General features: G+C 68.7%; 81 protein-coding genes, 1 tRNA gene, 1 other RNA gene and 1 pseudogene (1 of these 84 running past the window's edge). 32 read left to right on the top strand and 52 right to left on the bottom strand.

Annotation, left to right across the window (positions count from 1 at the left end; all coding sequences use genetic code 11):
• Positions 1–192: 192 nt before the first annotated feature.
• Both BUB76_RS13110 and BUB76_RS13105 read left to right on the top strand, forming a co-directional pair.
• Positions 193–1,185 (top strand): GT-B fold glycosyltransferase domain-containing protein, encoded by a 993-nt coding sequence (locus tag BUB76_RS13110; RefSeq protein WP_073129242.1) that lies wholly within the window; start codon positions 193–195, stop codon positions 1,183–1,185.
• Positions 1,186–1,273: 88 nt separating this feature from the next.
• The gene (locus tag BUB76_RS13105; protein WP_073129241.1) at positions 1,274–1,657 is read left to right on the top strand and encodes a hypothetical protein; all 384 of its coding nucleotides are present in this window, start codon (positions 1,274–1,276) and stop codon (positions 1,655–1,657) included.
• 34 nt (positions 1,658–1,691) lie between these two features.
• On the opposite strand, the gene BUB76_RS13100 is transcribed toward BUB76_RS13105, so the two are convergent.
• From BUB76_RS13100 to BUB76_RS13090, 3 genes are all read right to left on the bottom strand, one after another.
• Positions 1,692–2,984: a PQQ-dependent sugar dehydrogenase gene (locus tag BUB76_RS13100; RefSeq protein ID WP_073129240.1), complete on the bottom strand. Its 1,293-nt coding sequence runs from the start codon at positions 2,982–2,984 to the stop codon at positions 1,692–1,694.
• A 165-nt stretch (positions 2,985–3,149) separates the two neighbouring features.
• Positions 3,150–3,524: a c-type cytochrome gene (locus BUB76_RS13095; RefSeq protein WP_084140657.1), complete on the bottom strand. Its 375-nt coding sequence runs from the start codon at positions 3,522–3,524 to the stop codon at positions 3,150–3,152.
• A gap of 106 nt (positions 3,525–3,630) precedes the next feature.
• Complete coding sequence (locus tag BUB76_RS13090) at positions 3,631–4,044, bottom strand: VOC family protein (RefSeq protein ID WP_073129239.1); 414 nt, start codon at positions 4,042–4,044, stop codon at positions 3,631–3,633.
• A gap of 77 nt (positions 4,045–4,121) precedes the next feature.
• Here BUB76_RS13090 and BUB76_RS13085 point away from each other — a divergent pair, with 77 nt between their 5' ends.
• Positions 4,122–5,411, top strand: coding sequence for an O-acetylhomoserine aminocarboxypropyltransferase/cysteine synthase family protein (locus BUB76_RS13085; protein ID WP_073129238.1), 1,290 nt, complete (start codon positions 4,122–4,124; stop codon positions 5,409–5,411).
• 13 nt (positions 5,412–5,424) lie between these two features.
• On the opposite strand, the gene BUB76_RS13080 is transcribed toward BUB76_RS13085, so the two are convergent.
• Together BUB76_RS13080 and BUB76_RS13075 are read right to left on the bottom strand one after the other, a co-directional pair.
• Entirely contained in the window at positions 5,425–6,585 is a 1,161-nt protein-coding gene (locus BUB76_RS13080; RefSeq protein ID WP_084140656.1) for an MFS transporter, read from the bottom strand.
• A 152-nt stretch (positions 6,586–6,737) separates the two neighbouring features.
• A complete protein-coding gene (locus BUB76_RS13075) occupies positions 6,738–7,454 on the bottom strand; it encodes an SIMPL domain-containing protein (RefSeq protein WP_073129236.1) in 717 nt (238 codons plus the stop codon).
• A 157-nt stretch (positions 7,455–7,611) separates the two neighbouring features.
• Between BUB76_RS13075 and BUB76_RS13070 the strand changes: the two genes are divergently transcribed.
• Complete coding sequence (locus BUB76_RS13070; protein ID WP_073129235.1) at positions 7,612–10,713, top strand: hypothetical protein; 3,102 nt, start codon at positions 7,612–7,614, stop codon at positions 10,711–10,713.
• A 100-nt stretch (positions 10,714–10,813) separates the two neighbouring features.
• Positions 10,814–12,805 (top strand): cation:proton antiporter domain-containing protein, encoded by a 1,992-nt coding sequence (locus BUB76_RS13065; RefSeq protein WP_073129234.1) that lies wholly within the window; start codon positions 10,814–10,816, stop codon positions 12,803–12,805.
• On the opposite strand, the gene cobT is transcribed toward BUB76_RS13065, so the two are convergent.
• Positions 12,802–13,815 carry a nicotinate-nucleotide--dimethylbenzimidazole phosphoribosyltransferase gene (gene cobT / locus BUB76_RS13060; RefSeq protein WP_073129233.1) on the bottom strand — a complete coding sequence of 338 codons (1,014 nt, stop codon included), beginning with the start codon at positions 13,813–13,815 and terminating at the stop codon, positions 12,802–12,804. The genes BUB76_RS13065 and cobT overlap by 4 nt on opposite strands.
• Before the next feature lie 78 nt (positions 13,816–13,893).
• Between cobT and cobS the strand changes: the two genes are divergently transcribed.
• Positions 13,894–14,649: an adenosylcobinamide-GDP ribazoletransferase gene (gene cobS / locus BUB76_RS13055; RefSeq protein WP_073129232.1), complete on the top strand. Its 756-nt coding sequence runs from the start codon at positions 13,894–13,896 to the stop codon at positions 14,647–14,649.
• A 201-nt stretch (positions 14,650–14,850) separates the two neighbouring features.
• Here the strand turns inward: cobS and BUB76_RS13050 are convergent, their stop codons facing one another.
• The 6 genes from BUB76_RS13050 to BUB76_RS13025 all read right to left on the bottom strand — a co-directional run bounded on the left by BUB76_RS13050 (position 14,851) and on the right by BUB76_RS13025 (position 20,822).
• Positions 14,851–15,366: a CarD family transcriptional regulator gene (locus BUB76_RS13050; protein WP_073129231.1), complete on the bottom strand. Its 516-nt coding sequence runs from the start codon at positions 15,364–15,366 to the stop codon at positions 14,851–14,853.
• Between the two features lie 244 nt (positions 15,367–15,610).
• Entirely contained in the window at positions 15,611–15,946 is a 336-nt protein-coding gene (gene fdxA, locus BUB76_RS13045; protein WP_073129230.1) for a ferredoxin FdxA, read from the bottom strand.
• Positions 15,947–15,994: 48 nt separating this feature from the next.
• Positions 15,995–16,366, bottom strand: coding sequence for an RNA-binding S4 domain-containing protein (locus BUB76_RS13040; protein WP_073129229.1), 372 nt, complete (start codon positions 16,364–16,366; stop codon positions 15,995–15,997).
• A gap of 1 nt (position 16,367) precedes the next feature.
• A complete protein-coding gene (locus BUB76_RS13035) occupies positions 16,368–19,331 on the bottom strand; it encodes a helicase-related protein (RefSeq protein WP_073129228.1) in 2,964 nt (987 codons plus the stop codon).
• Between the two features lie 100 nt (positions 19,332–19,431).
• A complete protein-coding gene (locus tag BUB76_RS13030) occupies positions 19,432–20,166 on the bottom strand; it encodes an outer membrane beta-barrel protein (protein ID WP_505806015.1) in 735 nt (244 codons plus the stop codon).
• 116 nt (positions 20,167–20,282) lie between these two features.
• Positions 20,283–20,822, bottom strand: a complete 540-nt coding sequence (locus BUB76_RS13025) for a tetratricopeptide repeat protein (RefSeq protein ID WP_084140660.1) — start codon at positions 20,820–20,822, stop codon at positions 20,283–20,285.
• Positions 20,823–20,912: 90 nt separating this feature from the next.
• Here BUB76_RS13025 and BUB76_RS13020 point away from each other — a divergent pair, with 90 nt between their 5' ends.
• From BUB76_RS13020 to BUB76_RS13010, 3 genes are all read left to right on the top strand, one after another.
• Positions 20,913–21,197, top strand: a complete 285-nt coding sequence (locus BUB76_RS13020) for an SCP2 sterol-binding domain-containing protein (RefSeq protein WP_073129225.1) — start codon at positions 20,913–20,915, stop codon at positions 21,195–21,197.
• A 6-nt stretch (positions 21,198–21,203) separates the two neighbouring features.
• Positions 21,204–22,139: an alpha/beta fold hydrolase gene (locus tag BUB76_RS13015; protein ID WP_073129224.1), complete on the top strand. Its 936-nt coding sequence runs from the start codon at positions 21,204–21,206 to the stop codon at positions 22,137–22,139.
• Positions 22,140–22,244: 105 nt separating this feature from the next.
• The gene (locus BUB76_RS13010; RefSeq protein WP_073129223.1) at positions 22,245–22,703 is read left to right on the top strand and encodes a hypothetical protein; all 459 of its coding nucleotides are present in this window, start codon (positions 22,245–22,247) and stop codon (positions 22,701–22,703) included.
• A 25-nt stretch (positions 22,704–22,728) separates the two neighbouring features.
• On the opposite strand, the gene BUB76_RS13005 is transcribed toward BUB76_RS13010, so the two are convergent.
• From BUB76_RS13005 to BUB76_RS12990, 4 genes are all read right to left on the bottom strand, one after another.
• Positions 22,729–23,484 carry a proteasome-type protease gene (locus BUB76_RS13005; protein WP_073129222.1) on the bottom strand — a complete coding sequence of 252 codons (756 nt, stop codon included), beginning with the start codon at positions 23,482–23,484 and terminating at the stop codon, positions 22,729–22,731.
• Positions 23,485–23,631: 147 nt separating this feature from the next.
• Entirely contained in the window at positions 23,632–24,456 is an 825-nt protein-coding gene (locus BUB76_RS13000) for a transglutaminase family protein (protein WP_073129221.1), read from the bottom strand.
• Positions 24,453–25,406 (bottom strand): alpha-E domain-containing protein, encoded by a 954-nt coding sequence (locus BUB76_RS12995; RefSeq protein ID WP_073129220.1) that lies wholly within the window; start codon positions 25,404–25,406, stop codon positions 24,453–24,455. Before BUB76_RS12995 ends, BUB76_RS13000 begins: the two co-directional genes overlap by 4 nt.
• A 4-nt stretch (positions 25,407–25,410) precedes the next feature.
• Positions 25,411–26,826, bottom strand: coding sequence for a circularly permuted type 2 ATP-grasp protein (locus BUB76_RS12990; protein WP_073129219.1), 1,416 nt, complete (start codon positions 26,824–26,826; stop codon positions 25,411–25,413).
• Positions 26,827–27,138: 312 nt separating this feature from the next.
• On the opposite strand from BUB76_RS12990, the gene BUB76_RS12985 reads away from it, so the two are divergent.
• From BUB76_RS12985 to BUB76_RS12965, 5 genes are all read left to right on the top strand, one after another.
• Positions 27,139–28,158, top strand: coding sequence for a ligase-associated DNA damage response exonuclease (locus tag BUB76_RS12985; protein ID WP_073129218.1), 1,020 nt, complete (start codon positions 27,139–27,141; stop codon positions 28,156–28,158).
• Positions 28,159–28,198: 40 nt separating this feature from the next.
• Positions 28,199–29,794 carry an ATP-dependent DNA ligase gene (locus BUB76_RS12980; protein WP_073129217.1) on the top strand — a complete coding sequence of 532 codons (1,596 nt, stop codon included), beginning with the start codon at positions 28,199–28,201 and terminating at the stop codon, positions 29,792–29,794.
• Positions 29,795–30,076: 282 nt separating this feature from the next.
• Positions 30,077–31,003 (top strand): amidohydrolase family protein, encoded by a 927-nt coding sequence (locus tag BUB76_RS12975; protein WP_084140655.1) that lies wholly within the window; start codon positions 30,077–30,079, stop codon positions 31,001–31,003.
• 69 nt (positions 31,004–31,072) lie between these two features.
• Positions 31,073–32,893: a M3 family oligoendopeptidase gene (locus BUB76_RS12970; protein ID WP_073129216.1), complete on the top strand. Its 1,821-nt coding sequence runs from the start codon at positions 31,073–31,075 to the stop codon at positions 32,891–32,893.
• Positions 32,894–32,973: 80 nt separating this feature from the next.
• The gene (locus BUB76_RS12965) at positions 32,974–33,954 is read left to right on the top strand and encodes a calcium-binding protein (RefSeq protein WP_073129215.1); all 981 of its coding nucleotides are present in this window, start codon (positions 32,974–32,976) and stop codon (positions 33,952–33,954) included.
• Here the strand turns inward: BUB76_RS12965 and BUB76_RS12960 are convergent.
• The 3 genes from BUB76_RS12960 to BUB76_RS12950 form a co-directional block, all read right to left on the bottom strand.
• Positions 33,942–34,919 carry a Gfo/Idh/MocA family protein gene (locus BUB76_RS12960; protein WP_073129214.1) on the bottom strand — a complete coding sequence of 326 codons (978 nt, stop codon included), beginning with the start codon at positions 34,917–34,919 and terminating at the stop codon, positions 33,942–33,944. The two genes, BUB76_RS12965 and BUB76_RS12960, sit on opposite strands and share 13 nt — an antisense overlap.
• A gap of 129 nt (positions 34,920–35,048) precedes the next feature.
• Positions 35,049–35,945 (bottom strand): RNA polymerase sigma factor RpoH, encoded by an 897-nt coding sequence (gene rpoH / locus BUB76_RS12955; protein ID WP_073129251.1) that lies wholly within the window; start codon positions 35,943–35,945, stop codon positions 35,049–35,051.
• A 158-nt stretch (positions 35,946–36,103) separates the two neighbouring features.
• Positions 36,104–37,132 carry an RluA family pseudouridine synthase gene (locus BUB76_RS12950; protein WP_073129213.1) on the bottom strand — a complete coding sequence of 343 codons (1,029 nt, stop codon included), beginning with the start codon at positions 37,130–37,132 and terminating at the stop codon, positions 36,104–36,106.
• Here BUB76_RS12950 and BUB76_RS12945 point away from each other — a divergent pair.
• Positions 37,131–37,427 carry a DUF6476 family protein gene (locus BUB76_RS12945; RefSeq protein WP_073129212.1) on the top strand — a complete coding sequence of 99 codons (297 nt, stop codon included), beginning with the start codon at positions 37,131–37,133 and terminating at the stop codon, positions 37,425–37,427. The two genes, BUB76_RS12950 and BUB76_RS12945, sit on opposite strands and share 2 nt — an antisense overlap.
• Before the next feature lie 76 nt (positions 37,428–37,503).
• Here BUB76_RS12945 and BUB76_RS12940 read toward each other — a convergent pair.
• A tRNA-His gene (locus tag BUB76_RS12940) sits at positions 37,504–37,580 on the bottom strand.
• Between the two features lie 116 nt (positions 37,581–37,696).
• Between BUB76_RS12940 and BUB76_RS12935 the strand changes: the two genes are divergently transcribed.
• A complete protein-coding gene (locus tag BUB76_RS12935; protein WP_073129211.1) occupies positions 37,697–37,900 on the top strand; it encodes a DUF6324 family protein in 204 nt (67 codons plus the stop codon).
• Here the strand turns inward: BUB76_RS12935 and BUB76_RS12930 are convergent.
• Positions 37,897–38,355 (bottom strand): MmcB family DNA repair protein, encoded by a 459-nt coding sequence (locus BUB76_RS12930; RefSeq protein ID WP_073129210.1) that lies wholly within the window; start codon positions 38,353–38,355, stop codon positions 37,897–37,899. The two genes, BUB76_RS12935 and BUB76_RS12930, sit on opposite strands and share 4 nt — an antisense overlap.
• 109 nt (positions 38,356–38,464) lie before the next feature.
• Between BUB76_RS12930 and ssrS the strand changes: the two genes are divergently transcribed.
• The 3 genes from ssrS (at position 38,465) to BUB76_RS12920 (ending at position 40,732) form a co-directional block, all read left to right on the top strand.
• Positions 38,465–38,622, top strand: a non-coding RNA gene (gene ssrS, locus BUB76_RS18380) — 6S RNA.
• 92 nt (positions 38,623–38,714) lie between these two features.
• Positions 38,715–39,965: a hypothetical protein gene (locus tag BUB76_RS12925; RefSeq protein WP_073129209.1), complete on the top strand. Its 1,251-nt coding sequence runs from the start codon at positions 38,715–38,717 to the stop codon at positions 39,963–39,965.
• Positions 39,962–40,732 carry a COG3904 family protein gene (locus BUB76_RS12920; RefSeq protein ID WP_073129208.1) on the top strand — a complete coding sequence of 257 codons (771 nt, stop codon included), beginning with the start codon at positions 39,962–39,964 and terminating at the stop codon, positions 40,730–40,732. The genes BUB76_RS12925 and BUB76_RS12920 overlap by 4 nt, the downstream gene beginning before the upstream one ends.
• Position 40,733: 1 nt before the next feature.
• Here BUB76_RS12920 and BUB76_RS18275 read toward each other — a convergent pair whose 3' ends face one another.
• The 6 genes from BUB76_RS18275 to BUB76_RS12895 all read right to left on the bottom strand — a co-directional run bounded on the left by BUB76_RS18275 (position 40,734) and on the right by BUB76_RS12895 (position 44,932).
• Positions 40,734–40,865, bottom strand: a complete 132-nt coding sequence (locus BUB76_RS18275) for a hypothetical protein (RefSeq protein WP_269085824.1) — start codon at positions 40,863–40,865, stop codon at positions 40,734–40,736.
• Entirely contained in the window at positions 40,862–41,101 is a 240-nt protein-coding gene (locus tag BUB76_RS12915) for a hypothetical protein (protein WP_073129207.1), read from the bottom strand. Before BUB76_RS12915 ends, BUB76_RS18275 begins: the two co-directional genes overlap by 4 nt.
• On the bottom strand, positions 41,098–41,559 hold the full coding sequence (gene nusB, locus BUB76_RS12910; protein WP_073129206.1) for a transcription antitermination factor NusB: 462 nt from the start codon (positions 41,557–41,559) through the stop codon (positions 41,098–41,100). The genes BUB76_RS12915 and nusB overlap by 4 nt, the downstream gene beginning before the upstream one ends.
• Complete coding sequence (locus tag BUB76_RS12905) at positions 41,556–42,071, bottom strand: 6,7-dimethyl-8-ribityllumazine synthase (RefSeq protein WP_073129205.1); 516 nt, start codon at positions 42,069–42,071, stop codon at positions 41,556–41,558. The genes nusB and BUB76_RS12905 overlap by 4 nt, the downstream gene beginning before the upstream one ends.
• The gene (gene ribB, locus BUB76_RS12900; protein ID WP_084140654.1) at positions 42,071–43,177 is read right to left on the bottom strand and encodes a 3,4-dihydroxy-2-butanone-4-phosphate synthase; all 1,107 of its coding nucleotides are present in this window, start codon (positions 43,175–43,177) and stop codon (positions 42,071–42,073) included. Before ribB ends, BUB76_RS12905 begins: the two co-directional genes overlap by 1 nt.
• Positions 43,178–43,351: 174 nt before the next feature.
• On the bottom strand, positions 43,352–44,932 hold the full coding sequence (locus BUB76_RS12895) for a lysine--tRNA ligase (protein WP_073129203.1): 1,581 nt from the start codon (positions 44,930–44,932) through the stop codon (positions 43,352–43,354).
• 94 nt (positions 44,933–45,026) lie between these two features.
• On the opposite strand from BUB76_RS12895, the gene BUB76_RS12890 reads away from it, so the two are divergent.
• Positions 45,027–45,467: a tellurite resistance TerB family protein gene (locus BUB76_RS12890; RefSeq protein ID WP_073129202.1), complete on the top strand. Its 441-nt coding sequence runs from the start codon at positions 45,027–45,029 to the stop codon at positions 45,465–45,467.
• A 65-nt stretch (positions 45,468–45,532) separates the two neighbouring features.
• Positions 45,533–45,718 carry a PLD nuclease N-terminal domain-containing protein gene (locus BUB76_RS12885; RefSeq protein ID WP_073129201.1) on the top strand — a complete coding sequence of 62 codons (186 nt, stop codon included), beginning with the start codon at positions 45,533–45,535 and terminating at the stop codon, positions 45,716–45,718.
• Positions 45,719–45,721: 3 nt separating this feature from the next.
• Here the strand turns inward: BUB76_RS12885 and dacB are convergent, their stop codons facing one another.
• The 3 genes from dacB to BUB76_RS12870 form a co-directional block, all read right to left on the bottom strand.
• Positions 45,722–47,185, bottom strand: coding sequence for a D-alanyl-D-alanine carboxypeptidase/D-alanyl-D-alanine endopeptidase (gene dacB, locus BUB76_RS12880; RefSeq protein ID WP_073129200.1), 1,464 nt, complete (start codon positions 47,183–47,185; stop codon positions 45,722–45,724).
• A 73-nt stretch (positions 47,186–47,258) separates the two neighbouring features.
• Positions 47,259–47,876 carry a nicotinate-nucleotide adenylyltransferase gene (locus BUB76_RS12875; protein WP_073129199.1) on the bottom strand — a complete coding sequence of 206 codons (618 nt, stop codon included), beginning with the start codon at positions 47,874–47,876 and terminating at the stop codon, positions 47,259–47,261.
• Between the two features lie 58 nt (positions 47,877–47,934).
• Positions 47,935–49,146: a DegT/DnrJ/EryC1/StrS family aminotransferase gene (locus BUB76_RS12870; RefSeq protein WP_073129198.1), complete on the bottom strand. Its 1,212-nt coding sequence runs from the start codon at positions 49,144–49,146 to the stop codon at positions 47,935–47,937.
• Between the two features lie 272 nt (positions 49,147–49,418).
• On the opposite strand from BUB76_RS12870, the gene ctaD reads away from it, so the two are divergent.
• Both ctaD and BUB76_RS12860 read left to right on the top strand, forming a co-directional pair.
• Positions 49,419–51,092, top strand: coding sequence for a cytochrome c oxidase subunit I (ctaD, locus tag BUB76_RS12865; protein WP_073129197.1), 1,674 nt, complete (start codon positions 49,419–49,421; stop codon positions 51,090–51,092).
• 2 nt (positions 51,093–51,094) lie between these two features.
• Positions 51,095–51,622 carry a DUF2244 domain-containing protein gene (locus BUB76_RS12860; RefSeq protein ID WP_073129196.1) on the top strand — a complete coding sequence of 176 codons (528 nt, stop codon included), beginning with the start codon at positions 51,095–51,097 and terminating at the stop codon, positions 51,620–51,622.
• Positions 51,623–51,771: 149 nt separating this feature from the next.
• Here BUB76_RS12860 and BUB76_RS12855 read toward each other — a convergent pair whose 3' ends face one another.
• Positions 51,772–52,233, bottom strand: coding sequence for a GatB/YqeY domain-containing protein (locus BUB76_RS12855; protein WP_073129195.1), 462 nt, complete (start codon positions 52,231–52,233; stop codon positions 51,772–51,774).
• A 194-nt stretch (positions 52,234–52,427) separates the two neighbouring features.
• On the opposite strand from BUB76_RS12855, the gene carA reads away from it, so the two are divergent.
• Both carA and BUB76_RS12845 read left to right on the top strand, forming a co-directional pair.
• The gene (carA, locus tag BUB76_RS12850) at positions 52,428–53,588 is read left to right on the top strand and encodes a glutamine-hydrolyzing carbamoyl-phosphate synthase small subunit (protein ID WP_073129194.1); all 1,161 of its coding nucleotides are present in this window, start codon (positions 52,428–52,430) and stop codon (positions 53,586–53,588) included.
• Between the two features lie 97 nt (positions 53,589–53,685).
• Positions 53,686–55,581 carry a glycosyltransferase gene (locus tag BUB76_RS12845; RefSeq protein WP_139250871.1) on the top strand — a complete coding sequence of 632 codons (1,896 nt, stop codon included), beginning with the start codon at positions 53,686–53,688 and terminating at the stop codon, positions 55,579–55,581.
• Here BUB76_RS12845 and BUB76_RS12840 read toward each other — a convergent pair.
• A complete protein-coding gene (locus BUB76_RS12840; protein ID WP_236737099.1) occupies positions 55,547–56,212 on the bottom strand; it encodes a GntR family transcriptional regulator in 666 nt (221 codons plus the stop codon). The genes BUB76_RS12845 and BUB76_RS12840 overlap by 35 nt on opposite strands.
• Before the next feature lie 89 nt (positions 56,213–56,301).
• Between BUB76_RS12840 and BUB76_RS12835 the strand changes: the two genes are divergently transcribed.
• On the top strand, positions 56,302–56,943 hold the full coding sequence (locus tag BUB76_RS12835; protein ID WP_073129192.1) for a pyrimidine 5'-nucleotidase: 642 nt from the start codon (positions 56,302–56,304) through the stop codon (positions 56,941–56,943).
• Positions 56,944–56,973: 30 nt separating this feature from the next.
• Entirely contained in the window at positions 56,974–58,164 is a 1,191-nt protein-coding gene (locus tag BUB76_RS12830; protein WP_073129191.1) for an FAD-dependent monooxygenase, read from the top strand.
• Here BUB76_RS12830 and BUB76_RS12825 read toward each other — a convergent pair.
• From BUB76_RS12825 to BUB76_RS12815, 3 genes are all read right to left on the bottom strand, one after another.
• Positions 58,161–59,288 carry an aminotransferase class V-fold PLP-dependent enzyme gene (locus BUB76_RS12825; protein WP_073129190.1) on the bottom strand — a complete coding sequence of 376 codons (1,128 nt, stop codon included), beginning with the start codon at positions 59,286–59,288 and terminating at the stop codon, positions 58,161–58,163. The genes BUB76_RS12830 and BUB76_RS12825 overlap by 4 nt on opposite strands.
• An 83-nt stretch (positions 59,289–59,371) precedes the next feature.
• Positions 59,372–59,827 (bottom strand): Lrp/AsnC family transcriptional regulator, encoded by a 456-nt coding sequence (locus BUB76_RS12820; protein WP_073129189.1) that lies wholly within the window; start codon positions 59,825–59,827, stop codon positions 59,372–59,374.
• The gene (locus BUB76_RS12815) at positions 59,824–60,279 is read right to left on the bottom strand and encodes an Lrp/AsnC family transcriptional regulator (RefSeq protein ID WP_073129188.1); all 456 of its coding nucleotides are present in this window, start codon (positions 60,277–60,279) and stop codon (positions 59,824–59,826) included. The genes BUB76_RS12820 and BUB76_RS12815 overlap by 4 nt, the downstream gene beginning before the upstream one ends.
• Positions 60,280–60,419: 140 nt before the next feature.
• Between BUB76_RS12815 and ilvC the strand changes: the two genes are divergently transcribed.
• Positions 60,420–61,442, top strand: coding sequence for a ketol-acid reductoisomerase (ilvC, locus tag BUB76_RS12810; RefSeq protein ID WP_073129187.1), 1,023 nt, complete (start codon positions 60,420–60,422; stop codon positions 61,440–61,442).
• Positions 61,443–61,514: 72 nt separating this feature from the next.
• Positions 61,515–62,414, top strand: coding sequence for a DMT family transporter (locus BUB76_RS12805; protein ID WP_073129186.1), 900 nt, complete (start codon positions 61,515–61,517; stop codon positions 62,412–62,414).
• A gap of 10 nt (positions 62,415–62,424) precedes the next feature.
• On the opposite strand, the gene glmM is transcribed toward BUB76_RS12805, so the two are convergent.
• From glmM to BUB76_RS12765, 8 genes and pseudogenes are all read right to left on the bottom strand, one after another.
• The gene (glmM, locus tag BUB76_RS12800) at positions 62,425–63,768 is read right to left on the bottom strand and encodes a phosphoglucosamine mutase (RefSeq protein ID WP_073129185.1); all 1,344 of its coding nucleotides are present in this window, start codon (positions 63,766–63,768) and stop codon (positions 62,425–62,427) included.
• On the bottom strand, positions 63,765–64,772 hold the full coding sequence (gene folP / locus BUB76_RS12795; protein WP_073129184.1) for a dihydropteroate synthase: 1,008 nt from the start codon (positions 64,770–64,772) through the stop codon (positions 63,765–63,767). Before folP ends, glmM begins: the two co-directional genes overlap by 4 nt.
• On the bottom strand, positions 64,769–65,668 hold the full coding sequence (locus tag BUB76_RS12790) for a dihydroneopterin aldolase (protein ID WP_073129183.1): 900 nt from the start codon (positions 65,666–65,668) through the stop codon (positions 64,769–64,771). Before BUB76_RS12790 ends, folP begins: the two co-directional genes overlap by 4 nt.
• A gap of 98 nt (positions 65,669–65,766) precedes the next feature.
• A pseudogene (locus tag BUB76_RS12785) lies at positions 65,767–66,435 on the bottom strand (cell wall hydrolase).
• 179 nt (positions 66,436–66,614) lie between these two features.
• Positions 66,615–69,173, bottom strand: a complete 2,559-nt coding sequence (locus BUB76_RS12780; RefSeq protein WP_073129182.1) for a putative PEP-binding protein — start codon at positions 69,171–69,173, stop codon at positions 66,615–66,617.
• Positions 69,174–69,286: 113 nt separating this feature from the next.
• The gene (gene glyS, locus BUB76_RS12775; RefSeq protein ID WP_073129181.1) at positions 69,287–71,338 is read right to left on the bottom strand and encodes a glycine--tRNA ligase subunit beta; all 2,052 of its coding nucleotides are present in this window, start codon (positions 71,336–71,338) and stop codon (positions 69,287–69,289) included.
• Between the two features lie 139 nt (positions 71,339–71,477).
• Positions 71,478–71,999 (bottom strand): DUF6446 family protein, encoded by a 522-nt coding sequence (locus BUB76_RS12770; RefSeq protein WP_073129180.1) that lies wholly within the window; start codon positions 71,997–71,999, stop codon positions 71,478–71,480.
• Positions 71,996–72,913 carry a glycine--tRNA ligase subunit alpha gene (locus BUB76_RS12765; RefSeq protein ID WP_073129179.1) on the bottom strand — a complete coding sequence of 306 codons (918 nt, stop codon included), beginning with the start codon at positions 72,911–72,913 and terminating at the stop codon, positions 71,996–71,998. Before BUB76_RS12765 ends, BUB76_RS12770 begins: the two co-directional genes overlap by 4 nt.
• Positions 72,914–73,088: 175 nt before the next feature.
• Between BUB76_RS12765 and BUB76_RS12760 the strand changes: the two genes are divergently transcribed.
• Positions 73,089–74,891, top strand: coding sequence for a serine protease (locus tag BUB76_RS12760; RefSeq protein WP_084140652.1), 1,803 nt, complete (start codon positions 73,089–73,091; stop codon positions 74,889–74,891).
• A gap of 29 nt (positions 74,892–74,920) precedes the next feature.
• Here BUB76_RS12760 and BUB76_RS12755 read toward each other — a convergent pair whose 3' ends face one another.
• The 7 genes from BUB76_RS12755 to BUB76_RS12725 all read right to left on the bottom strand — a co-directional run bounded on the left by BUB76_RS12755 (position 74,921) and on the right by BUB76_RS12725 (position 82,487).
• Positions 74,921–75,724: a hormone-sensitive lipase gene (locus tag BUB76_RS12755; protein ID WP_073129248.1), complete on the bottom strand. Its 804-nt coding sequence runs from the start codon at positions 75,722–75,724 to the stop codon at positions 74,921–74,923.
• A 111-nt stretch (positions 75,725–75,835) separates the two neighbouring features.
• Positions 75,836–76,300, bottom strand: coding sequence for an Hsp20 family protein (locus tag BUB76_RS12750; protein WP_073129178.1), 465 nt, complete (start codon positions 76,298–76,300; stop codon positions 75,836–75,838).
• A 151-nt stretch (positions 76,301–76,451) separates the two neighbouring features.
• The gene (locus BUB76_RS12745) at positions 76,452–77,321 is read right to left on the bottom strand and encodes a trypsin-like serine peptidase (protein WP_236737917.1); all 870 of its coding nucleotides are present in this window, start codon (positions 77,319–77,321) and stop codon (positions 76,452–76,454) included.
• A gap of 56 nt (positions 77,322–77,377) precedes the next feature.
• Complete coding sequence (gene glcF, locus BUB76_RS12740) at positions 77,378–78,790, bottom strand: glycolate oxidase subunit GlcF (protein ID WP_073129177.1); 1,413 nt, start codon at positions 78,788–78,790, stop codon at positions 77,378–77,380.
• Between the two features lies 1 nt (position 78,791).
• On the bottom strand, positions 78,792–79,907 hold the full coding sequence (locus BUB76_RS12735) for an FAD-binding protein (RefSeq protein WP_073129246.1): 1,116 nt from the start codon (positions 79,905–79,907) through the stop codon (positions 78,792–78,794).
• Between the two features lie 133 nt (positions 79,908–80,040).
• Positions 80,041–80,913 (bottom strand): oxygenase MpaB family protein, encoded by an 873-nt coding sequence (locus BUB76_RS12730; RefSeq protein WP_084140659.1) that lies wholly within the window; start codon positions 80,911–80,913, stop codon positions 80,041–80,043.
• A gap of 134 nt (positions 80,914–81,047) precedes the next feature.
• A complete protein-coding gene (locus BUB76_RS12725) occupies positions 81,048–82,487 on the bottom strand; it encodes an FAD-linked oxidase C-terminal domain-containing protein (protein ID WP_073129175.1) in 1,440 nt (479 codons plus the stop codon).
• 149 nt (positions 82,488–82,636) lie between these two features.
• On the opposite strand from BUB76_RS12725, the gene BUB76_RS12720 reads away from it, so the two are divergent.
• Entirely contained in the window at positions 82,637–83,329 is a 693-nt protein-coding gene (locus BUB76_RS12720; RefSeq protein ID WP_308417679.1) for a DUF599 domain-containing protein, read from the top strand.
• A gap of 34 nt (positions 83,330–83,363) precedes the next feature.
• The gene (locus BUB76_RS12715) at positions 83,364–83,720 is read left to right on the top strand and encodes a hypothetical protein (protein WP_073129173.1); all 357 of its coding nucleotides are present in this window, start codon (positions 83,364–83,366) and stop codon (positions 83,718–83,720) included.
• A gap of 27 nt (positions 83,721–83,747) precedes the next feature.
• On the opposite strand, the gene BUB76_RS12710 is transcribed toward BUB76_RS12715, so the two are convergent.
• Both BUB76_RS12710 and BUB76_RS12705 read right to left on the bottom strand, forming a co-directional pair.
• On the bottom strand, positions 83,748–84,497 hold the full coding sequence (locus BUB76_RS12710; protein WP_073129172.1) for an SDR family NAD(P)-dependent oxidoreductase: 750 nt from the start codon (positions 84,495–84,497) through the stop codon (positions 83,748–83,750).
• Between the two features lie 80 nt (positions 84,498–84,577).
• Positions 84,578–85,100, bottom strand: the final stretch of a protein-coding gene (locus BUB76_RS12705; protein WP_073129171.1) for a hypothetical protein. Its footprint extends 1,532 nt past the window's final position; the window shows 523 of its 2,055 coding nt (coding positions 1,533–2,055); its start codon lies off the right edge, out of view; it ends in the stop codon at positions 84,578–84,580.

The raw sequence follows: 85,100 nt of genomic DNA, 5'->3' as shown, positions 1-85,100 counted from the left end.
GATCCTGCGCCCCGCAGCACTGGCAGGAGCCGCTTCGCTCCCTCGCGGAGACGCACGCCTGGTTCGATTCCAGGGTCGCCCACCAACTCTCTTCCTCAAGCAACCGACCGCAGCGCCCGCGCTCAGGAACACACTGTGCAAGCGCTGGACGGCTCGCTAAAACGCCCGCGAAGCTGACGAGGGCGGCGGGCGATGGCGACGAGCGATACTTTCGACATCCTGATCATCGGCCAAGCCGGCCGCTTGCAATACGAGGCGGCGCTGTTCGCCGCGTCGCTGCGACGGTCCGATCCAGGTTTCGCCGGTCAGCTCTACGTGGCCGAGCCGCAGCCGAACGACCTGTGGCCGCGCGATCCGCGCATGTCGGACGCGGTGCGCGACCTGCTGGTGGACGAACTGGGCGGGACCCTCCTGCCCTTCGAATCCCGGCATTTCGGCGCCGGTTACCCCTATGGAAACAAGATCGAAGCATTGCTGTCGCTGCCGCCCGACCGGCCCTTCGTCTTCTTCGACAGCGATACGCTGGTGACCGGCCCGCTCTCGGAGGTGCCATTCGATTTCGACCGGCCCTGCGCGTCGCTGCGCCGCGAGGGCACGTGGCCGCAGATCGAGCTCTACGGGCCGGGCTACGCCGAGATATGGAGATCGCTCTACGACAAGTTCGGGCTGGACTTCGACAGCTCGATCGACCCGTCGCAGCCGGACGAGTACTGGGAGCGCTATCTCTATTTCAACGCCGGTTGGTTCTTCCACCGCTCGGGCCCCGAGTTCGGGCAACGGTTTCTCGACTACGCGCTCGCCATCCGGGACGACGCGCCCGAGACGTTGGCACTGCAGTCGCTGGACCCGTGGCTCGACCAGGTCGCGCTGCCGCTTGTGATCCACAGCTTCGGTGGCGGGCGACAGACGATCCCGGCGGGGCTGCTGGATGGCGCGACGACCTGCCACTACCGCCTGCTGCCGCTGCTTTACGCGCGTGAGGGGGACCACGTGGTCGAGACGCTCGAGGCGACGGTCGCGCCCAACAAGCTGAAGAAGATCCTGAAGGAATACGAGCCGATCAAGCGCATGGTGCTTCAGGGCCGCGGCCGGAAGGCCCGCGCGCTGTTCGACCAGGACGACCTGCCCCGCAAGGAGCAGAAGATCCGCAACAGGTTGAAAAGCAATGGCTTCTGGATGCGCTAGGCCTGCCGCCCGGCGCAGCCCTGCGGCGTCCTTGCGCCAAGGTCCGGATGTCGCGGAGGATGCGCCAGGGCCGACGGGGAGGTCGAGGATGCGCAAGGCCGGGATCCTGGCGATCTTCGGGGCCTTGATGCCCCTTAGCGCCGCTGGCGATGTCGCCTCGGCATCGGCGCGCGCCCAGCAGAGGGATTTCGACGCGTCGATGGTGGTGCGCTGCGCCCAGAACCCGGGCGAGACACTGGTGCCGTGCGAGGCATCGGTCGCGCGGGTGCCCCCCACGGCCGCGGTCGTCGTCCGCTTCCCGAGCGGGTTCGCGCGAACGCTCACCTTCAGCGCGGGCGACTTCCTGCGCGGCAACGCGACCATGTCGGGGGTGGGCCGGGACACGGACTGGCGCCTGGAGGGCGGCACCTATCACGTCCGGGTGGATGACCAGCGCTTCGAGATTCCCGAGGCGCTGGTCACCGGAGACTAGGCCGCGCGCACGGAACGCGCGGCCCTGTCGCGGATCAGCTGCCGCCGGGGGTCAGCTTGTAGATCGTGCCTTCGTCGATGGCGGTATAAAGACTGCCCTCGGGCCCGAGAACGACCGAGCGGAAACGGCCCGGCTCCATCGGCAGGGTCATCTCGGTCACGTCCAGCACCTCGGTGCCGTCCTCGGTGAACTCGATCAGGTCGATGCGCTGCCCGATGGGCGTGCCACCGAAGCCGATGCCCATGATGCCCACGACCATCGCGTTTTCCCAGTCGCCCCACTGCTCACCCTCGAGGAAGGCGGCGGACGAGGTTCCCTGCGACCAGCCGTTGTTCTCCCACACGGGCGGCATGGCGTCGGGATAGGTCTCGAAGTCGGTCATCGGCATGAAGGCGGCGCGCTCGTAACGGTTCATGCCCTCGTTCTGGTTGGGCATGTAGCCGCAATAGCCGTCCGGGCAGTCGCCGCGACCGGCCATGTTGTCACGCGGGTCCCAACCGGCGTTGCCGCCGTTCTCCAGCACCGTGATCTCGTCCGAGTGCCAGGGCCCGTGCTCGGCGGTGATCGCCGCGCCGGTTTCCGGGTGGAAGGCAAGACCCTGCACGTTGCGGTGGCCATAGGTATAGGTCCGCTGGTCGAAGCCCTCGGGCGGGTTGTTGTCGGGATGGGCGTTGCCATCCGTATCCATCCGCAGAACCTTCGAGCCCATCATCGTCGGGCTTTGCGGGATCTCTTCGTTGTGGTTGTCGCCGGTGGTCAGCCACAGGGCCCCGTCGGGACCGAAGCGCACGCGCCCGCCGTTGTGGGCACCGGGCCCACCGAACGGGTGATCGGACGCTTCCATCTTGTAGGGCACGTCATCGACGATGTCGGTCCGGTCCGACACCTCGGTGAAGTCCTCGTTGAGGGTGAAGCGCATCAGCCGGTTGGTGTGGGGATCCGACATGTTGGACGTCGAGTAGACGTAGATGCGGCGGTTGTCGGCGAAGTCCGGGTCGAAGGCGACACCCATCATGCCCGCCTGCCCTTCGCAGAACAGGTCCGAGCCGTTGGCGGGATAGCCTTCGGTCTCACCCACGCCGTAAAGCGCGTTCACGGTGCCGTCGGGCATGCGCACCGACAGTCCCTTGCATTTCTCGGTGAACAGCATCGTGCCGTCATCGAGGAACGCCATGTCCCAAGGGTTCTCCAGGCCCTCAAGAACGGCTTCGGATTGCAGGCTGGTGGTGTTCATGCCGCTTTGGGCCGCTGCCATCGACGAAAGCGATGTCGCGGCCAGCAGCGATGCGACCAGCGGCAGTGCCGAACGAGACGTTGAGCGTAGCATAGTATCCTCCCTATCATAACGTGCGCTGCCGCACGTAAGGCATTCATTTCCTTACGATTCAACCAGCGCACAACGTTACGGTAGGGCGGCACATGGGGGTGGTCAACGGCCATCCGGCGCCGCGTCGCGGCAGGCGGCGCGCCGCCTGCCGCAATCGCTGCCGGCTCAGTCGAAGGCGGTCGCGATATAGACCGACAGGTTGGCGATATCCTCGTCCGACAGATCCTTGGCGTTCTGGATCATCAGGATCGAGTTCGGGCCGATCCGCTCGCCGTCGCGATACCGGGCCAGCATGTCGGCCAGGTATTGCGGCTCCTTGTCGGACAGTTTCGGATAGCTGGCCGCGCCCTGTGCCTTGTTGCCGTGGCAGGCCCGGCACGAGCGTTGGAAGATCTTCCCGGCCGCGTCCATGTCCACGTCCTCGGCGGTCAGCTCGGCCACCTGCGGCGCGTCGACCTCGGTTTCGGACTCGTGGTTCTCGGCCCAGGCGGCGCCTCCCGAAAGAACCATCGCGGCGATCAGCGCGTAACGTGTAATCATTTGAACCTTCTCCCTGCTCTGTCGGCCGGGATATTTCTAGAGGGTCCGCGAGGCGCGTCCAGCGCATTCTCGCCATCCGCGTCCGGGGCCACCCGGGGCAAAGCTGTCAGACGGCGAAAACCTGCTCCATCCGGGCGAACCCTTTCAGCTCGATCGGGTTGCCCGACGGGTCGCGGAAGAACATCGTCCACTGCTCGCCCGGCTCGCCCTCGAACCGGACACTGGGGGCCAGCACCCAGTCGACACCGGCCCGTTCGAGCCGCCCGCGCACGACCTGCCAATCCTCCAGCGGCAGCACGAGGCCCAGATGCGGCATGGGCACCATGTGGTCACCGACCTTGCCGGTGTCCGCGGTGGCGAAGGGTTCGCCCAGGTGCAGGCTCAGCTGGTGGCCGAAGAAGTCGAAATCCACCCAGGTTTCGGTCGACCGGCCCTCGGTGCATTGCAGGACATCGCCGTAGAAGGCGCGCGCCTCGTCCAGGTCGGTGACGTGGTAGGCCAGGTGAAACGGGTGCGGCATGGGGCGGTCCTTGTTGTGCGGGAACTGGCCATGGCCTACACCATCGGCCAACAAGGGCAAAGCTCAGGGAGATTTCCATGTCCGACCAGACCTACGGCTTCGACACGCTTCAGATCCACGCCGGCGCGGCGCCCGATCCGGCCACCGGCGCACGCAACACGCCGATCTACCAGACCACGGCCTACGTGTTCCGCGACGCCGACCACGCCGCTGCCCTGTTCAACCTGCAGGAAGTGGGCTTCATCTACTCGCGGCTGACGAACCCTACCGTCGCCGTCCTGCAGGAGCGCGTCGCCACGCTGGAAGGCGGCGCCGGCGCGGTCTGCTGCTCGTCGGGGCACGCGGCGCAGATCATGGCGCTGTTCCCGCTGATGGCACCCGGCAAGAACGTGGTGGTCAGCACGCGGCTTTACGGCGGCACGGTCACGCAGATGACCCAGACCATCAAGCGCTTCGGCTGGTCGGCCAAGTTCGTGGACATGGACGACCTCGCCGCCGTCGAGGCCGCGGTCGATGACGACACCCGCGCGATCTTCTGCGAATCCATCGCCAACCCGGGCGGCTACATCACCGACCTGCGCGCCGTGGCGGACGTGGCCGACAAGGTGGGCCTGCCGCTGATCGTCGACAACACCTCGGCCACGCCGTACCTGTGCCGCCCGATCGAGCACGGCGCCACGCTGGTCGTCCATTCGCTGACCAAGTACCTGACCGGCAACGGTTCGGTCACCGGCGGCGTGGTGGTTGACAGCGGCACCTTCGACTGGTCCGCCAGCGGCAAGTTCCCGTCCCTGAGCGAACCCGAGCCCGCCTATCACGGCCTGAAGTTCCACGAGACCTTCGGCCCGCTGGCCTTCACCTTCCACGGCATCGCCATCGGTCTGCGCGACCTGGGCATGACGCTGAATCCACAGGCGGCCCACTACACGCTGATGGGGATCGAGACGCTGTCCCTGCGGATGGAAAAACACGTCCAGAACGCGCGCAAGGTGGCCCAGTGGCTCGAACAGGATCCGCGGGTCGACTACGTGACCTACGCGGGGCTGGAATCCTCGAAGTATTTCCATCGGGTCGAAAAGGTCTGCCCGCGCGGGGCCGGGTCACTGTTCACCTTCGCGGTGAAGGGCGGCTACGAGTCGTGCATCAAGCTGATCGATTCCCTGGAAATCTTCAGCCACGTGGCGAACCTGGGCGACACCCGCTCGCTCATCATCCACTCGGCCTCGACCACCCACCGGCAGCTGGACGAGAACCAGCAGCGCGCGGCGGGCGCGGACCCCGAGGTGGTGCGCGTCAGCATCGGGATCGAGGATCCCGACGACCTGATCGCCGACCTGGACCAGGCGCTGGCCAAGGCCACGGCATAAGGCGCTCGCCCGTTCAGCCCGGCTGCGCCACGTCGCGCGGGCTGAGCGGGCGTTCGGTCACCGTGTCCGAGCGCATGATCGGAAGGGCCAGCAGCGGCAACGCCCCCGTGGCGAGGAACATCGCCGTGGTCCCTGCCGCGTCCGACAGCCAGCCCGCCAGCGCGGGGCCCACCACGCTGCCCACGGCCGATACCACCAGGATCGCGGTGAAGCTGAGCGACGGGAGCGACGGAAACAGCCGTTCCGACCAGAAGGCGAGCACGGCGCTGGTGGTCAGCACGAACGCCCCCTGAAGACCGGCCGAGACCGACAGGCTCAGCCAGCCGGCCGGCCCCAGCACGACCAGCGCGCAGGAGACGGCCGACGAGACGAGCAGCACCCTGACGAGCCAGATCAGCCCCAGCCGGTTGCGCAGGCGGTCCGCCACCAGGCCCAGCAGCCCGACGACACCGTAGATCATGAAGACCAGCGCCGGGATCGTCGCCTGCGGCACGCCCGCAAGCTCGCCCCGCCCGCGAAACGTGTCGGCCGCGAAGGACAGGTAGATCGCCGAGACGGTCCCGAAGACCAGCGACAGCACCACCACGGGGATCGTGCCCCGACGCAGAAGGTCGCGCGCGTCGTCCTGCCGGGTCACGCGGTCCGCCGGCTCGATGGGGTGCAGCGAGATGCCGTTCACCACCAGCGTCACGATCGAGCAGCCCACGAAGACCAGCCAGCAGGTCCGCCAGTCCAGGTCGCTCAGCACCATGGCGAAGGCCAGTGCCCCGGCCAGGAAGATCCCTACGCCAGTACCGCTGCTGATGCGCGACAGGGCGGCGGCGCGCGCGACCTCGCCCACCTTCTGGTTGACCGCGTGATTGAACGGGGTCCAGGCGAACCCCGCGCTGGCGGCGGCCAGGGCCACGCCCGCGGCCAGCACCCAGACGCTGGTGGCCGCGGCGACGATGCCCATGCCCAGCGTCGCGGCCAGAAGCCCCGCCAGCACGGGCCATTCGGGGCCGCGCCGATCCAGCAGCATCTGCGCCACGATCAGCGAGACCAGGAAGGATCCGAAGGCCAGGCTCGAGATCAGGCCGACCGTGCTGGACGACAGGTCGAACGCCGCGCGGAACTCCGGCACGTAAAGTCCGAAGCCCATCCGCGCGGGGCCGAAGCTGATCGCCGTGGCCATGAAGCCCGAGGCCGAGAGCGATTGGAAAAAGGTGATGCCATGCCTCCAGATCCCCCGACCGGCTTTCGGTCAGGTCCCGCGTGTTCTTCTTGCGGAAAACGATCCGGAGGGCGGGCCAGGTTCCCGCGCGGCGCTGTCGCAGGGGCCCCGTTTTACGGGCGGATGGCGAAGCGCAATTCGACCTGTGCCGTGACCTCGAGCGATCCCGGCGCTGTGGGGATGGACCGGTCCATGCTGGCCATCTCCATCATCACCGGACCGGGCGGCCGGCTGCCGCCCTGTTCGACCACGGCCAGGGGCGCGCCGATGGTCAGGCCCGCCGCTTCCGCCAGGACCGCCACCTTGCGCAGCCCGTCCTCGACCGCGGCGGCCAAGGCCGCGTCGCGCACCGGCGCGGGATCCGACAGCCCGTAATTCAGACCGTCCAACCGGTTGGTCCCGGCCCCCACCGCGCCGTCCAGCACCGCGCTCAGGTCGTCGAGCGCGCGGACCGACACGGTCACGGTCGACGACGCGGTATAGCCGGTGATACGCGGCCCCTCTTCCAGGGGCTGGTCGCGATTTGCGTAGACGGGTCGCATCGACAGGGTGCTGGTCTGGATGTCGGCGGCCTCGACGCCGTCCTCGGCCAACTGTTCGAGCAGGTCGCTCATCGGCGCCGCCATGGCATCGACCGCCTCCGACGGGCTGACCGCCTCGGCCTCGACCCCCAGCCGGATGGTCGCCACGTCGGGTGCGGCGGACACGCGGCCCTCGCCGGTGACGTGCAGATAGGGCGGCTGGGCGTCCTGCGCCGCCGCTGGCGAGGCCAGACCCAGCGTCAGGACAAGGCCCATGACGGGCGCGGCAAGGTACGATAAGGTCTGCATGGCGGTCTCCTCCGATGGTGTCCAGACTCGCCCGAACCACCGGGCGATGCTCAAACGCAGGCCGGGCAATGTGGTTGCCTCGGCGAAAAGCTGCTATAGAACAGTCGCAGGGATCAACGGGTCTCGGCAATCCCGCTTCGCGTGGTAAACGATTGACATGAGAACGACATTTTACCTCGACCTCGATCATACGGGGATCCGTCTCCGGCGTGGGTCCGGCAAGGGCCAGTCGATTCTCGGAGAGGTCGCGCTCGAAGATCCGCATTTCGAGACCCGGGTCGAGGATCTGCGCCGCGAGGCGATGGCCAACGCTGACGGCCCCCTGCTGACAGACATCACGATTCCGCAATCCGAGGTGCTGTTCACCACGGTCGACCTGCCCGAAGACGCCAAGGACGACGCCGCGCGCAAGGCCGCGATCGAGGCCGAGCTCGACGGCATGACGCCCTACGCGATGGACGACCTGGTCTATGACTGGAAGCCCAAGGGCAAATCCGAGGCCGCCGTCGCCGCCGTCGCGCGCGAAACGCTGGACCAGGCGGAAGATTTCGCCGTCGCCAACGGCTTCAATCCCCAACGTTTCACCGCCGAGCCGCGCAAGGGGCTGTTCAGCAACGGTCCCGATTTCGGCCAGACGACCTTCGCCGCAAGCGGCAGCGCGCCTGTGGCGCCCCCGCCCGAGGCGCCGGTCACGCGGATCGCCGACCTGTCCTTCGACGAGATCGACCATCCCGCCGACATGACGCCCCTGGCGGTTCCCGCCACGCCCGAAAGCACGCCCGAGCCCGAGGCGGCGCCGGTGCAGCCCATCGAGGAAGCGGCCGAGACGCAGCAGGCCCCGGCCCCATCGGACCCGGTGAAGGCCGAAACCGCCGAGCCCACGCCGGAGGAAGGCACGAAGCCTGCGGCGGATGACGCGGCATCCACCAATACGGATCAGGCAAAGCCGGCAAAAGCGGATGACGTATCGGCAAAGACCGATAGCCCTGCCGATCCGCCGAAGGCGTCCAGCAAGCCCAAGGCCGACACCAAGCCCGACGCAAGCCCGGTCGCGCCGGCCCCGGCCGCGCAGCAGAGCGACGAGACGCCACCCCGGACCGAGACGAGCGACGTCGCCCTGGCCGCGCAGAAACCCACGGCCTCCGACGACACGGCCGCCCCCAAGACGCCGTCGGCCCCGTCCTTCTCGACCAGCCGGCCCGCGGCGGCCACCGGCGCGGTCGGCGCCGCCGCCGGCGGCTCGGCACTGGGCAGTATCGCGTCGCGCATCGCCATGCTGCCCGATGGCGGCGCGGGCCCGGGCGCCAACGGCGCCGCGTCGCCCCGCCCCGCCCGCGCGGCGGCGCCGCCGCCGCCACCACGCGCGAACGGGGCCGCGACGCCCAACCGCCGGTCCAGCCCGACGCCCACCGTGCGGAAGGTGGCCCCGCCCGCCTCCGGCGCCTCGGCCGCGAGCCTTGCGCCGGGCACCGCGTCACCGGCGATCCATCCGTCGACCCCCATGGATGGCGGCGTCGAGCGGTCCGAGGCCGAGCGGATGACCGTCTTTGGCGAGCGCAACGCCGGCGGCTCGGGATTGTCGCTGGTGCCGCTCCTGGTGGGCATCGCCGTGGCGCTGGCTCTCGCCATCGGCATCTGGGCCGCGTACCTGCTGCTGTCGCCGTCCCGCAACGCCCTGCTGCAACCCGATGGCGGCGCCGAGGCGGTGGTCGGCGACGGCATCGGCGCCATTGCACCGTCGGACGTGGCGCCGTCGGAAGACCTGGCACCCGAGGTCGCGGTGCCCGTCGACCCCGTGCCCGCCGACACCGCGCCGCAGACCGCGACGCTGGACGAAGCGGCGGCCCCCGAGGCCCCGACCGAAGATGCCGCGCCCAGCCTTCCCAGCCTCGCGGATGCCGACCAGGCGGACGGCCAGGAAACGGCCCTGCGCCTGCCCGACGCCACGTCGGCACCGGATACTGCGCCCGACCCGTTGCAGGCCGCCCAGTCCGACGCCGCGGCGACAGACGGCGATGAGGCCAGCCAGGAAACGACCGCCGCCGACACGACACCCGCCCCCGAGGATCCTCTGCAGCGCCCCGCCGACGCGGACGAGACGTCGCGCTATGCCGCGACGGGGGTCGAGGCCGCGCCCCCCGCCAGCCCCGACGCCCCCGGCGCCGACCGGATCGAGGACCTGTTCCTCTCCCGTGGCGACACGCCCCTGCGCGCGCAGGACCGTGTCGCGGCGCTGTCCCAGCCGCAGGAGGCGGGCCCCGAGGCGCCCGACGGCCTCATGCCGCCGCCCGCCCCCGGTGCCCGCTTCGATCTGGACGAGAACGGGCTCGTCGTGGCAACGCCCGAAGGGGCGGTCAGCCCGCAGGGCGTGCTCGTGACCGCGGGCGCACCGCCGGCCGTGCCCCCCGAGGCGCCGGATCGCCCGGCCACAGCGCCCGAGCCGCCCAGCGAGGACGACCTGGTCATCCCGGTCAACGCGGGCGAACCTGCCCTGCGCCCCCGGACACGGCCGGGCGACGCGGGCCCGCGCGACGATGCCGCGCTGGACGTTGCCGACGACCCGCTGCCCGCCGAAGACGCCGACGCCGAAACGCTTGTGACCCGTCTTGCGGCGCTGAGCCCGATGCCGCGTCCCGCCCGCCCCGGCGACGCCACGGACGCGGCCGAGGACGCCGACGAAGCGGACGAGGCCCCCCTCACCCCGCAGCCCGCGGTTCTGGTCAACAGCAGTCCCGACATCACCCCCGAGGCCCGGCCCGCCAGCCTGACCGCCGCCCTGACCCAGGCCGACACCGAGGCCGGCACGGCCACCGGCAGCGCCGCCGCCAGCGCCGCGGCGGCCGCGCTGGCCGGTCTGGCCACGGCGCTCGAGGAGCCGATCAGCCCCTACGCGGTGGCCGCGTCCCAACGTCCCGCCAACCGGCCGAGCGGCCTTGCCGCCCGCGTGGCCCAGGCCCGCGAAGAACCGGTGCGCGTGGCCCAGGCCAGCGCCGTGGTGCGGCCCAGCGCGCCCACGCGGGGCAGCGTCGCCAGCCGCGCCACCGTCGCCAACGCGATCAACCTGCGCCGCGTGAACCTGGTGGGTGTCTACGGCACCCAGTCCAACCGGCGCGCGCTGGTGCGCCTGCCCTCGGGCCGCTTCGTGAAGGTCAAGGTCGGCGACCGGGTGGATGGCGGCCGGGTCCGCGCCATCGGCGACAGCCAGTTGAGCTATGTGAAGGGCGGCCGCCAGATCGTCCTGGATATGCCCCGCGGCTAGGACGCTTGCGGCCCCGCGTCGCGAGCGCCCCCCGTTCGGGGCCGTCATGTGAATTCGGCCGGGACAGCGGGACCGGCCACGAAGGGATCGAAGACGCGCCATGGAGTCGTTTCTTTACCAAGCCACGATCTATCTCGCCGCGTCCGTGATCGCCGTCCCCCTGGCAGCACGCCTGGGCTTCGGATCCGTGCTGGGATACCTTGCGGCCGGCATTGCCGTCGGGCCGATTCTGGGGCTCGTCGGCTCCGAGACCCAGGACATCCAGCATTTCGCCGAATTCGGCGTCGTCATGATGCTGTTCATCATCGGGCTCGAGCTTGAACCCCGCGCGCTCTGGAACATGCGTCACAAGCTTCTGGGCCTTGGCGGCAGCCAGGTCGTCCTGACCATGGGTCTCATCACCGGCGGCATGGTCCTGCTGGGTCTGCCGTTGAATTCGTCGCTGGCCATCGGGATGATCTTCGCACTGTCCTCGACCGCCATCGTTCTGCAAACCCTGAACGAGAAGCGCCTGATGCAGACGGCCGGCGGACGCTCGTCCTTCTCGGTGTTGCTGACGCAGGATATCGCGGTGATCCCGATGCTGGCCGTGCTGCCGCTCCTGGCCATGCGCGGCGGTGGCGCGTCGGTCCCCGGCGGATCGGGCAGCGGCGGCCCGGCGGCCGAGACCACGGCGGCGCAGAACACCGAGGCCGCCCTGTCGCTGATCGAGTCGCTTCCGGGCTGGGGCATCACCCTTCTGACCGTCGCGGCGATCGGCGTCATCATCGCGGGCGGCGTCTTCGGCATGCGGCCGGTCTTCCGCTTCATCCACCGCGCGAACCTGCGCGAGCTCTATACCGCGCTGGCGCTGCTGATCGTCATCTCGATCGCCTTCATGATGACGCTCGTGGGGTTGTCGCCCGCGCTTGGCACGTTCCTGGCTGGCGTTGTGCTGGCCAACTCGGAGTTCCGGCACGAGCTGGAATCGGACATCGAGCCTTTCAAGGGCCTGCTGCTGGGCCTGTTCTTCATCACCGTGGGCGCCGGCATCTCGTTCGAGACGTTCTTCGCGGCGCCATTCGTGATCCTCGGCCTCACCCTGGGGATGATGCTGCTGAAGGGCATCGTGCTGTTCGCGCTGGCCCTGATCTTCCGGCTGAAACCGCGCGACCGGTGGCTGTTCACGCTGGGGCTGGCCGGCGCGGGGGAATTCGGTTTCGTGCTGGTGTCGTTCTCGCTCCAGACGGGCGTGCTGGGCGATGCGTTGGGCCAGCGGATCCTGCTGGTGGTTGCGCTGTCGATGCTGCTCACGCCGCTGTTCTTCATCGCGTGGGAGTACCTGTCGCAGCGCATGGCCGACGAGGATGACGGCCAGGAACTGCCGGCGGACGAGATCGACGAGAAGAAACCGATCATCATCGCGGGCATCGGCCGCTTCGGCCAGGTGGTGAACCGGATGCTGCAGCTCGCCGGGTTCGAGACCACGGTGCTGGACAACGACCTGGACACGATCCAGCTCATGCGGAAATTCGGCTTCAAGGGCTTCTTCGGCGACCCGACGCGGCCCGAGCTGCTGCACGCCGCCGGGATCGAGACAGCGAAGGTCCTGGTCGTGACCATGGACGACCCCAAGCGCGTGACCGAGCTGGTGGAATACGCCCGCAAGCAGCGGCCCGACATCCACATCGTCGCGCGCGCCTACGACCGCAACCATGTCTACCAGCTTTACCAGGCGGGCGCCGACGACATCGTGCGCGAGGTCTTCGACAGCTCGCTGCGCGCCGGCCGCTACGTGCTGGAGAATATCGGTCTGTCGGAATTCGAGGCCAACGAGCTGCAGAAGGCGTTCTTCAAGATCGACCGCTCGGCCCTGCGTGACCTGGCCGAGCTGTGGAAGCCCGGCGTGCCGATCTCGCGCAACGAGGCCTACATGGAGCGGGCCCGGGCGCTGAACAAGGACCTCGAGTCGGCCCTGTCGGCGAAATACGACGAGATGCGCCGGGACGACCCGCCGTCGGACGATGATGAGGACGAGGACGAGCAGGACGAAACCGGCGCCGTCGTCTCGACCCACCACACCGAAGAGCCGCAGGCCGGCCGCGCCAGCTAGCCGTCGCTGACACCTGCCTCGGCGAAGCTCGCCATGCCGGAATGGCAGGCGAGCGCGCCCTGCAACACCCCGATGGCCAGGGCCGCGCCCGACCCCTCGCCCAGCCGCAGACCCAGCGACAGGATCGGCGCCTTGCCCAGCCGGTCGAGCAGCGCCGCGTGGGCGCCCTCGGCCGACCGGTGACCGGCCACGGCGTGATCCAGCGCGCCCGGCGCCGCGACCGCCAGCGGCGCGGCGGCGGCGCAGCAGATGAAGCCGTCGAGGATCACCGGGATGCGCAGGTGCCGCGCGCGCAGGATCGCCGCCGCCATGGCGGCCAGCTCGCGCCCGCCCAGGGCCTGAAGCAGCGCGACCGGATCGCCCGCCCGGTCGGCATGGCGCGCAAGCCCGGCATCGACGGTGGCGATCTTGGCCTCGAGCGCCGCGCCCGCGACCCCGGTGCCGACACCCGTCCAATCCGCGCCCGTCCCGCCGAACAGGGCCGCCGACAGCGCGGCGGCGGCGGTGGTGTTGCCGATGCCCATCTCGCCCACCACCAGCAGGTCGCATTGCGGATCCAGCGCCGACCAGCCGGTCGCCAGCGCGGCGACGAAATCATCGTCCTCCATGGCGGGCGCTTGGGTGAAATCGGCGGTGGGCCTGTCCAGGTCCAGCGCGTGCACCGCCATGCCCGCACCGACCGTGGCGGCCATCTGGTTGATGGCCGCCCCGCCCGCGCGGAAGTTCTCGACCATCTGCGCCGTGACCTCGGGCGGGAAGGCCGAGACGCCGCGCTGCGCCACGCCGTGGTTGGCGGCGAAGATCAGGATCTGCGGCGACACCATCCTGGGCCGCGGATCGGCGCGCCAGCCCGCGTACCAGATGGTCAGGTCCTCCAGCCGCCCCAGCGCGCCGGCGGGCTTGGTAAGGGTGGCATTGCGCGCCGCGGCCCCGTCCAGCGCGGTGGCATCGGGCTGCGGCAGGCCGGCGAGGGCCGCGCGGAAATCGTCGATCGAGGTGATGGCGTCCATGGGTCTGGCTCCGGTCCGGGGTTGCCGGGCCTGTTTACGCCTTGCGGGCGGCGGCGAAACCCCCGAAAACCGAACGCCATGAGCCGGATCACCCAGCCCATTCACGATATCGCCACCGCGCTGGCCCTCCTGACGCGGATCCCGATCCGGGCGCGGTTCGACCGCACGGCGCAGGCCTCCTGGGCGTGGCCGCTGGTCGGTCTTCCCGTGGCGCTGCTGGCCTGGGCGCTCGGCATGGCCGCCCTGGCGACCGGGCTGCCCCCCACGGTCGCGGCGGGGGTCGTGCTGGCGGCGCAGATGGTCCTGACCGGCGCCATGCACGAGGATGGGCTGGCCGATTGCGCCGACGGCTTCTGGGGCGGGTTCGACCGCGACCGGCGGCTGGCGATCATGCGCGACAGCCAGGTGGGCAGCTACGGGGTTCTGGCGCTGATCCTGTCGCTGGGCCTGCGCTGGGCCGCGCTGGTTCCCCTGGTGGATCCCGGGCCGTGGCGGGCGGGTGCGGCGCTGCTCGCGGTGTCGCTCCTGTCGCGCGCGGCGATGCTGGGCGTCGCGGCCTCCCTGCCCCACGCCCGCGATGACGGGTTGTCGAAAACCACCGGCCGCCCCACGCCGCGCGCCGCCCTCGTCGGTATCGTCCTCGCTGTAGCAATCACGGTCGCCGCGCTCGGGGCCCCAGCCCTCGCCCCGATAGCGGCGGCAACCCTGGCGGCTGCGCTCGCGGCACTGATCGCCCGGGCCAAGATCGGCGGGCAGACGGGGGACGTCCTGGGCGCGACGCAGCAACTGGCCGAGCTCGCCGCGCTGGCCGCCCTCTGCGCGACGTTGCCCTAGGGGTCCAGTCGGCCCGGCACCAAACCAGTTCGCCGTGGCACATCGCGTCCCACCGCCGGAACGGTGCGCACACCCCTTGCATCACTGGTCCACAAATACTCACGCGCCCCTGCCTGACCCAGGCGCTGCGCCGGGGGGAACGCCCAACGAAAAAAGCCGCCCCCAAAGGCGCGGCTTCTTTCATTCGCCGGAAAGCTGGGATCAGGCGGCGGCCTTGCGGCTGGTCAGCACCGAATCGATCTGGTTCTGCGCCGCGGTCTCGTCATCGCCGGACACGGCGGCGAATTCGCGGGTCAGGCGCTCCAGCGCGGCTTCGTAGAGCTGACGCTCGGAATAGCTCTGCTCGCGCTGATCATCGGTGCGGTGCAGGTCGCGCACCACTTCGGCGATGGCGATCAGGTCGCCCGAGTTGATCTTCTGCTCGTATTCCTGGGCGCGGCGGGACCACATGGCCTTCTTCACCTTGGCCTTGCCCTTCAGCGTGGTCATCGCCTTGGTGACGACATCGGGGCTCGACAGCTGGCGCATGCCGACCTCGGACGCCTTGTGGGTGGGCACACGGAGGGTCATCTTGTCCTTCTCGAACGAGATGACGAACAACTCCAACTCGATCCCCGCGATTTCCTGCTTCTCGATGCTGACGATCTGGCCGACCCCGTGCGCGGGGTAGACGACGTATTCGTTCGGACGGAATTCAGGATTCTTGGATTTACTCATGTTCAGACATTTCCTTTGCAGGCCCCAGTTCAGCGATCGACACGGGAACCGGCGGGCAACACACAAAAACCACCAACCGGATCAACAAGCCAAAGGCATCCCCATCGGCCAAGGCCGACGATGAACGCCGTGTCACAATCGCATTGATCGAAGCATAGCATAAAATCGCACCCTGCGAAAGTGCGCGTGCCGCAGGGCAGCATTGACGATTCACGGCACAGGGACCGTGCCGGCCGGGCTGGGATCAGCCGCCTTCGCCCGGGTTGGGCGAGAACAGCTCCATCTTGCCGTCCTTGCCGTCCATCTCCTCGGCGGTGGGCAGAGGGTCCTTCTTGGTGATGATGACCGGCCAGATCTCGGAATACTTGCGGTTGAACTCGACCCATTTCTCGGCGTCGGGCTCGGTATCCGGCAGGATCGCGTCGGCGGGGCATTCCGGTTCGCAGACGCCGCAATCGATGCATTCATCGGGGTGGATCACCAGCATGTTCTCCCCCTCGTAGAAGCAATCCACGGGGCAGACTTCGACGCAGTCGGTGTATTTGCAGGCGATGCAATTGTCGTTGACGATATATGTCATGGGCGTCTCTCACGGCTGGTCGCGGGTGGTCTAGCCGCCCGGTCGGGATCATTCAAGCGTGCGCCCCAAACCTTGTGCGTTCATGTCGCGCCGGTCCTTCTTGGTGGGCCGCGCCCCCGGCCGCGGGGCCGCTTCGGGACGGGGCGGCACGGGCGGCGAGTGGTCCGCGTAAAGGGCCTGCGCCTCGGGCGCGGGACCGCGTCGCGTCCCGAGATCGCGCACCTCGATCACCCGGATCGCGCGCCCCTGGGCGAAGGTCAGCGTGTCGCCCACCCCCACCGAGGCCGAGGGTTTCGAAACGCGCACGCCGTTCACCCGCACGCCGCCCGCCGTCACCAGCTTGGCCGACAGCCCGCGCGTCTTGAAGAACCGCGCGAAGAACAGCCACTTGTCCAGCCGGATCGTCGGGCGCGGCTCCAAGCTACTTGTCGTCCTTCAGTCCCATGAGGGCCGCGGCAAAGGGATTGTCTGGATCGATGGCCTTCTCGCGCTTGGGTGGGCGGGCCTGGTGGGTCTGCGGCTTGCCGCCCTTCGCGGGCTTGCCGCCGCCCTTGCGCCGTCCGTCGCCCTTGCCCTTGGGCTTGCCCCCCTGGCCGCGGGGCCTGTTGCCCTGGCGGTTGGGGCGGTTGCCCCCCCAGGTGAAGGTGTAAAAGACCTCGGTCTCGGGCGCGGCGTCCGCCGTGTCGGCGTCCAGGCCGGCGCCATCGACATCCGCGTCGGTCGCAGCGGCGACAGCGTCGCCACCCTGTTTCACCGCGTCACCCGGCGTGTCGGTGGCGGGTTCCGGCGTCACCGGGTCGGTGCCGGCCTCCATGCTGGGCGCGCCGCCCGGGTCGGGCTGGGTCGGGACCTCGGCGGGTGGCGTGGCGGGGGCCTCGCCCGGGGTTTCCACGGGCGTCTCGTCCGGCGTGGCGGGCGGCGTCTCGGAGGGCGGATCGGCGGGCGTCTCGGCGGGCGCGTCGGGACGGTCGGGCGTATCGCTCGCGGCCTCGGCCGGGGCGGCTTTGACCTTCTCGCGCTCGCCGCGCTCGGCCTTGTAGCCCAACCCGCCCATCAGGTCGGCGAATTGCTCCAGCGTCATGCCGGTGATCGACAGCATGTCGGCCTTGGCCTCGAAACCGCCGCGGCTGTCCTCGCTGCGCAGCATGTCGGCCAGGCGTTCCAGCATGTCGATCCGGATGGCGCGGCTGCCGGCGGGGCGATAGCCGCTCATCAGGTGGGCACCCTCCTGCGCGTCGGGGTCGACCGGGATCGTCACCAGGCCCGGCGGCGGGCTTTCGGGGAAGCTGTCGAAGCCCTGCGACAACGACCACAGCACCAGCCGCAGGCGGGTGGGCGCGGGCTTCAGCAGCGCGGGCATGAAGATGGTGAACTGGCCGAATCGGACCCCGTGCTTGCGCAGCGCGCCGCGCGCGTCCTGGTCCAGGTCCTTGACCTCGCCCGCCACGCCGTCGCGCGCCAGGATGCCGAAGCCCTCGACCATGCGGAAGGCGAAACCGCGCGCCAGCCCGGTCAGCGCCTCGTCGTTCTTCATCGCCAGAAGCGGCTCGAACAGGGCCGCGATCTTGCGGTCGACGAAATGCTGAAGGCGACGCTGCACGCGTTCGGCCACGTCCGTCCCGGCCTCGTCGTCGACGAAGGCCTGAACGCCGGGCTTCAACGGGTCATCGCCCTTGACCAGCTTGCCCACGGCGGCGTCGCCCCACATGAGGCCACCCTGCTCGGTGAAGTCGATCTCGGTATCGGGGGCGTTGTAGAACCTGTCGGAGCGCAGGTGGAACTGCGGCGCCAGCGCGGCGGTCGCGGCCTGGCGCAGGGTCTTGGCCTCGTCCGGCGATGCGGATTGCGCCTGTCGGAAGCGGAATCCTTCGAGCCGCCCCAGGATCTGTCCTTCGACGGTCACTTCGCCGTTTTCGTTCACTTCGGCCAAAAGGCTCTCCTTCTGCTTGAGCCGGCGCAAAAGGACGCTTGTGCGCCGGTCCACGAATCTTTGGGTCAGACCCGCGTGAAGCGCGTCCGACAGGCGGTCTTCTACTGCGCGGGTCGCTTCGCGCCAATGTTTTTCGTCGTCGACCCATCCCTTGCGCTGCGCCACGTAAGTCCAGGTGCGGATATACGCCAGCCGCTTGGACAACGTGTCGATGTCGCCATCGGTTCGATCGATGCGCTTGACCTGCCGCGCCATCCAGTCGTCGGGCACGCGGCCGAGGTCGTGCAGGAAGCCGAAGATCCGCTCGAGCATGCCCGCGTGTTCGCCCGCGCTGATGCCGCGGAAATCGGGGATGCGGCAGACATCCCACAGAAGCTTCACGGCCTTGCCGCCGGCGCAGGCGTTGCGGATCTCGGGGATCGCGGATAGCCGCTTCAGCGCGGACAGGTCGTCGGCCTCGCGCGCGCGAGACAGGCGCGGATGATCGGCCCGCGCCTCCAGCGACGCGATCAGCGCCTCGGTCGAGCCGAATTGCAGCGCCGCGTTGCGCCAGTTCAGCACCTTCAAGGGCGCGAAACGATGGTTGGTGATCGCCTCGACCACGCCCTCGTCCAGCGGCCGCGCCTCGCCCGTCACGCCGAAGGTGCCGTCGGACATGTAGCGCCCGGCACGGCCCGCGATCTGGGCCAGCTCGTTCGGCATCAGGTCGCGCATGCGGCGCCCGTCGAACTTGCTGGTCGAGGAAAACGCCACGTGGTCGATATCGAGGTTCAGACCCATCCCGATGGCGTCGGTGGCGACCAGGTAGTCCACGTCGCCGTTCTGGTACATCTCGACCTGCGCGTTGCGCGTGCGCGGCGACAGCGCCCCCATGACCACGGCCGCGCCGCCCTTCTGGCGGCGGATGAGCTCGGCGATGGCGTAGACGTTGTCGACCGAGAACCCCACGATGGCCGAGCGCGGCCGCATCCGCGACAACTTGCGCGAACCGGAATAGATCAGAGTCGAAAACCGCTCGCGCTTCATGAATTGCGCGCCGGGCACCAGCTCGGCGATGGCGCCGCGCATGGTCTCGGCGCCCATGAACAGGGTCTCGTGGGTTCCGCGGGCCCGCAGCAGGCGGTCGGTGAAGACGTGCCCCCGCTCGGGGTCGGCGCAAAGCTGGATCTCGTCGATGGCGACGAAGTCGGCGCCCATGCCCTCGGGCATCGCCTCGACCGTGCAGACCCAGTACTGGGTGCGCTCGGGCACGATCCGCTCTTCGCCGGTGACAAGCGCCACGACCGACGGGCCCCGGATGGCGACGATCCGGTCGTAGACCTCGCGCGCCAGCAGCCGCAGCGGCAGGCCGATGATGCCGGTGCGGTATCCCAGCATCCGGTCGATGGCGTAATGGGTCTTGCCGGTATTCGTGGGGCCCAGGACCGCCGTGATCCGCCCTGTCTGCGATGTCATCGCGCGCCTTTCGCGGTGGCCGCCTGCCTGCCCCCTACTTGGCGTGCGCGGCGCGCGGGATCAACCCACCGGCAGGATTGTCCGGGACCAAGCCCGCACCTTAAAGGCCCGGCAGCCGGTCCAGCAGCCCGCGCCGCGAGAAACGTGCGCCCTCGGAGGTGCCGAAGGCATAGCTTGCGCCGATCTCGATGAAGATGTCGTCGGCGCTCGACCCCATCACGGTGGCATCGGTGACGCCCAGCTCGCCCGACAGCCGCAGCGAGTCGGTCACGGCATAGTCGATCCCGACGCCGACGCGGGTCAGCTCGGTGGCGCCATCGAAATCCGCGTGATCGAGCCCGAGCCCCATGAAGAGCTGCGGCTGCAACTCGTAATCGGCCTGCAGTCCAAGGACCGTAGCGTGGTCTCCGCGATACTCGGCCCAGCCCAGGTTCGCCTCGATATCGAACAGGGCGAAGCTGCGGCTGCCCTCGACGCCCAGCTCGTCCACGTTCGACGACAGCAGCTCTTCGTGGGTGTAATAGACCCCGACCGCCGTGGCCCAGTCGAGGTAGTAGATCCCGTGCAGGCCCAGCGAGACCTCGGACTGGTCGACGCGGTTGAACTCGAAATAGGAGGCATCGACCTGGACGCCGAAATCCGGCGTGAGGTCGAACTGGAAGCTGCCTTGGACCGCGGTCTTGCCGAAGCTGGTACTGCTGCTGGGTCCGATCAGGTCATCCTCGAACCGCGAGAACGACAGCGAAACGTCGCCACCGTGGAATTCCACGGCATGGGTTGCGGGGGCGGCGATCGCCAACGCGCACGCCAAGGCGCAAATCTTGCACGGTTTCATTATTTTCCCTGCTCAAGGATCGTTTATTCTTTGGCGATCCTTGTACAGTTTTTCCAAGTCTTGCGCAAATCCTTGGAAGCGAATTTCCGCCAATCCAAACGCGACCCGTCAGCCGGTCAGAGCGTCTGCCCCTCGGCAAGCAATTCGAGCCGGTCGATTGCGGCCTGCGCGTCGGTGTTGCCGGGATAGAGTTCGACCACCTCGCGCCAGGCCCGCAGCGCAAGGTCCGGCTGGTCGAGATCAGCCAAAATGATGCCCAACCCCGACAGCGCCCCGAAATGGCGCGGGTTCAGCGACAGCGTGGCCTCGAGATCGGACATGGCGAGGCCCAGGCGCCGCTGCTGGAAATACGCGGTGGCCCGCGCGTGGTAGCCTTCGGCGAAGTCGGGGGCGTGGTCCACCAGCGCGCTCAGATGCATCACGGCGGCTTTCAGGTTGCCCTCTTCCATCGCGTCGCGGCCGCGCGTCAGCAGCACGTCCATGGCGGGCGAGCCGGATTGCGACCACTCGGTCAGGATCTTGTCGGCGATCCGCTCGGCATCCGTGCCCTCGGCAGTTGCAAGCGCGGTGAAAAGATCATCGACCCCGTCCTGCGCGGCCGCGGGCAGCGCCAGCGAAATCATGAATGCCGCAACGGCAGATTTGAGTCTTTGCACGGCAACCTCCATATCTCGTCATTGAAAACTCTAGCGCATCGCGCGCCGAATGCACGGGTGCGATGGCTCACAACCAAGGGAGATTCCACCATGAGCGACGTCATCAACGCCGCGGTCGAGCAACTGAACGCCAAGGTCGGCGGATCCTATGACGGGTCGGCCAAGTTCGTGATCGAGGACGAGGGTTCGATCATGCTCGACGATGCGGGCGCCCGGGCCGCCGACGAGGATGCCGAAGTGACGATGACCGCCGACGCCGACACCTTCAAGGAGATCATGGATGGCGAGCTGGACCCCACCCAGGCCTTCATGACCGGCCGGCTGACCATCGACGGCGACATGGGCCAGGCGATGAAGCTGGCACAGGTCCTGTAAGGCCCGATGGAGCCCGCCCCCCTTTTCGACGACGTGGCCGACGCCCCCGCCGGGGGCATGGCCGAGTGGCGGCAGGCCGCGGACGGGCAACGCCTGCGGCTGGCCCACTGGCGCCCCGAGGACGCGCGCGGCACGGTCCTGATGCTGCCGGGCCGGACCGAGTATGTCGAGAAATACGGGCCTACGGCTACCGAGTTCGCCAAGGCCGACCTGGCCATGATCGCAATCGACTGGCGCGGACAGGGCCTGTCGGACCGCATGCTGGACGACCCCATGGGCGGCCACGTGATGCATTTCGCCGATTTCCAGCAGGATTTCGACGTGATGCTGCAGGCGGCGGCCGATCACGACCTGCCGAAGCCCTGGTACCTGCTAGGCCACTCCATGGGTGGCGCCATCGGACTGCGCGCGCTCAACCGTGGCGCGCCGGTGGCGCGTGCCGCGTTCTCCAGCCCCATGTGGGGGATCCAGATGTCGGCGTCGCTGCGCCCCATGGCCTGGGGGCTCAGCTGGGTGGCGCGGCGCGTGCGGATGGATCACACCTATGCGCCGGGCACCTCGGGCGCGTCCTACCCCAATGCCACGCCCTTCGACGGCAACATGCTGACCTGCGACCGCGACCAGTACGACTGGATGGCGCGGCAGGTGGAAAAACACCCCGAGCTCGGGCTGGGCGGCCCGTCGCTGCGCTGGCTGAACGAGGCTCTGGTGGAATGCCGGGCCTTGGCCGCGCTGGCCTCGCCCGACATCCCGTGCCTGACGGTCCTTGGCTCGGAAGAGATGATCGTCGATCCCGCGCGCATCCGCAGCCGCATGGATCGCTGGCCGAGCGGACGGCTGATGATGGTCGAGGGCGGACGCCACGAATGCATGATGGAAACGCCCGAGCGTCGCGACGCGGTGTTCGACGCGCTGAGGGCGCATTTCACGGCGGAGCGCTGAGGTCCCCGCCCCGTCGTGGCCTTCTGCGTCATTGCACAAACGTGTCGCGTGCAGGAAGGATCGGCTCATGGGCGCCCGGACGCCCAAAGCCAGGATTGCACCGCCATGAGCTGGGATCTCATCGTATTCGCCGCCGATACGTCCACGACGACCGGGCCATCGGGCGCCGCGCACCTGCCGGACGATTTCGAGCCGACCGTGATCGGCACCGCCGCCGACGTGCGGCGTGTCATCTCGGAAATCTTCCCTGACGCGGACTGGCGCGATCCCGGCTTGGGCACCCTCGACGGCGACGGCTTTTCCTTCGAGATCGCCCTGGAGCCCGAGGGCCCGGTCGCGTCATTCACGATAGTCACCCGCGGCGATGCCACGGGCGCGGCCGTGCTGCTCAAGGATCGGACGGGCTGGCAAATGATCGAAACCGGCGGCGGGAGCTGGCTGGGCGAGGCCCAGGCAGCCGAGGCCGGACGCGCAAAGGCCGCCGGCTACCTCGCCGACGCGGCAGGCCGCCATCGGCCATCGAAAGGCGAATCCCTCTTGTCGAGACTACTGTTCCGGCGCTGAGCTGTCGGCGCCGGACCCGCGGCGCTCAGGCCGCCGAGTATCCCGGGATCTCGTCGCCGCTGCTTTCGACCTCGATATTGGCGAAGGAGTGACGCAGCGCCACGGACCAGTCCGCCGACATCTTCTGGTAAACTTCGTCGTCGGCCTCGATCCGGCGCTGGCGGCTCACGCGGCAGCTGTCGGTTTCGATCACCACCAGGTCCAGGGGCATCCCCACCGACAGGTTCGACCGCAGGGTGGAATCCATCGACAGCAGGGCCGCCTTCTGCGCGTCGCCCAGGCTCGTCTCGGGCGTCACGACCCGGTCGAGAATCGGCTTCCCGTACTTGTGCTCACCGATCTGCAGGAACGGGGTGTCGGCCGTCGCCTCGATGAAGTTGCCCTCAGCATAGATCAGGAACATGCGCGGCTCGCCCCCGCGGCGTTGTCCCGCCACGATCATCGACGCGCGGGCCGATTGCGCCCGCTCGCCCAGCTTGTGGGCCACATTCGCGCTGACGGTCGACAAGGTGTCGCCCACCAGTTCAGCCACCTGCAACATCGTGCCGGCCGTCATGATCGAGGTCGCATCGGGATCGTCGATCGCCTCTTGCAGACGCGCGATCGTGGTCTGAGTGGTCGACAGCGACCCGGCGGTCATGATGGTGATGACCCGTTCGCCCGGTTCCTCGAAAGTGAACATCTTGCGGTAGGTCGAGATGTTGTCGATCCCCGCGTTGGTGCGTGTGTCGGACAGAAGGACCATGCCTTCGTTCAGAAGCAGGCCGACGCAATATGTCATGGTAAATAAGCTCGTTTTCGGCTTGCGGCCCGCCCAGAGGGGCCGCGTGGCAAGTGTATACGCCGTCACGCGACGCGGTGCGAGCAGCAACGCAGCGTTACGCCCCTCGGGTCCACGCGAAATGCGGACAAGTGACGCAAACGCGCATCATTGCTGTTGCTGCGCGGCCTCCTGCACCTTCACATCCACGTCCAGATGCTCGTCCCCGCCGCCCAGGGCCATGCCACGGATGGGTGCCGCAGCGACCGAGTCGAGCCCCGAGCCGACTCGGACGTATTTCTCGTCCGGGCAGCACCGGTTGGCCGCGTCGAATCCGACCCAGCCGATATCGTCCACCCAGATCTCGGCCCAGGCATGGCTCGCTTCGTGGGCCGCGCCGTCGCTCGACGCGTGAAGGTAGCCGGTGACATAGCGCCCGGGCATCCCGGCGGCGCGGGCCACGGCGATCAGGGCGTGAGTCTGGTCCTGGCAGACACCCTGCCCCAGCTCCAGCGCCTCGGCGGCCGTCGTCTCGGAACGGGTCGCGCCGGGCGTGTAGGGGATCGCGTCGCTGATCGCGTGGGCCAGCGCATGTGCCCGGTCCAGCGCGTTACTGATCCCGTCGACCGCGCCGGCCGACAGGTCGCGCAGGTCCTCGTTCAGCCGCGTCATGGGCGAGGCCCGCAAATAGGCCAGCGGCGGCACCTTCTCACGCAGCCCTTTGACGAAGCCGGTCAGGTCGCGGGTCTCGACCGTGCCGCTGACCGCGATGGTCACATCGCTGACGTGGCGCATGGACACCGTCTCGATCCAGTCGCCGGCGCCGTCGCGGAAGGCCGCGCCGCGCTGCGCGGTGTGGCCCTCGATATCGACGGACCAGGCCTCGACAGTCTGGCCCTCGAAGTCGGTGGGCCACAGGCGCAGGCTTTGCGTCAGCGAGACTTTCGGCGCGTCGAAGCGATACCGGGTGCGGTGGCTGATCTCGAGTCTCATCGTGCATCCCCGCTCAGGTAGGCGTCATGGACCGTGGCGCCCAGCCGGTTCACGTCGGCGATGATGCCGCGCAGGAACTGGTGCAGGCCGCGGTCGAAAATATCCTCGGTGTCGGTGGCCTCGAGCCTGGCGACCAGGTCGCGTGCCCGGGCCTGGGCATCGGTCTCGCGCCCATAGGCGCGGGCCAGGCGGTCCAGGTGCACGCGAACCCCGTCAGCCGCGTTGATCAGCGACCGGGGCGCCTGGCGGTTCAGCACCAGGAAATCCACGATCTTGCCGGCCGTCACGTCGCCGCCATAGACCCAGTGGAAGGCGCGCGTGGCGTTCATGGCGCGCAGCACCGTGCGCCACTGGTAGTTGTCCAGCCCCGAGCCGACGAAGCCGATATCGGGCAGCAGGACGTAGTATTTCACGTCCAGTATACGCGCGGTGCTGTCAGCCCGCTCCAGATGGTGCCCGATATTGGTGAAGTCGTAGCCGTCGTTGCGCAATTGCGTGGCCAGGCCCGCGCCACGGATCAGCGAACAGGCGCGCAGGGTCCAGTCGATCAGGTCGGTGGTCGACAGGTTCGATCTTTCGGTCCGGGCCATTTCGCCCAGCTCGGCATGGGCAGCATTCAGCGCTTCCCAGACCTGCGTGGTCAGCGCGGTGCGCACGATGCGCCCGTTCTCGCGCGCCGCCGACAGGCAGCTGGCCACCGATGAGGCGTTCTCGCGGTCGAAGAACAGGTGGGTTTCGACGTTGCGCTCGACCGCCTGGCCGTATTTCGCATCGAAGGCTTCCTTGGTGCCCGAGGCGAGAAGCACCGACTCCCACTCGTTTCGGTTGCCCCCGGCGGTGTCGGGCAGCATGGCGTTGCGCGCGCCGACTTCCAGCAGTCGGGCGTTGGTTTCGGCCCGCTCGATATAGCGGGCGATCCAGTAGAGGTTGTTCGCGGTTCTGCTCAGCATGATCTCAGTTCCCCGCGATGACCCAGGTGTCCTTGACCCCGCCGCCCTGCGACGAGTTCACCACCAGCGAGCCTTCCTTCAACGCGACCCGCGTCAGGCCGCCCGGCACAAGGTTCACCTCCTGCCCGACAAGGCAGTAGGGCCTCAGGTCCACGTGGCGCGGCGCGACGCCCTCGTCCACGAAGGTGGGACAGGCCGACAGGCTCAGCGTCGGCTGGGCGATGTAGTTGTCGGGGTTCTCGCGGATCTTGGTGGCGAAAAGCTCGATCTCGGACTTGGTGGATTTCGGCCCCACCAGCATTCCGTAGCCGCCCGAGCCATGGACCTCCTTCACCACCAGGTCGTCGAGGTTTTCCAGCACGTACTTGCAGTCATCCGCCTTGGCGCATTGCCACGTCGGCACGTTCTTGAGGATCGGCTCCTCGCCCAGGTAAAAGCGGACCATGTCCGGCACGTAGGTATAGACGGCCTTGTCGTCCGCCACGCCCGCGCCCGGTGCGCTGCAGATACTGACACCGCCCGAGCGATAGACGTTCATCAGGCCCGGGATGCCCAGCATGCTGTCGGGCCGGAAACACAGCGGGTCGATGAAGGCGTCGTCCAGGCGGCGATAGATCACGTCCACGCGCTTGGGGCCCTCGGTGGTGCGCATCCAGACGAATTCGCCCTCGACGAACAGGTCCTGCCCCTCGACCAGCTCGACCCCCATCATGTCGGCCAGGAAGCTGTGCTCGTAATAGGCCGAGTTGAAACTGCCGGGGGTCAGGATCACCACGCAGGGATCGCCCTCGCATTTTTTCGGCGCGACCGAGCGCAGGGTCCGCTTCAGCTGCGCCGGGTAGGTCTCGACCGGGGCGATGCGGTTCTCCTGGAACAGCGTGGGGAACATCCGCATCATGATCTCGCGGTTTTCCAGCATGTAGCTGACGCCCGACGGCGTGCGGCAATTGTCCTCCAGCACGAAGAACTCGTCCGGGCCGGTGCGCACCAGGTCGATGCCCACGATGTGGCTGAACACGCCGGCGGGCGGGGTGAAGCCCGCGACCGCGACCTCGTAGGCATCGTTCTGGTAGACCAGGTGCCCCGGGATGCGTCCGGCCCGCACCATTTCGCCGCGGTTGTACATGTCGCCGAGGAAGGCATTCAGCGCCCGCGCCCGCTGCTTGATGCCGCGGTCCAGCACGTCCCACTCGGCCGCCGAGAAGACGCGCGGGAACATGTCGAACGGGATCAGCCGGTCGGGGCTGCCCCCCTCGCCGTAGACGGCGAAGGTGATGCCGATACGCCGAAACAGCGCCTCCGCCTCGGATTGCTTCATGCCGCGCAGGTCGTCGGGCATGTCGCGCGCCCAGGCCTCGAGCCCGGCATAGGGCGCCCGCACGGCGCCGTTTTCGTACATTTCGTTAAAGCTGTCGGCCATCGGTCCCCCGGGCATTTGTTAACGACATCCTAGGTTGCGCGTCTGCAAGCGCAACCAATCGGCCGGGAAAGCGCTCGCCCGGTGGACACCTGCCCCTTTTTTGGGCACCTCGCGGCGCCCGACCCGAGGTCGGTCCGCGCCCCATCAAGCGTCGGCCCGACCGACGCAGGCGCCCCATCACCGAAGACCTTCGAACGTCACCCAGGCCCATCACTGGTCCGAAAATACTCATGGGACGACAGCGCCGCGTGCGGCGACGCCGAAGCCGCGCGCTCACTTGGCAGCCTCCCGTCCCGCCCTACACCAACCCCCATGGCCGAGTCGCTTCTGAGCTTCACCGATCGCGGGATCTATTGCGCCGCGGGCGATTTCTTCATCGACCCGTGGCGGCCGGTGGACCGCGCGCTCATCACCCACGGGCACGCGGACCACTCGCGCCCGGGCATGGGCCGATACCTCGCGACCGATGCCGCCGCGCCGGTGATGCGTCACCGCCTGGGCGATATCGCCATCGACACCATCGCATTCGGCGAACGGCGGCAGATCAACGATGTCACCGTGTCCTTCCACCCGGCCGGCCATGTCCCCGGCTCGGCCCAGATCCGGGTCGAGCATCGCGGCGAGGTCTGGGTCGTCTCGGGCGACTACAAGACCACGCCCGACGGCCTGTCCGAGCCGTTCGAGCCGGTGCGCTGCCATGCCTTCATATCCGAATGCACCTTCGGCCTGCCGGTGTTCAAATGGGCGCCCGAGGACGACGTGCGCGCCGAGTTGAACGACTGGTGGCGGCGGAACGCGGCCGATGGCAAGACCTCGATCATCGGGGCCTACGCGCTGGGCAAGGCGCAACGCCTGCTGACCAGCGTGGACCCCGGGATCGGCCCGATCCTGACCCACGGCGCGGTCGAGAATACCAATGCCGTCATGCGCCACCAGGGGATCGCCCTGCCCGACACGCTGCGCGTGACGCCGGACATGGACCCGAAGGCGCAGAAGGGCGCGCTGGTCGTCGCGCCGCCCTCGGCGCTCGGCACGCCATGGGCACGGCGGTTCGGGCCAAGCTCCACCGCCTTCGCCAGCGGCTGGATGGCCATGCGCGGCGTGCGGCGGCGGCGGGCGGCCGACCGGGGCTTCGTCATCTCGGATCACGCCGATTGGCCGGGTCTGAACGCGGCCATCGCCGAGACGGGGGCCGAGCGCATCTTCGTCACCCACGGATACACCTCGATCTTCCGGCGCTGGCTGGAAAGCCAGGGCTACGACGCCGCCATCGTCGAGACCGAGTACGAGGGCGAAAGCCTGGACGCCGCCGAGCCCGAGGACGCGGCATGAGCGGCTGGCCGACCTTCCGCAGCAAGACCGGGGCCGCGCGGTGAAACGCTTCGCAGCCCTTTTCACCGCGCTCGACCAGACGACGAAGACCAACGCCAAGGTCGACGCGCTCGCGGCCTATTTCACCGCGGCGCCCGAGGACGACAAGCTCTGGACCATCGCGCTGCTTTCCGGACGGCGCCCCAAGCGCACCGTCGTCGCCACGCGCCTGCGCGAATGGGCGGCCGACCGTGCGGGCCTGCCGCTGTGGCTGTTCGAGGAATGCTATCCCATCGTGGGCGACCTGGCCGAGACCATGGCGCTGATCCTGCCCGACGCCACCCGCGACAGCGACCGCAGCCTGACGCACTGGATCGGCGAGATCCGCGCGCTGGCCAGGCTGGACGACCCCGAGAAACGCGCCCGCATCCTCGACGCCTGGGACCAGCTGCCCAAGATCGAACGCTTCGTGTTCAACAAGCTCATCACCGGGGGCTTCCGCATGGGCGTGAGCCAAAAGCTGATGACCCGCGCGCTCAGCCGCGCCACCGGCATCGACGAGCCGGACCTCGCCCACCGCCTGATGGGCGACTGGCAACCCGACAGCACCAGCTTCGAGTCGCTGATCCTGACCCACGACCCCGAGGCGGACCTGTCGAAGCCTTATCCCTTCTACCTGGCCTACCAGCTCGACGGCGGCCCCGCGACGCTGGACGCCCCGCCCGGCAATTGGGCGGCTGAGCGCAAGTGGGACGGCATCCGCGGCCAGCTGATCCTGCGCGGCGGTAACCACTACCTGTGGTCGCGCGGCGAGGAGCTGATGACCGACCGCTTCCCCGAGCTCGCCCGCCTCATCGACCACGTTCCCCCAGGCACGGTGCTGGACGGCGAAGTCCTGGCGTGGAAGGACGGCGCGCCCCTGCCCTTCAACGCGCTGCAAAAGCGCATCGGCCGCAAGACGGTCCCCAAGGCGCTTCTGCGCGACGCGCCGGTGATCCTGTATGCCTACGACCTGCTGGAATGGGACGGGCAGGACATCCGCGCGCGGCCCTTCGACGACAGGCGCGCGCTGCTCGAAGACGTGGCGTCCGGGGTGCCGGACGACATGCCGCTTCGCCTGTCGCCGCTGGTGAGCTTCGACGACTGGGACCGGCTCGCCGCGATCCGCGACGGCTCGCGCGAGCACATGAGCGAGGGGATCATGCTGAAACGCCGCGACAGCCCCTATCGCGACGGGCGCAAGCGCGGCGACTGGTGGAAGTGGAAGGTGGATCCGCTGACCATCGACGCGGTGATGATCTATGCCCAGCAGGGCCACGGCCGCCGCGCCAACCTGTTCACCGATTTCACCTTCGCGGTCTGGGACGAAGATCAGCTGGTGCCCTTCACCAAGGCCTATTCCGGCCTGACGGATGCCGAGTTCCGCATTATCACCGCCTGGGTGCGCAAGAATACGCTCGAACGCTACGGCCCCGTGCGCCAGGTGACGCCGCAGCACGTGTTCGAGATCGCCTTCGAAGGGATACAGGAAAGCCCGCGCCACAAGTCGGGCGTCGCGCTGCGCTTTCCACGCATGAGCCGCTGGCGCCACGACAAGCCCCTGTCCGAGGCCAACACCCTGGCCGATCTGAAGGACATGCTGGCGGCATATGGCTGACGCCGCCCGGGCCGCTTCGCGCGTGCGGAGCGTCGCGACATGAGTATTTCCCGACCAGTGATGCAGGCCGCGTGCGGGGGCTGAACCGCCCATCGCGCCCCTGCCCCGCATCACTGGTCCGGAAATACTCGATCCGACGCTTTCCGCCGAAGCGCGGCCCTGTCATCACTGGTCCCCGAGTACCTTTGCGCAATTTCGCCGGCCACGCGCGGTCGGCCGTTCGGAACCTGCCCCCGCCGCCCGCGTGTTGGGACCGCAACACCGGACCCCGAAGGACACCCCATGGACGACGACAGCGACCTGCCCCACGCCACGCCCGACCGGGACTACGACACGATCGGCGAGAAGCCGGCCGGCGCCGCGCCGGTGCCCCGCCCGAAGGTGCCCGGCACCCTGCCCCCGCGCGGTGCCTGCGACGCGCATGTGCATATCCTCTCGGGCCGCGACGAGTTCGAGCTATGGGAAGGCCGGAGCGAGGATCCGCCGCCGGGGCGCGGGCTGGACGACTGGCTGGACCTGCTGAACGCGCATCTCAGCACGCTCGAGATCGACCGCGTCGTGCTGGTGCACTCGATCCTCTACGGCACCGACAATGCCGTGACGCTGGCCGCGCTGAAGCGGTTGGGCGACCGCGCGCGCGGCGTGGGCCTGGTGAGCGACGACGCGACGGCGGCCGAGCTCGACCGCCTCGCCGACGCGGGCGTGCGGGCCATCCGGTTGAACCACGTGCATGGCGGCGTGATCTCGTGGGCCGGCGTGCAGCGCCTGGCGCCGATGCTGGCCGAACGCGGGATGCACGTGCAGATGCTGCTGCACGCGCACCAGCACCTGGACGACCTGGCCGACGGCATCGCCGCGCTGCCCTGCCCGGTCGTGCTCGACCACCTGGCCTGGCCCGAACTGGGCAACGACCGCGGCCTCGACACGCTGGAGAGGCTCGTGGGCGACGGCCGCGCGGTGACCAAGCTCAGCGGCATCTACCGGTTCAGCGACGCGCCCTGGCACGCGGCCGACCCGCTCGTCGATCGGCTGGTGCAGGCGAACCCGGACGGGATCCTGTGGGGCTCGGACTGGCCGCATATCATGCTGAACGGCGCCCCCATGCCCGATGCCGGCATGCTGCTCGACGCCTTCTTCCGCGCCGTCACCGACAGCGACGCGCGGCAGAAGACGCTGGTGGACACCCCCGCACGGCTGTTCGGCTTCTAGCCGGGGCCTTCCACCCGGGCGTCGCGGCCCCTATGTCGAGGGGCAAGAGACATCCCAACAGGAGCCGCCATGCCCACCGCCACACCGCTTTTCGACGCCAACGCCTCGGCCGGGGGCCGCGACCTGGGCGATCTGCCCGAATGGGACCTGAGCGATCTCTACGCCGCGCCGGACGCGCCCGAGCTGAAGCGCGACATGGACTGGCTGGAAAAGGCCTGCGCGGATTTCGCGTCGGATTACCAGGGCAAGCTGGCCGATCTCGACGCCGCCGGCTGGCGCGACTGCATTGCCCGGTACGAGCGGATCGACATGGTCGGCGGGCGCATCATGTCCTACGCGGGCCTGCGCTATTACCAGCAGACCACCGACGCCGGACGCGCCGCGTTCCTGTCGGACTGCCAGGACAAGATCACCGGCTATACCACGCCGCTGGTGTTCTTCAGCCTCGAGGTGAACCGCATCCCGGACGAGACGCTGGACGCCGTATTCGAGGCGGATGCCGAGGTCGCCCGCTACAAGCCGGTGTTCGAGCGCCTGCGTGCCATGCGCCCCCACCAGCTGAGCGACGAGCTCGAGCAGTTCCTGCACGACCAGTCCGTCGTGGGCGCCACCGCCTGGAACAAGCTGTTCGACGAGACCATCTCGGGCCTCGAATTCGACGTGCAGGGCGAGGTGCTGGGCATCGAGTCGACGCTGAACCTTCTGACCGACCGCGACCGCGCCAAGCGCGAGGCCGCCGCGCGCGAGCTGGGGCGTGTCTTTTCGGCCAACGTGAAAACCTTCGCGCGCGTGCACAACACGCTGGTGAAGGAGAAGGAGGTCGAGGATCGCTGGCGCAAGATGCCCACGCCGCAGACCGGCCGTCACCTGGCCAACCACGTGGAGCCCGAGGTGGTCGAGGCGCTGCGCGACGCAGTGGTCGATGCCTACCCGCGTCTGTCGCACCGCTACTACGAGCTGAAGCGCAAGTGGCTGGGGCTCGACACCCTGCAGGTCTGGGACCGCAACGCACCCCTGCCGATGGAATCGGACCGGGTCGTCGACTGGCCGGCCGCGCGCGGCATGGTGATGGACGCCTACGCCGATTTCTCGCCCAAGCTGGCCGAGCTGGCCGAGCCGTTCTTCGACCGCGGCTGGATCGATGCCGCGGTGAAGCCCGGCAAGGCGCCCGGCGCCTTCGCCCACCCCACGGTCACCGACGCGCATCCCTACGTGATGCTGAACTACCTGGGAAAACCGCGTGACGTGATGACGCTCGCCCATGAGCTGGGGCACGGCGTGCACCAGCGCCTTGCCGCCGCGCAGGGCGAAATGCTGGCCTCCACGCCGCTGACGCTTGCCGAGACGGCCAGCGTCTTCGGCGAGATGCTGACCTTCCGCAAGCTGCTGGCGGGCGCCAAGGACAAGGCCGAGCGCAAGGTCCTGCTGGCCGGCAAGGTCGAGGACATGATCAACACCGTCGTCCGGCAGATCGCGTTCTACGATTTCGAGTGCAAGCTGCACGAGGCCCGCAAGGGCGGCGAGCTGACGCCCGATGCCATCAACGCCCTGTGGATGAGCGTGCAGGCCGAAAGCCTGGGGCCCGCGTTCGAGTTCATGGACGACTACCAGGTCTACTGGGCCTACATCCCGCACTTCGTCCACTCGCCCTTCTACGTCTACGCCTACGCGTTCGGCGACGGGCTGGTGAACGCGCTGTATGCCGCCTACGAGGACGCGCCCGAAGGCTTCCAGGACAAGTATTTCGAGATGCTGAAGGCCGGCGGATCGAAGCACCACAAGGAGCTTCTGGCGCCCTTCGGACTGGACGCGTCCGACCCGGCCTTCTGGCAAAAGGGCCTGTCGATGATCGAAGAGATGATCGACGAGCTGGAAACGATCGACGACTAACGCCGCGATCGTGTCCAAATGGCGCCATCTTGCGCGGGCAAACCCGGCCCAGACCCGAGTTTTCCCGCGCAAGGCCCGCCATGCTGTTCGACCCCATGCTCCTAGGTAATGCCGCCCTGTTCGCCGGCATTTTCGGAGCGAGCTTCCTCGATCTCGACGAACTGTTCGGCGCCGATGACGATGATGGCGCGACCGTGCCCGACGACGCGTCCGACACCGGCACGTGCGAAAGCCCGCTGTCGGTGGTCATGGGCACCTCGGGTGATGACCTGGTCGAGGAAACCGCGCCCGCAGCGCGGGAGTACGACATGGGCGACGGCAACGACACCGTGGATGCAAATATCGGTGACGACACGATCCGCGCCGGCGATGGCGACGACAGCGTCCTGGGCCGGTTGGGCGACGACGAAATCGACATGGGCGCCGGGGCGGACGTGGCCGAGGGCGGGTTCGGCGACGACCTGATCGTCGGCGGTGATGCTGTCGAGGATGGCAGCGACACGCTTTCGGGCGAATCGGGCGACGATACGCTCGTGGGTGGCGCAGGCGATGACGTGCTCAGGGGCGGCAAGGACAGCGACAGCCTTCAGGGCGACGCCGGCAACGACACGCTCGAAGGCGGCGAAGGCGCCGACCTGCTGGTGGGCGGTGACGGCGACGATTCGCTGAACGGAACCTACGGGACCAGCACGCTGTCGCAGACGGTGGCCGAGGACCTGTCCGATACGCTCGAAGGCGGCGCGGGCGACGACATCCTGCGCCTTGGCGCCGGCGATTTCGGCAGCGGCGGCGACGGGTCCGATACGTTCCTCATCGACGCGGCCATCCTCGACGCCGCACCGGGCGGCGCGGCCGACCCGACGGTGATCCGCGACTTCACCGCCGGGCTGGACCTGGTCGAGGTCGAGTACGAGGGCCGCACCGAACCCGACAGCGTCGTGGTCCAGTCGCGGGGCGACGGATCGGGGTCGGCCATCATCGTGGACGGCGTGACGGTCGCCTTCGTCGAAGGCGACGCCGTCCTGACGCCCGCCCAGATCCGCCTGGTTCAGGCGCCCTGATCCACCTTGCCGGCCAGCGCGGCATCGAGCATCGCCTGCGTGCCGCGCGCATCCTCCAGCGTCCACGCGTAGGGCGCACCCTCGCGCAGGGTGCGGCAATAGGCTTCGACCTGCAGGACGTACTGGTTCACCTCCGGAAAGCGGATGGTCCGGCGTTCGGTGCCCGACGGCTCGATGCAAATCTCGGCCTGGTCGTAGGCGCCGGCGTTGAAGGGGGCCTTCATGGTGATCGTGCCGGTGGTGCCATGGAAACTCACGTGCTGGTAGCGCGCCATGCGCATCGAAACCATCGACTGGAAGCCGAACCCGGGGAAGCGCGCGTCGATCCGGGCCACGGTATCGAAATCGGATTCCATGGTCAGGTGCGCGCTCAGCTCGGACGGCTCCTGCCCCGTGGCCAGGCGCGCGCAGCCCATGGCGTAGACGCCGATGTCGCGGATGCCGCCGCCGCCCATCCCGGGCTGGTTGCGCACGTTCTCGGGCTTGTCGGCGTTGTTGTAGCAGAACACCGCGTTCACGTGGCGCAGATCGCCGATGGAGCCGTCCGCGAGCAACTCGCGCACCATCTTCCACTGCGGGTGGTGGGCGATCATGTAGGCCTCGGTCGCCATCAGCCCCGACTCGTCGCGCGCGGCGATCAGGTCGTCGTACTGATCGGCGGTCATCGCCATGGGCTTTTCGCACAGCACGTGCTTGCCCGCCGCCAGCGCCTTCAGCGACCATTCCACATGCAGGTGGTTGGGCAGCGGGATGTAGACCGCGTCGATTTTGTCCGAGGCCAGCAGCGCGTCGTAGCTGTCGAACACGTCAAGATCGGGCTCGATCCCCTGGAACGGCGCGGCCTTGTCGGCCGAGCGCGTGGCCAGCCCCGCCAGCCGCGCGCCCCGCGCCGCGTGGATGGCCGGTGCCATTTGCGACAGCGCGAAGCTCGACGCGCCGAGAATCCCGAAGTTTACCGTTTTCATGGTCGGTCCCCCTATCCTGTTTCGCGCCGACCCTAGGGGGCATCGCCGGCAGTGTCAGCGGCAAACGCGAAGGGCCGGAGCCGCTGATCAAGCGGCCCCGGCCCTTTCACCGTGTCAGTTGTGCCGCAATCAGGCGTCCGCGGTCATGCCCTTCTCGGCCGCAAGCTCGGTCATGCGCTTTTGCAGCTTTTCGAAGGCGCGCACCTCGATCTGGCGGATGCGCTCGCGGCTGACATCGTATTGCCCGCTCAGGTCTTCCAGCGTGATCGGCTGGTCCTGAAGCCGCCGCTGGGTGAGAATGTCCTTCTCGCGATCGTTCAGCACATCCATCGCCTGGGCCAGCAGCGCCCGACGCGACTCAAGCTCGTCACGCTCCTCGTACTCGGTGGCCTGGTCGGCATCCTCATCCTCGAGCCAGTCCTGCCACTGGGCCGTGCCCTCGCCATCGGCGCTGATCGTCGCGTTCAACGAGGCGTCGCCACCCGACATGCGCCGGTTCATCGAGATCACCTCGTCCTCGGTCACGCCGAGATCGTTTGCGATCTGCTTCACGTTCTCGGGCCGAAGGTCGCCGTCTTCCAGGGCACCGATGCGGTTCTTCGCCTTGCGCAGGTTGAAGAACAGCTTCTTCTGCGCGCTGGTGGTGCCCAGCTTCACCAGCGACCACGACCGCAGGATGTATTCCTGGATCGACGCGCGGATCCACCACATGGCGTAGGTCGCGAGGCGGAAGCCCTTGTCGGGATCGAAGCGCTTGACCGCCTGCATCAGGCCCACATTCGCCTCGGAAATCACCTCGGCCTGGGGCAGGCCGTAGCCGCGGTAGCCCATGGCGATCTTCGCGGCGAGACGCAGGTGCGACGTCACCATTTTGTGCGCGGCCTCGGTATCGCCGTGATCGACCCACCGCTTCGCCAGCATGAATTCCTCTTCCGGCTCCAGCATGGGGAACCGGCGGATTTCCTGAAGGTAACGGTTCAGTCCCTGTTCCGGCGACGGGGCCGGTAGGTTCGCGTAGCTTGCCATGGTCACTCCCTATCTTTGGGCGTGGACGCCCTTGCATCCGAAATGGTGAACCGATCGGTTCAGTTCAAGATGCCAAGAGCCGTTTTCGTATTGCTCACGAAGATTAAGAAACTGCGAAGACGAAAGGTCCAGCAAGGCGCCGCAACGTGTCGTCGCACTCACGCGGTTGTGTCGTCCCGTGTGCCCGCCAAAGCTTCGATCAACGCTTCAAGATCGTCCGGCAAGGCGCTGGTAAAAAACATTTCTTCACCCGTCCCCGGATGCTCGAACCCCAATCTCTCGGCGTGCAGCGCCTGCCGCGGAAACGCCGCCGCCTCGGCTGCGCCGGGCAGCTTGGGCGAAACCTTGCGGGTCCCGCCATAAACCGGATCGCCGATCAGCGCGTGGCCGGCGTGGCGCATGTGCACCCGGATCTGGTGGGTGCGCCCCGTCTCCAGCCGGCACGACACCAGCGCGGCCGAGGGTCCCAGCGCCCGCTCGACCGAGACGCGCGTGACAGCGTGACGCCCGCCGCTGAAGGTCACCGCCTGGCGCTGCCGGTCGTGGGGGTGGCGCGCAAGACCCGTGGTGATCTTCAGGACCGCACCCTCGGCGCTGATGCCCGGCAGGCCCAGAAGCCGCGCGTCGGCGGGGTCGGGCACGCCGTGGCAAACCGCGAGATATCGCCGGTCGACGCTGTGGGCGGCGAATTGCGCCGACAGCCCGTGATGGGCACGGTCCGATTTCGCCACCACCAGAAGGCCGCTGGTGTCCTTGTCGATGCGGTGCACGATGCCCGGCCGCTTCTCGCCCCCGACGCCGGACAGGGCATCGCCGAAATGGTGCAGCAGACCGTTGACCAGCGTTCCCGTGGGCGTGCCCGGGGCGGGATGCACCACCAGCCCGGCGGGCTTGTCGACCACGGCCAGGTCATCATCCTCGTATACGATCGCCAGGTCCATGGGCTCGGGCGCCATGTGGCTTTCGGCCTCCTGCGGGACGGTCACGGTGATCTCGTCGCCCTCGAAGACCGCTGCCTTCGGGCTGGTCAGAACCACGCCATCGCGGCTGACCGCGCCATCCGCGATCAGCCGGGCCAGCCGCGAGCGGCTGAGATGCGCTTCCTCTGGCACGTCACGCGCCAGCGCCTTATCAAGGCGCGGCGGCGGCGCTTCCCCGAGGATCACGGTCCAGATGACAGACGACATGGAACAGGCTCCCGAACCCCGCGACGGGGCGTTGACGGTGCTCAAATGGCTGGTGATCGCCCTGACCGCAACCATGCTGGTGGGGATGATGGCGCTGGTGTGGCTGTTCTTCACCCGCTTCCCGGCGCCCGGACCCGCCCTGCCCGATCAGATCGCCCTGCCCGACGGCGCGCGCGCGACCGCCTTCACCCGCGGGTCGGGCTGGCTGGCCGTGGTCACGGGGGACAACGAGATCCTGATCTTCTCGCCCGACGGGGAAACCCTGCGCCAGCGCATTCGCATCGATCAGCCCTGAGGGATCGCACCTGTCCAAAGACGGGCGCAGGCGGACATCAGCTGCCGTGCCGGGGTATGAGAAGTTAGGTGGAGAGTGGTACCACCTCCCCGGCTCGAACGGGGGACCTCCTGATCCACAATCAGGCGCTCTAACCAACTGAGCTAAGGCGGCACTCGACGTCCAAATAGCCATGCGGCGCGGGCTCTGCAACCCCAAACCGGGCCGCTTGGCGCTTGCGGGTTCGCCCGTCAGGCGCTAGGCGACGGGGATCAAAGACGGAGGCCAGCATGGGCATCAACGACCCCTCGGACACCAGCGCGAACCTGCAGATCGGGCCCACCGACGCGGGCATGGTGCGGCTTTACGTGTCCGCCGATGGCGGGATCGAAGTGCCCATGGATTTCGATCCGGAAGAGGCCGAGGAGATCGCCGAAGAGATCCGGGCCGCCGCTTCGGCCGCCCGCAGCGCCAGCCGCAAGAAGAAGCGCTAGAACGACAGCGCCGCGCCGGGATCCCGCAGCGTCTGCAACCGGCGCGCGGCGTGGAAGGCGAACTTGCGCATCATCACCTTGCGCCGCGCGGGGGCCAGCCTTGTTTCGGGCCCCATGGTCAGGATCTCGGCGTCATAGGCATCGGCGATGATCAGCCCCGTGCCCTCGGGCAGCAGGTCGGTCGGAAACTCGGCATCCACCGCCCAGAAATAGCGGTCGCACCATTCCAGGTAGCCCTGCCACTTGCCGTCCGACATGAAATCGGCGCGGCTGGACTTGCACTCGACGATCCACACCTCGTCCTTGGGCCCCAGCGCCATGACGTCCACGCGCAGGCCCCGGGTCGGCACCAGTTCCTCGACGCAGGCGAAGCCGTGGCTGGCGAGGTGACGGCACACGCCGCGGCCCAGCAATTGTCCGGGCATCAGGGTGTTGAGGGTCGCATCGTCGGCCATCCGCAAAGTGTGAACAAAAGGTAAACGCATTTCAAGCCCCCCACGCGCGGCGAAATGACCGACGCACCCCCTTGCCGGAAAATCGGGGCGGGCCTAGATGTGGGTCAGGCGGGCACTGCCCTTCCCGTGCCGGGGTCCAATTCCAGTGGCCTTAAGCAATTCCGAGGGAGCTGGCTCTGACCGGGCCGTGGTCTGGTTACCCGGCGCCCACCTGTAAATACAGGTCCTCGGGAATTTACGTACCCTGACGGTCGTGGTGGTCCCGCCGATCCCACCCTCTAAATCGTCTGACATGTCGGTGAATTGGCTTACCGGCCGCACGTCGTCATACTGTCGCGACGCAAACGCCCGGGGGGCCCATGTCAGACAGCCAATCCAATCCGCGCCATGTCCGCGAGCTCGAGGATCACCTTGGCGTACTCGACACCCTGTCGGGCACCGCTCTGGGGGTGCTTTCGGCCGCGTCGGGGATCTACACCTACCTGGGTGTCCGGTCGCTGCTGGACAGCGATGGCGCGCTGTCGGTGTTCGCCGCGCTGGCCTACTCCATCGCCGTCAGCGTCGGGATCTTCGTGTTCTGGACGTATCTCATGCGGCTTCTGCCGGCCATGCGCACGGCGCGGGCGCGACTGGGGCTGATGGGGGCCATGGCGCTGGGGTCGGTGGCCATCATCGCCATGTCGTCCTGGCTGAACGCCGCCGCGCTGGCTGGCTCCGCGGCGGTCGAGCAGCATCTCGCCCGGACGGTGCAGGACTACCAGACCTCGCTGGAGCGGTCGCACACCATCGCCGTCGCGTCACTGGGGCTGGAGCGCGACGTGAGCCGGGTGCGACAGTCGTTCCAGGACCTGAGCGAACAGGAAGCCACCGGCAACCTGTCGGGCATCGCGGGGCGTGGTGCGGTGTTCCGCGTGCTGCGGCAGAAGGCCGAGGAATTGCAGGGGCTTGAAAACCAGATCGGCACGGTGACCCCGGCGGTCGAGCAGGCCTTTGCCGAGGGCAACGCGATCCTCAGCCGCATGCGCGCGCTGACGGTCGAGCCCGGCCCGGTCGAGGCGCGCAGCGTCGAGTTCAGCGAAGAGGCCGTGCGCCTTGCCGGGCTCATCACGCAACTGCGGCAATTGTCGGTGGCACCGCTGGTGACGCGCGCCGCGCAGGACCTGTCGGCTTCGGTCGTGCTGCCCACGCTGAGCGACGAGGCCGATACCGCCGCCGGGCAGCAGGCCACCATCACCTCGGTGCTGGAAGTGCTGGGTCAGCGGGCCGAAACGCTGGCCGTGGCCGCCCGCGCGGTCGAGGGCATGACGCCCCCGCCCGAGGTCAGCTATACCCCGATTTCCGCCGCCGACGCGGTCATCCGCTATGGCCGCAACTTCGTGCCCAGCTGGGCCGGCGCCATCGCCATCGACCTGTTGCCCGCGGTGCTGGTCTTCATCCTGATGGTCACGCAGGGCGCGATCCGCGCGGGGCGCGAACGCACCCCCATCGAGGACAGGATTGCCCTGGCCGAGCTGCGCGCCGCCGTTTCGGCCATCCGCCGGGTCGAGGACGACATGCCGCCCGAGCCGAAGCTGTCGGCGCCCACCCCCCTGCGCGAGCCCGCGGAATGAGGGTCGGCGTCGCGGGGATGCTGAAGGGGATCCTTGGCCTTCAGCTGGTGATCGGCGGGCTCCTGGTGCTGGGCGACATGGCGCCGGGAATGCAGGGGCTGCGCTTCGCCCCCGATGCCCCCGCGCTGGACCAACCGGTGGCCCCCGGGGATCAGACCCGCCGCTATCGCCCCGCCGACCTGCCGCGCCCCGCCCCCGCCGCGCCGTTCCCGCCGGTGGGCGACATGCCCGCGCGGCTGACCGTCTCGTCCGTCGAAGTGGATGGCGCGGCGGCGTTGCGGCTCATGGGGCGCATCGCGGCGGGCGACGCGGACCGGCTGACCGACATCCTGGCGACCCGCTGGGAGGACGGCGCCCCGAGGCGGGTCTTCCTGCACTCGCCCGGCGGTTCGGTTTCGGACGCGCTGGTGCTGGGCCGCTTCCTGCGCGCCGAGGGGGTCACGACGATGATCGCCGCCGGAGACGTGTGCCTGTCGGCCTGCCCCTACCTTCTGGCGGGCGGCGAGACGCGCGAGATCGACGATGACGGGTCGGTGGGCGTGCACCAGCACTATTTCGGACAGAACAGCGTGCAGCCCGCCTTCATGGCCGTCGAGGACATCCAGCGCGGCCAGGGGCAGGTGATGGGCTACCTGGTGGAAATGGGGATCGATCCGCGGATCATGCAGCACGCGCTGGTGACGCCGCCGGGCGAGATCTACATCCTTCTGCCCGAGGAGCTGCGCGAATACGGGATGATCGTCGAGACCGACGAGGACGCCGCCTGACTTACTCGGCGGGGTGGCTTCGCTGCTCACGCAGCTTCCTGACAAGGCGTTTCTCGGCGAAGTGGATATAGACCACACCGCCCATCGCGATGGCCAGAAGGACCAGCGGCGCAGTGAATTCATAGAAGGTCATGATCCGTCCTCCTTGTGCATGTACCTCAGAACATAATGCGCCACGCCGTGAATTGCGAGTCCGACGATCAACCACCAGAAGGCGTTGAAGTCCCAGTTGGACAGCGATTCGGTCAATGGCCGCAGCACGGCGAAGCCGATGGCGCCCAGCGCGATGGCGTTCAGGAACTGCGCGAGGATCTTCACCCGCTCGTTGAAGCTGGCCAATGGGTCGCGCTGGCGGGCGCGCCGGGTCACGCGAAGGCCTCGGGCCGCGCCTCCCGCGCCATGTGGTCCAGAACGGCGTTCACAAATTTCGGCTCGCGGCCCTCGGGAAAGAACGCCTTGGCCACGTCCACGTATTCGACGATGACCACCTTGGGCGGCGTCTGCTCGGCCGTCAGCTCGGCCCCCGCGGCGCGGAACAGCGCGCGCAAGGTCGGGTCGATCCGGTCGATGGGCCATTTCGCGACCAGCGCGCGGTCGGTCATCTTGTCGATGCGGCCCTGCCGTTCGACCACGCCTTCCAGGATGGCGCGGAACAGGTCGATATTGCCCTCGGCCATCTCGCCCTCGTCGTAGACGGCGCCGAAGCGGTGATCCTCGAACTCCACGCGCACGCGGTCGAGGCTCAGGTCGGAATGCTCCATCTGGAACAGGGCCTGCACCGCGTAAAGCCGCGCGGCGGATTTCATCTGTCGCTTGTCGGTGCTCATGCCAGCAACGTGTCCTCGCCCCGCGGTTTGAAACCGATGCCCTTGCCCTGGCCGCGCCACTTGCGCGACAGCGCCACCAAATGCAGCGCGGCGGCCGCAGCGCCGCCGCCCTTGTTCTGCTCGCCCGCGCGCACGGCGGCCTGTTCGTGGGTCTCGACGGTCAGGATGCCGTTGCCGATGCAGCAACCATCCAGCCCCAGCAGCGTCAGCGCGCGGCTGCTGTCGTTGCAGACCGTCTCGTAGTGGGTCGTTTCCCCCCGGATCACGCAGCCCAGGGCGACGTAGCCGTCGTAATCGGCGGTGCGCTGCGCCAGGCGGATCGCGGTTGGGATCTCCAGCGCGCCGGGCACCTCGACCAGGTCGCAGGTCGCGCCGGCGGCCTCGGCCTGCGCCCTCGCGCCGGCAACCAGGTCGTCGGCGATGTCCTTGTAATAGGGCGCCACCACGATCAGCAGCTTCACCGGCGCGTCGAATTCCGGCATCGGCGGGGTGTAGTGGGACTGTCCGGCCATCAGCCGATCTCCGATATCTTGCGGGTGTCGGTGATCTCGAGCCCGTAGGCCTCGAGCCCGACCACCTTGGGTTTGGGCGAATTGGTGAGCAGCACCAGCTTGTGCAGACCGAGCGAGCTGAGGATCTGAGCGCCCAGCCCGTATTGCCTCAGGGTCTGGGGCGACACGTCGTCATGGTCGGCGACCTTCATGGTCAGGTCGCGCAGCAGGACCAGCACGCCGCGGCCTTCGGCGGCGATCTGCTCCATGGCGTCGCCAAACTCGCGGGCGCGCCCGGCCCCGCCGGTGCCCACCACGTCCAGCATCGGATCCATGGCATGCATCCGCACCAGCACCGGCTCGTCGGTGGCGATGTCGCCCTTGATGAGCACGATATGCTCGGAGCCCTGGGTCTCGTCCGTGTATATGCGCATCTGCCATTCGCCGCCGAACTCGGACGTGATCGTCCGCTCCTGGCTCTTGCGGACGAGGTTGTCGTTGCGGCGGCGGTACCCGATCAGGTCGCTGATGGTGCCGATCTTCAGCCCGTGGCGCTGGGCGAAGGCCACGAGGTCGGGCAGCCGCGCCATGGTGCCGTCGTCGTTCATGATCTCGCAGATGACGCTGGAGGGGTTCAGCCCCGCCAGCCGGGCGATGTCGACGCCCGCCTCGGTATGGCCCGCGCGCACCAGCACGCCGCCCTCGCGCGCGCGCAGCGGAAAGACATGGCCCGGCGTCGCGATATCGGCCGGCGTGCTGTCGCCGTCGATGGCCACCGCCACCGTGCGGGCGCGATCATGGGCCGAGATGCCGGTCGACACGCCCTCGCGCGCCTCGATCGAGATGGTGAAGTTCGTCTCGTGCCGCGACGAGTTCTGGGACGCCATGAGTTGCAGACCCAGGGCGTCGCAGCGCTTGCCGGTCAGGGTCAGGCAGATCAGGCCGCGCCCGTGGGTCGCCATGAAGTTGATCGCATCCGGCGTCGCCATCTGCGCGGGGATGACCAGGTCGCCCTCGTTCTCGCGATCCTCGTGGTCGACGAGGATGAACATGCGCCCGTTGCGGGCGTCCTCGATGATCTCCTCGATGGGCGAGATCGCGTCGTGGTAATGGGCGGTGTCGGACATCGCGGGTATCCCTTGGGGTTCGGGCTGCCAGATAGACCCCGTGCGCCGAAAAGACCAGTGGGCGCGCGGGGTGCCGGTGCGTCCCGGGGGGCGCTGCCCCCGGCGCTTGCGCGCCTCCCCCGAGGTATTTCGGGAAAGATGAAGCCGGGGGCGGCGCGCGAGGGGTGGACCGGCTCAGGCGGCCAGCTTGCCGGCGAGCGCCTGGTCGATCAGCGCGCGGGTTTCGTCCACGCCGTAGAGCGCGATGAACCCGCCGAAGCGCGGCCCCTGGCTCGCCCCCAGCAGCACCTCGTAAAGCGCCTTGAACCAGTCGCGCAGCGGCTCGAACCCGTGGCCCTTGCCGACGGCGAAGACCTCGGATTGCAGGGCCTCGGCATCGAGCGGGCCGTCCCACGCGGCGAGACGGTCGCGCAGGTCGATCAGCGCGGCCCGTTCGCGGTCGTCGGGAGCGCGATACGTCTTCTCGGGCTTCACGAAGTCGTTGTAATAGCGCACGGCGTATCCCGCCGCCGCGTCCAGGTCGGGATGCGTCTCGGGGCCCGCCTCGGGCGCGTAGCGGCGGATGAAGCCCCACAGGGTCTCGGCATCCTCGGCACCGGCGACCGATGCCAGGTTCAGCAGCATGGAAAACGGCACGACCATGCGGCTTTCGGGCACGTCGCCGCCGTGGATGTGGAACACCGGGTTCGCCAGCCGCTGCGTCGCGTCCTGGTCGGGATAGGCGCGCAGCTGCTGGTGGTATTCGTCCACCGCCTTGGGGATCACGTCGAAATACAGCCGCTTGGCCGTCTTGGGCTTCTGGAACATGAAATAGCCGAGCGATTCCGGCGCGGCGTAGCGCAGCCATTCCTCCATGCTGAGGCCGTTTCCCTTCGACTTGCTGATCTTCTGTCCCAGCTCGTCGTTGAACAGCTCGTAGGTCAGCGTCTCGGGCGCGGCGCGACCCAGCGCGCGGCAGATCTTGCTGGCCTGGGTCACCGAATCGATCAGGTCCTTGCCCGACATCTCGTAATCCACGCCCAGCGCGTACCAGCGCATGGCCCAGTCGGGCTTCCACTGCACCTTCACGTTGCCGCCGGTCACCGGGACCTCGACCCGTTCGCCGTCGGGCTCGGCATAGACGATGGTGCCCTTCTCGACGTTGCGCTCCAGCGTCGGCACCTGCAGCACGTGGCCGGTCTTGGGGCTGACGGGCAGGAAGGGCGAGTATGTCGCGCGCCGCTCCTCGCCCAGGGTGGGCAGCATGATCTCCATGATCTTGTCGAACTGCTCGAGCATCCGCAGCAGCGCGGTGTCGAACTTGCCGCTGGTGTAGTACTCGGTCGAGGACGCGAACTCGTATTCGAAGCCGAAGCTGTCGAGAAACGCGTTCAGACGCGCGTTGTTGTGCGCGCCGAAGCTGTCATGCGTGCCGAACGGGTCGCGCACGCGCGACAGCGGCAGGTGCAGATCCTCGCGCATCTGGTCCTGGTTGGGCACGTTGCCCGGCACCTTGCGCAGGCCGTCCATATCGTCGGAGAAACAGATCAGCTTGGTGGGGATGTCGCTGATCGTCTCGAACGCGCGGCGCACCATGGTGGTGCGCGCCACTTCGCCGAAGGTCCCGATATGCGGCAGCCCCGACGGGCCATAGCCCGTTTCGAACAGCACATAGCCCTTCTCGGGCGGCGCCTTCTGGAACCGTTTGACCAGGCGACGGGCCTCTTCAAAGGGCCAGGCCTTCGAGTTGAGCGCGGTGTCGCGTAGGTCGGTCATCGGTGGTGCCTCCTTGGGCTGCTGATCAGGCGCGGTAGCTATTGCCGCACACCGCCGAGGTCAATAAACCTTGGCTGCGGAGAGAGTGGGAAAAATGAACGACATCAGCCATTCCATGACGGTGCCCGATTGCCTTGTGGCGGTGATGATCGCCGTGTCCGCATCGGACGAGAACCTGCGCACGAGCGAGCTGATCACGATCGAGCGGATCGTGAACCACCTGCCGGTGTTCGCCGATTACGACCAGGACCGCATCCGCACGATGGCCGAAACGGTGTTCGACCTCTTCTCCGAGGAGGACGGGCTGGATGCGCTTTTCGGCCTGCTGCGCGACAACCTGCCCGAGCGGTTCCACGAAACCGCCTATGCGCTGGCCTGCGACGTGGCGGTGGCGGATGGATCGCTGGCCGATACCGAGATCCGCCTGCTCGAGGAAATCCGGTTCGAGCTGAAGGTCACCCGCCTGGCGGCCGCCGCGATCGAGCTGGCCGCCCGGGCGCGCCATATTTCGCTGGTCGGTAACGAAGACTCGTAGATCAGGGAACTTTCGGGCGGGGCTGCGGCGTTTTGTCCGCATCCTGCAAAACGAAAGGCAGACCAATGGAATATGGAATTCTGGGACTCATCGTCCTGATCGCCGACATCTACGCGCTTTACAACATCATCACCAGCGGCGCCTCGACCCTGGGCAAGATCATCTGGTGCCTCGTGGTCCTGATCCTGCCGGTCCTGGGCTTCATCGCCTGGCTGATCGCCGGTCCGCGGGGCGGCACCGCCCGGGTCTGACGCTCAGGTCCGATACCACGTGTTCCAGTGCGCGATGAGCGCGCGCTGGAGCGTTCTCGCGCGCCCCGCCCAGGCCCTGCCGCCGGCGGGGCGTTCGCGTTCCGCCATGCTCAGCGCGTCGCGCCGGTCGATATCCGAGCAGAAGACGGCGAAAGCCAGCGGCCGCCTACCATCATCGCTTCCGATGAAACCGGTCAGCGCCGACACGAAATTGAGCGTGCCGGTCTTCGCGGCCACCTGGATGGTCGTATCATCGGTGCGGAAGGGCTTCATCAGCGGCCGCAACGCGCCATCGGGTCCCGATGCGACCATGGCGCGGCACATGTCCGACGCGGTGATGCGGCTGTCGTCACCCAGGCCCGAATGATCCTCGAGCGCCACCGACCGCAGCCCCATCTCCGATTTCAGCCATTCGTTCATCCGCGCGGCCGAGCCGGCCAGCGTCTCGACATCGCCGTCGGACTTGCTGGCCGAGAGGCCCATGATCTCGGCGGTGAGATTGGTGGAATATTCCAGCATGTCCTCGAGGATCACGCGGCTTTCGGCGCTGTCGACTTGGGCCAGTTCATCGCCCTCGGGCGCGTCGGCGCGCAGGACCGGGCCGCCGATCATCAGGCCGTTCGACCGTGCGAGCGTCTGGAACACCTCGCCCGCGTAGAGGCCGGGAAACCGGACCGGCAGCCAGCGCGACCCGTTGCTGCCCAGCGCGCCGCGCGCCACGGTCCAGTCATCGCGCGCCTCGCCGCGGGCGTATGTATAGACGGGCCCGCTTCGGTCGACGACCTGCATCCGCGCCATGGCGACGCCGGGGATCCGCGTGGCCGAGCGGGCATCCATGCTGACCTGGTAGTCGCCGCCCTTGCGCTCCCATCCGAAATGCACCCGGTTGAAGTTCAGGTTCAGCCCGCCCACCGCCGGGTTGTAGCCCACGTGGTCGGGTTGCTCGACGTCGATCTCGTGCAGGTTCGGCAGCGCGCCCGTCCAGATCCGCAGGTTGCCTGCGACCTCGCGCACGCCCGCATCCTTCAGTTGCGACGCCAGCCTCGCCAGACCGTCGGTGTCGAGCGTGGGATCCCCCCCGCCCGCGAGGATCAGGTCGCCGTCGATGCGGCCGTTCACGACCGGGCCGGTGGCCAGCAGCCGGGTCGAGAACCGGTGATCGGGCCCCAGCCGGTCCAGGTGGTACAGCGCGGTCAGGGCCTTTGCGGTGCTGGCGGGCGGTTGCGGCAACAGCGGCGCGCGCGATTCAAGAACTTCGCCGGTGGTCGCGTCGGCCACCACGTAGGCGACCTTGCCCGCACCGAGGCCCGCGCGGGCCACCAGGTCGTCGCCGGTGGGAAGGGCGCGCTTGAAGAAATCGACGGCGCGCGCCCGCGGCCGCAGCGACGTGGCCGGCGCCTCGGCCAATGCCCCGCCCGCAGCGCTGGCCAGCAGACCGGTCAGAATCGTACGTCGTGTCAGCCGCAAATCGGCGCTCCTGTTACAGCCATGCCTCGATATGGTCAGGGGGTGAGACGGATCAACGGCAAAATCGCGTCGCTCACGGATCGTTTTGCGGCCACGCGCCGCTTTCGCGCAAGGCTGTCGAGCTTTCGGGCCGCAACGGAAGGTTCACGAAGGCCCAGGCGGGGGTCGGCCGGTGGGCAAGCCCGCGCGTGGTGTCGGATCCAACACGGGCCGCGTGAAAAGCCCGCGCCGCGGGCGAGGTCAGCGCCGCCAGCCGGTCACCGGGCCGCGCCACCACCCCCACGGGCATGGTGTGCAGGATCTCCTGCCAGTCCTCCCACCTGTGCAAGGTCGCCATGTTGTCCGCGCCCATGAGCCACACGAACCGCACCCCGGGATAGCAGGCCACCAGAGCCCTGAGCGTGCGCGCCGTGTGCCGCACGCCCATATGCGCTTCGAGGTCGGTGATCACGACCCGCGGATGGTCCATGACCGCGCGCGCCCGTTCCATCCGCTGCGCCATGGGGGCGGGACCGCTGGATTTCAGCGGATTGCCGGGGCTGACCAGCCACCACACGGCATCCAGCCCGAAGCGCGCGAGCGCCGCGCGGGACAGGTGCGCGTGGCCCGCGTGGGCCGGATCAAACGATCCGCCCAGAAGCCCCACGGCCATGCCGGGCCGGGCCATTGGCCAACCGGGGCCCCATCCCATCGCGCGTCCTTTCGCTGCTACGCCGGGTTGAGCTACCGCCCGGGCCGCCGCTTTGCAATCAGAGGTATGCGCCCTGCGCCGGGGCCAGCTTCGCCACCTCCTGCGCGATGATGCGGCCGATCAGGTCGCAATCCTCGACCGGGAAGGTCAGCGGCAGGCGCATGTCGAACAGCGTCGCGAGGATCCGGTCGGTCTGCGGCAGATCCTGCCGGTCGACGTAGCGCCAGCTGGGATGGGCCGAGGTAAACCCCTCGGGCACGTCGCGGCCGAACCATTTCAGCACGACGCCCCGCGCGGCACAGCCCTGCACGAGGGCGTCACAGCCGCCGGGGTCGAGCGACGGCACCCGGAACTGGATCGACGAGCCCACGCGCCGCATCTCGGGCCGCATCGCGGGCAGCGAAACCGCCGGATTGGCGGCCAGCGGGGCCGCAGCGGCCTCGAATCGCCGGGCCCAGCGGTCGATATTCCGCGGCAGGTCCGGCAACTGCGTGCGCAGCAGGGCCGCGCGCATCATGTCCATCCGCGCGCTGCAATTGGGCATGTCCAGCCGGGCGTCGGCGAAATCGGGATCGTCGGGCCGCGTGCCATGGGTGGCGTGGTTCATGTAGCTGCCCGACAGGATGATCGCCCGCGCCATGAACCCGGCGTCGTCCGAGGTCACCAGCCCGCCCTCGCCCGAGTTCATATGCTTATAGGTCTGGGTCGAGAAGCAGGCCGCGTGGCCGAAATTGCCGGACTTCACCCCGTTCCATTCCGCCCCCATCGTGTGGGCGCAATCCTCGATCACGGTCAGCCCGAGCGTGGATGCCAGGTCCACCAGCTTGTTCATATCGCACAAATGGCCCCGCATATGGGACAGCAGAAGGCAGGATGCCTTGCAGATTTCCCACTTCCGCCGCAGGTCCTCCAGGTCGATGCACAGCGTGTCGTCCACCTCGACCAGGACCGGCCGCGCCCCGATGGCCGCGATGGCGCCCGGCACCGGGGCCAGCGTGAAGGCGTTGGTCAGCACCGGGTCGCCGGGCTGCACGCCCGCCGCGCGCAGGGCGATCTGCATCCCCTGCCCGCCCGACGTCACGGCGAGACAATGGCGCGCGCCCTGCCAGGCGGCGTATTCCTCTTCCAAGGCCGCCACGGCCCCCCGCTCGCCCCCGGCGAGATTGTAGCGATGCAGGCGCCCCGACCGCAGGATGTCGCACACCGCCGCGATTCCCGCCTCGGAGATCGGTTCCTGCTGCGTGAAGTTGCCGGTGAAGCGTTCTTCCATGCCGCGACATTGCGGCGCGGCTCGGGCCCGCACAAGGGCGACCACATATGCGAAAATTTGAATTGATAACGCCGGTTTCGACCGGAACGCGACGAAACGCAGCGGATTCCGGGAATCCGGGGCCCGACAAGCATCCCTGCCCGCGTCACTTTTTCCCGAATGCAGGCCTTTTGCGTCATTGCCCCCTTGGGCGCGCGCCAGTAAACACGAGCGCGTAAACGTGTCGGCCGCCGCCCGGCGCGAAGCTAACGGGAACCTTGAGGAGGCACGACATGGCTGACGCAGCCGTTCACGGCCACGACGGGCACGACGAGCGGGGGTTCTTCACCCGCTGGTTCATGTCCACCAATCACAAAGACATCGGTATTCTGTACCTGTTCACGGCCGGCCTGACCGGTTTCATCTCGGTGGCCTTCACCGTGTACATGCGCATGGAGCTGATGAGCCCCGGCGTGCAGTACATGTGCATGGAAGGCGCGCGCCTGCTGCCCGCCGCCGTCGAGAATTGTACGCCCAACGGCCACTTGTGGAACGTGATGATCACGGCCCACGGCATCCTGATGATGTTCTTCGTGGTTATCCCGGCCCTGTTCGGCGGTTTCGGCAACTACCTGATGCCGTTGCAGATCGGCGCGCCCGACATGGCGTTCCCGCGTCTGAACAACCTCAGCTACTGGCTGTTCGTCGCCGGTTCGACCCTTGCGGTCTGCTCGGTCTTTGCACCGGGCGGGAATGGCCAGGACGGATCGGGCATCGGCTGGGTGCTTTACCCACCGCTTTCGACGACCGAAGGCGGCTATTCGACCGACCTCGCGATCTTCGCGGTGCACGTCTCGGGCGCCTCGTCGATCCTGGGCGCGATCAACATCATCACCACCTTCCTGAACATGCGGGCCCCGGGCATGAGCCTGTTCAAGGTGCCGCTGTTCTCGTGGTCGATCTTCGTGACCGCGTGGCTCATCCTGCTGTCGCTGCCGGTTCTGGCGGGCGCCATCACCATGCTGCTGACCGACCGGAACTTCGGCACGACGTTCTTCGATCCGGCAGGCGGCGGTGACCCGGTTCTTTACCAGCACATCCTGTGGTTCTTCGGACACCCCGAGGTCTACATCGTGATCCTGCCGGGCTTCGGCATCATCAGCCACGTGATCAGCACCTTCTCGCGCAAGCCGATCTTCGGCTACCTGCCGATGGTCTGGGCGCTGATTGCCATCGGCGTGCTGGGCTTCGTCGTCTGGGCGCACCACATGTACACCGTCGGCATGTCGCTGACCCAGCAAAGCTACTTCATGCTGGCGACCATGGTCATCGCGGTGCCCACGGGCATCAAGATCTTCTCGTGGATCGCGACCATGTGGGGCGGATCGGTCCAGCTGAAGACCCCGATGCTCTGGGCCTTCGGTTTCCTGGTGTTGTTCACCGCCGGTGGCGTTACCGGCATCGTGCTGAGCCAGGCCGCCGTGGACCGCGTCTATCACGACACCTACTACGTCGTGGCGCACTTCCACTACGTGATGAGCCTCGGGGCCGTCTTCGCCATCTTTGCCGGGATCTATTTCTACTTCCCGAAATTCACCGGCAAGATGATCCCCGAGTGGATCGGCCACACGCACTTCTGGGCGATGTTCATCGGCTCGAACCTGACGTTTTTCCCCCAGCACTTCCTGGGCCGCCAGGGCATGCCGCGCCGCTACATCGACTACCCCGACGCGTTCGCGCTGTGGCACTCGGTGTCGTCCTGGGGCGCGTTCCTGAGCTTCGCGTCGTTCCTGTTCTTCATCGGCGCCATCTTCTGGGTGCTGATCAAGGTGCCGAAGACCGCCGGTGCCAACCCCTGGAACGAGCATGCGGACACGCTGGAGTGGACCCTGCCCTCGCCCCCGCCCGAGCACACGTTCGAGATCCTGCCCAAGCAGGAAGAGTGGGATAAGGGCGCCGCGCACTGACCATGCCGGTGGTTTGGACGAAATCCGAAAAGGCCCCGGCATCGTCCGGGGCCTTCTCGCATGCGGCGGGTGACCAGCCGCTGGCCCGGGTCCGGCTCTGGCCCAACCGGTCCCTGCCCCGAAGCGGCTTCGTCGCTTTCATCGGATTCACCTACGTGATGATCCTGCTGCCCCTGCTCGGGGTGCTCGGCACGCCGGTCCTGTGGGGGCTCCTGCCCTTCATGATGCTGGCGCTGTGGGGGATCTACGCCGCGATCCAGCGCAACTACCGCGACGGCGAGACGACCGAAGAACTGTGCCTCTGGTCCGACCACCTGGCGCTGCGGCGCGAGGATCGCAATCGCCCGCCCCGCCTGTGGGAGGCGAACCCGTTCTGGGTGAAAGTGAACCTGATCGAGCGGGCCGGCCCGGTGCCGTTCTACCTGACCCTGTCTGGCGCGGGCCGCGAGGTGGAAGTCGGCGCCTTCCTGTCGGCCGAAGAGCGGCAGTCGCTCTACGACGACCTGTCTCGGGTGCTGAAGCAGGTCTGAGGCGGTACGCCCCATCGCGCCGCCATGCGGCTGCCATCAAAGCAACGCCACCAACTCGCGAATATCTCGCGGACAGTCGCGCCTAGGCTAAGGCGCGGCTAGCCATTTGTGAAACTGATAGGGCGAAGAGCCCCCCGCCGCTCGCGGGATCAGCTCAGGCGCGTCTTCACGCGCGGGCCGACCTTCCCGAAATCCATCTGGCCGGTATAGCGCGACTTCAGCAGGCCGATCACCTTGCCCATGTCGCGGATCGAGCTGGCATTGGTCTCGGCGATGGCCTCGTCGACGGCGCGGTCGACCTCGTCGTCGCTCAGCTGGCGGGGCAGGAATTCCTCGATCACCGCGATTTCCTCGCGCTCGGCATCGGCCAGTTCCAGCCGCCCGCCCTCCTCGTAGGCGCGGACGCTTTCCTGGCGCTGTTTCACCATGCGCCCGAGGATCTGGAGCAGGTCGGCCTCGGACATCTCGCCGGGGGCGTCGTCGCTGCCGCGCGCGGCGATATCGCGGTCCTTGATGGCGGCGTTGATCAGCCGCAGCGTGCTCAGCCGGTCGGACTGCCGTTCCTTCATGGCGGTCTTGAGCGCGGTGTTCAGCCGGGATCGAATGTCCATGGGCACCCCTTGAAGTGGTGTTGATTGACCCGGTCACACCTATCTTATGCCAACGGGCGCAGCAACAGCACCCGTGGAGCTGCATGTCATTGTAATATATACGTTTTAATTTGTACCCGCGCTGCCTTGACCCTTCGGGGCCGAATCCATAATTTGCCGCAGATTTGGCCGCAGCCCGTCCCAGGAGACCGCCCATGCCCCGCCCCAAGCCCACCGCCTGCCTCGCCCTGGCCGACGGCACGTTGTTCTACGGGCACGGCTTCGGTGCCACCGGCGACACCACGGCCGAGCTGTGCTTCAACACCGCCATGACCGGCTACCAGGAGATCATGACCGACCCGTCCTACGCCGGGCAGATCGTGACCTTCACCTTCCCCCATATCGGCAACACCGGCACCACGCCCGAGGATGACGAGGCCATGCAGCCCCACGCGGCGGGCATGGTGGTGAAGTGGGACCCGACCGAACCCAGCAACTGGCGCGCGACCGGCACGCTGCAGGACTGGCTCCGGCGGATGGGACGCATCGGGATCGGCGGTATCGACACGCGGCGGCTGACCCGGGCGATCCGGCAGCAGGGCGCCCCCCACGTGGCGCTGGCCCATGACCCCGAGGGTAAGTTCGACATCGAGGCGCTGGTCGCCAAGGCCCGTGGCTTCAAGGGGCTCGAGGGCCTGGACCTGGCGCGCGACGTGACCTGCGCGCAATCCTACCGTTGGGACGAAATGCGCTGGGCCTGGCCGGACGGCTATACCAAGCGCGAGGGGCCGGGCCACAAGGTCGTGGCGATCGACTACGGCGCCAAGCGCAACATCCTGCGCTGCCTGGCCAGCGCCGGCTGCGACGTGACCGTCCTGCCCGCGTCGGCCACCGCGGAGGAGGTCCTGGCCCACAATCCCGAGGGGCTGTTCCTGTCCAACGGTCCCGGCGACCCGGCGGCCACCGGCATCTACGCCGTGCCGATGATCCAAGAGGTCCTGAAGACCACCGACATTCCGGTGTTCGGCATCTGCCTGGGCCACCAGCTGCTGGCGCTGGCCCTGGGCGGGCGCACGGTCAAGATGAACCACGGCCACCACGGCGCGAACCACCCGGTGAAGGACCACGAGACCGGAAAGGTCGAGATCACGTCCATGAACCACGGCTTCACGGTCGACAGCCAGACCTTGCCCGAGGGCGTGGTCGAGACGCATACCTCGCTGTTCGACGGGTCCAATTGCGGCATCCGGCTGAAGGACCGCCCGGTCTATTCCGTGCAGCAGCACCCCGAGGCCAGCCCCGGCCCGCAAGACAGCTTCTACCTGTTCGAGCGCTTCGCCCAGGCCATGAAGGACCGCGCCGCCGCCCCGGCCTGACCCGGGCCACGGTCCGGTCTTAACTTTCGATTAACCTTCATGGGCTTAGGCTGACCCCCTCGATGCAGGGGGTCGGACGCCTTTGAACCAAACCGCCATGCCAAGGCCAGGCCTGTTCCGACCGGTCGCGGTTGCCGCCGGTGAACGGTCGCGTTTGGGGACCCTCCTGGTGGAAGACGGGGTCATCACGCCCGACGCGCTCGACGCGGCGCTGGCCGATCAGCGCCGGGGCCTGTGCCGGCTGGGCGACTTGCTGATCCGCCGCGGTCTCGTCACGGAAAACGATGTCTACGATGCGCTGGCCCGGCAGGCTGACTTGCCGCGCTGGGACCCGGCGTCGGCGCCTGCCGCGCCCGACCTGATCGACCGACTGGGCGCCGCCGCGTGCGCGCGCGATGGCTGCCTGCCCCTGGCACCCGCGGGGGCGATCACGCCGATCGCGACCTGCAACCCGCAGGCCTTCGCCTCCTGGCGCGCCAGGGTGGCACCGACGCTCGGCTCGGTCGCAATGGTCATCGCCAGCCGCACCCAGCTGGATAACGCCTTGCTGGAGACGCGGGCCAACGCGCTCGTGCGCGCCGCCGAGTCGGTGCCGCCGGCCGAGATGTCCTGTCGCAGCTTCGGCACCTCGCCTTTGCGTCGCCGGTCGCTGCTGACAACCGTGGTCGCCGCGATCGCTGGCATCGCCGCGCTCGGCGTTGCTTATCCGGTCGCCGTTTTCGCCGCGCTGTCACTGATCGCGATGGTGCTGCTGACGCTGAACACCGCGCTGCTGGTCGCCGGACTGGCCGGTGCCCTCCGGCCGACCCCCAGCTCCGGGACGGGGCCGACCCTTGCGCGGCTTCCGCGGGTGTCGTTGCTGGTCCCGCTCTTCCATGAATGCCGGATCGCCGACACGCTGGTGCGGCGGCTGTCGCTGCTGGATTACCCGTCCGAGCTGCTCGAGATCTGCCTGGTGACCGAGGCCAGCGACAGCGTCACCGCCGCGGCGCTGGCGCAGACGGTGCTGCCCGATCACATGCGGGTCGTCGTGGTGCCCGACGGCACCGTGAAGACCAAGCCACGCGCGATGAACTTCGCCCTGCCCTTCTGCAACGGGGACGTGATCGGAATCTACGATGCCGAGGATGCGCCCCCCGCCGACCAGTTGCACCGGGTCGTCGAAAGGTTCGCCGCCTGTCCGCCCGACGTGGGCTGCCTGCAGGCGCGGTTGAACTTCTACAACCCGCGGGCCTCGTGGCTGTCACGCTGTTTCTGCGTCGATTACGCCACCTGGTTCGCGCTGGTCCTTCCGGCCCTGCGGAAGCTGGGATGGCCGATCCCGCTCGGGGGGACGTCGGTCTTCTTCCGCCGCGACGTGCTGGACCGGGTGGGCGCGTGGGATGCGCATAACGTGACCGAGGATGCCGACCTGGGCCTGCGGCTGGCGCGCTTCGGATACCGGGTCGAGCTTTTGAGGTCGACCACGCTGGAAGAGGCGCCGTTCCGCCCCCGCGCCTGGATCTGTCAACGCTCGCGCTGGCAAAAGGGCTATGCGCTGACCTGGGCCGTTCACATGCGCGCGCCCCGCAGGCTCTGGCGCGACCTCGGCGCCTGGCGGTTCTTCGGGGCGCAGGTTCTGCTGCTCGGTGCGCTTGGCGGGGCCGTGATGGCGCCGGTCCTGTGGTCGTTCGGGCTACTTTGGCTCGGGCTGCCGCATCCGTTGTCGGGTCAGCTGACCGGCGCCGCGCAATACGCCGTGTCCGGCCTGTTGTTCTGGGGCGTGGCGATCCAGGCGCTGGGCCACTGGGTCGCGCTTGAGATCACCGGGCGACACCGGCTTCGGGCATCCATCCCGTTGATGCCTGTCTACGCCGCCCTGTCGACCGTTTCGATCGCGAAGGCGCTCTACGAGGTCGCGGCCCGGCCCTTCTTCTGGGACAAGACCGAGCACGGGATCAGCCCGCCCGGCACGACGGTCACTGGCGAGCTTCACGACCCGAGTCGTGCTTGAGCCGCGTCTCGAACGCCTTCGAGATATGGGCCCGCAACGCCTCGTAGGCTGCACCACCATCGCCCGCCGCGATGGCTTCGACGATGCGCGCATGCTCGGCCAGCGCATCCTGGCCGCGCCCGTCCACGGCCAGCGACGTGGTCGCCAGCAACGCCATGGACCGGTGCACAAGGTCCAGCTGCTGCACGAGGTAGCGGTTATGCGACGCCAGGTGGATCTGCTTGTGAAACCGCCGGTTCGCCCGCGCCAGCGCGTCGGGGTCCCCGATCAGCGCGCGATCCTCCTCGACCATCTGGCGCAGCACGCGCACCTCTTCGTCGGTGGCGTGCTTGGCCGCGAGCCGCGCGGCCAGCCCCTCGAGCTCGGCGCGCACGATGTAAAGCTCGGCCAGCTGGTTGTGATCCAGCGACGCCACGATCAGGCTGCGCCCGTCGCGGGTCAGGAGCGACTGGGTCTCCAACCGCTGCAACGCCTCGCGGATGGGCGTGCGCGACACGCCGAAGCGCTCGGCCAGCTCGTTCTCCACAAGCCGGTCGCCGGGCTTGTACTGGCCGGTGTCGATCGCCTCGAGGATCATGCCGTAGGCGTCCCTCTGGCTCAGTTTCATGTCCTTGAGCTTCATGTCCTTCATCGCGTCCTCCCGCCCCGTTTCATTCTGCGCACGCGTGCCGGGCCGTGTAAACGATTGCGGACGCGTCTGCGTCGGGGTAGCGCAGGGTCATGCAGGATTTCAGCCACGTCCGTACCTGGATCTTCGATCTCGACAACACCCTCTATCCGCCCGAGGCGAACCTGTTCGCGCAGATCGAGACGCGGATGACCGATTGGGTGATGACCGCGCTGAAACTCGACCGCGCGCGCGCCGATGCCCTGCGCCACCAGTACTGGCAAAGCCACGGCACCACGCTGGCGGGGCTCATGGACGAGCACGGGGTCGATCCCGGCCCCTACCTGCACGAGGTGCACGACATCTCGCTCGACCACCTTGTCCCTGATGCGCCCCTTGCCGCCGCCATCACGGCGCTGCCGGGGCGCAAGATCGTCTTCACCAACGGATCCGGGCCCTATGCCGAACGTGTCCTGGCCGCGCGCGGGCTGAGCGACGGGCTGTTCGACGCGGTGTACGGGGTCGAACACGCGGATTTCCGGCCCAAGCCCGAACCCGCCGCCTTCACCGCGGTGCTGGCCCGAGACGGCAGCGACGCGACCACAGCCGCCATGTTCGAGGACATGGCCCGCAACCTCGAAGCGCCCCACGCCATGGGCATGCGCACGGTCCACGTGGCGCCCACGCCCGAGCCCGCGCCGCATATCCACCACCATACCGACGACCTTGCGGCTTTTCTGTCGCGGCTGGTGTGATTTCACCTCCGTGCGGCTAGATCCACATCCATGACCTTCGACACCGACATCTTCATCTCGGGCGCCGGGCTGGCCGGCATGATGCTGGCCGCGCGGCTGTCGGCGCGGGGGTTCAGCGTGATCGTCTGCGACCCGTCGACTCCGCCCGATGGCGCGACGGTCGAAGGCTCCGACCTGCGCTCGACCGCCTATCTCGAGCCGTCCTGCCGCGTGCTGGAAGAGGCGGGCGTCTGGGACGCGCTGGCGCCCCATGCCACCCCCCTCGCCGCGTTGCAGGTCATCGACAGCGACGGCTGGCCCCCCACCGAGCGCGCGCGGCGGACGTTCCAGCCCGGTGACCTGGGGCTCGACACCTTCGGGCGCAACATTCCCAACTGGCGCGCGCACCTGTCGCTGATGGACGTGCTGAAGGCCCGCGAAAACGTGGACCTGCGGCTGGGCGTGGGGTTTTCGGACCTGGTGACGCGCGACGACGCGGCCTTCGTGACCCTGACCGACGGCACCCGGCTGCGGGCCCGGCTGGTCATCGGGGCCGACGGCCGCAATTCGCCCGTCCGCGCGGCGGCGGGGATCGACGTGACCACGCGACGCTATGGCCAGAAGGCCTTCGCCTTCGCCGTGACGCATGATCTGCCGCATGACGACGTCTCGACCGAGATCTACAATTCCGGCGGCGCCTTCACGACCGTGCCGCTGGTGGATCACGAGGGGCAGCCGGCCTCGGCCATCGTGTGGATGAACGCGGCCGAGCGGTCGCGCGCGCTGGCGGCCGCACCGGCCGAGGACTTCGCGCAGGTCCTGAACGAACGCTCGCTGGGCATCCTCGGCCGGATGAGCCCGGTCTCGCCCATCCGCAGCTGGCCGATCATCACCCAGACCGCACACCGCGTGACCGCCCGGCGCACGGTGATCCTGGCCGAGGCCGCCCACGTGCTGCCGCCCATCGGCGCGCAGGGGCTGAACACCTCGATCGCCGATATCGCCGCGCTGAGCGAGGTGCTGGGCGACGATCCCGGCGACGCGGCGACGCTCGACCGTTACGCGCGGGGCCGTCTGCGGGACATGCGGCTGCGCGCTGGGGCGATCGACCTCTTCAACCGGGTCTGCCAGTCGGGCCACCCGGCCGTGCAGGCCACCCGCCGCGCGGGTCTGGCGGCCGTGCACGACATCGCCCCGCTGCGCCAGCGCATCATGATGGCCGGCATGGGCGGCGCGGCCTAGAAGACGCGGTCGAGCACCTGGTCCAGCCGCGCCACGGCGGCGTCGGGGTCGGCCAGCTTGTCGAGACCGAAAAGCCCGATGCGGAACGCCTTGTAATCGTCGCCTTCGCCCACCATCAGCGGCACGCCGGCGGCGATCTGCATCCCCTGCTCGGCGAAGGCCTTGCCGGATTTCACGTCGTCGCGGTCGGTATAGCTGACCACCACACCCGGCGCGCCGAACTCGGCCGCGGCGACGGACGGGATGCCGCGATCAGACAAGGTGCGGCGCACCTTCCGGCCCAGGTCCCACTGCGCCGCCTTCACCTGCTCGAAGCCAAGGCTTTCTGTTTCGCGCATGGTGTCGCGGAACCCCTTCAGCGCATCGGTGGGCATGGTGGCGTGGTAGGCGTGGCCGCCACCCTCGTAGGCCTCCATGATCTGCAACCACTTGCCCAGGTCCACGGCGAAACTGTCGGACTGGCGCGCCTTCACGACCTGCACCGCGTGGTCCGACATCATCACGCAGCCCGCGGCGGGCGAGGCCGACCACCCCTTTTGCGGCGCCGAGATCAGCACGTCGACGCCGGTGGCCTTCATGTCGACCCAGACGCAGCCCGACGCGATGCAGTCCAGCACCATCAGCCCGCCCACGTCGTGCACGGCCTTGGCCAGGCGGGCGATGTAGTCGTCGGGCAGGATCATGCCCGCGCTGGTCTCCACGTGGGGCGCGAACACAACCGACGGCCGCGCCTCGGCGATCCGTGCCTCGACCTCGTCGATGGGCGGCGGCGCGAAGGGCGATTGCGGACTGTTGCCCTGCCGCCGCGCGGTCATCACGATCTCGTCCGAAGGCAGGCGGCCCATCTCGAAGATCTGCGTCCAGCGATACGAGAACCAGCCGTTGCGGATGACCATCACGGTCTCGTCCTTGGCCAGCTGGCGGGCCACCGCCTCCATCCCGAAGGTGCCGCCGCCGGGGACCAGCGCCACCGCATCGGCATTGTAGACGCCCTTCAGCATCTCCGAGAGGTCGCGCATCACCTGCTGGAACGCGCCGGACATGGAGTTCAGGGACCGGTCGGTGAAGACCACCGAGTATTCCATCAGGCCATCGGGATCGATATCGGGCAGCAGCGCGGGCATGGGATGTCCTTTCGTTTTGTCCTTGGTAAGCGCCGCGCGCAGGCCACGCAAAGCCTAACTGGACCGGCGCCGGGGCCACGGTGTCACAGCGGGCCGGGCCGACGCTCCTCGCTCAGCAGGACGTTGGCCTCGACCTCGCCCACGCCGGGCAGGGTCATGATCCGGCGGCGCAGCAGGCGCTCGAAATCGGCCAGGTCGCGGGCGACCACGCGCAGGCGGTAGTCGTACAGGCCCAGGACATGCTCGACCGTCTGGATCTCGGGGATTGCGCCCAGCGCGCGTTCGAAATCGGGCAGCGCCACCCGGCCCTTGGTGGCGAGCTTCACGCCCAGAAACACCGTGACGCCGAAGCCCAGCGCGTCGAGATCCAGGTCCAGCCGCCGCCCGGCGATGACGCCGGCGTCTTCCAGCCGCCGGATGCGCCGCCACGCCACCGGCTGGCTCAGCCCCACCAGCGCGGCCAGCGCGGCCGAACTTCGGGTGGCATCCTCCTGCATCGCGCGCAGCAGGGCCCGGTCGGTGTCGTCGATCTCGGTCACAGGGGCAGCCGTTCGTCGGTCTTCAGCGTGGCGATCTGCATCAGCGCCTCGACATCCGAGATATGCGGCAGCGTCACGATCCGCTGGCGGTACAGGCGATGATAATGCTCGAGATCCCGCGCGATGACGGACAGGCGCACGTCCACGCGGCCCAGGAAGGTCTGGATCTCGATCACCTCGGGCACCTCGCGCGCGGCGGCGATGAACTCGTCGAAGGCGCGGGGGGCGGCCTTGTCCAGGGTGAACCGCAGGCTGACCTCGACGCTGTAGCCCAGCGCACGCCAGTCGATCCGCGCGCGCTGGCCGCGCAGCACGCCGTCGCGGCGCAGCCGGTCCAGCCGCCGCGTGGCAAGTTGCGCGCTGACCCCCGACCGCGCGGCCAGCGCGGCGGTCGACGCCGTGGGGTCGTTCTGCAACTGCCGCAGAAGCCGCCGGTCGGTATCGTCGAGCATGAAAATCCCCCGATCCGAATTTCGGACGAATAGAAACCATCGTCTATCCGCGATTTTCGACCAACGCCACGGGTTTCGAGTCCCGAGGTCCGCCCCTATGGTGCCGCCATCGAACGCACCACCAACCAGGGGACGAGACCATGCGCGTTTATTACGACCGCGATTGCGACATCAATCTGATCAAGGACAAGAAGGTGGCCATCCTGGGCTACGGCTCGCAGGGCCACGCCCACGCGCTGAACCTGCGCGACTCGGGCGCAAAGAACCTTGTCGTCGCGCTTCGCGACGGTTCGCCCTCGCGCCGCAAGGCCGAGGCCGAGGGGCTCGAGGTCATGGGCATCTCCGAGGCCGCGGCCTGGTGTGACCTGATCATGTTCACCATGCCCGACGAGCTGCAGGCCGACACATACAAGAAATACGTCCACGACCACCTGAAGGAAGGCAGCGCCATCGCCTTCGCCCACGGCCTGAACGTTCATTTCGGCCTGATCGAGCCCAAGCCCGGCATCGACGTGCTGATGATGGCCCCCAAGGGCCCCGGCCACACCGTGCGCGGCGAATTCACCAAGGGCGGCGGCGTGCCCTGCCTGGTCGCGGTCCACAACGACGCGTCGGGCAAGGCGATGGAAATCGGCCTGTCTTATTGCTCGGCCATCGGCGGCGGCCGCTCGGGCATCATCGAGACCAACTTCCGCCAGGAATGCGAAACCGACCTGTTCGGCGAGCAGGCGGTCCTGTGCGGCGGCCTGGTCGAGCTGATCCGCATGGGCTTCGAGACGCTGGTCGAGGCCGGCTACGAGCCCGAGATGGCCTATTTCGAGTGCCTGCACGAGGTGAAGCTGATCGTGGACCTGATCTACGAAGGCGGCATCGCCAACATGAACTACTCGATCTCGAACACCGCCGAGTACGGCGAGTACGTCTCGGGCCCGCGCATCCTGCCCTACGAGGAGACCAAGAAGCGCATGAAGGACGTGCTGACCGACATCCAGACCGGCAAGTTCGTGCGCGACTTCATGCAGGAAAACGCCGTGGGCCAGCCCATGTTCAAGGCCACCCGCCGCCTGAACGACGAGCACCAGATCGAGCAGGTGGGCGAGAAGCTGCGCGGCATGATGCCGTGGATCTCGGACGGCCGCATGGTCGACAAGGACAAGAACTGAGCCATATACGGGCTTGCAAAGAAGGCCCCGGTGACCGCCGGGGCCTTTTTCCGTCAACGATGAAGGACCGCCATGACCGCCCGGCCCACGCTTGAGAACTGGATGTCGATCCTCGCGCTGGGGTTCATCTGGGGCGGCACGTTCATGGTGGTCAGCGTCGCGCTGCGGGGATACGGGCCCGTCACGGTGGCCGCCGCGCGGACCGGGCTGGGCGCGCTCGCCATGCTGTCGCTGATGCTGCTGCTGCGCCGCCGCTGGCCGCGCGACCGGATGGTGTGGGTCTATGGCGTGCTGACGGGGATCACCACGTCCGCCCTGCCCTTCTTCCTGCTGAGCTGGGGCCAGCAATACGTGCCATCGGCCTTCGCCGGCATCTCGATGGCCGCGCTGCCGCTGTTCGTGCTGCCGCTGGCGCATCTCTTCTCGGACGAGCCGCTGTCGGCGCGCAAGGCGCTGGGTGTCACGCTGGGTTTCATTGGCGCGCTGGTGCTGATCGGGCCGGGCGTGCTCCAGATCGCCGAGGACCGGTTCGAGGCGCTGGGACAGATCGCCTGCGTGCTGGCCGCGTTCTCCTACGCCACGGGATCGATCCTGACCCGCCGCTGCCCGCCGGTGAATGCCATCACGCTGGCCACCATCACACTGGGCGTCGGGGCGGTGATCCTGGTGCCGCTGATGCTGATCTTCGAGGGCCTTCCCCGCCCGGTGGGCGGGCTGCCGGACCTGTCGATCATCTTCCTGGGCCTGATCCCCACGGCGCTGGCCGCGCTGATCCGCGTGCGCGTGGTGCAGACGGCCGGATCGGTCTTCATGACGCTGGTGAATTACCAGGTGCCGGTCTGGTCCATGGTCTTCGGCGCCGCCCTGCTGGGCGAGGAGCTTCCGCTGCGGTTCTTCGCGGCGCTGGCGCTTATCCTGCTGGGGCTGGCGATCAGCCAGGTCCGGCAGGTGGGCGCGTTGCTCCGGGCCTGAGCTTCGGGCGTCAGGCCTCGGCGCGGATGCGCGCGGCGATGCTGTCCACGACCTCGTCCAGCAGGCCCTCGTCCTCGCATTCGGCCATGACGCGGATCAGCGGCTCGGTCCCCGATTTGCGGATCAGCACGCGCCCGCTGTCGCCCATGCGCTTCTCGGCCGCCGCGATCTCGGACTTGACCGCCTCCTGCCCCAACGGGTCCGAGCCGTCGGTGTAACGCACGTTCTCCAGCTTCTGCGGCACCGGCTCGAACTGGCGGGTCAGCTGCGACGCGCGCTTGCCCGTGGCGGCCATGGCCGACAGGAACTGCAAGCCCGCCAGCAGGCCGTCGCCGGTCGTGGCGTGGTCGGACATGACGATGTGGCCGGACTGTTCGCCGCCCAGGTTAAAGCCACCCTTGCGCATGGCCTCGACCACGTAGCGATCGCCGACCGAGGTTCTGTGCAGCTTGAGTCCACCGGCGGCAAGATAGCGCTCCAGCCCCAGGTTGCTCATGACCGTGGCGACCAGCGTCCCCCCGGTCAGCCGGTCCTCGGCGGCCCAGCGCGTGGCGAAAAGCGCCATGAGCTGATCGCCATCCGCGATCTGGCCGTTCTCGTCGATGATGACGACGCGGTCGGCATCCCCGTCGAGACAGATGCCCAGATCCGCGCCCTCCTCGATGACGCGGGCGGCGGCGGCCCGGGGCTTGGTCGAACCGCAGCCTTCGTTGATGTTGCGGCCGTCGGGCTGGTTGCCCATGGCCACGACCTCGGCCCCCAGTTCCCACAGCACCTCGGGCGCGACCCGGTGCGCGGCGCCGTTGGCGCAGTCGATCACGACCTTCAGCCCGTCCAGCGTGGTGCCCGCCGTCAGGCTGGCCTTCACCCGTTCGGCGTAACGGAACCGCCCGTCGTCGATCCGCTTGGCCCGGCCGATATGGGCCGGACGCGCCAGTTCGACGCCGCTGGCGACCAGCGCCTCGATCTCGGCCTCGGCCGTGTCGCTCAGCTTGAAGCCGTCGGGGCCGAAGAACTTGATCCCGTTGTCCTGGTGGCCATTGTGGCTGGCCGAGATCATCACGCCCGCGTCGGCGCGCATGGACGGCGTCAGCATGCCCACGGCGGGCGTCGGCACCGGGCCCAGCAGCAGGACGTTCATGCCGACGCTGGTGAAGCCCGCGGTCATGGCGGTCTCGAACATGTAGCCCGACAGCCGGGTGTCCTTGCCGATCACCACGCGCTGCACGCCACGCCCCTCGCGGCGGAAATACCGGCCTGCCGCCGCGCCCAGCCGCATGGCCATCTCGGCCGTCATCGGGGGCGTGTTGGCGGTGCCGCGCACGCCGTCGGTGCCAAACAGGGATCGGGTCATGGGGTTCCTTTCTCGATGGCCTGCCAGAGGGTCAGCGCCTGCCGCGTCTCGGCCATGTCATGCACGCGCAAGATCTGCACGCCCTGCGCCACGGCTGCAAGGGCCACGGCCAGGGAGCCCGGCACGCGCGCCGCCGCGTCATCCTCGCCCGAGAGGGTGCCGATGAAGCGCTTGCGCGATGCGCCCAGCAGGATCGGGCAGCCCAGGCCGTGGAACAGCGACAGCCCGTTCAGCAGCGCAAGGTTGTGTTCCAGCGTCTTGCCGAAGCCGATTCCGGGATCCAGTACGATGCGATCCGGCGCGATGCCGGCGGCGATGGCCGCGTCGCGCCGGGCCGCGAGCGTGTCGTAGACATCCAGCAGCACGTCATCGTAACGCGGGTCGGCCTGCATGGTCTCGGGCCCACCCTGGGCGTGCATCAGGCAGATGGGCAGGCCGGTTTCGGCGGCGAGCGGTGCCATGGCCGGGTCGAAATCCATCGCCGACACGTCGTTCAGCATGGTCGCGCCAGCGTCGATGGCCGCCCGCGCCACGGGGGCCTTGCGGGTGTCGATGGAAATCGCGCCGTCCCACGCGGCACGCGCGGCGCGGATGGCGGGCGCGACCCGCTCGATCTCGTCGTCGACGGGCACCTCGGCGGCGCCGGGCCGGGTGCTTTCGCCGCCCACGTCCAGGATATCGGCGCCCGCCGCGATCAGACGCGCCGCCCCTTCCCGCGCGGCGTCCCCGGTGGCGTGGAGACCACCGTCCGAAAAGCTGTCGGGCGTCACGTTCAGGATCGCCATGATGCGCGGCGCATCCATCGACAGGCCCGCGACGGCCGCGCGCGGTGCGGTCAGGGGGGCGCGCTCGTCGTCGGACAGTGCGGTGACCGGCACGATCTCGGGCGCGGCCCCGCGTGACAGGCGTTCGACATGGGTGAACCAGGCCCAGCCACCGGCCAGTTGCAGCGCCTCGGCCGGGCGTACCGGCCCCGTCTGCGCCAAGGGCCGCAGGTAGTTCATGGCAGGTCGTCCGCGTCCAGCCCCACCGCGCTGGGCCGTTCGGTTCCAAGCTCCAGCACCTGCCGCGCGCGCATGAGCTCGGCGAACCAGCGGCTGAGCGCCGCACCGTCCGTCAGCGGCGCCGTGGGCGGGTGTGTGGCGTCGAGCACCAGCTTGGAGGGCGCCCAGACCGTAAGCTGGTCGTGCCGCATGGCCCAGTCCAGCTCGGTCCGCGTGTCCACCACCACGCAGCGCGGATCGCGACCGGCCAGCGCCCAGGCGTTCTGCTCGATGGACAGAAGGTCGATGCGGCGCTGCACGGCGGGGTTCGCCGCCTGGATCGGCCGCTCATCCGGCAGCCCCACGGTCAGGACCGCAGGCCCCCGGGCGGCGATACGGTCGATCCAGGCGGTGAGGTCCGGCGCCCCGAGCGCCGTATTGGACAGGTGCACGACCAGCGGGCGCGGGGCCGACGACTCCTCGGCCAGGCGCGGCACGCCCTCGGAAGAGCGGACGATCTCGACACCCAGCGCGCCCGGGCCGCGATCGAGCTTCTCGATCCGCACGAAGCAGCGCAGCGCCAGCGGCTCGGTCAGGATACGCTCGGCCACCCGCTCGGCCAGGGTTTCCAGGAGGTTCAGGCGTTCGGCATCCAGCTCGGACGCGATAGCCTCGGTGATGCGGTCGTAGGACAGGATCCGGTCCACGTCATCGCCCAGGTCGGCCGCGTGGGGCCGCACCTCGACCACCACGTTGAAACACAGCCGCTGGGTGGTGCCGCGTTCGGGCTGGAAGGCACCGATCTCGACCTCGACCACGTGGTCGCGCAGCGAGATGCGATCGTGGGGCCGGTCCGGTCCGGTGGCCGCCGCGCGGGCCTCGGGATGCTCGAAAGCCAGTCTCAGGTCGCTGGTCATGGTCCGCAACACCGCTGCGCCCCGGCGGGGCTGTTCCGATTTCGCGATAGCGGTTTCGCGATGCGGGGGAAACCCCCGCCCGCGACCGGCAACCCGGCTCAGCCCTGGGCGTAGAAGTGGTGCGCGCCGATGGTGGTGGTGCGGTCGAAGATCCGCGACCAGCGCGGGCTGACGGCCTTGGTGTGGTAGAACTCGGCCCCGTTGGTCAGCGCCCGCTCGGCCCCGTCCAGCATCAACCGGGCGACCTTGCCCACGCGCTCTTAGGCCCGCGGCTCGTGAACGACCTCGCTCAGCCCGTCGCAGGTGTAGGTGAACTGGCACTGGTACTTGCGGCCCGTGCCCTGGTTCACGACACCGCAGACCGTGCCCGGGAAGGCCGAGCTGTCGACGCGGTTCAGGATCACCTCGGCCACCGCGAAAAGACCGCGCACCGATTCGCCCCGGGCTTCGAAATACAGCGCCTCGGTCAGGCATTGCCACTGCGCGTCACCCTTGACGGCGGGCAGTTCGGCCAGGAACGCCTCGGTGTATTCCAGGGATGGAACCGCAGCCGCGGGCCTGCGTTTGATGAACAGTCCATTCAATGTCGCCGCCCGCGCGGTGGTCACCTGCGGCGCATCGGTGCCCAGGAGGGTGTTCAGGTTCTGGCCCAGGTCGGCCGGAGCCTCGCTTTTGGACGACAGCGTGATCTCGGCCTCGGCGGTCGGCGCGGAAAAGAAGGTGGCGGCGGCCGCGATGGCCAGCGCCCCGAAGGTCTTGATAGTCATGTCGTAACCCCTTGTTGCGACCGCGCGCCATCCGAGTCCCCACTCGGCCCGCGGTGCTATCCCTTGGTTCGCGGGGTTCCTAACAAAATGCCGCGACGCGGCAACACCCGTCATCCTGTCGCAGCGGAAACCTGCCGATTATGTTAAGTCATGATTAATGCCGGTCGCACTCGCGCCGGCTATCGCAGCAGCGGAGAGGCCCCCAGATCGCTGCTTTCCCGGATCGCCAGATGCGCCGCGGCCATGCGCGCGACGGGCACGCGGAAGGGCGAGCACGAGACGTAGCTGAAGCCCAGCTTGCGGCAGAAGGCGATCGATTCGGGGTCGCCGCCATGCTCGCCACACAGCGACAGCACCATGTCGGGTGAGGCCGTGCGCCCGCGTTCTGCCCCGATTTCAAGAAGTTCGCCGACCCCCGTGGTGTCGAGCTGCAGGAACGGGTCCTCCTCGAACACGCCTTGCGACACGTAGGTCGACATGAACCGCCCCGCGTCGTCGCGGCTGAGCCCGTAGGTCATCTGCGTCAGGTCGTTCGTCCCGAAGCTGAGAAAGCTCGCATGTTCCCCGATCTCGTGCGCGCGCAGGGCGGCGCGCGGGGTCTCGACCATGACGCCCAACCGGTATTCCAGCGTCTCGCCCGTTTCGGCCTGCACCGCGTCGGCGACCGCGGCGATTCGGGCACGGACCAGTTCGACTTCACGCCGGGCCGAGACCAGCGGAATCATGATCTCGGGCGTCACGCGCGGTTCGGTCGCCAGCGCGGCCTCGAAAATGGCGCGGGCCTGCATCTCGTAGATTTCGGGCACCGACAGCCCCAGCCGCACGCCACGCATGCCCAGCATGGGGTTCACCTCGCTCAGCGACTGGATGCGGTCCTGAACGTCGCTCAGCGGCAGGTCCAGCGCGGTGGCCAGCTGTGCCATGCCCGCCCTGTCGGTCGGCAGGAATTCGTGCAGCGGCGGGTCCAGCAGGCGGATGCAGACCGGGCGGCCCGCCATGATCTGGAAGATCTCGCGGAAATCGCCCCGCTGCACCGGCAGCAACCGGTCCAGCGCCGCCCGCCTGTCCTGCTCGCGCTCGGCGAAGATCATCTCGCGCATGAGGGTCAGGCGGTCGTCCTCGAAGAACATGTGCTCGGTCCGGCACAAACCGATGCCCTCGGCTTCGAACCGGTCGGCCAGCCGCGCCTCGGCGGGCGTGTCGCAATTCGCGCGGATGCCGATATCCCGCCGCTCGTCCGCCCAGGCCAGCAGCGTACCCAGCGCCGGATCCATCGATGGCTGCAACAGCGGAACGGCGCCCGCGATCAGCTGCCCGGTCGAGCCGTCGAGCGTCACCTCCTCGCCTTCGCGCAGGACCACGCCGCTCGGCGCGGTCAGGGTGCCGGCCTTGCGGTCCATGACGAGGTCGCTGGCCCCGACGACGCAGGGCAGCCCCAGTCCGCGCGCGATGACGGCGGCGTGGCTGGTGACCCCGCCCCGCTTGGTCAGGATGCCGACCGAGGCATGCATGCCAAGCACATCGCCCGGCGTCGTCTCGCGCCGCACGAGGATACAGGGCTCGTCCCGCGCGGCGGCGGCCTGCGCGGCGGCCGCGGTGAAGACCAGCCGCCCGGTGGCCGCGCCGGGGGACGCGGCGATCGCGGTCGTGACGGGCGTGACCCGTGCCTCGGGATCGATCTGCCGGTGCAGCACGTCCAGCAGGCTGCGCGGCGTCACGCGCAGCACGGCCTCGGGTTCGGGGATGATGCCGTCGGTGGCCAGCGCCACGGCGATGCGCACGGCGGCCCGCGCGCTGCGTTTCACCCGCACCGCGTCGAGGATGTTCAGACGTCCGTGGGACACCGTGAACTCGATCTGCATCTCCTCGCGCAGGCGGGCGCGGCAGAGCGCCCCGTGGTCCTGCAGGGCGGCGAAGATTTCCGGCGCGCGATCTTCCAGCGACGGGCCGCGCGGATCGCGGGTCAAGTAAAGCGCGGGCACCTTGTCCAGCAGCGCCTCGCGCCCCTGGCTCTGGTTCAGATAGCGGCCGGTGACCTGCGGCTGGCCCTCGGACGAGCTGACGAACTGGATCACGCCCGAGCCGGACTCGCCCCGCTCGCGATCGCCCACGCCCAGCACCATCTGCTGCACGACAAGGCCCAGCCCCGCGTCGGCGGGCGCGCCCCGCGCCTCGCGCAGAAGCCGCGCGGTCGCCCCGTCCCACGCCAGGGCCATGGCGCCCAGCACTGCGCGCAGCTGGGTGCCCGGATCCTGCGGGAACGGCTCGTCCATGGCGTCTTCGTACGCGCGCAGCAGGTCCGCGACGCTGGCCCGCCCGGTGAAGATACCGGGGTCGAGCCGGGCCACGTGCAGCGCGTAGGACTGGATGAACCGGGCGTAGACCGCGTCCGCCCCCGCCGCGCCGATGCTGCCGCGCAGCATTGCGTGAACCCGGTCGGTCATCCCGATATTCAGGACGGTACTGGGTCCGCCCCAATCGGGCTGCGCTGTCGAGGGCCGCACGGACACCAGCGGCAAGTCCGGGTCCATCCGGCCGAAAATCGCATCGAAATCGAGGGTTTGGCCGGATTTCAGGGCCGACACGCTGCGAAAGTCGATGGCCTCGGTCCGCGGCACCGGCAGGCCCAGCCGCACCAGGCGCTGCAAGCATTTGGCCCGCCCCCCGTGGGCATTCACGCGAATATTCGCGGTGGGCGTGATCTCGGTCACGCCCGGGAAGCGGTGATCTTGCTGCACTGCGGCACTCCTTGACGCCTGAACCTAGGCCGGTGCCCGCACCCGATCAAGCCGCCGATCACGACTGTAACAGTTTTTGGACAGTGCCTGTCGGCCAGGCGCGACGGTGCCGCCTATCCCTCGATCCGGGTCAGGTCGGCCACGTCGAGGCAGAGGCGCCGGATCCGGCTGAGCAGGTTCAGCCGGTTGCGTCGAACCACCTGCGCGTCGGCATTGACCTGCACCGCCTCGAAAAAAGCGTCGATGGGCGCGCGCAGCTGGGCCAGCGCCCCCATGGCCGCGCCGAAATCCTCGGCCTGCATCGCCGCCTCGATCCGCGGGCCTTCCGCGTCCAGAGCGGCGAACAGCGCGCGCTCCTCGTCGGTCTCGGCGAATTTAACGTCCGCGCCGAAGCTGTACTCGACGCCATCCTTCTCCTCGGCCTGGGTCAGGATGTTGTTGGCCCGCTTGAACCCCTGCAGCAGGTTCTCGCCGTCGTCGGTCTTCAGGAAGTCCGCCAGCGCCCGGGCCCGCTTGACCAGCAGGGTCAGATCGTCGGCGCCGTCCATGGCGAGGCACGCGTCGATAACGTCGTGGCGGATCCCCTCGTCGCGCAGGTGGACCTTCAGACGGTCGTGGAAGAAGGCGAGGAGGTCGGACGCTTCCGCGGTTTCGGCAAAATATCGTGACAGCGGCAACCGAAGATCATTGCTCAGCACCAAGCGGATCAACCCCAGCGCGGCGCGGCGCAGGGCGAAGGGGTCCTTTGACCCGGTGGGCTTCTCGTCGATGGCCCAGAAGCCTGTCAGCTTGTCGATCTTCTCGGCCAGCGACACGGCGACCGACACGGGCGCAGTGGGCACGGTGTCGGACGGGCCAAGGGGGGCATAGTGCTCGGCCACCGCATCGGCGATGGCGGCGTCGAACCCCGCCTCGAGCGCGTAGTAGCGGCCCATCACGCCCTGCAATTCGGGGAATTCATAGACCATTTCGGACACGAGGTCGGCCTTGGCGATCCGCGCCGCCTGCTCGGCCGCCTCCGGATCGGCACCGACGCTGGGCGCCAGTTCGCGCGCCAGCGCGGCGATGCGCGCCACGCGGTCGGCCTCGGTCCCCAGCTTCGCGTGGAAGGTCACGTCGGCCAGCGCGTCGATCCAGGGCTGCATCCTCGCATCGCGCGCCACGCGCAGGTCGTTCTGCCAGAAGAACGCCCCGTCGGCGAGCCGCGCGGACAGCACCCGGCGGTTGCCCGACAGGATCGTCGCGCCGTCATCGGCGGTCTCGCGGTTGGCCACGGTGATGAACCGGGTGATCTGCCCGGTCTTCGGATCGCGGACCGAGAAGAACTTCTGGTGCTCGCGCATCGAGGTCTGGAGCACCTCGGGCGGCAGGTCCAGGTAGGCCTCGTCGATCTTGCCCATGAGCACGACGGGCCATTCCACCAGCCCCGCGACCTCGGACAGAAGGCCCCGGTCCTCGACCACCTCGAGCCCGGCGGCGAAGGCCATGTTGGTGGCGTCGTTCCAGATCGCGTCCGCGCGCTCTTCCGGGTCCAGCACGACCTTGGCGCGCTTCAGCTTGGCGGCGTAGTCCTCGAACCCGGTGACGCGGATCTCGCCCGGCGCCATGAAGCGGTGGCCCTCGGTCACGTCGCCGGCGGTGATGCCGTCGACGGTCAGCGGGACAACCTCGGCCCCGTCCTCGCGCGACAGGATGCACAGGATCCGGTGCAGCGGCCGCACCCAGCGCAAGGTCCCCGCGCCCCAGCGCATGGACTTGGGCCAGGGGAAGTTGCGGATCGTGTCTTCCAGCACCTCGGCCACGATCTCGGCCGCCGGGCGGCCCGGCCGGTCGATCACGGCGAAATAGACCTGCCCCTTCTTGTCGTCGCGCACTTCCAGATCCTCGCGCGCCACCCCCGCGCCGCGCAGGAAGCCCTCGATCGCCTTGTCGGGCGCGCCCACCTTCGGGCCCTTCCGCTCCTCGCGGGTGTCGGGCGAGCGGTCCAGCACGCCTTCCAGTGCCAGGGTCAGGCGGCGCGGCGTCGCGAAGGCGCCCGCATGGGCATAGGTCAGCCCCGCCTCGACCAGCCCGTCGGTGACACGCTGGCGCAGATCCTGGGCCGCACGGGCCTGCATCCGGGCGGGGATCTCCTCGGAGAAGAGTTCGATCAGAAGGTCGGGCATGGGGACTCTTGCTTGCAAGTTTGGATCGGCCGGGGCGTGCGTCGGGCCCGGCGGGAAAGGTGCGAAACGGCCGCCCCGAGGGCGGCGGGTCGGGCGCGGCCCGGACGCGGCGCAAGTGAGGGTTGGACGGCTGCGTCCATCACTGGAACTGCTCCAGCGGCGGGCATTCCTCGCCGATCACCGTGCCGTCATAGGCCTTTTCGCCGCAATTGTTCAGCTGGTGCCAGACGAAGCCGCGCCCGTCCGGCAGGATCGCCACCACCCGGTCGGCGCCGTAGGCGATGTTCTTCTGCGCCAGGAACGTGTCGCCCTGCCCGTCGGCCAGCGCCGCGCCGATGGCGTCGGCGTCGAAGCAATCGAACCAGCCGGGCGCGTTCAGCGGCGGGGCGTCCACGCGTTCGAACCGGGCGCGCGCCTCGTCCACCGACAGGGTGGTATCGAAGCACGCGCGGAAACGGATGGGCGAGGAATTGGCGTCGATGGCCTGGATTCCGTCGGCCGGGATCGGCTCGGCGCTGTCGCCGCCCTGGGGGACCAGCGCGATCTGCGACGCGGGCAGGTCGATTTCGTCGTAGAAATGATAGACCTGCAGGTAATAGACCGACGCGGCCACCACGATGCCGGTCAGCACGATCGCCACGGTCAGGATCTTTCCGATCATGCCGCGTGACCACCCGCCGCCGTCTGAAGGAAGGCATCGGCGCACATCTTGGTCAGCGCGCGCACCCGGCCGATATAGGCCTGCCGCTCGGTGACCGAGATCACGCCGCGCGCGTCCAGCAGGTTGAAGACGTGGCTGGCCTTGATCGCCTGGTCGTAGGCGGGCTGCGCCATGACGATGTGCCGGCCCGTCTTGGGGTCATCGGCGGGCGCGGCCAGGATGCGGGCGCACTCGGCCTCGGCATCCTTGAAATGCTGCAACAGCGTCTCGGTGTCGGCCACGTCGAAGTTCCAGCGGGCGTATTGCGCCTCGGCCTCGCGGAAGACGTCGCCATAGGTCAGCGGGATCGGGCTGTCGGGCGGGTTGAACGGCATGGCGTTGCCGTCGTCATAGCCCAGCACGTACATCGCCAGACGCTCAAGCCCGTAAGTCAGCTCGCCAGAAACGGGGTGGCAGTCGTGGCCGCCCACCTGCTGGAAATAGGTGAACTGGCTGACTTCCATGCCGTCGCACCAGACCTCCCAGCCCAGGCCCCAGGCGCCCAGGGTCGGGCTTTCCCAGTCATCCTCGACGAAACGGATGTCGTGCAGGTCGGTGTCGATGCCGATGGCCTTCAGCGAACCGAGGTACAATTCCTGCAGGTCGGGGGGCGACGGTTTGATGATCACTTGGAATTGATAATAGTGCTGCCAGCGGTTGGGGCTGTCGCCATAGCGTCCGTCGGTGGGACGGCGCGACGGCTGCACGTAGGCCGCCGACCACCGCGTCGGCCCCAGCGCGCGCAGGGTGGTCGCCGGGTGGAAGGTGCCCGCGCCGACCTCCATGTCGTAAGGCTGAAGCACGGCACAGCCGGCCTCGGCCCAGTAGGATTGCAGGGCCAGGATGATGTCCTGAAAGCAGCGCGGCTGGCTCATCTTCGCGGTCCTTCGCGGATGGGGTCGGAAAGCGCGCCTTGCATAGGCAGATGGGCAACAAGGGTCAATCACGCCCCTTGACGCGTCTCCGTTTTCTTGACCTTCCGCACGCAATCGCAATTGCTATCAACAACCGTCCCCGGCCGCGGGGCCAGACCAGAAATTTGGAAGACCGATGACGTTCTTGACCCGTGCCAGCTGGGCCGCCGCCCTGTCCATCATCCTGACCCATGGAACCGCCGCCCAGGCCCAGGACGCCTGGATCCAGATCGAGGCGCAGTCGGGCCCCACCGCCGCCGAACGCGCCGCGGCGGGATACGCGCAGGAGCTGGACCAGGTCGCGGGATACCGGCTGGGCGCGACCAACTGGTACGCCATCGTGCTGGGCCCCTTCTCCGAGCAGCGGGCAGACAGTCTGCGGCGGGAACTGCGGGCCGCCCGCGCCATCCCCGCCGACAGTTTCGTGACCGACGGCGCCGCCTTCCGGGCGCAATACTGGCCGCCCGACGCCGAGGCCGGGACCGGCACGCCCGAGCCCGCCTTCCCCGAGCCCGTCACGACCGAAGATCTCGCCGCCGCGCCCGAAGCTGTCCCGGACCCCCGGGCCGAGCCCGAGAGCCTCGAGATCACCGCCCCGCCCGAGCCGGACGAGACGCGGGCAGAGGCCCTGCAATCCGAGCGTGATCTGGACGGCCAGGCCCGGCGTGACCTGCAAATCGCCCTGCAATGGGCCGGGTTCTACGACGCGGGCATCGACGGCGCCTTCGGGCGCGGCACCCGCAGCGCCATGGCCGAGTGGCAGGCGGCGCGCGGCTATCCCGACACGGGCGTGCTGACCACGCGCCAGCGCGCCGAGCTGATCGCCGAATACAACGCCGTGCTGGACGGGCTCGACTTCCGCGCGGTGACCGATGGCACCGCCGGGATCACCGTGAAGATGCCGACCGCGCTGGTGGAGTTCGACAGCTACGAACCGCCCTTCGCCCATTACGGCCCGACGGATCCGGACGGCACCCACAAGGTCCTGCTGATCAGCCAGCGCGGCGACCGCGCCGAGTTGCACGGCCTGTTCGACATCATGCAGACGCTCGAGATCGTGCCCACCGACGGCCCCCGCGAGAAGCGCGATCGCGGCTTCAGCCTGACCGGCGAGGGCAACGATTTCATCTCGCAGACCGAGGCGCGGCTGGAGAACGGCAACGTGAAGGGCTTCACCCTGATCTGGCCCACCGGCGACGAGGAACGCCGCCGCCGCGTGCTGGACGAGATGATCGACAGCTTCGAGACCGACGCCGCCGTGGTGATGGACGACATCGTGGGCGAGCCGGGCGAGAACCAGAGCGTCGACCTGCTGGCCGGCCTGGAAATCCGCCGCCCCGAGATCGTGCGCTCGGGCTTCTACGTCAGCCGCCGCGGCGAGGTCCTGACCACGTCGGACGTGGCGCAGGGCTGTAGCGAGATCACGCTGAACAACGACGTGGGCGCCACGCCCGTGGCCGTGGACGAGGACCTGGGCCTGGCGCTACTTGAGCCGTCGCAGCCCCTCGCCCCCCGCGCCCACGCCGCGCTTCAATCCTCGGTCCCGCGGCTGAAATCGCGCGCCGTGCTTGCCGGCTACAGCTTCGACGGCGCCCTCGGCGCGCCCTCGATCAGCTACGGCGAGCTGGCCGATATGCGCGGCCTGAACGGCGAAGAGGACGTGAAGCGCTTCCGCCTGCCCAACCGGCCCGGCGACGCGGGCGGCCCGGTCATGGACGAAAGCGGCGCGGTACTGGGCCTGCTGCGCGCCAGTGCCGGCGCCGAGGACCGGTCGCTGCCCGATGACGTGGCCCTGGCCGCCGACGTGGACACGATCCTGGCCTTCCTCGAGAGCACGGATGTCACGCCGACATCCGCAACGTCCACGGCCACCCTGCCCCGCGGCCAGCTCGAACGGCGCGCGACCGACATGACGGTGCTGGTGGGCTGCTGGAAATGACGCGCGCGGCGGGTTGATCCCCGCCGCGGTCACCCGGCCGGCGTGTCGCCCAAGACGGCCCGCATGAGCGGGCTTTCGGCGTCGCGCAGCCCGTCGATCACGTCGAAATGGTGCCGCCCCTCGTCGACATGCAGCCCGACGCCCCAGGCCGCGGCCAGCCACCGCGCCTGGTCGAGGAAGGCCGGGCGTTCGTCGCCGCCGACCCAGACGGTCATCGGCACGTCCAGCCCCCGCGACAGCAGGGCCGGGCTTTCGCCATGCGCCTCCCGCTCGGTCAGGCCGAGATCGTCGTTCATGGTGGTGTCGATCAGCGGCCGCAGGTCCGACACGGGCGAGATCGGCACACAGCCCTCGATCCGATCCGCGATGGCGCTGGGCAGCATGGCGTCGCCGCACAGCATCCGCGACACCAGGTGCCCCCCCGCCGAGTGGCCCACCAGCCGCAGGGGTCCGGGCACCGCGTCGCCAATCACGCCCAACGCCTGGGCGATCTCGCGCGTGATCTGCGAAATCCGTGCCTCGGGCGCCAGGGTGTAGCCGGGCATCGCAACCGCCCAGCCCGCGTCCAGCCCGCCCGAGGCGAAGGCAGACCAGGTCCGCGGATCGAAGCGGCGCCAGTAACCCCCGTGCACGAACACGATGCAGCCCTTGGGCGGATCCTCGGGCATGAACAGGTCGAAGACCTGACGCGTGTTGTCCCCGTACGAAAAATTGACCAAGGCCCGGGCACCCAGCGCAAGGCGGAACGCCTCGGCCTCGGCCGCCCAGCGTGGGGGATAGGCCTCGGCGTCCGGGATGTGACCGCTGTTGTCGTAGGCATCGTCGTTGGTCATGCGCGCTCCGCTGGGATGGTTCGACCCACCCTGCGCGCACATGTGTCATTTGCCAATGCGAAAAGGCCGCCCGGGTGGGGCGGCCTTCGGTCTCGGGCGATATTGCCGCGATCAGACCTCGGTGGTCTCGACCGCGCGGCCGTTCACGGTGTCGCCGCGCGAGATCTCGATCTGGCGGGGCTTCAGCGCCTCGGGTACTTCGCGCACCAGGTCGATATGCAGCATGCCGTTCACGTGGGTCGCGCCGGTGACGCGGACGTGGTCGGCCAGGGCGAAGCGACGCTCGAACGCACGGGTGGCGATGCCACGGTGCAGGTAGGTGCGGCCAGCATCTTCCTGGGCCTTCTTGGCTGACACGATCAGGGCGTTCTCACGTTGCTCGACCGACAGTTCGGCATCGGTGAACCCGGCCACGGCGATCTGGATCTGCCAGGCGTCGTCGGCGGTCTTCTCGATGTTGTAGGGCGGGTAGGTCTGCGGGCCGCTGGTGTCGGACATGACACGGTTCATCAGGTCGGCCATCTGGTCGAAACCGACGGTGGCGCGGTGCAGCGGGGCAAGATCGAAGTTACGCATCTGGGTCATCCTTTTCTCAAGCGATAACAATCGAATGCCATCCCATTGCGGCGGGACTGGCGGAAGATCCGGACCCGTTTTCGGCATCCGGTACTGCATATTTGGGAAGCGGATTCGGCCCGTTCAAGACCTTTCGATGCGCGAGGACGCGCTAGTTCGACAGGCCCGATCCGGGCTTGAGGAACTTGGCCGAGCCCATCGACCGCGCCTCGGCCGCGCCCATGCGCAGCACCTTCGGCGCGGGCTTGTGAAACACGCCGTCGCCGCGTTCGAGCTCGGCCCGCATGACGCGGAAGGGCTGGGCCAGGTCGGTGCCGATCGAGACCTTCTGCTCGCCCAGCTCGGCCTTGGCGCTGACGACCGAGACAAGCGCGGGCCGCGCCTGGTCGTCGAAGGTCAGGATCGGCGCGCCGGAGGCGCCGAAATCCACGTTGCAGCTGGTGATGAGCGCCCCGTCCTGCCGGTTCAGCACGTGGCAGACCTCTTGCAGGCTGGGCCGTTCCGAGCGGTCGAACTGGTAGCTCACCACCCCGATACGTCCGCCCATGCGCGGGTCCTGCCCAAAGGGCAGCGGGACCACGACCTCAGGCGAAACGGCGTGATCCAGCTCGACCAGGGCCAGGTCGTGGGCCAGATCAACAAGGGATGTTTCACCGTAGGCATACTTGGGATGCACGACCGCCCGACGCGCGCGGCGATGCGCCTCGGGCCGACCGTCGCGCAGGCCGGCCTGGAACACGATGTCGGCGATGTCGTGGCGGGCCCCCGTATGGACGTCGTAAAGACAATGTCCCGCCGTCAGCACGATCTGCGGCGTCACCAGCGTGGCGGTGCAGAACTTGCCGTTGCCCAGCTCAAGCCGACCGATGGCGGCGAAGGCCCCGGCATCGTCGCGGCTGGCCAGCTCGCGCAGCGCGTCATCGTCCAGCGCCAGGGCCCCCTGCCCGGCAAGGCAGATCGCGGCGGCGGCAAGGGCGGATTTCAGAAGGCGGCGCATGGGGGCGGCTCCGGCTGGGGTCATACCAGCCCGAAGCTAGGCCGCCGCGGCGGCGCCATTATGGTTGAACCGCACCCGTTTCAGGGCAGCGCCGCCGCGCTTTCGCCCGATTTCGCCTGGGCCGGCAGCCCGTCGCCCAGCTTGGCGGGGCGCGGGCCGCCCAGCGCCCAGTCGATCAGCTCGACCGTGTGCACCACCGGCACCTCGGCGCCGCCGGCCAGCTGCATCATGCAACCGATATTGCCCGCCGCGATGACCTGCGGGTCCTTGTCGTGCAGGGTCTTCAGCTTCCGGGTCTTCAGCTCTTTCGAGATCTCGGGCTGCATCAGGTTGTAGGTGCCCGCCGAGCCGCAGCACAGATGGCTGTCGCGCGGCTCGACCACCTCGAACCCGGCGCGCTTCAGCAGGGTCTTCGGGTGGGTCTTGATCTGCTGGCCGTGCTGAAGCGAACAGGCCGCGTGATAGGCCACCCGGATCGGACCATTGCCCGCCGGACGCGGGTCCGTCGCGTCGGTGCCGGCGATGTCCATGCGCGCCTCGTTGACCGAGAACGCGGCGTCGAAGGCGGACTCGTCCGGCAGCAGCTTCACCAGGATCTCGCTCACATCCATGGCCTTGGCGCTGATCTCGGCGGCCTGTTCGGCCACGGGATCGTTGCGCAGCATGTGGCCGTAATCCTTCACCGTGGTGCCGCAGCCCGAGGTGTTGATCACCACCGCGTCCAGGCCGCCCGCGTCTTTCACACCCATCCAGGCCGCAATGTTGCGCTTGGCGGCGGCGTGGCTGTCGTGTTCGCGCCCCATGTGGTGAACCAGCGCGCCGCAGCAGCCCATGCCCTTGGCCACCACGACCTCGCAGCCCAGGCGGGTGAGCAGGCGGATGGTCGCGTCGTTGATGTCGGTGTCCAGCGCCTTCTGCGCGCAGCCGGTCAGCAGCGCCACGCGCATCTTCGTCTCACCCTTCGCTTGGAAGGTCTGCGGATCGTCGTTGCGGCTGGGCGACGGGATGCGCTTCGGCGCCATGTCCAGCATCGCGCGCAGCCGCACGTCCGGCATCCACCGCGCGAACGGCCGCCCGAGTTTCGCACCCAGCAGCGCCAGCCGGAACCGGCCCGGATAGGGCAGCACCGCCGCCAGCAGGCGCCGCAGCGCCCGGTCCCGCCAGGGCCGCCTGTAGGTCTCCTCGATATGGGCACGCGCATGGTCGACAAGGTGCATGTAATGCACGCCCGACGGGCAGGTGGTCATGCAGGCCAGGCAGGACAGGCAGCGGTCGATATGCTTCACGGTCTTCTCGTCCGCGGGGCGGCCCGATTCCAGCATGTCCTTGATCAGGTAGATCCGCCCGCGCGGGGAATCGAGCTCGTCTCCCAGCACCTGGTAGGTCGGGCACGTCGCCGTGCAGAACCCGCAATGCACGCAGGCGCGCAGGATCTCGTTGCTGCGCGCGGTGGCGGGATCGGCCAGTTGTTCGGGGGTGAAGGTGGTCTGCATTTCAGCTCGTCGATTGGGTCATGAGGCCGGGATTGAGGATCCCGCGCGGGTCGAACTTGGCGCGCAACCCGTCGGCGATGGCAGCCAGCGGCGCGGGTTCGGGTGCGAAACGGCCCAGCCGGGCGTGGGTCTCGAGCGCCGCGCGCAGAAGGGTCGCGTGGCCGGGAATGTCCTCCAGCGCCGCGCGCAGGTCGGTGCCCGGCTTGACGGCGGCCCAGACCAGGCCGCCGGCCCAGTCCAGGACCAGTCGCGCGTCGGGCAGCGCGGCGGCGACCCGCGCGCCGTCGGACGGCTTGACCGACACGCGCCAGACATCGCCCGGCGCGTCGGCCAGCGCGCGCGCGTCGCGGATGTCGGCCCAGGGGCCGGGGCCCTCGTCCATAACGATGTCGCCATAGGGCGTCAGCAGATCGCGCAGGCGTCCGGCGCGATAGGCGACCGAGGCCGCGAAACCTTCCACGCGCAGGTGGGTCTTCGGCGTGTCGCCCGGCAGGTGCGCGGCGGCCGAAACCTCGAAGGGCGATCCCATCGCGGCGGCCATGGCCTTGGTGGCGGTGGCGACGTCCAGTCCCTCCAGCGTCAGCGTCGTCGTCGCCTCGACCCCCGGCAGCACCTTGAAGCTGACCTCGCTCAGCACGCCCAGCGTGCCGTGGCTGCCCGCGAGCAGCTTGACCAGGTCGTAGCCGGTGACGTTCTTCATCACCCGGCCGCCGTTCTTGATGATCGTGCCGCTGCCGTCGACGAAGCGTACGCCGATCAGGCTGTCGCGGCAGGCACCGGCGACCACGCGGCGCGGGCCGGACGCGTTCACGGCGACCGCACCGCCGATGGTCGGCGTGCCCTCGGTGCCCAGCAGCGCGCGGTGATCCATGGGCTCGAAGGCCAGACGCTGGTTCTCGGCGGTCAGCGCCTCTTCGATCTCGGACAGCGGCGTGCCGGCGCGGGCGACCAGGGTCAGCGCCCCGGGCTCGTAAAGGGTGATGCCGGTCAGGCCCGTCGTTTCCAGCACCTCGCCAGCCACGGGTCCAGCCGCACGGGTGCCGCCGCCCCGCAGGTGCAGCGCGCCTGTCGCGGCGCGCACGGCCTCGGCCAGGTCGGCCTCGCTCTCGGGTCGTATCACCAACGGCTCCTCCCTCGTCACTCTCTCCCCAATGCCACAGAGGCGCGGCGGATGCCACGCCCCCCGCGGTGCGCCGCTGTTTCTCCTCCGGAAAGCCGGGGACGAGACGCCCCCTGCCCCGCGCTGTTGCTCAACGCGCCGAAGGTCCCGGATCCGACCTCGGTTCTTTCGGGAATGTCCCGAGCTCGGAAATGCGATACCCGCCCGGATACGTGGGACGCTTGCGGGCCGTGATGAGGCGCGGTCGCCTGCGGCCGGGCAACCAGCGCAGAAGCGTCGCCCTGGCGCCCAGGCCTGCCATGACCAGCCGCTGAAACCACTGCGGCGGGCTGGGAAAGCCCATGGCGGCCCGCAGCGGCGGATCGCACATGGCGTGGACCGCCGGACGCCCGAAGGGCACCAGCCACCGGGGCAGGTAGAAGGACAGCAGAAGGTCCCGGGTAGCCTCACCGATCTCGGCGTTGCTGTCGGCGTAGCGAAAGTGGGCGTTTTCGTAGGCGCGGCCGTAGGCGTCGAATGCCGCGAAATCGTCGGGGATGTCCTCGATGCCCATCCGCCGGCCAAGAGCGCGATGATAGGTCGTCCAGGCCGCGCGCTCCTTTGGCGTCATCGACCGGCGCCCGAACCGGTCCAGCCATCTGGGCGGCTCGACCACGAAGGTCGTCAGCACGTACAGCATGTCCGCATTTGAGATGCGGTAGTGCCCGTGCATCTCGTTGATCCGGTCCAGCGCCGCCCGTCCACGCGCGCTGTGCTGGCCGTTCTCGCTGATTTCCGACAGCAGAAGCTCGGTGTCGTCATAGCGTTTCCGGGTGTCCCGGCGGAAGGCGCCCGTGCGGGACAGCAGGCCGGAAATCGAGGGCACGGCGTAGGTCCGGAACAGCGCGAATTCGAGCGCCTTCTCGATATCCCAGGCGAACTCGCAGGTTCCCAGCAGGAAGACGATTCGCTCGTAGTCCCGCGCGGGATCCTGCCCCTCGATCTCGTCGGACCAGCGCGACATGGGCATACCTCGGGCGAACGGACAGGCTCAACCCAGCATGGGGTCAGCCCCGCGGGAAAATCAATGCGCCGCGTCTTCGCGTTTCACCGCCTGGCGCCGACAACCACGCCGGGCCGTGGCTTCTGAGCCCAGCCCTACTCGGCCGCCACCCGCCGCGAGGCGGTCACCGACAGCGGGAACACCTTCGCCGGGTTCAGCAGCCAGGCGGGGTCGAACACGTCCTTCACGCGCAACTGCGCCTCGAGATCCTCGGGGGCGAACTGCGCTTCCATCAGGTCGCGCTTTTCCACGCCCACCCCATGTTCGCCGGTCAGGCAGCCGCCGACCTCGACGCACAGGCGCAGGATTTCGGCGCCCAGCGCCTCGGCCTTGTCCAGGTCGCCCGGCCTGTTCGCATCGAACAGAATCAGCGGGTGCATGTTGCCGTCGCCCGCGTGGAACACGTTGGCCACGTCCAGGCCGTATCCCTGCGACAGTTCGCGGATCTTGCCCAGAACCTTGGGCAGTTCGCTGACCGGGATGGTGCCGTCGAGGCAGATGTAATCGTTGATCTGCCCCATCGCCCCGAAGGCCGACTTGCGGCCCAGCCAGATGCGCGCCGATTCCTCGGCCGAACCGCTCTCGCGCAGCTCGACGGGGTCGTGGCCGCGCGCGATCTGGCCGATGAGCCCCAGCTGGTTGTCGATCTCGGCATCCGAGCCCTCGACCTCGACGATGAGCAGCGCCTCGCAATCGGGATACCCCGCGCCGGCGAAGGCCTCGGTCGCGCGAATGCAGGGCCGGTCCATGAACTCGATCGCCACGGGCAGCACGCCCGCCTTGATGATGTCGCTGACGCACTGGCCCGCGACCTCGTTCGAATCGAAACCGATCAGAACGGGGCGTGCGCCCTCGGGCTTGGGCAGGATGCGCAGGGTCGCCTCGGTCACGACGCCCAGCTGCCCCTCGCTGCCGCAGATCACGCCCAGCAGGTCATAGCCCGCCGCGTCCAGGTGCGCGCCGCCGATCTCGGTCACGGTGCCGTCCATGAGCACCATGGTCACGCCCAGCAGGTTGTTGGTGGTCACCCCGTATTTCAGACAATGCGCCCCGCCCGAGTTCATGCCGATATTGCCCGCGATCGCGCAGGCCAGCTGCGACGACGGATCGGGGGCGTAGAACCAGCCATCCTCTTCCACCGCGCCGGTGACGCTGAGATTGGTGCGCCCGGTCTGCACGCGGATGTAGCGGTCGTCGTAATTGGTCTCGATCACCTCGTTCAGCCGCGCCACGCCCAGGATCACGCAATCTGCGGTGGGCAACGCGCCCCCCGCCAGCGACGTGCCCGACCCGCGCGGCACCACGGGGATCCCCTCCTCGTGGCAGACGCGCAGCACCGCGGCGACCTCGTCGGTCGAGGCAGGCAGCACGGCGGCCAGCGGCGGGCACTTGTAGGCGGTCAGCGCGTCGCATTCGTAGGCGCGGGTCTCGTGCGGCTCGTGGATGACGGCGTCCTCGGGCAGAACCTGCAACAGGCGGCGCACGATGCGGGCCTTGCGCGACACGATGGCGGCGTCGGGTGTGGGCATTTCCATGGCGGGTCCTCCTGCTGTTGAACATGGAGGTCCGTCCCGGCAGAGGCAAGATGTCGTGATCGCGCACCTTGCCGCTTGCCGCGTCGCGCCCGCTGCCCGCAGCATGGGCCTGTGCCATTACACCGTGAGCCGCCACGATGACCCCCATGATGTCCATCGAAGTTCTCATGCTGCTGGGGCCGGCGGACATCGTCGCGCTGGCCCTGCTGGGCACGACCTGGATCGCCCTGGGCTGGTGGATCGAACGGCCGTCCGGGACGCGGCCGTCGGTGTCCGACATCATGCGCGCGTATCGACACGACTGGATGGTGCAGATGATCGACCGCGAAAGCCGCATATTCGACCAGGCCGTGGTCGATGCGCTGCGGCAGGGCACGTCCTTCTTCGCCTCGACCTGCGTGATCGCCATCGGCGGCGTGCTGGCGCTGATCGGCAACGCCGAAAGCCTGCAGGTGGCCGCCGCCGACCTGCAACGCGGCAACATCCCCACGGTGGTCTGGCAGGTGCGCATGGCGCCCGTGGCGCTTTTCCTGACCTTCGCCTTTCTCAAGTTCGTCTGGTCCAACCGGCTGTTCGGCTACTGCCTGATCGTCATGGCGGCCGTGCCCAACGACCCCGGGGCCGCGCTGTGCCGCACCCGCGCCCGCCAGGCGGCCGACCTGAACATCGCGGCGGCGCGGACCCTGAACGGCGGGCTGAGGGCCATGTATTTCGGCCTCGCCTCGCTGGCCTGGCTGCTGGGGCCGTTGTTCCTCGTGCTGGCCACGCTCGGCACCGGCTGGATCGTCTGGAGCCGCGAGTTCGCGTCGCGACCGCGCGACATTTTGATGGGCGGGTCCTGATGCCGCCGCCCGTGCACCGTGATAGAGGAAGGTCATGAAACACGTTCTCTCGGGCTTCGTTGCCCTGCTCGTCCCCCTGGCTGCCACCGCCGATCCCGCCCGGATCGAAGGCGCGAAGGCCAAACCCGGCAATGACGGCTGGACCGTCTCGGTCACCCTGCGCCACGCCGATACGGGATGGGAGGATTACGCCGATGGCTGGCGGGTCGAACTGCCCGACGGCACCGTACTGGCGACCCGCGTGCTGGCCCATCCCCACGTGACCGAGCAACCGTTCACCCGGTCGAAAACTGGCATCGCGGTGCCCGACGGGACGAACCGGCTGATCATCCGCGCGCGGACCAAGACGGAGGGCTGGGGCGAAAGCACCCACGAGATGACACTGGACTAGGCCCGGCGCGGCCCCGCAGCGGTCGCGTCAGTGGAAGAACACCCCGCCATCCACCACCAGCGTCTGGCCGGTGACGCTGTCCGCGCGGCAGAACTGCACGACCTGCGCCGCGACATCGTCCAGCGACGTGGTCCGGCCCAGCACCGATTGCGACCTGAAACCGTCGACGAAAGCGTCGGGGATGCCCTTGGTCAGCTCGGTTCCTTCCATCATGCCCGGCGCCACGCAGTTCACGGTGACATCGGGCGCCATCGCCACGGCAAGGCAGCGGGTCAGTTGGATCACGCCGGCCTTGACGACCGACTGCGCGATGCTGGCGCCCATGGGTTTCATCCCGGCCATGGCCGACACGTTGACGATTCGCCCGCGCCCCGACGCCTTCAGGTGCGGCGCAGCAGCACGAGAGACCAACCAGGGCCCGCGCAGGTTGATCGCCATGGTGCGGTCCCACAGCTCGGTCGACAGCGCGTCGAGATCGGGGAACGGCACGGCCTTCGCCATCGCGGCGTTGTTGACCAGGACGTCCAGCCCGCCGAAGGACCCGACCACCGTTCCCACGGCTTCGTCGATCGAGGCCTGGTTTCCCTGGTCCAGCCGCACGGCGATCGCCCGGCCGCCCTGTCCCGCGATGTCGTCGCACACCCTCTCGGCCCGGTCGCGACCCTCGAGATAGCCCACGGCCACCCGGGCCCCCGCGCCCGCCAGCGCGCTGCACACAAGGCGGCCCAACCCGCCGCTGCCGCCCGTCACCAGGGCGCTCGTTCCGGTCAGATCCATCCTGCTCTCCTGTCCATCCAGCTCCGACAGGAAGACTAGCAGATTTCTGGCGATCGCGCGCGGCGCGCGGGCCGGGCGCGCTAGCGCCGTCCCTCGCGCAGCCAGGCCCCGAGGCTCAGCATCGCTGCCAGCAGCAGCCAGGCCCAGGCCGGCAGGATCGGCCGCGTCGTTACGTCGGCGGTCAGGTAGGCGCCGCGCGGCGTGATACCCAGCCAGCCGCGCCCGGCCGCCGGCCGCCCCTCGCGCACCTGGCGCAGGTCCGGCACCCCGTCGGCGATGTTGCGGATCCCGCCGCGCCGCGCGGCCACCGCCTCTTCGAGCACGGCCCCGGTGGCGACGGTCTGTTCGAACTCGCGCGGGGCCGACGGGCCCAGCGCGATCACCGCCTCCTGGTCCCCCTCGGCCAGGCGATAAAGCCCCATCTCGGGCCCGGTGACATCGGCCTGGAACCGGCCGGGTGCGACCTCTTCCATGGGCAGGGTGGTCACGGTCCCGTCCGGCGCCGTCACCTCCAGGTCGCCCACGCTGTCGCCCAGGGTGCGCCGGGTCACCGTCATCGACAGCCCTTCGGCGGTGGCGTCCAGCGCCTCCTCGTCCAGCTCG

The sequence above is a fragment of the Palleronia salina genome (assembly GCF_900141995.1).
In the GTDB taxonomy this organism is placed as follows: domain Bacteria; phylum Pseudomonadota; class Alphaproteobacteria; order Rhodobacterales; family Rhodobacteraceae; genus Palleronia; species Palleronia salina.
This window is presented reverse-complemented; position numbering and strand designations above follow the sequence as displayed.

What these genes read in the sequence shown, in the direction of transcription:
- BUB76_RS13110 (WP_073129242.1), top strand. Translation starts at nt 193, where the DNA reads ATGGCGACGAGCGATACTTTCGACATCCTGATCATCGGCCAAGCCGGC.
- BUB76_RS13105 (WP_073129241.1), top strand. Translation starts at nt 1,274, where the DNA reads ATGCGCAAGGCCGGGATCCTGGCGATCTTCGGGGCCTTGATGCCCCTT.
- BUB76_RS13100 (WP_073129240.1), bottom strand. Translation starts at nt 2,984, where the DNA reads ATGCTACGCTCAACGTCTCGTTCGGCACTGCCGCTGGTCGCATCGCTG.
- BUB76_RS13095 (WP_084140657.1), bottom strand. Translation starts at nt 3,524, where the DNA reads ATGATTACACGTTACGCGCTGATCGCCGCGATGGTTCTTTCGGGAGGC.
- BUB76_RS13090 (WP_073129239.1), bottom strand. Translation starts at nt 4,044, where the DNA reads ATGCCGCACCCGTTTCACCTGGCCTACCACGTCACCGACCTGGACGAG.
- BUB76_RS13085 (WP_073129238.1), top strand. Translation starts at nt 4,122, where the DNA reads ATGTCCGACCAGACCTACGGCTTCGACACGCTTCAGATCCACGCCGGC.
- BUB76_RS13080 (WP_084140656.1), bottom strand. Translation starts at nt 6,585, where the DNA reads ATGGCCACGGCGATCAGCTTCGGCCCCGCGCGGATGGGCTTCGGACTT.
- BUB76_RS13075 (WP_073129236.1), bottom strand. Translation starts at nt 7,454, where the DNA reads ATGCAGACCTTATCGTACCTTGCCGCGCCCGTCATGGGCCTTGTCCTG.
- BUB76_RS13070 (WP_073129235.1), top strand. Translation starts at nt 7,612, where the DNA reads ATGAGAACGACATTTTACCTCGACCTCGATCATACGGGGATCCGTCTC.
- BUB76_RS13065 (WP_073129234.1), top strand. Translation starts at nt 10,814, where the DNA reads ATGGAGTCGTTTCTTTACCAAGCCACGATCTATCTCGCCGCGTCCGTG.
- cobT (WP_073129233.1), bottom strand. Translation starts at nt 13,815, where the DNA reads ATGGACGCCATCACCTCGATCGACGATTTCCGCGCGGCCCTCGCCGGC.
- cobS (WP_073129232.1), top strand. Translation starts at nt 13,894, where the DNA reads ATGAGCCGGATCACCCAGCCCATTCACGATATCGCCACCGCGCTGGCC.
- BUB76_RS13050 (WP_073129231.1), bottom strand. Translation starts at nt 15,366, where the DNA reads ATGAGTAAATCCAAGAATCCTGAATTCCGTCCGAACGAATACGTCGTC.
- fdxA (WP_073129230.1), bottom strand. Translation starts at nt 15,946, where the DNA reads ATGACATATATCGTCAACGACAATTGCATCGCCTGCAAATACACCGAC.
- BUB76_RS13035 (WP_073129228.1), bottom strand. Translation starts at nt 19,331, where the DNA reads ATGACATCGCAGACAGGGCGGATCACGGCGGTCCTGGGCCCCACGAAT.
- BUB76_RS13030 (WP_505806015.1), bottom strand. Translation starts at nt 20,166, where the DNA reads ATGAAACCGTGCAAGATTTGCGCCTTGGCGTGCGCGTTGGCGATCGCC.
- BUB76_RS13020 (WP_073129225.1), top strand. Translation starts at nt 20,913, where the DNA reads ATGAGCGACGTCATCAACGCCGCGGTCGAGCAACTGAACGCCAAGGTC.
- BUB76_RS13015 (WP_073129224.1), top strand. Translation starts at nt 21,204, where the DNA reads ATGGAGCCCGCCCCCCTTTTCGACGACGTGGCCGACGCCCCCGCCGGG.
- BUB76_RS13010 (WP_073129223.1), top strand. Translation starts at nt 22,245, where the DNA reads ATGAGCTGGGATCTCATCGTATTCGCCGCCGATACGTCCACGACGACC.
- BUB76_RS13005 (WP_073129222.1), bottom strand. Translation starts at nt 23,484, where the DNA reads ATGACATATTGCGTCGGCCTGCTTCTGAACGAAGGCATGGTCCTTCTG.
- BUB76_RS13000 (WP_073129221.1), bottom strand. Translation starts at nt 24,456, where the DNA reads ATGAGACTCGAGATCAGCCACCGCACCCGGTATCGCTTCGACGCGCCG.
- BUB76_RS12995 (WP_073129220.1), bottom strand. Translation starts at nt 25,406, where the DNA reads ATGCTGAGCAGAACCGCGAACAACCTCTACTGGATCGCCCGCTATATC.
- BUB76_RS12990 (WP_073129219.1), bottom strand. Translation starts at nt 26,826, where the DNA reads ATGGCCGACAGCTTTAACGAAATGTACGAAAACGGCGCCGTGCGGGCG.
- BUB76_RS12985 (WP_073129218.1), top strand. Translation starts at nt 27,139, where the DNA reads ATGGCCGAGTCGCTTCTGAGCTTCACCGATCGCGGGATCTATTGCGCC.
- BUB76_RS12975 (WP_084140655.1), top strand. Translation starts at nt 30,077, where the DNA reads ATGGACGACGACAGCGACCTGCCCCACGCCACGCCCGACCGGGACTAC.
- BUB76_RS12970 (WP_073129216.1), top strand. Translation starts at nt 31,073, where the DNA reads ATGCCCACCGCCACACCGCTTTTCGACGCCAACGCCTCGGCCGGGGGC.
- BUB76_RS12965 (WP_073129215.1), top strand. Translation starts at nt 32,974, where the DNA reads ATGCTGTTCGACCCCATGCTCCTAGGTAATGCCGCCCTGTTCGCCGGC.
- BUB76_RS12960 (WP_073129214.1), bottom strand. Translation starts at nt 34,919, where the DNA reads ATGAAAACGGTAAACTTCGGGATTCTCGGCGCGTCGAGCTTCGCGCTG.
- rpoH (WP_073129251.1), bottom strand. Translation starts at nt 35,945, where the DNA reads ATGGCAAGCTACGCGAACCTACCGGCCCCGTCGCCGGAACAGGGACTG.
- BUB76_RS12945 (WP_073129212.1), top strand. Translation starts at nt 37,131, where the DNA reads ATGGAACAGGCTCCCGAACCCCGCGACGGGGCGTTGACGGTGCTCAAA.
- BUB76_RS12950 (WP_073129213.1), bottom strand. Translation starts at nt 37,132, where the DNA reads ATGTCGTCTGTCATCTGGACCGTGATCCTCGGGGAAGCGCCGCCGCCG.
- BUB76_RS12935 (WP_073129211.1), top strand. Translation starts at nt 37,697, where the DNA reads ATGGGCATCAACGACCCCTCGGACACCAGCGCGAACCTGCAGATCGGG.
- BUB76_RS12930 (WP_073129210.1), bottom strand. Translation starts at nt 38,355, where the DNA reads ATGGCCGACGATGCGACCCTCAACACCCTGATGCCCGGACAATTGCTG.
- BUB76_RS12925 (WP_073129209.1), top strand. Translation starts at nt 38,715, where the DNA reads ATGTCAGACAGCCAATCCAATCCGCGCCATGTCCGCGAGCTCGAGGAT.
- BUB76_RS12920 (WP_073129208.1), top strand. Translation starts at nt 39,962, where the DNA reads ATGAGGGTCGGCGTCGCGGGGATGCTGAAGGGGATCCTTGGCCTTCAG.
- BUB76_RS18275 (WP_269085824.1), bottom strand. Translation starts at nt 40,865, where the DNA reads ATGACCTTCTATGAATTCACTGCGCCGCTGGTCCTTCTGGCCATCGCG.
- nusB (WP_073129206.1), bottom strand. Translation starts at nt 41,559, where the DNA reads ATGAGCACCGACAAGCGACAGATGAAATCCGCCGCGCGGCTTTACGCG.
- BUB76_RS12905 (WP_073129205.1), bottom strand. Translation starts at nt 42,071, where the DNA reads ATGGCCGGACAGTCCCACTACACCCCGCCGATGCCGGAATTCGACGCG.
- ribB (WP_084140654.1), bottom strand. Translation starts at nt 43,177, where the DNA reads ATGTCCGACACCGCCCATTACCACGACGCGATCTCGCCCATCGAGGAG.
- BUB76_RS12895 (WP_073129203.1), bottom strand. Translation starts at nt 44,932, where the DNA reads ATGACCGACCTACGCGACACCGCGCTCAACTCGAAGGCCTGGCCCTTT.
- BUB76_RS12890 (WP_073129202.1), top strand. Translation starts at nt 45,027, where the DNA reads ATGAACGACATCAGCCATTCCATGACGGTGCCCGATTGCCTTGTGGCG.
- BUB76_RS12885 (WP_073129201.1), top strand. Translation starts at nt 45,533, where the DNA reads ATGGAATATGGAATTCTGGGACTCATCGTCCTGATCGCCGACATCTAC.
- BUB76_RS12875 (WP_073129199.1), bottom strand. Translation starts at nt 47,876, where the DNA reads ATGGGATGGGGCCCCGGTTGGCCAATGGCCCGGCCCGGCATGGCCGTG.
- BUB76_RS12870 (WP_073129198.1), bottom strand. Translation starts at nt 49,146, where the DNA reads ATGGAAGAACGCTTCACCGGCAACTTCACGCAGCAGGAACCGATCTCC.
- ctaD (WP_073129197.1), top strand. Translation starts at nt 49,419, where the DNA reads ATGGCTGACGCAGCCGTTCACGGCCACGACGGGCACGACGAGCGGGGG.
- BUB76_RS12860 (WP_073129196.1), top strand. Translation starts at nt 51,095, where the DNA reads ATGCCGGTGGTTTGGACGAAATCCGAAAAGGCCCCGGCATCGTCCGGG.
- BUB76_RS12855 (WP_073129195.1), bottom strand. Translation starts at nt 52,233, where the DNA reads ATGGACATTCGATCCCGGCTGAACACCGCGCTCAAGACCGCCATGAAG.
- carA (WP_073129194.1), top strand. Translation starts at nt 52,428, where the DNA reads ATGCCCCGCCCCAAGCCCACCGCCTGCCTCGCCCTGGCCGACGGCACG.
- BUB76_RS12845 (WP_139250871.1), top strand. Translation starts at nt 53,686, where the DNA reads ATGCCAAGGCCAGGCCTGTTCCGACCGGTCGCGGTTGCCGCCGGTGAA.
- BUB76_RS12840 (WP_236737099.1), bottom strand. Translation starts at nt 56,212, where the DNA reads ATGAAGGACATGAAGCTCAAGGACATGAAACTGAGCCAGAGGGACGCC.
- BUB76_RS12835 (WP_073129192.1), top strand. Translation starts at nt 56,302, where the DNA reads ATGCAGGATTTCAGCCACGTCCGTACCTGGATCTTCGATCTCGACAAC.
- BUB76_RS12830 (WP_073129191.1), top strand. Translation starts at nt 56,974, where the DNA reads ATGACCTTCGACACCGACATCTTCATCTCGGGCGCCGGGCTGGCCGGC.
- BUB76_RS12825 (WP_073129190.1), bottom strand. Translation starts at nt 59,288, where the DNA reads ATGCCCGCGCTGCTGCCCGATATCGATCCCGATGGCCTGATGGAATAC.
- BUB76_RS12815 (WP_073129188.1), bottom strand. Translation starts at nt 60,279, where the DNA reads ATGCTCGACGATACCGACCGGCGGCTTCTGCGGCAGTTGCAGAACGAC.
- ilvC (WP_073129187.1), top strand. Translation starts at nt 60,420, where the DNA reads ATGCGCGTTTATTACGACCGCGATTGCGACATCAATCTGATCAAGGAC.
- BUB76_RS12805 (WP_073129186.1), top strand. Translation starts at nt 61,515, where the DNA reads ATGACCGCCCGGCCCACGCTTGAGAACTGGATGTCGATCCTCGCGCTG.
- glmM (WP_073129185.1), bottom strand. Translation starts at nt 63,768, where the DNA reads ATGACCCGATCCCTGTTTGGCACCGACGGCGTGCGCGGCACCGCCAAC.
- folP (WP_073129184.1), bottom strand. Translation starts at nt 64,772, where the DNA reads ATGAACTACCTGCGGCCCTTGGCGCAGACGGGGCCGGTACGCCCGGCC.
- BUB76_RS12790 (WP_073129183.1), bottom strand. Translation starts at nt 65,668, where the DNA reads ATGACCAGCGACCTGAGACTGGCTTTCGAGCATCCCGAGGCCCGCGCG.
- glyS (WP_073129181.1), bottom strand. Translation starts at nt 71,338, where the DNA reads ATGCCCGACCTTCTGATCGAACTCTTCTCCGAGGAGATCCCCGCCCGG.
- BUB76_RS12770 (WP_073129180.1), bottom strand. Translation starts at nt 71,999, where the DNA reads ATGATCGGAAAGATCCTGACCGTGGCGATCGTGCTGACCGGCATCGTG.
- BUB76_RS12765 (WP_073129179.1), bottom strand. Translation starts at nt 72,913, where the DNA reads ATGAGCCAGCCGCGCTGCTTTCAGGACATCATCCTGGCCCTGCAATCC.
- BUB76_RS12760 (WP_084140652.1), top strand. Translation starts at nt 73,089, where the DNA reads ATGACGTTCTTGACCCGTGCCAGCTGGGCCGCCGCCCTGTCCATCATC.
- BUB76_RS12755 (WP_073129248.1), bottom strand. Translation starts at nt 75,724, where the DNA reads ATGACCAACGACGATGCCTACGACAACAGCGGTCACATCCCGGACGCC.
- BUB76_RS12750 (WP_073129178.1), bottom strand. Translation starts at nt 76,300, where the DNA reads ATGCGTAACTTCGATCTTGCCCCGCTGCACCGCGCCACCGTCGGTTTC.
- BUB76_RS12745 (WP_236737917.1), bottom strand. Translation starts at nt 77,321, where the DNA reads ATGACCCCAGCCGGAGCCGCCCCCATGCGCCGCCTTCTGAAATCCGCC.
- glcF (WP_073129177.1), bottom strand. Translation starts at nt 78,790, where the DNA reads ATGCAGACCACCTTCACCCCCGAACAACTGGCCGATCCCGCCACCGCG.
- BUB76_RS12730 (WP_084140659.1), bottom strand. Translation starts at nt 80,913, where the DNA reads ATGTCGCGCTGGTCCGACGAGATCGAGGGGCAGGATCCCGCGCGGGAC.
- BUB76_RS12725 (WP_073129175.1), bottom strand. Translation starts at nt 82,487, where the DNA reads ATGGAAATGCCCACACCCGACGCCGCCATCGTGTCGCGCAAGGCCCGC.
- BUB76_RS12720 (WP_308417679.1), top strand. Translation starts at nt 82,637, where the DNA reads ATGTCCATCGAAGTTCTCATGCTGCTGGGGCCGGCGGACATCGTCGCG.
- BUB76_RS12715 (WP_073129173.1), top strand. Translation starts at nt 83,364, where the DNA reads ATGAAACACGTTCTCTCGGGCTTCGTTGCCCTGCTCGTCCCCCTGGCT.
- BUB76_RS12710 (WP_073129172.1), bottom strand. Translation starts at nt 84,497, where the DNA reads ATGGATCTGACCGGAACGAGCGCCCTGGTGACGGGCGGCAGCGGCGGG.